Source organism: Pseudomonas sp. GL-B-26, from assembly GCF_019947405.1.
GTDB lineage: Bacteria > Pseudomonadota > Gammaproteobacteria > Pseudomonadales > Pseudomonadaceae > Aquipseudomonas.
In genome coordinates this window covers 1-110,159 of sequence record NZ_JAGYGJ010000018.1, presented here as the reverse complement: position 1 = coordinate 110,159, position 110,159 = coordinate 1, and the positions used below count along the sequence as shown (strand labels likewise).

Below are 110,159 nucleotides of genomic sequence, written 5' to 3'. Positions count from 1 at the left end.
GTGGTGCATCTGCTGCGGGGTGCGACTCTTGCGGGGGTGCGTAAGCTGCCGGGGTTAAGGTGTACATCGTCGAGCGGCCCATCCGCTCTCGAACAGACAAAAGCCCTGCCTGGCCCAGCCATTTGATTGCAGTTTGGACCGTCCTTTCGGAAAGGCAGGTGCGTTCCGAAATGCGGGCTACAGATGGCCAGCAAACGCCCTCATCGTTGGCGTTGTCCGCCAACGAGATCAGCACAGCCTTTTGCGGCCCGCTCATACCTTGAAGCGGCCAGCACAAGCTCATGATTATGGTGCTCACTGCTGATCTCCAGTCTCAGATTCAACCGTGACATCGAGTCGTGACACGTTTCGTGATTGCCCCAATAGTGTCGGGACATAGTTCAAGGTATTGCTTGAATCGAGTTGGCTCTGCATAATCGGGGCTCTCTAGTTTTGCAGATCAGCCGACCTTCTCCGTCGGCTTTTTTGTGCCTGTGATTCAGGCGTTTAGGTGTCCGGCGCATCCGTGGTAGCTTTCTGCTTCCCAACGAAAAGGCCTTGGAGGCCGGACATATGAAAATCAGGAACAATCAAGTAGCGGATTTACCGGAGAACAGCGGATGGCCTACGCCGCTGGCAGGAGTGCTGAACCCAATTGATGACCCTTACGCCGCAGCTCAGCAGATGGCGGTAGCAATGATCAGCAGCGGTAAACTCACGTTCCCGAGTGACCCTGTTGAAGCAGCTGAAAAGACATATGAATTTGTCCAAGCGATCACCAAGCAATACCTGAAACTTCGGGATTTCTACGACGGTAGCCAGTAGGGCTAACGCTCAATTTCAACTGCTGGAAACAGAGCGGCGTATTGGTCGATGGCATCCATAACCGGGGTCATCGCCTCAATGCGGACAAGCCCCCCTTCGCCGCCCCGGGAAAACGCCTCTTGAGCGCAAATCAACCTTTTGAACCCATTAATCTTGCGAACCGCTTCTCGTACCGATGGCGCATTCGCGTTGCTTTTCTGGTCCATCGCTCACCTCTCTTAAGACTAGAATTCAGGCAGCCTTTAGCGATTCGCGCAGAACCTGCAGCGCGTCGATTGCTTCAAGGATTGCTTTCTCTCCCTGGGCTTTTTCGTGCTGGCTGATGTGGTTGTCAGCAGCCGCGTCGAAGATCAATCGCCCAACGTCGCCACACTCGGCTGACAAGTGACCCAGCGCGACCATCAATGGCTTGGCGACTGGCTTCTCGCGAGCCACCAGGTCAAAACCGAATTGATCAGCGAGAGCGATCAACGGACGCATGTCACCGGTGTGCAGCAGAATCCCGAAAAGGTGCTCAATCGTCAGGTGATGCGCCGCGTTGTCCGGGTTCGAGCGCTGAAGCAGGCTCACATGTGCCATGCACATTTTCCCCGCCAACCCCTCTGCCCCGCTTTCCTTGACGGTGGCGTGGCAAGCCCTCAAGAAATCTTCCATTCGTAAAACCTCAATTTTGTTTCCGTGGCACCGCTGACGCTGCTCGACGAGCATTCGTTCAACAGATCAGCGACAGGGATGACTTATGCAGCAGATTTTTGGGACGGAAACGGGCGCTGCTCATTTGCTTGGTAGCTCCCATCTGGGAGCTCAAGCACACGGATGTCCCGTTTTGCGGATAAGGCTTTATGGATGGCTGGGGCAGTAACTCGGAGTAGCCGTGCGGCTTCGGACTGCCCTTTGTCAGCCACGAACTTGTCGAGGGAAGTCTCATTCATAGTCGTGCCTCTGTTGTAGATGAGACAATGTTAACCATCTGTTAATTTTTAATCAATACCGATGGTTTCTTCTTATTTTTAACCATTGGTTTACATTCTCGCGATGACGAAAAAACGAATCCTTCCCCCAGATCGCATGGCCGAGTGTGAATCAGCTCACGCCCTGTTCTTGTCCAAAAAGAACGAGCTAAAGCTGAGCCAAAAGAAAATCGCGGATGCCGCCGGAATGACTCCTGCCGCCGTGAATCTTTATTTCAAAGGGATCAACCCCCTGAATGCGCAGTTCGCTTCTGTATTGTCCAGAATGCTCAACGAGCCAATCGAAGCCTTCAGCCCTAGGCTCGCAGACGAGATTCGGTCGATGGCTAGCAACGCCAAACCCTCTGCTGGAGGTACGGGTGCTGCGCTAAAGGTTCTTGAGATGATCCGCAAACACGCTGGTAAAGGGTTGGATGAAGCGGCGCAAAAGAAGATTGCTGATGCTGTAGCCGAAGGGCTTGCTGATGAGCGGGCGAACAATGTCGTTCCTGCGGATTTCTCCGGGCTTCGAGCGAAGCCTGATGAGATTTTAATTCCTCAGTACGACGTGCGTGGAGCGATGGGGCACGGCCAGTTGCCTGCCGACTACAACGAAGCAATTCGAAACCTCGTTGTGAGAGAGGATGTGCTGCGCGAGAAAGGTGTGACCTACACGTCGGCTGCAGCGCTGGCGATGATCACTGGCTGGGGCCAGAGCATGGAAGGAACGATCAACGACAAGGATCCGGTGATTGTTGACCGCTGCGTGAACGAGTTTGTCGGGGATGGCGTATACGTGCTCACCTGGCATGGACTGCTCTACATCAAACGCCTGCAGATGGTCGATGACGAACACCTTCGGATGATCTCCGACAATAAACATTACGAGAACCAGACTGCACGTATCGATGATGTAAGCATCCATGCGAAGGTTTTGCTGGTTTGGAATGCGCAGAAGCTTTAAGACGAAAATGGCACAGCCCTCGCGAAAGGCGAGTCAACAATAAAAAGGGTTTGTACAGGAGTTATCTGGCATGTTCGAACAAAGGAAACAGCTTTTCGCAGAGCTAGAAGCGGCTCGGAGCTCGAAGGTAATATCTTTCATTACAAGTGATCGACCTGGTCTGGAGACGCAAATTGCAGCGGATGCGGTAGATCTCTTCGTCAGCCATCTTGACGAAATTGGTGTAACTGAAAAAATTACGCTGTTCCTCTACACCCGTGGAGGAAGCACGCTAGCGGCATGGAATATCGTAAACCTACTAAATCAGTTTTGTGACGAGCTAGAAATCATCGTTCCTTCAAAATGCCATAGCGCTGGAACTTTGATGTCTCTTGGCGCAAAAACGATTGTCATGACCAAGCAGGCTACGCTGGGCCCAATCGACCCAAGCGTTAATACGCCACTCAACCCGCAAATTGAAGGTGCACCCATTGGGGTGCGATTGCCGGTCAGTGTTGAAGCAATAAAAGGCTATTTTGAGCTGGCGAAAGAAGAAATAGGTATAAACAACGAAGCGAACCTTACAGAAATCTTGCTCAAGCTCAGCGAACACGTCCACCCACTGGTGCTTGGCGAGGTTTACCGAAGCAGAACTCAGATTCAGATGCTTGCGCGAAAACTGATTAAGGGACAATTGCAGGAAGAAGCTCAAATTCAGAAGGTTATCAGCTTCCTATGTAGTGATTCGGGCAGTCACGACTACACAATCAACCGACGAGAAGCCAAAAACGAGTTGGGGTTAAACATCGAGAAGCCATCGGCGGACCTTTACACTTTGATTAACGCAATCTATACCGATATACACAACGAGCTTCAGATTTCTCAACCCATGGATTTGAATGCGGTCTTGGGAGGAAATCAAGTGGCACCGTATAGCTACAGGCGCGGACTCGTTGAAAGCTTGGCTGGCGGATCGCATTACTTTTCGTCGGAAGGCGTATTGTTTAGAATTGACCAACCAGGCGTTCCGCCACAGATAATTCCTATCCAAGACCAGAGAAATTTTGAAGGGTGGAGACACGCTCGATGAACCTTTTAGCGCAGAGCACTGCTACCTACGTCAATTATCTGACTCAAACATCAGCTGCTGCCTCAAGCTCATGGCAAACAAGCACGGCAAAAGATGATTGCACGATGACATTGATTAGAAATGCAAAAACTCAGATCATCCCGCCTCACTTGCCTGGCGCCCACCCAGTCGCTTCTAGAATCAAGTAAAAGCAAAATGCCCGGCCCAGTGCCGGGCTTTTTTTACCTTTCAGAAAGGCGCCGGTTCCTCGATCTTGTCCAGATCGTTTACTTCCATTACCCGATCGTCGTCTGTCGCCCTCTCCCACCTCAGTGTCACTGTGCCGTCGTCATTGAACGTCATCTCGATACCATCCGTTTCCGCCAGTACCTCCATCACCTCTTCCCATTCTCGGCCACCGTCAGTGTCCAAGCGATGGATCGTCACCCAGCGCTGAATCTGAGCCACGGGTGAGCCGATCATTGCGGACACTCTAAGACCCAGTCTCTCAAGCCCCGTCATTTGCTCCGGGATTTGCTGCTTCTGATTTTGTTTTTTGCTCACGCCACTCTCCTTGCGCTGTACATATATACAGCTATTAAGCAAAGCATAAGTCATTCTCTCCGAAAATAAATTAACCATCGGTATTGACGCATTAATATACCGATGGTTAACTGAATCTATCGCCGGATAGCAACCGGCCAGATGGAAGGCAGCGATGAACCGGCCTGAACGGTTTAGAGGGTTGGCAACTGACCCGGGCGTGCAGCGTAAAACGCCAAGAACAGTTATCTGGTGGGCCGAGCCGCGACCGGAGCAACAACTTGAGATAACCGTTGACCGACGCCAGTAGCGGGTCGCGGCAATGCGTCACGTAGGAAGGTTTCGGGACGCAATCGAAAGCCAGGTTCCGATCGGCCATTTTTACGCCTGCCTTTACCCGTCAGCACTCTCCCCTGCGCCCAACGGCAACCAGCAGGAGGCCCGAGAACTGACGAATAACCGCAACCCAACACTGAGGGATCAGCCATGCAATCAATCCTGCAGCAGCGCTTCGCCGGTCTTCAGGCCCTGCACCTCCGTTCATTCATCGCCACGTCCGAGTTCTACTCTATGATCGGCCAGGAACCACCCGCCCAGAAGGTCCGCTTTCAGGTTCGGGCTATCGGCAAGGCGTACCACATCGTCGATCTGGTCACCGGAAAAACCAAAGCGTTCCGCTGGACGCATGCCTCGGCGGTGGACACGGCCAACCAGTTCGAAACACAGGTCGCCCGCCTGCCCGGAGGTGCGCAGTGATTGGCGCACCAATGCCCAACCCGCGAGACTCAATCCTCGCGAACCCGAATCAAAACTAGAGCAGTACTTCGGCGCCGGCAAATCGGTGCAGGAAATCGCGCAAGGTGTCAGCGGCACAAAGGACGGCACATTCGGCACCACCCACACCAACAAACTGCGTGCTGAGCGGGACAAGGTGGCGCCTAGGCTGAAGGAGGTGGCCGAGGCCGGCACACCCGTCGCCAAGGCCGCGAAAGAATGCGGCATGGTAGCCAAGCGCGCCCGGCTCATCGCTCGCGAGAACAACTTCAAGTTCACATCGTGAAGCGCCTCAGCAACCAGGTGCGTCAGCGTCGACGACAGACATGGCTGGATATGCCGGCCCACGGAATTGAAGAGGCAGGCCATGGCCAAGAGCAACGCCGATATCCAGAGGGACAAGCGCGCCAAGGAGAAAGCCCTGCTGGAGCGAATCGGCGCCGTGAAGCGCACGCTGATTGTGTCGAAGCGCTTGCTGATGCACTTTAGGAGCAGGGCTAAGTACGACTTAAGTAATTAGACCACATTACGTACAGAGTTTTCACCGCGACTGTTAACTAGCTCATGAAAATCCTGAATGGACATTCCTTCCTCCAACATCATTATTTCTCTGCGTGACCATGCTGATAGGCCTCGATCAATTGCGGTGCTGGTTGCGCCACCAATAAAGATTTGATCGTGAACAAAGTCAGGAGGATTGTAGTTATCGTCAGAAAGTTGAAGATATTTTAGGTGAGGCCAAACACTTATGGCCACTTTCATTGCCTCGATAACAACTGCAGGACTCAATCGACAACCAATCCAAATAGACTCCTGCTTATAGGTAGACTTATCGTTAAATTTTGGGGAACGGTCGAAAATAGACGCATTAAAACCCTTATTCTTAAGCGCTTCAACTATTTCTACCGCACGAGGCAAATCAATCACATCAACAGAACAACCGTCCTTTCCTACTGCCTTATGAGTATCCGATTCAACATCCGTACTCTTACATTCCTCTGCTTCAATGACATCGTCATCGGTAGCACCTGTTTCGACACTACTAGCTACAGCAACCCCTTTAAATATCATACCTTCGGAGTAAGTACTCGTATCCTTAAGCCATTGAGCATAATCTGTTCCATCTTGCAAATGCGGTCGATACTTGGTGAGCATCAAAAGAACACAAGTGAAAACGATCAATATCGTTACCGTCGCAAATATCACAAGATAACCAGCAACCCATTCAGGCCGATTTATACTCGCCGCGCCACCCAAAAGTGCTGAAACTATCAATACGAGCATTGAAAACCAAGCAGCCATCAGCTGGAAAGGGCTGGTAATTTTTTCTGGCGTTAGTTTAGTCCCTGACACTTTTACTCCTCATCTATCAAATGTAAAAAACAAAAGTCCAGCAGGAAAGTTAGTCGAAACGTTGATCTCCTTAGGAGCCACAATGGACATAGTATACGGAAGCGTCTGCAGCGGCATCGAGGCCGCAACCATGGCCTGGCATCCGCTGGGCATGCGCGCCACCTGGTTCGCCGAGATTGAGCCATTCCCCTGCGCTGTGCTGGCCCACCACTACCCGAAAACGCCAAACCTCGGAGACATGACAAAACTCGGGGCCCTGGTCCTAGCTGGCAAGATCGAAGCACCCGACGTGCTGGTAGGCGGTACCCCGTGCCAAGCCTTCAGCGTCGCCGGCATGCGCCAGGGTCTGCTCGACCCGCGCGGCGCCCTCACCATAAAATACGTGGAGCTTGCAGATGCAACTGACTATGTTCGCACCAGCCGCCGAGAACCTCCCTGCGTTCTCGTCTGGGAAAACGTCCCCGGTGTCCTCAGCGACAAAGGGAACGCCTTCGGATGCTTTCTTGGCGCGCTTGCTGGGGAAGACTGCGAACTGCAGCCTTCAGGGAAGAAATGGCCGGACGCTGGTTGTGTGTATGGACCCAAAAGAACAATCGCGTGGCGGGTCTTGGACGCCCAATATTTCGGCCTGGCCCAACGACGCCGCCGTGTGTTCGTTGTCGCAAGTGCTCGAGACGGATTCGATCCCACCGAGGTACTTTTTGAGCGAGAAGGCGCTCGCCGGGATAACCCGCCGCGACGGGAAGAGAAGTCGGCACTTCATCCTACTCTCACGGCTCAAGGGGGAGGCTCTCTCGATGACCGAGAGGCATATGTGTTGGAAACCGCAGGCGTGCGACGCACCAGCGTGATTGAATGGGAGCGCTGCCAAGGATTCGCCGACAACTATACACAGATCCCTTGGCTTGGCAGGTCCTCTTTGGCTTGCCCTGACGGGCCTCGCTATAAAGCCATCGGGAACAGCAAGGCGGTCCCAATAGTGCGCTGGATAGGAAAACGGCTGCTTAACTCCCTAATTAAAATAGACTTCAAATAGCATCCACTTTCGTAGTCGTATAATGAGTACGTTCGTCCTCCCAGAGAATATCGCCACTGGGCAATCCAAACCTATAGTCTTCAAGCTTAACACTATCCAGATCGCCCTCAAAATAACTCAGAAAAACAACAGCTTCAGCAACTTTCTTATAGCGTGCCGAATTATTGCTAATTTCAATTATTGTCGAACCATCAGGCAACACCCTCAACGGTTCACTTTGAAAATATTCGTAAGCCACTTCAAACTCATAATCCAAGGCATACTTTGTTGACTCTCGGCTCACTTCAAGTACGCGACGATTAGAGCCAACGACATTTTCAATCTCACAGCTCGTCACACGATAACTACCACCTCCCTCTTCGAGGACACCGAAATCTTGATGTTCAAGATACTCTATCAATCGTGAATATACCTCTTGCTCTACAGCCAAAAACGCCTTATCCGCGAATGCAGCAGGCTCTACCCGCGTTAAGTGCACTGCAGAATTGACGAACTTTCCAAGATTGTCAGACCAAAGCAAATGAAACTCACCGCTGCAATAGTCTCTCATGTCCCCATCTGTACTTAGAACATGAATTCGAATTCCGTTCTCGATCGCGTATGACTTCAGAGACTCCAAAACAAATGCATCTCGAAACTCTTCAGTTTTCTTTTCGGAAAATGGCGGCAATAGTGAAAAATAATTCTCGAACACAACTTCAGCGGAGGCTAAATCAAGAGAGACCATTTCGATATTTTTTGTCGCCATAAATTTTTCAAACAAAGCAAACAGTTCATTCTCAACTACCTCACGTTCAATCCCCCTAAAAACAAACGTTTGTGAAAAGCTTGGCAGATTGCGTAATACCTTACCTTTATCACGAAGCGATCGAGCAGCATTGACAGCATCGGTTACTTGATTCTTTAGATGTCTTTTTACTTCTGAAACAGTTATAGAGGTAAATAGCAATGTAAGCTTATCATCTTCCAAAAGCCTCGTAACAGCCTGCAGGTCGGACGCAAAAAACTGATAATTAGCAGCATGATAGATACTGGTATCAATGAATAAATACCTTGATTTCAGATCAAACTTTTCGACAACTGCTGCTTCCACTCTTCTCTCCAAAATATTTAAACCAGCAATAACTATATAGATTTTTTATACAAACTCAAAATATGCGTTTGACTCATTACTACATTGCTAGCCCCACTCCACCGTCGGGCAGCATCCTTTCTCTACTGCGCCTAAATACGTCTCTGTTCAACTATTTATCGGATGTAGAGCGCTCAATTTCAACTACTTTCTACCGCAACCTCCGCGGCATGGAGCACGAAAATGGAAGCAGAAATTCTTTCGGACGAAGAACTTACCGCGCTTACTGGTTACAAGGCTCGAGCATACCAGCGCCGCTGGCTGCTGGATCGCCAGTGGGTATTTGTCGAAAGCCGCGGCAAGCGCCCCCTCGTTGGCCGGATATACGTCCGCATGAAGCTAGGCATGCTTTCACCGGCCATCGTCGATCCAACCCCTCCCTTGGCGATTCCGGAATGGACGCCTGATTTCTCGCGAGTGAATTGATATGCGTCCCCGCAAGACCGAGTATCACCATCTCCCCCCACGGATGTATCAGCGGTCCCGCAAACGCAAGAATGGTGCCGTTTGGACCGCTTACTACTACCGGGACCTACTCGGCAATGACATACCTTTGGGGAAAGAACTCGACAAGGCCAGGATCAAATGGGCTGAACTGGAAGCTAAGGAAAAACCCCTGGACCTGCGAACCATGAAGGGAATCTTCGACCGGTACATTCGCGACATCATCCCCAAGAAGGCGGCGCGGACGCAGAAAGACAACCTGGCAGAGATCAAACAACTTCGACCGATGTTCGACAGTGCTCCGATCGACTCAATCACTCCGGCAACGATCGCCGGATACCGGGATGCCCGATCGGCGAAGGTACGGGCAAATCGCGAGTTAGCCACCCTCTCCCACATTTTCAACATCGCACGGGAGTGGGGGCTGACGGCTAAGGAAAATCCCTGTCAGGGTGTGCGAAAGAACAAAGAAACACCGAGGGACTATTACGCGAATGACGTGGTTTGGGACGCGGTTTACAAGAAGGCAGCTCAAGAGCTGAAAGACGCAATGGATCTCGCGTACCTTACCGGGCAGCGGCCGGCAGATGTGCTGGTGATGCGAAAGGACGACGCAGTAGAGGGATATTTGGGGGTGCAGCAAAACAAGACGAACAAAAAGCTGCGTATTCAAATGACCACTGGCGGCGAAGCGAACAGCCTAGGCAGACTTATCGCCGAGATATCTGAGCGCAATTCTCGCCACGTCTCTAGCTATCTGATTGTTAGTCGGCATGGCAAACGAATGACCGCCACGATGCTGAGAAAGCGCTGGGACGCAGCCCGGGAGCGAGCAAAAATGGAAGCAATTGAAGCTGGTGACGAACTACTGGCTGGTCGGATTGGGGATTTCCAGTTTCGGGATATCAGGCCAAAGGCAGCCTCCGAAATTACTGATGTCGGCGAGGCGAGCTTGCTGTTGGGACACACCAAAGGCGACATCACCGAGCGGGTTTATCGCCGCGTCGGCGCCATCGCCAGACCTACAAAATGACCAAAAATGTGTTCCATAACTCAAAATTGCCCCCTTGTAGAATGCGGCCTGTAGCGATGCCAAGAACTGAGCGTAATGGAACGAAAAATCGCTACAGGCCGCTATTTTAAAGGCTTTACATAGCGGACTTGAAAACCGTCGACTGTAACAGGTCCATGAGTTCGAATCCCATCGCCTCCGCCATCTTTTTATACGACAAAGCCCTGATTTTTCAGGGCTTTGTCGTTTCTTGTTTCTGTAAAAAACCTCCCAGCCCATACCTTAGCCCTTGGCTTTTCGTAGTTCTACGTGGAACGGAAAAGCCAAAATATTTCATAACTAACTGCTTTTTAAACTATTTTTCGAGCTGAGCAGAATACTGAGTGCGACCACGATGCAAGCCTTGCGTCAGCCTGGACGTCATCGAACGCTGCCAAGAACTCTCAAATCGGTCATCTATACCATCATGGGTATAAAGGCCATGCCCTTTTTTGGTTGTTGCCTCCAACTCTGAAAGGGTTTGAGGACCACCTGGTGAAGCAAGCATCTCGGCAAATGCGAACGACATTGTGCCGTAATACAGATTGAGTACACGTTGACTGACATTTCTTCGATCAATGGCACTGAAATAATCGGTGGCATTTCGGAGCGCGAAAGCAACGCCCTCTCCCTTTGACACAATGGTCGACGGCTCAAGACTTAGGCTTTCAAGTTGAGCGCGACGGTCGACCATCTTTCGAGCAAGAGTCGCACTTTTTAACTGAGCAAGCCTCGCCCAGACTGCTTCTATCGGAGTTTCTGAAAGCAGCACTCGCCGCGGTGCCTGCAACTCTTCAATGCATCGCCGCCGCTTACGCTCTGCACCGCTTCGGAGCATCGGTACTGCTTAGCGTGATGTGCGGGTTTCTGTTGCTGTGCTTCGTCGCCACTTGGCGCCTGCCAAGTACGCAAAAAGGACAGTAATTACGATGTTCCGGTAGACGCAGTGTTGAGCGGAAAAAAAATCGATACCCGGCATCAAGCGAACACGGGGTGCGATGCATCGTGAATGAAGCGCATCAAGCTAGGGATGATGTGAGAAGCATCTGGCCCAACGCCTCTAAGGGTGGCCGAAGCAAAGTTGCGCTGCTTCGGTAATCCCACAAAATACAAACCCGGTACGTGCTCCGCCTTCCCGTTGCGCCGGGTCAGGCTTTCATTGCCTTGCGCTCAAAAATCCCCTGCTTTATAGCTCGACGATAGGTGCCATCATCCAGTACAGGGGTACTTTGGTCATTCAGCCAACGAGTCTTCTCCATCCATGTCCACTTGAGCCAAGCATGAAAATCCACACCGAGGATCTTTTGCGGAAAAAACCGAATCGATTCCCTTGTCGCCAATACGACGCTGCTGACTTGAGCCAACTCATGGGCAATTTGTACCGCTGAGTTGGCCGCACCTATGACCACTACTCGTTGATCACTGAAACCGTCAACATTTCGGAAATCAGCACTGTGTAAACGTTGCCCGTGAAAACTCTCCAGCCCCTGAATGTAAGGGATGAACGGCTGATTGAATCCGCCAGATGCCTGAAGCAAAAATAGTCCATCCTCCCTATACACTTTCCGGACTCGTATGTTCTGCCGAATGGGTAGCTGGAAAGCGTCCGCGTACTGCTCCAAATAACGTACGACTTCATCGCGTAGCGGATAGTGCTTAGCTTCAGCTGGAAACGGCATCCCAGGTATGGCTAAAGCTTTGTGGTCAGGTGAACGGCGAGAGGACGGGGTGGCGCCCTATCCACTAGGCTTGCTTGCTTATTCGCTGTTTCAGTTTGACCCGTATTGTCAGGACGGATCTTGAACCAGATGGAGTACATCGCGGGCAGGAACACCAGCGTCATGATGGTTCCGACGAACGTGCCTCCGATCAGCGTATAGGCCAGCGTCCCCCAGAAGACGGAGTGTGTCAGCGGAATGAACGCCAGGATTGCCGCCAGCGCTGTCAGCAGTACCGGGCGGGCACGTTGTACCGTGGCTTCGACCACTGCGTGAAACGGGTCCAGCCCTTCTTGCGCGTTGTGATGGATTTGCCCAATCAGAATCAGCGTATTGCGCATCAAAATGCCCGAAAGGGCGATTAGACCGACCAGAGCGTTGATACCAAACGGCTGCTGGAAGATAAGCAGTGTCGGCACCACACCAATCAACCCCAATGGCGAGGTGAGGAACACCATGATCATCGCCGAGATCGAACGGACCTGCAGAATGATGACCAGCAGCGTCATGGCAATCATGATCGGGAATAACGGCAACATCGCTTTACCGGCCTTGCCCGACTCCTCGATTGCACCTGCCTGCTCAATCCGGTACCCGCCAGGCAGCTTGTCTATGACCGGCTGCAGCTCCTTCATAATCACGCTCGAGACGTCCGGTGGCTGCAAGCCTTCGGCAATGTCGCCGCGCACGGTAATGGTCGGCGTGCGGTCACGACGTCGGAGGATCGGATCCTCCATACGAACATCGACCTCTCCCACCTGAGACAGCGGAATCCGCTGACCCGCCGTGCCTACCAGCGTAAAACCTTCTATCTTGGCGGGATCGAGCCTGATATCACCCGCTGCGCGACCAACAACCTGCACCGAGCGAATGTCCTCACGAACTGCGGTGATCGGTACTCCGGCCAGCAGGAACTGCAGTTGCTGCGCGACTGAGTTTGACGTCAACCCCACCGCCTCCAAGCGATCCTGATCCAGAGCGAAATGCAGCGTCGGCGTCAGCGGTCCCCAATCGGTGTTGACGGTTCTCATCATCGGGCTCGACTGCAACACGTCCTGTACCTGGCCCGCAATCTCGCGCAACGTTGACGGATCAGGCCCCATTACCCGGTAGGCAACAGGGAATGGCGAGTACGGCCCGAAAACAAGCTGAGTCACCCTGACACGCGCTTCTGGGGCAAGTCCCTCAGCCGCCGCTTCGCGGATACGGAACTTGAGGGTCTCGCGCTCCTCCTGGCTGTCCGTCAGCACCACAATCTTCGCGAACGACGGATCAGGGAGTTCCGGTGCCATCGCTAGATAGAAGCGCGGCGCGCCTTGCCCGATATAGGCCGTGACGATCTTTGCCTCATCCTGCTTTTGCAGCCAGGTCTCTATCTTGGCGGTGGTCGCGCTGGTCTGCTCAATGGAGGCTCCATAAGGCATTTGCACTTCAATCAATACCTCGGGACGGTCCGAGGTAGGGAAGAACTGCTTCTTGACCAGGCTCATACCGAGGATCGCCACGACAAACGAAGCGATGACAGTGCCAGCCACCAGCCATTTGCGAGCGATGACCCGCGTCAAAATCCGGCGGAAGCGGTTGTAGTTAGGGGTGTTGTAGATGGCCGCGTGACCACCCTCTACCTTCTTGATGTTCGGCAACATCTTCACCCCCAGGTACGGGGTAAAAGCGACCGCAACCACCCAGGAGGAAATCAGGGCAATGCCCACGATCCAGAACATGTTGCTGGTGTATTCGCCGGCGGTCGATTGCGCGAAGCCGTTGGGCATAAAGCCGATAGCGGTCACCAGCGTACCGGAGAGCATCGGCGCAGCGGTATGACTCCAGGCGTACGCGGAAGCTTTGATGCGGTCGTAGCCCTCCTCCATTTTCACCACCATCATTTCGATGGCAATGATGGCGTCGTCCACCAGCAGTCCGAGCGCCAGAATCAACGAGCCGAGGGTAATACGGTCAAAGTTCTTTCCAGTGGCCGCCATCACCACAAACACCACGGCCAACGTCAACGGCACAGCCGCGGCGACCACAACACCTACACGCCAGCCCATGCTGAGAAAGCAGACAAGCATTACCACAAGCAGCGCGACGAAGAACTTGACCATAAACTCGCCGACGGCCGAATCGATATTTACAGATTGATCGGTGACTTTGGAGAGCGTCATACCCAGCGGCATGCCTTCATTTATTTTGACTGTCTCCGCGTCCAACGCCTTGCCAAGGTCAAGACCGTTCCAGCCCTCACGCATCACGATCCCCAGCAACAAGGCCTCTTCACCGTTGTTACGCACGAGAAAGGTTGCTGGATCTTCATAACCACGTTCGATCGTCGCCACGTCAGAGAGTTTTAGCGTGCGCCCCTGGACCGCAATGGGTGTGTCACGAATCTTCTGCACTTTATCGAAGGCGCCATCCAAGCGGAGGAAGACCTGCGGCCCATTGGTTTCGATCGAACCGGCGGGCGTGAGCACGTTTTGATTATTCAGCGCGGCAAAGATGTCCTGAGGAGAGATGCCCAAGGTGGCCAACCGATCATGGGAAAAGGAAACAAAGATACGTTCGGGCTGCTCCCCAATAATGTTGACCTTCTTCACGCCCGGCACATGCAACAGTTGTTGGCGCAGCGACTCTGCATCACGTACCAACAGTCGCTGCGGCTCGCCTTTGGCTTTCAGGGCGAAAAGCGCAAATGTCACGTCCGAAAACTCGTCGTTGACCATCGGCCCGATGACACCCGCCGGCAGCTTCCTGGCCTCGTCGTCGAGCTTTTTACGCGCCTGATAGAACTCCTCCTGCACTTGCGAGGGCGGCGTGCTATCGAGCAGTGACACCATCGTGAAGGCGAGGCCAGGACGGGTGTAGGTTTCCGTGCGGTCGTACCATTTCAGTTCTTGCAGTCGTTTTTCAAGTGGCTCTGCTACCTGATCCTGCATCTCCTGCGCCGTGGCGCCCGGCCACGCGGTAATGACCGTCAACTGCTTGACCGTAAACGGAGGATCTTCCGCACGCCCCAGCTGAAAGAACGACAAGATGCCCGCAACGGCAATCAGGAAGATCAGAAACACCGTGATAGAGCGCTCTCGAACGGCGATCGCGGAAAGATTGAAGCGACCCTCGCTCATGGACGACCCCCGGCAACTTTGGCGTCATCCTGTTGAGGCAATCTTACCTCTTCACCCTCGCGCAACAGATGTGCGCCTAACGCTACGATCGGCTCACCGACCTTGAGATCGCCAGCGACTCGCGCTGAGTCGTCGCTCAAGCCCAGGACTTGAACAGGTCGCCAGGCCACCTTCGCCGGTGTACCGGCGATGACCCACACGCCAGCGCCTTGACCTGGGTCATAAACGGCAGCGATCGGTACTTGCAGCCCCTGCCCTTGCGTGGTGCTTTCAGCGATCCGAAGCGTGACGGTCGAACCTATCGGTGCATTGGCCAGCGCGCCCTCAAGCACATACCGCGCCTCGAAGGTGCGTGTCATTCGGTCGGCCGAGTCAGAAAGCAGCCTCAGCTTCGCTGTAACTGCACCCGTGGTATTGCCATAAAGCGTCGCCTGCGCGGTGGATCCTGCTGCGGGGCGCAACGTCTCGGGCAGGTGCACGATCGCTTCGCGCTGCCCTGCCCGCGCCAGTCGAACCACGGGCTGTCCCGGGCTGACAACTTGTCCGGGCTCGGCGAGCGTCTCCACCACAACGCCGTCGGAATCCGCAAACAACACCGCATAACCAGAAGCATTGCGGGCTACATCAGCCTGCGCTTCAGCGGCGCTAAGCTGCGCCTTTGCGGTATCCGCTGCGGCTTTGATCTGGTCATAGGCCGATGCAGAAATAGCGCCTGCGGCAACCAGACTGCGGTATCGCGCCTCGTCATCTGCTGTCTGCTTGGCTCGGGCTCGCGCGGCTGTGACCGACTCTTGCTGTGCTCGCGCCTGCAACCCTAGATCGATTGGGTCGAGGCGCATGAGCGGCTGACCACGTTTAACGGTTTGACCGGTATCAACCAGACGCTCAAGCACCTTGCCTGATACCCGAAAACCCAGGTCGCCCTGGACGCGGGCAGCCACTACACCAGTGAAGGAACGCGAGACGTCGGACGAAGCCTGAACAGCAGCGGACCTCACCAAAGGGGCATGCGTGCGCGGATCTTCAGCGATGGATGAATCACCGCACGCTGTCAGGACGAGAGGCAACAAGCAAGCGGCAATGGGGAAAGGTCGAAGCCGGCGCATAGGTTCCCTTACTTAAAAATAGGACGAGCGTCATATTCTCTGCCCAGTGACTATATGTGTCAATGGTCACAAACCATGAAACATCCAACTTCTCAAGCTCAACACAGAAACCACCGTTATCAATGAGGAAAACCAAAAATTCGCTCAAAACACCTCAATTGACAGGGTGTGACTATTGAGTAATATGGTCACAAATATCCTCTATTGAAGGAATCTCAATGCCTCCCCTCCGTCCAATTGCTCTCTTGGTCAGCGCCGGCTTATTGGCAGGTTGCGCGGTCGGTCCGGACTACCATCGTCCAGACGCTCCGCTTTCGGATCGTTACTTGGGTCAGCCTTCTGTCGAACAGCGGCGTGTAGCGACGCCGACCAGCCTTGTAGCTTGGTGGGAAGGCTTTGGCGATCCAGTGCTAACCGACTTCATCTCCAAGGCGCTTGAGCAGAATCTGGACCTGGCACAGGCGTCGGCGCGAGTCACACAGGCGCGGGCCGGACTAGGTGCTGCAAATGCCGCTTTACTCCCCTCAGGGAACATCAGCGGACAGGCCGTGCGCTCCTACCAGTCAATCGAGACGCCGCTCGGCCAGGTGTTGAACTCAACGCCTGGCTATGATCGGTACGGAAGTTCCTACGAGGCCAACATCGATGCCAGCTGGGAGGCAGATGTCTTTGGCGGCATGCGCCGTGGACGCGAGGCAGCTCTGGCCGAGTATCAAGCATCCCGGGCGGGCGTCGCGGCCACACGATTGGCTATCGCAGCGCAGACCGCCGATATCTACATCACTGTCCGCGGATTGCAGGCCCGGCTGGACATAGCGAATCGACAAGTCAAAACGCAGCAGGAGCTACTAGAGAAAGTCCAATTGCTCTACAGCAAGGGGCTCGCCGCCAACTATCAGGTTCGTCAGACCGAGGGGACCTTGGCGCAGGTCCAAGCGACAGTACCGGCCCTGCAGACCGGTCTGGATGCGGCCATGAATGCACTGGATGTCATGCTCGGCACACCACCAGGCACTCACCGCACGCAACTGGCAAGTGCGGGGAGCATTCCTGTAGCGCCGCAGTTGAAGGCGATGGGAACTCCGGCTGATTTGCTGCGCCGCAGACCGGATCTGATTGTGGCTGAGCGCCGTCTTGCGGCCTCAAACGCACGCATCGGGGAGGCTATTGCCGAGTATTACCCGAAGTTCTCCCTTAGCGCATTGCTGGGGAGTGCCACCGCTGTATCCGCAGGCAATCTTTTTACCAGTGGCGCCAGCCAGTCGGCGGGCGTACTGGGACTGCGCTGGAGACTCTTCGACTTCGGTCGCATAAACGCCCAGATCGACCAGGCCAAGGGGCAGGAAGCCGAAACCCTGGCCGCTTACCGTCAATCTGTATTGCGCGCCACCGAGGATGTCGAGAACGCGCTCTCCTCACTGGTGAATCGCGAAGCTCAAGCAACCACCCTCGCTGGGGGAGAAGCGTCTCTGACACAGGCTCGACAATCGTCGTTCATCGCTTATGAGAAAGGCACGGCCAGCCTGATCGATGTCCTGCACGCTGACGAGACACTGCTGCAGGCTTCCGATGCGCGGGCACAAGCACGAACGGAATCTGCACGAGCAGCGGTAGCGGCATTCAAATCACTCGGTGGTGGCTGGCAACCTTGGGATGTCACGGTGACGACTCGATGAAGCTTGAGGGGGAAAGGTCCGAGATGTGTTCTTAAAGGTCGGGAGGCAACGCGTACTCCCGACCGGACATCTATCGTGTAACAGCACTCAATTAGAAGCGGTAACTCACAGAAGTCCCAAGCCCGCTCGCACTGTTTTTATAGTTGGCACTGTATGCACCTCTGGTCGCCGAGGTGTCGTTGATCTGAACGCTCTCCTCCCACAGGTAGGAATAGGCAACATCGATCGTGACATTGTCCGCCGGCGTCCAGCCAGCACCGAAGCTGACAACCTTCCGGTCGCCCGTGGGAATACGTGGTCCCCGGTTGGTGTTGTTGGCGGGCGACTGATCAACCGACAGGCCTGCGCGAAGTACCCATTGGTTATTCAGTTGATACGCCGCACCGATAGCGTGAGCCCACGTATCGTGCCAATTCTGCTCTTCGGTAATGGTGCCCAGCGCGCCGCTCAACACAGGGGGTAAACCGGTGTTCTCGATGGTTAACTCTTTGAAGCGACTCCAGCGAGTCCAGGTGCTCCCCACGTAAAGGGTCCAGTCATCATCAAGCTGATGAGTCACCGAGAAATCCACTGACTCTGGGGTATCCACATCCAGCGAAGCGTCATAACTCCGGCCACTGACCCCCAACACGCTAAAGGTGCCGTCAGTGACCTTGGTCTTGGCATCCAATTGATAACTGACCTTGGAATGGTAGGTCATGCCCAAACGGGTTCGGTCTGTAGCCTGCACCAGGATACCGGCGTTGAAACCGAGGGCCGTGTCGTCACCAGTGCTTTTGAGTTTTCCGTCATTGCGACCAGGACTGAGTGGATTGGGCACCATTCCTGATATCTCACCGCTGATACGGTTGATGGTCGGACCGAACCCGATCGAAACTTTTTCGTTAAAGGCATAGCTGATGGTGGGTTGAAACGTAAGGGTCGTGACCTCGCTTTTGTTGGCGTAGTAACGCCCGGCAAAACCACTGCCATAGTCCGTCATCAGACCGAAAGGTACATAAAAACCCACACCGAACGCCCAATGCTCATCGATCGGTTTGACGTAGTAACCCATAGGCACAGTGGTGGTGGGCACCATGTCGCCGTCTTCCTGGCCTCCGAATGTACTGCGGGTGTGGCTTATGTCGGACTTGGCGAAAAGAGTCGCCGCCCCCACGCTGACCTGCTCCCTTTTCAAGCGAGACATTCCCGCGGGATTACCGAAGACCGTGCTTGCATCTTCAGCGGAGGAGGAACGACCGGCAAACCCGGATCCCATCCCACTGATGCTTTGTTCATTAAGAGCGAAGCCGCTTGCAAAAACGTTTGAGGATGCGAGCACGACAGCAAGGCCAAATGGGCTCTTGAGCACTATTTTTTTCATTGTTTGAACTCTATGGGTATCACTGAGATGAAACAGTAGAAGCGACACCGCCATATTTATTCATGTGACCATTTCAGTCAACAGTCACTAAGCAGATAAATAAAATGCCCTTCGACGGATGGGAAGAAGGGCAAAGTGAAAAGCCGTTTTGGTGATCTGGTGCTTACCCGGGTATGCCGTAAACCTTTAAGCCGAAGGTCAAGGCATGAGGCTACGCAAGATGAGGTTGGAGGTAAGCGTGGGCGCCTCCTCGACGAAATCGAGGTTGTACTGCAGCAGCAAAGGATTGACGAATGGCCGCAGCGCGAGATGTATCGATTCTACTGTCTCGTCCAGTGGAGTCTTGCGTTCAAATTCGCCAATCTCTCGCCCTTCCCGCACGATTTGTAACACGAAGCCTTTGATCTGTGCGTCATAAGCCTGCGTACTGGGCCAGCTTTCCGACGCCGCGAACGCTGCAATGTCATAGAGTTTTCGGTCGTTAAAGAACAGATTCACACCTGTGGCGATCACCGTTTTGACCAGACGTCGAAAGCGCTCCGTCGGCGACAGGTCTTCTACATTGATAGCCTGCGCCACCGCAGCGACGATTTCTGCCAGACAATTTGCGCAGATGGCTTCACCGATCGCCTGCTTGGAATCAAAAAATTTGTAGATGTAGGCCTTGGAAAACCCGATGGCCTTGGCCAGGTCGGAAACCGTGGTTTTGGCGTAGCCGTACTGACTGAAATGTTCATTGGCCGCCGCGACAATCTGGTCTCGAATGTCGTGATCGACTGGGCCACGTGGGCCGGGCGAAGATATTGATGGCTGATTCATGGGAATAGCTTACTCACCCTATCGAGGACTTACAAATTGTGACCAATGATATATATAGTCACAAATCAAACATTTGGAAACCACAGTTGATCAGATTTGAAACGGGCTGACTTTTTGAGTACGTCCAACATGGCGCATTAGCGTTCCAAAAGTTCATTGTCGCTAACGCTAGACCGTTCCATCCCCTTTGCCTCGTGCTGGTGACGAAGCTCAGCCCAGTCTATAAGGGCCGTCATAGCCGGGCCGAGTGCATGACCCAGCGCCGTCAGCGCGTACTCCACTCGCGGCGGTACCTCTGGGTATACGGTGCGCTGAACGATGTCGTCCTGCTGAAGCCCTTTCAACTGCTGAATGAGCATCTTCTGCGTGACATCGGGAATGAGCTTCTCCAGTTCGGAGAACCGAAGCGGTCGGCCTTTAGCGGCCATCAGCTCATTGATGATCACAATTTTCCATTTGCCCTCCAGAACGCGAAGCGTAGCGTTTATAGCGGCAGACCAGGCCTGCCGTCGTAAAGGGTTCTCACATTCCCACTCGCGCTCCATCGACACTTACCTTTTGGTGGGTTACAGACTAAAACGTCGGTTCTTGCGGATATTGCAGTGCTGATACTAACGTATTCGGACTTTGAATCCCTGGAGGCATTATGAAAATTGCGATCGTTGGTATTGGATCTATCGGCGGAACCCTTGCCCGCCGGCTTGTCACTGCTGGCCATGAAGTCAGTGTGGCCAACTCTCGTGGAAAAGAGGCGGTGAGTGCCTTTGCCAAGGAAGCAGGTGCCGTTCCTTGTGACTTGAAAGATGTCTTCGACGGCACCGATGCTGTGATTGTTTCCATTCCCCAGCCGGCTATGGCGGCTCTCCCAAAGAACCTGTTGGCCGCACTGCCATCCTCGGCTCCAGTGGTCGACACCAGTAACTATTACCCAGGTCTGAGAGACGAGCGCATCGCCGCTTTGGAAAATGGTCAAACGGAGAGCGTCTGGGTTAGCGAGCAGCTTGGCCGACCGGTAATCAAGGCCTTCAACAATATTCTTGCTTATTCGCTAGAGAATCTTGGTAAGCCAAAAGACGCCGAAGGCCGCCTGGGCGTAGCCGTTGCGGGGGACGATGAAAATCATAAACGTCTCGTAATGCAACTTGTCGATGAAGTTGGATTCGAGCCGGTCGACAGCGGCAGCCTGGAAGACTCGTGGCGTCAACAACCCTGCACGCCAGCGTACTGCTGCGATTACACCGCTGAAGAGATGCGCCCGGCGCTGAATGCCGCAGTCAGGGGTGCCGCCGCGCAGAAGAGAGAGGCGTTCAATGCGCAACTCCCTGCACTATTCGCCAAAAACCCTACTCATCATGACGTCGTTGAATTTAATCGAAGCTTCAACGCAGCCAGTTGAACTCCTCGTCCTACCCCTGCCCTCGCAACGCCGAAATATCCCGTTTGGGGGGGACGCCAAACAGACGGCTGTATTCACGGCTGAACTGAGACGGGCTTTCATATCCGACCTTGAAAGCCGCACTGGATACGTCCAGGTGTTCATTGAGCATCAATCGCCTTGCCTCATTCAGTCGCAGCCACTTTTGGTACTGCAACGGGCTCATTGTTGTGAGTTGACGGAAGTGGTGATGGAAGGTCGGAGTGCTCATCTGCACTCGGGCCGCCAGTTCATCGACGCGAAGCGCCAAGGCGTAATTCAACTTCAGCCAATCGATGGCTTTGGCGATCCGATAGCCTTGGCCATCGACAGACGTAATTTGTCGAAGTCGGCTCGCCTGATCACTCTGCAAGAGACGGTAGTGAATCTCGCGCTGGATCAACGGGGCAAGAACAGGGATGGACTCCGGCTCATCGAGCAGTGCCAATAAGCGCTCGAAAGACGCCAACAGTGCAGGGGTTACTGAACCAATTCCTACCCCCTTCGCAACTGTTCGATCACGGGTTGGCGGCAGGTCACTTTGCGCTATCAGCTCAGCCAGCATGCGCAGATCGAGTTTCAACGTCAGCCCCAGGCATGGCTGTTCCGGGCTTGCCGCTAGCACTTCTGAATTGGCAGGTAAGTCCAACGAGGTGATCAGAAATCGCGACGTGTCGTAGGGGTAGCCCTCGCCACCTACCCAGAGCTGTTTCTTACCTCGGGCGATGAGGATGATGCTTGGCTCGACCATGCAGACGATGGGCGGTGCTGGATGTTCGCGCCTGAAGAAGCCGAGGCCTGTAATGGCCGTTGTGGAATCACCTGGTTTCGAGATCTGCGCGCCGATGATCTGCGCAAGCCTTTCTTGTGGCGATGTCTGTTGAGGATTGGTGTTGGGTTTGTTCGTCATATTCGTCTTGTACCTCTTCACTGAACTCTAACTCGCCAACTCCCAACCGTCCTGCCAAAAAACAGAGACTCATAGAATCAGGCAAGTAATCCAGCGAAATGCACTACAGAGAGCCTTGGCAGACAGGGAAAATGTCCATCCGACAAATCCTTTGAGGTCTCTCCCATGCTTGTACAAGCCTATGGCGCTCACGCTGGCGACAAACCCCTTGAGCCGATGCAGATCAATCGCCGCGAGCCGGCAGCCCATGATGTTCAGATCGATATCGCCTTCTGTGGCATCTGCCATTCAGATTTGCACCAAGTGCGCGCCGAGTGGGCAGGCACGCAGTTTCCCTGCGTACCAGGTCACGAAATTGTCGGCCGTGTATCGAAGGTGGGCTCGCATGTTGCGGATTTCAAAGTCGGCGATCTGGTCGGTGTCGGCTGCGTCGTCGACAGCTGTAAACACTGTGACGACTGTGAGACAGGCCTGGAAAACTACTGCGACGGAATGGTCGGCACCTACAACTTTCCGACACCGGACGCACCCGGCTGGACGCTGGGCGGCTACTCGCAAAACATCGTGGTGCATGAGCGCTACGTGTTGCGCATCCGCCATCCCGAGTCACAGCTGGCTGCCGTCGCTCCGCTGCTTTGCGCGGGCATCACTACCTACCCCCCTCTGCGCCACTGGAACGCCGGTCCAGGCAAGAAAATAGGCGTGGTCGGCATCGGTGGCCTAGGCCACATGGGCATCAAGCTGGCTCATGCGATGGGCGCCCACGTCGTGGCGTTCACCACCTCTGAATCCAAGCGCGAGGCGGCAAAGGCATTAGGCGCCGATGAGGTCGTCGTATCGCGCAACCCTGAAGAAATGGCTGCACATACCAAAAGTTTCGACTTCATTCTCAACACCGTCGCAGCCCCCCACGATCTTGATGCGTTTCTGGTGCTGCTCAAGCGTGATGGGGCGTTGACGCTGGTCGGGGCACCGGCCTCGCCGCATCCCTCACCCAACGTTTTCAACCTGATCATGAAACGCCGAACGATTGCTGGCTCGATGATCGGTGGCATCCCGGAAACACAGGAGATGCTGGATTTCTGCGCCGAGCACGGCATCGTCGCCGACATCGAACTGGTTCGAGCAGGCCAGATAAATGAATCCTACGAGCGAATGCTCAAGGGTGACGTCAAGTACCGCTTTGTGATCGACAACTCCACATTGGTTGATTGAGCGCCTCAGATTCAAGAACGCAAATGGACACCATCCAAAAGTAAGGAATATCGAATGAACAGATTCTTTCTTGCCCTGGGGCTGCTTATCGCCTCTTTCTCATCAATGGGGGCTGACATGTCTAACGGTGCTGACAACTTCTACAAAAGCGAAAAGGTAATCGCAGAAAAGATCACCTTTAAAAATCAATACAAGATGAACGTTGTAGGGAACCTCTACATTCCTAAAGGAATGGATCCCAAGACCAAGAGCCCCGCGATCATCGTAGGGCACCCAATGGGCGCGGTGAAGGAGCAAAGCTCCAACCTGTATGCCCAGAAGCTCGCCGAGCAAGGTTTCGTGACATTGGCGATTGATCTTTCGTTCTGGGGTGAAAGCGAAGGGCAGCCCCGTCAAGCGGTGTCGCCGGACATCTATGCAGAGGACTTCAGCGCAGCGGTGGATTTCCTGGGCACACGGCCTTTCGTTAACCGTGAGCGCATTGGCATCATCGGCATTTGCGGCAGCGGCGCCTTTGTTATCAGCGCGGCCAAGATCGACCCTCGACTGAAGGCAATTGCAACAGTCAGCATGTACAACCACGGCGACCTCTATCGCAAAGGTTTGGGTAATTCGACGACCCCAGAGCAGAAACGCACGGCACTCGCAGAAGCTGCAGAACAACGCTATGTGGAATTCACGGGCGGCGCTACCAAATACACCGCCGGTGCCCCGTTGAAGCTGACAGGCAATGCGATAGGCGATGAGTTTTATGATTTCTACCGCACTCCTCGCGGCGAAGTAACCCCTGCCGGCGCATCGCCGCAGACTTCCACCATGCCGACGCTGGCCACCAATGCGAAGTTCTACAATTTCTACCCATTCGAAGACATCGAGACCATTTCGCCACGTCCGCTTCTGTTTATCACCGGCTCCGAGGCTCACTCCCGTGAATACAGTGAAGATGCATACAAGCGTGCAGCGGAGCCTAAAGAACTGGTCATCATCCCTGGCGCTAACCACGTCGATCTCTACGACCGGGTCAACCTCATTCCTTTCGCCAAGTTGACTACCTTCTTCAAAAGCAACCTGAAGTAGCCTGATCGGTGTCCTGACAGGGCATCGCTTCTCTCGTAGCCTCGTTCTCGGGGCTACGAAGCTTCGCGCAATACAGGATTCAAACAATGACTGATCACACCCTCCCAGTGCCCCATAAATCATGGGGCGCCGTATTTGCCATGTCGCTCGCCGCCTTCGTGCTGGTGGCATCAGAGTTCATGCCTGTAAGCCTGCTTACACCGATTGCCGCAGATCTGCATATCACTGAGGGGCAAGCCGGTCAGGGAATCTCCATCTCGGGACTGTTTGCCTTGTTCACCAGTCTTCTGATCGCATCGGTGGCTGCGCGGGTCGACCGCAAACCGCTGCTTCTTACACTGACACTGCTTATGATCCTTTCTGGAACAGTGGTCGCGTTCGCCCCGAACTACTGGGTGTTCATGATCGGGCGCGCGCTGATCGGTGTTGCGATTGGTGGCTTCTGGTCACTGTCGGCGGCAACCGCCATGCGCCTTGTGCCTGATGACCAGGTCACACGCGCCATGGCAATCGTCAACGGCGGCAACGCTTTGGCGACTGTGATTGCAGCACCATTGGGCAGTTTTCTCGGCGCCCTGATTGGCTGGCGCGGCGCATTTTTGTGCGTCATTCCAGTCGCGATAGTTGCTTGTGTCTGGCTGTTGTTAAGCCTTCCAGCGATGAAATCGCAAAACGATTCAGGCACTGGCAACGTCTTCAAGCTAATGAAAAGCACGCCGGTTGCGTTAGGCATGGTGGCGGTCAGCGTATTTTTCATGGGCCAGTTCATGCTGTTTACCTATTTGCGCCCGTTTCTTGAAACGGTCACGCACGTCAATGTTTCCATGCTGTCGTTGATGTTGCTCGTCCTGGGCCTGGCGGGCCTCGCAGGAACCTTCCTGATTGAAGCGTTCTTGAAAAATGGCCTGCATCGAACCCTCATCGTCATCCCGATCTTGATGGCAGTAATTGCACTGGCGCTCGTTTCATTCGGTAGCTCGGCGGCAACCACGACTGTCTTGCTTGGCCTGTGGGGACTGGTAGCCACTGCAGCGCCCGTGGGATGGTGGACATGGCTGGCGAGAACGCTGCCAGACGCTGCTGAAGCGGGAGGCGGCTTAATGGTGGCGATCATCCAACTCGCTATTGCGTCTGGCGCAACCGTTGGCGGGCTGGTCTTCGACTCGAGCGGCTATCAAGCGACCTTCGAATTGAGCGCCACTTTGCTAGGCGTGGCGGCCGTCCTTGCCTTCCTGGCTGCACGCGCAGCATCGCGGGAGCCTGTTGCATCGGTAAGCATTGCTTGAAAATAACCACAAGACACGCCAAGGCATGTCTTGTGGTTTCGGTGGAGAATACACTCGGAAGTGGGACGTGACCGTCAGCGTGCGCTGTCGATGATTTGGCCACCGTCCGGTGTCAGGCTGTACCCCGTCAGGAACTGTGCATCCTTACTGGCGAGGAACAGCACGACCGGCGCAATATCCTCTTCGGGCGATCCATAACGGCCAAGTGCGTTGGTAGGCGCTGGCACATCTGCCGCAGCCCCCCAAGTGTCTGCCACCGGCATGACGTTGTTTACCGTGATCTTGTCAGCGCCCCACTCCCTTGCCGCCGAGCGAGTCAAGGCACGCACCGCCTCCTTTGCCATGTTGTAAGGGGCATAACCCTGCAAGCCGATGACACCGGCCAACGATGCAAAGTTGATGACTCTACCCTCCCCGCTGGCTTTCAGGTGTGGGTAGCAGGCTTGCATCGTCCGCAGATAGGCAATTGGCCCCATTTCCAGATTGCGTTGCAATTGCTCGGCTGACAGATCGAGAACCGATGAGAAGACGGCGGAGGGATCAAAGGCATTGTTCACCAGAATGTCGATCCGGCCATATTCAGCAACGACCTTTTCCACCGCGCTTTTGATCTGATCCGGGTCGGCGATATCACACACCACTCCGAAAGCGATGCCGCCCGCTGCCTGGATCTCAGCGACGACACCGGCGACATTTTCAGCCGTCCGTGAAACAACGGCCACTTTCGCGCCTTCTCCTGCAAAAAGCTTGGCAGTAGCGCGGCCGATGCCACGGCCGGCGCCAGTGACGATGGCTACTTTTCCATTGAGTCGGGACATGTTGATCTCCAATTATCGACCTAGGCCAACGATGGAGGCACTCGCGTTATGGTGGAGCGAGTATGGGAAAAGCGTTCCGGTGAAGCCAAGCTCGCGTGGTCGTAAACCCAGAAGCGGTTAAGCATTGAATGTTGTTGCCCGATTAATCGCTCCCGAGCAGGCGACAACTATCCTGACACCGGGGGCTATCACGCAAAAAAATAGCGGGTGATGACGTTTCAGAATGACCCGATGCGCAGATGTCATTACCCATACTTGAGGGATGTTTTTCGAGCCTGGGAGCTTAGATCAACTGGCTGTTTTGCCATGGAGATCGCGGGAAGCGCCTTCGAGGGTTTTCCATAAGTTGCGCATCGTAGGGTTCTCATTGGTGATGGAGCAGTAGGAGCGTATCTCCAATCGCGTGCTCCATTCATCACCACCCGTTTTCACCAACTGACCTCGTTGAAGCTCGTCAATGACAGCGCTTTGTGGCAACCATGCCACCCCATAACCCTCGACTGCCATTCGCATCAGTAACATTGTCATATCCGCCTCGTAGCACCGCTCCAACATGCATGCAGTCGGGCCATTCTTTATTACGATGTCGGCAACACGACCTAAAAAAGTCGTAGCTGTATAAGCGAGGTGAGGAACTGTTTTACTGGAGGTGCCCGGTAAGGGATACAGCGGATTCCCATCGCTGTCAGGTGCGCACACAGGAATAAACGCGTCATGACCCAATGTCAAACTCCCGAACTTTTCCGAATCGAGAAGAATGGGTGCCAAGGGGTGATGATAGACAATCATCAGATCACAACTCCCCTCCTCCAGAGATATGACCGCGTCGTGGATGTTGGCGGCAACGACCCGCGCATTGAATTGCTCATTGTGCTGCTGAAATTGCTTCAGCCATTTCGGCAGGAATGTCATCGACAGACTGTGGCCGGCAGTGACCTGGATGGATCGCCCGGGCATCCGCTCTACCTCGCGAAGGCTTGAGCGCAGCATCATTAGCCCCGCCAAAGCTTCGCGGCTTTCTTCACAAAATGTGCGGCCAGCAGAGGTCAGTTGGACAGGATAGGTGCCACGATCCACCAACTCTGCACCTACCCATTCTTCAAGTGACTTTATACGCCTCGACAAAGCCGACTGGGTCACACAGCGAACCTCCGCAGCCCGAGAAAAATTCTTCCACTCCGCGACCGCCAGAAGATCATCCAGCCATTTGATTTGCATACCGACACCTCATGTCCCGAATGAGCAGTTTACTGCGCCTCAGTCGGGATGAAGCAGCAGTTTCGAAAACTATTCCAAAAGCGCATGACGCTATCGGGATTACTCATCACGACCTTTCAAACCCGCCCCTAGAATCGAAAACGTTGGAGCGAGGCCACAGCGCTTCGACCGAATGACACTTGTCTCCTGCCAAGTAAAAAAAGCAAAAAAACCACTTGAGGAAAGCTCCGTGAAGAAAAATAAACTTCCGCGTCGGATCGCAATGGGCATCGCCTTGGGCGTGCTTGTCGGTTGGGCGTGCCATCACTTCGCAGGGAGCGAACAAAGCGCCAAAGAGATCGCGTCTTACTTCTCGATGGTCACCGACATTTTTTTACGCATGATCAAGATGATCATCGCGCCCCTGGTATTCGCGACACTGGTCGGTGGCATTGCCAGCATGGGAAACTCCCGCTCCGTTGGACGCATTGGCCTGCGAGCCATGGCCTGGTTCGTCACCGCGTCGGTAATCTCGCTGGCAATCGGCATGGGCCTGGTCAACCTGTTCCAACCCGGTGCGGGACTGAATATGGAGGTCGTCCAGCATGCGGCGAGCCCCGTGGTGAACACCGGGGATTTCAGCCTCAAGGTTTTCATCAGTCACGTGTTTCCCCGCAGCATTGCTGAAGCCATGGCCAACAACGAAATCCTGCAAATCGTGGTGTTCTCGTTGTTCTTCGGGTTTGCCCTTGCAGGTGTGAAGCGAGCGGGTTACACAACGATTGTCGATGGCATCGAAGAGCTGGCCAAGGTGATGTTCAAGGTCACTGACTTCGTCATGGCCTTCGCGCCAATCGGCGTTTTCGCAGCCATCGCATCGGCGATCACCACCCAAGGTCTTGGCTTGATAGTCGATTACGGAAAGCTGATTGCCGAGTTCTACTTGGGCATTGTGATTCTGTGGTGCGTGTTATTCGGTGCCGGCTATCTGTTCCTCGGCCGCTCGGTGTTTACCTTGGGCAAGCTGATCCGCGAACCTGTTCTGTTGGCATTCTCCACTGCCAGCAGCGAGTCCGCGTATCCGAAAACCATGGAGGCACTGGAGAAATTTGGTGCGCCGAAACGCGTATCCAGCTTCGTTCTACCGTTGGGGTACTCATTCAACCTTGATGGCTCGATGATGTATCAAGCGTTCGCCATCATGTTCATTGCACAGGCCTACAACGTCGACTTGAGCTTCACACAGCAACTGCTGATCTTGCTGACGCTGATGATCACCAGCAAGGGAATGGCGGGTGTAGCCCGAGCATCGGTGGTTGTGGTGGCGGCTACGTTACCCATGTTCAATATTCCCGAAGCCGGTATTTTGCTGATCCTTGGCATTGACCAATTCCTTGATATGGCCAGGACTGCCACCAACGTGGTTGGCAATAGCATCGCGACGGCTGTGGTGGCCAAATCAGAACCACATGAAGAAGCTGAAGACGCGCCCGGCACTGAGTCTCCGCTCCCAAATCACACTCTGACACCAGCCTGAGAACCTAATCATGAAAGGTAAATCGAAGCCGTCCAGCGGGTCATCGTTTGCTCGCAAACTAGGTATCGTCGGCGGGCTTGGCTCACTGGCCGGCGGCGATCTTTTCTACAAGTTGGTGAAGTCCAGAGCTGTTCTGGAGGATCAAGGTCGCTATCACTTCCTGTTTGAACAACACCCCTTCAAAGACGTCCTGATGCCCCTGGATCGGGGTGCCAATATGACCTCCAGGAAGTTCTATGTTTTCCAGGTTTGTCAGACATTCGAGGCCAGCGAAGTCAATGCAGTCTTACTGCCTTGTTTTGCCAGTCACACCTTTCGTGACGAGATCCAGGAGGAAATTGGCATACCCGTTCTGGATATGATGGCGGCGTTACGCAAGCACATTGATCATGTCGCTGAACGCGGCAGTACGTTGGGAATCATTGCGTCTGACTATGTTCGGCACTCAGGACTGTTTGAGCGCTATTTCGGCACTGATTTCAAGATCGTTTATCCAAACGATAACGAGCAATCTGGGTTGATGGACGCCATGTACGGGGTTAACGGTATCAAAGATGGATTCCTTGACGGTGTACCGCTCGAATGTGTTTATCAAGCCTGCCTTTCGCTTCAGGATCAGGGGGCCACAATCATCCTGCCTGGCATGACTGAGCTCTCGTTGGTCTGTGGTGATCTGCAACGGCGTGGCGTCACTGTCCTGGATATCAATGAGATCTATGCCGCTTTCGCTACCTTGGAGAAAGGTCAGTCGACCCGTCCGCCATTCAAGCTTGGGATAGTGGGTGGAGTTGGGCCAGCGGCAACGGTCGACTTCATGGGTAAAGTCGTTGCGCATACACCGGCAGGTCGCGATCAAGAGCACATCAAAATGGTGGTGGAACAAAACCCGCAGATCCCTGATCGCACAGCCAACTTGCTGAATGACGAAACTGATCCGACGATGGCGATGTACGCAACGTGCAGGCGACTGGAAAGCGCCGGCGCCAATGCCATAGCGATCCCGTGCAATACAGCTCACGCATTTGTTGAGCGCATCCAGCCGCACCTGCGTGTACCTATTGTGAATATGCTGACTGAGACGGTAGAGGCTATCGTGCAGAGGTATGGCGCTGGCAAAACCGTCGGGCTGCTAGCGACCTCCGGCACAATAAAAAGTCAGGTGTATCACGAGGCAGCTCGCCGAGCTGGGCTGCAGATAATTGCTCCCGGTATGGATTACCAGACGTTGGTGATGGAGTCGATTTATGGAGACCACGGAATTAAAGCGGGTTTCACAGACGGCATCTGTAAAGACCAGCTCTTGATCGCAGCAGAGCACTTGTGTGAACTGGGTGCAGATGTGCTCATCCTGGGGTGCACAGAACTACCCCTGGTGCTAGAGCATAGCGAATCCTACATGATCAAAAATCATGAGGTCGCATTGGTCGATCCAACAACCATTTTGGCATTGAAATGCATTGAGCTAGCCCGGCGTTTTTCAAGGTAGTTGTCGCGTCTACCGTCTCGCTACGCGACTTTTACCACTACGGTCATAAGCCCAAACACCGTATCAAGCCTGCTGGGGTAAAACCCTCGCAGGGAATGCTTCCTCTTTGAGCTTCTCCATTACCAATCCAATGAATGCTGATACCGCCAACGGCAAATGTTGCCGACTAGGGTAAAGCACATGCAAGCCGTAACCAGTGCGATGGTAATTCGGTAGCACAGGCACAAGGCGGCCAGCCTGAAGATCGAATTTAGTGATAGTGGGCGGCAGCAACGCAATGCCCAACCCAGCCAACGTAGCCTTGCGCAAAGCCTGAGCGGTGTTGCCATTAAATCGGCTGGTAATCTGCACCTCTTCCTCAGCGCCGTTTGGCCCATAAAGACGCCATGTGGTAACGCCGCTAGGATGACCGAAACTCACACAGTCGTGATTGACCAGATCCTCTAGCGTAGTGGGCACACCTTGTTTACTCAGGTATTTAGGGCTGGCGACCAACCCTTCATTACCTGCGCCAATGAGTTGGCGACCGACGTATCCGGAGTCTTGTAAAGTGCCGCCTCGAAACGCGATGTCGATCCGATCAGCGATCAAATCGGCACGTGCATCACTCAGCACGAAGTCAAGCTGCACCCGTGGATACTCGGCTAGAAAATCGGCCACCCACTCCATAGGGAAAAAGTCGAAAAAATCAGCCATCGCCGCAATACGCACGATGCCACTCGGCTCCTGACTTCCCGTCATTAACTGTTGCCCGGCATCGATCAGGCCTTCTACGGCGCCAGAGCACCTGTCATGAAAAGCCTGACCTGAATGGGTAAGTGTGAGCTTGCGTGTGGAGCGCTGCAGTAACCGCGTGCCGAGCTGAGCCTCGAGTTGTTGAACGCGCCTGCTTAAGGTGTTGGAGGGCATTCCAAGCTGCCGCGCCGCTTCGGCAAAGCTGCCATTGCGCACCACTTGTACAAACAAAGCGACGTCGTTCAGGTCAAGCATGGTATCGCCACCACATCGTAAAATGGATTAGTCCAATCCAATTATGCCATCTAATAAAGCAATGAATGGGCGCATATCATTCAGGCATAGCTGCAGTGACCTGCAATCTGCCGGAACAACCTATGACCTCCCCCCTCACCCTCATCGGCATCGTAATCAGCTCGACCCGTGAAGCTCGCTTCGGTGAAAAGCACGGGGTCTGGATCCACGAGATAGCAAAGCAGCGCAAAGATCTCACCATCGAATTGATCAACCTGCGGGATCACTCGCAGCTCTTCTTCGACGAACCGCAATCTCCAACCTCGCCTGACATTAAAAGTCTGAAGGGGCAACGCTGGGCCGACAGGCTCGCACCGATCGACGGCCTGATCGTGGTCACACCAGAGTACGACCAGGGTACAAGCGACGAGCTGAAAATAGCCTTCGATAGCGCTGGCCAGAAGCTCAGCCGCAAGCCGGTCGGCTTCGTTGGTTATGGCGGCACTGGTCGCGTCATCGAACAGTTACAGCTGGTAGCCATTGAGTTGCAGATGGCCCCGCTAAGCAATGCCGTGCACATAGACATCGCTGAATTCATCGGTATCTGGCAACAGGGAAAGAACTTCAACGATTACCCGCATCTGGCCCAGGCAGCCACAAAACTGCTCGACGATATTGTCTGGTGGGCCCAAGCACTCAAAAAACCGAGAGCAAAGATATGACCACCGCCGTCGCTATTCTGCAACGCGCCATAGTTCATCGCACCAAGGGCAGCACACATGGCCCGATAACGCGGCTTATGAGCCCGGGCGATCTGGGCGAGCTTTTGAAACCTTTTATTTTCCTGGATATTTTCAGTTTGAACGCCAGTCGAGGTAAGTCGAATTTCGGCATGCACCCGCACTCAGGGATAGCGACGGTTACCTTCATGAGCAAAGGCGACGTCGCCTATGAGGACACCACTGGCGCGACAGGTGTATTGCTTGCCGGTGGCGTTGAGTGGATGCGCGCCGGCAATGGGGTGTGGCACGACGCTACGCTGGCCAACGAGTCCTCAATGCAGGGATTCCAGCTCTGGGTAGCGCTACCACCGTCGTTAGAGAACGCTCCCCCGAAGAGCGTCTACCTGGCGCCCTCCCAAGTTCCGCAGGAAGGCCCCGCGCGCGTGCTCCTGGGACGCTACGGTGCTGCGCAGAGCCTGATTGAAGCTCCGAGTGATATGAACTATCTCGCCGTGAATCTGAAAGACGGCGAGCGCTGGCGGTACACCCCGCCGTCCGATCACACCGTTGCCTGGCTCGCGGTTAATGCAGGACGGCTGGACGCAGGGGGCCTGATTAATACCGGCGAGCTCGCCGTATTCGAGGAGTCCGAGCAACACATCGATTTCGTGGCTCAAGGCGATTGCTCATTCGTACTGGGCTCAGCAGTGAAGCATCCGCACGAACTGGTGACGGGCTACTACTCGGTACACACGAGCAAGGCAGCTCTGGCACAGGGCGAAACTGAGATACAGCGTATCGGCGAACGCCTGCGGCAGGAGGGACGACTGAGCTAGCCCCTGAGGCGCGCCTTCAGTCGATACGACTCCCCGCTAAACATATCGCCAACCCCGAATATTAATCCTCAACTTACAGAGATACATCATGACCACGAGCAATCTCGACCTGCTTTTGTCCCCTGCACAAATCGGCTCTCTCCCTCTGAAAAACCACATGATTATGGCGCCTTTGACGCGAAGCCGCGCCGGAGAAGGTGATGCTCCGACGCCCACCGTGGTTGAGTATTACCGCCAACGCGCCGGAGCCGGCCTTATCATTACCGAAGGCTCTCAGGTTTCGGCGCAGGGCAAAGGCTACATGCGAACGCCGGGCATCTTTACCACTGAGCAAATAGCGGGCTGGAAAGAAGTGACCGACGCTGTTCATGCGGAAGGTGGACGTATATTCCTGCAACTCTGGCATGTCGGACGACTGTCGCACCCGCTGGTGCAGATCGACAGTGAACGGCCAGTAGCCCCATCAGCGATCAAGGCTGATGGCGAAATTTACACTCCTGAAGGACTGAAGCCTTATGAATTGCCACGGGCTCTAGATCTCGATGAGATTCCTGGCGTGATCGCTGATTTTCGCCAAGGTGCTGAAAACGCGAAACGTGCTGGATTCGACGGCGTAGAAATCCACGGTGCAAACGGTTATCTAATCGACCAGTTCCTGCGCGATGGCACCAATACCCGAAACGATGCCTATGGTGGTTCCATAGAGAATCGCGCTCGATTTCTTAAGGAGGTAGTCGAGTCCGTCATTGAGGTCTTCGGGGCAAGCCGTGTGGGTGTTCGCCTGTCGCCAATCTTCAATTATTTCTCCATGAGCGACAGCACTCCCCAAGCGACTTTTAACTACGCAGCCAAGATGCTCAGTCGCTATGGTTTGGCCTACATACACGTGGTTGAACTTGGAGAAGGGCAATTCGATTTCGTAGAACTAAAGCGTCGTTTCGGTAGCACCTACATTGCCAATGGTGGTTATGACGCAGAGCGAGCCGGAACGGCGATCAGCTTAGGCGATGCTGATCTGGTGTCGTTTGGCACCGCGTTCCTGGCCAACCCTGATTTGGTAGAGCGATTCAAACACGGCAGGTCCCTGAACGAAGCAGACCCGACGACGTTCTACCAAGGTGAGGATCGCGGTTACACGGACTATCCGACCATGGCGGAATCCCGATAGATACTCAATGACAACGCTCACATCTTCGGCGACCACCGTGCTGGTCTGGGTGGAAAAAATTCAAGCATGCTGAGCCAGACCGCGCGCCCAGGCAGGCAGATGCCATCTGCCTGCAGCGATGGCATCAGGTGCTACCCACACGGTTAACATCATTCTGCCGGTGGTTTGTATCCCGCAAGCATTTTCAATACCTCATCATGTGAACCGCTCGCTTCAGCAAACCGTAATGGCTTGGCGCGCTCGACGACAAGTTCGTGTGGGGTCGGAGTGATCTCGAGCAGTTCGAATATTTCATTCAAAAACTCGTCCAAGGGCATGGCGTGCTCGTCATTTTCCTGCCCAAGCAAAGAGGTACGCACACCCGGTGGCGCAAGCTCGATAACCTCGACTGACGAGGCCTCTAGCTGCACTCGAAGACTTTGAGTGAACGAATGAACTGCCGCTTTGGTTGCGCTGTAGGTCGGTGTAGCAGGCAGCGGTACGAATGCCAAAGCCGAGCTGACATTCACAATCGTTGCACTGGGCTGCATGATCAGATGGGGAGTAAATGCGTACACCATTCGAATCGTGCCAAGTAAGTTCGTTGTCACGATATCTTCGGCTGTGCTCAGGCTTTCCGGATCAGTCAGATCCTCCCAATGCATGATGCCAGCGTTATTTATGAGAACGTTCAGATTCGGGTGGCTGATCGCAAGCGTTTCACTGTTGCGTTTGATGGATTGTGGATCGGAGACGTCCAGCAACACTGATTCAATACCTGGATGTTCCGACACAATCTTGTCGAGCAGAGCCTTGCGACGTCCCGCGATAATTACTTTGTTGCCCGCCTTGTGAAGCCTAAGTGCCAGACCAAGGCCGATGCCTGAGGTGCCGCCAGTAACCAGAATCGTGTTGCCAGTGCTGTTCATAGTAAACTCCAGAAACGTTGCGTAAGCGGACAAGTGTCCACTTGCAAACCGTAACGGACAATTGTCCGCTTAGCAACATAATGAAGGAAAATTTTGCTCATGACTGACGAGTTGGTGATGCGTTCTGACGCCAAGAAAAACCGTGAACGGATACTGGAGGTCGCGGTGGTAGAGCTGACTAGCGATCCTGCGGTTCCGTTGAGTACGATTGCGAAGAAGGCTGGGGTAGGACAGGGCACGTTCTATCGCCACTTCCCTACCAGAGAGAAGCTGGTATTCGAGGTCTATCAATTCGAAATGCAGCAGGTAGCCTCGTTGGCGGAAGAGCTCCTCGCGACAAAACCACCTAAGGAGGCCCTCCGAGAATGGATGGACTGCCTCGCTGAATATGCAATGACAAAGGCAGGACTCGCTACTGCGATACAACAAGCTGCGTCTATTTACGAGTTCCCAGGGAAGTCGGGATACGCTCCAGTCCAGGCAGCAGCCGAGTCGCTTTTGAGGGCAAATGAAAAGGCCGGAACGATTCGTAGCGGGATTACTAACGACGACTTTTTTCTAGCCATCGCCGGAATTTGGCAAATGGATTCCCAGAGCGAATGGCGCTCGCGTCTCGCCAGATTGATGAACTTGGTGATGGATGGTCTATGCGCTGGCAGCCCCGAAAGCCTTAAGAAAAGCGTGTAGCCTAAAAAACCAGATACCGCGTCGTGGCTAAAGGAATCGGAGCTCAGGGCCCTTTAGCTAAAGGCTGATTTATCTTGGATGCGGCTTGAGTAGGTGCACCAACCTATAAGCCGCGCTCCATCCAGTAAGGCGACCATACTGCCAGCGCCCTTCTGGTCACTCCGTCCACCTGTGTCCTAGCCCGTGGACATTCACGAGGTCTCTCGGCCGCCGTCCTTCGAGACCCATCAGCAAATTTTCCAGAGCACGCTGTGCCATTGCATTGCGCGTATCGGTTGAAGGCCAGGACTGTCTTTTTCATGACGCTTTATTTCACCTGTTCAAACTCAATTCGAATCGTGCTCTGACTTCAAATAGGTCTTTACCCACTCTCGGTAATTGTCCGAGAGTGTGTATTTAGAAAGCAGCTCGGGGAGAGAAAGCTCGCTCCCCTCTGTGCCGCTTTGTTCGCGCAGCGCCTCGTAGGTCGCTTTGATTGCGGACAAATACGGGGCATGCCCATTGACCACAATCCGCACATTGGCTGCACTCAGTTTCTCAACATCGCTCAGAGCAGGGTTTCCATAATTGATCAGCATGATCGGTACGGAAAGATGCGAGGTGAGTGCTTCCAAATGTTGGAAATCCTTTACTCCAACAAGGCAAATCGCGTCGGCCCCAGCTTTTTGATAGGCCGTGGTGCGTGCAATGGAATCTCCCAAAGTGCTAACGGCCACATTCGTCCTGGCGATGATGCTAAGTGCATCATCTGACCGAGCAAATCGTGCAGCGTAAATCTTGCTCGCGGCCTCCTCCATATTGATGAGCACGTTCGATTGCTCGTCGTATTTGGCCGGTAGGTGAGTGTCTTCTAGCGTAAGCGCGGCAACACCGGCCTTCTGCAGCTCGGTGACCGTTCGCATTACATTGAGCGCGTTGCCAAACCCGTGATCAGCGTCTCCAATGATTGGGATTTGACTGGCCCGTCCGACCCTGGAAACTTGCTCCGCATACTCATCAAGAGTGAGCAACGAGATATCTGGGGCACCGAGCACTTGAAGCGAGGCGACGGATCCACCTTGGATGGCGACCTCAAAGCCAAGGTCAGAGGCCATTCGAACCGAGATCGGATCGAACACTGATGCGGCAAATTTACAGACTGTTCCATGAAGTAAATCACCGAACGCCTTACGTAATTCGTGATGGGATCGCTCAATCATTTTTTCGGCTCCATCGCAATTCTACTGAGAACTTCGCTGAATGGTTCTGTGTGAACGAGGCATCGAATAGCTACCGGTCATTGCGCCCTATCCGAAGAGGAATGACCGGGTAATCGATGTTGATTACTTTTGCGTTGCTAACGCTCTACGCTCCGCCTTTGCGTTTTTCATCGCGGCAATTTCACGCTCACAGGCTTCTACATCGAACGAGTTGTCCCACTTGGCAATGGCGATAGTGCCGATACCGTTGCCAATCAGGTTGGTAACAGCTCGCGCTTCATTGAGGAACCGGTCGATGCCCAAAAGTAGTACAAGGCCCACCAACGGAATGGAGTGGATGGTTGTAAGCGTTGCCGCGAGTGTTATGAACCCGGCACCCGCCACACCAGCCGAGCCTTTCGAGGTCAACAGGAAAACACCCAACAGAATCATCTGATCCATAATCGTCAGCGGCGTATTGGTTGCCTGCGCGATAAAAATCGCCGCCATGGTGAGGTAAATGCAGGTGCCATCCGCATTGAAGGTGTATCCAGTTGGCAGCACCATGCCCACCACCGACTTCTTGCAGCCCAGCTTTTCAAGTTTCACCATCATTCGCGGAAGCACAGCCTCAGTCGAGCAGGTTCCGAGCGTGATGAGAATCTCGTCCTTGAAGTAGCGGAGAAACTGAAATAAAGGCATTCCTGACCATCGAGCAACCGTTCCAAGCACCACCACAATAAAGATCAGGGTGGTGACATAGAGCGCAATCAGCAACTGGCCGAGTGACAGCAGCGTACCGATCCCGTATTTGCCAATCGTGAACGCCATACCGGCACCGGCACCAATTGGAGCCAGCCGCATGACCATTGCGACGATCTTGAACAGGCCTTGCAGGAACAGGTCGATGGTATTGATCAGCGGTTTGCTGGTTTCACCCATTTGAACCAGGGCAACACCCATCAAGACTGAAAGCAGGATGACCTGGAGCATGACGCCATTCGAGAACGCGCCGATAAATGTTTGTGGGATGATGTTCATGAAAAAATCGACGGTACCACCCTGCTCAGTGGCAGCTTGGCTGTACTTGGCGATAGCACTGCCATCCAGTGTGTCGACGTTGATGTTCATCCCAACGCCTGGCTTTACGACATTGACCACAATAAGGCCGATGACCAGCGCGATGGTTGAAAGAATCTCGAAGTAGAGCAGCGATTTAACGCCAATTCTCCCGACCTCTTTGATGCTGCCCATTTTGGCGATACCGACAACCACGGTGCCAAAAATAATAGGGGCCAACAGCATTTTGATGAGTCTGATAAAGCCGTCGGCAAAAGGTTGAAGCTTGGCTCCGAATTGCGGTTCAAAGTGACCGATTGCTGCACCGACTACGATACCGATCAGCACCTGCACATACAGCTGGCTGTACCAGCGGGACTTGGAGATTTCCACGGAAGCACCTCATTTTATTTTTGTGATGGGCGTGTGGCGTGGCGTCAGTGGGTGACGCCTGATAACTGCGGCCTCTTGAAAAAAAGGCCGCAGTTCAAGGGCTATTAGCCTTCGCCCAGCTCACGCATCACTGCGTACAAAGCTGACTTGGCTTCGAAGCCGACACCTGGAATATCCGGCAGACCGACATAGCCGTTTTCCACACGAATCCCGTCAGCGAACCCGCCGAAAGGCTGGAACACGTCTGGGTACGATTCGTTACCGCCCAGGTGTAGACCCGCTGCGATGTTCAGGGACATCTGGTGACCACCATGCGGAACTACGCGGCGGGAAGACCAACCCATTTCTTCCATCACCTTCAGGGTGCGCATGTACTCCACGAGTCCGTAAGACAGGGCGCAGTCGAACTGGAGGTAATCGCGATCAGGGCGCATACCACCGTGGCGAAGCAGGTTTCGAGCATCCTGATGGGAGAACAGGTTTTCACCAGTAGCCATGGGCAGTTCATAGTGGTTTGCAAGCTCAGCCTGCAGTTCATAGTCCAGCGGATCGCCAACTTCTTCGTACCAGAAGAGGTTGTACTTTTTGATGGCCTCCGCGTACGCAATACCTGTCTTCAGATCGAAGCGGCCATTGGCGTCGACCGCCAGGCGACGACCATCACCTACCACTTCAAGTACCGCTTCGATACGACGGATATCTTCGTCCAGTGGCACCGCACCAATCTTCATCTTGACGACGTCGTAGCCACGATCCAGATAGCTCTGCATTTCTGCTTTGAGCTTGGTCTGATCTTTGCCAGGGTAGTAGTAGCCGCCCGCCGCGTAGACCCAGACCTTGTCATCTGCCACGCCGTCGCGGTAACGGTCGGCCAGCAGGCGATACAGGGGCTTACCTTCAATCTTGGCAACCGCATCCCACACAGCCATGTCGATGGTGCCAACCGCGACTGAGCGCTCGCCGTGACCACCTGGCTTTTCGTTGGTCATCAGGGTTTTCCAGATGGCGAACGGATCCAGGTTATTGTTTTCATGATCGACGAGAGTATCTGGATCAGCTTCCGTGATACGCGCCAGGAAGCGATCACGCATCAGAGCGCCTTGGCCATAGCGACCGTTGGAGTTGAAACCGTAGCCGATGACAGGTTTACCATCGCGAATCACATCCGTGACGACAGCGACAACCGAGCAGGTCATTTTCGAAAAATCGATGTAGGCATTGGCGATTGGGGAAGCGATAGAGACGGTTTTTTCACGGATGTCTACGATACGCATGACGGGTTCCTCTTGTTGTTGGTGGCCCCACGTTATGCTTTGCGGTGACACCCGCCCAATGCTATTAATGCCGCGCCCTATGCACAGGAGGCATTGCCCTTGGAACTCGTTTGGCTCGAAGACTTTTCAGCGTTGGCGGAGTACGGCAGCTTTGTTCGCGCGGCTGAAGCGCGCCACGTTACTCAGCCTGCGTTCAGCCGCAGAGTCCGTTCACTGGAGAACTGGATGGGTGTTGAGCTGTTCATTCGCACGCCACAAGGTGCAACGCTGACAGAGGCTGGGAAGCAGATATTGCCAAGTGCCCAAGAGACTGCCAGGCGCTTGTACAGAATGCGAAGTGAAGCCCAGGAAGTAGCGGGAATGGCTGCTAAGACTCTGCAATTCGCTGCGACCCATTCGCTATCATTCACGTTCTTCCCGAGGTGGCTAAGAAGCACGGAAAACGGCGCCCCCATTGAGGCTGTGCGACTGCATTCCGATAGCATGGCGGTCTGTGAGCAGATGCTGACTCAGGGCCAGGTGCAGTTCCTGCTTTGTCATCGCCACCCGGATGTTCCACCGCTGTTGGCCCCTGATCAGTTCATAGGCAAAAAGGTCGGCGAGGATGTTCTCGTTCCACTGGCGAGCGCTTCTGCCGACTTTGGAAGTGCGCCCGCATCGCTGCCGTACTTGGCGTATACCCAAGAGTCCGGATTGGGCCGCATCGTGGCTCATCGACTTAATGGAAAGGAGGATTTCCTTCACCTCAAGCCATTATTCAGTAGTCACCTCGCTGCGGTACTGATGTCCATGGCCCTGGAAAACAAAGGTGTGGCCTGGCTACCAAGGAGCCTAACCGAACAGGAAGTCACCGACGGACGTCTTGTACGAGCTCTTGATGAAAGCTGGGATATCCCCTTGGAAATTCACCTCACGCGTCCAACGGCTCCTATCAGCCAATCCGCTGAAGAATTTTGGGCGAAGTTGAGAGACTGCTGAATATCGTTCACGGAAGAGGGTGCCTACTTTCCGGGGCAATGCTGAGCCAGGACGCTACGAGTCAGAGCCGTAGCTCTCCACCAACTCTTTCAAGGTTCGGTGATTCCCACCCATTGTCTCAACGACAACATTTCTCGCACCACTTTCAATGCCTGGCTAAATGATCAAGATCTGCACTGCACGTCTTAGGCAACTTGATCTAATCGCCAATGGAGCCAACACCCTATTTAAGTGCGTCCATCTATGCGTTCCCCTGCGGCTCACTGACTGGCGACAACGGCAATGACGCAATTAACTCAGCGTGGCAAACCTCTAGTATTTCATCAGCCAGAGAAGAATCATCTGGGCAGGCGCGCGACAACATGACTGCACCGATTGCATGCGCCAGCATGTTGATCATTTTTGCCCGTCCCCCATCCTGCGGCGCGTCTTGCCTCGCTTTGTTCATTTCTTCGAGCGCTGCCAGCGTGCTTTCTACCCCGCTGGCAAAGGTGGCCTTCAACTCATCTGATTGACGCGCAGCGTCTCCACAAAGGGCCGCCATGGTGCAACCGCTACCCCTGCCGTCTCGGTGATCCCTCGATACATATAGATCGACGAATTCAGCAACGTCGAGACCTTCGGAACTGGTCAGCGAATGCGAAAGACTGTTCGCTGCCGCTTCAGCCATCAGATCAGCCTTGGAGCCGAAATGCTTGTAGAAACCTCCTTGCGTAAAACCGGCTGCAGCCATTAGCTCCGCCACCCCCACGCCATCGTAGCCACGCTCGCGAAACAGCTCTGAAGCCGTCTCAACGATGTGAGCTCGATTGGCGAGTGATTGCGCCTTGGTGATCTTCATTTCCTGTGCCTCTGCATCTCAAAGCAATGCCCTCATCATACTCTGATGTCGATCATAATCAAAAGCGTTGACATCTTTGAGTATGATCGACATCATAAATACGCCAACGCGAATCTTCCCTGACACGGCGCATGTCGCCCTCATTAATCAACGAGTATGGAAACGATATGAACGATAAGACGTTATTTGAGCCGTACACGCTCGGCTCGCTGACACTTTCCAACAGAATCGTGATGGCTCCGCTGACGCGTAACCGTGCGGGAGAAGGCTTCGTCCCGAGCGAGTTCGCTGCAACCTATTACAGCCAAAGAGCCTCTACAGGCCTGTTGATCTCCGAAGCCTCGCAGATCTCGCAGCAGGGACAGGGCTACCAGGATACGCCCGGTATCTACACGCAGGCGCAGATTGATGGCTGGCGCAAGGTCACCGATGCCGTCCACGCAAAAGGCGGACGAATTTTCCTGCAACTGTGGCATGTCGGACGCGTATCGCACGTTGACCTGCAGGAGAACGGTGCCGCTCCGGTAGCACCCTCCGCTCTCCGTCCTGCAACAAAAGTATTCGTCAATAATAGCTTCGTGGACGTTTCAGAGCCGCGAGCGCTTGATATCAGCGAGCTTCCCGGGATCGTTAATGATTTTCGCCAAGCGGCGGCAAATGCCATCGCTGCGGGATTCGATGGCGTAGAGATCCACGGCGCAAACGGCTATTTGCTGGATCAGTTCGTCAAGGACGGTGCCAATATCCGCACCGATGCCTACGGTGGCTCGATTGAAAACCGCGCTCGCCTACTGCTGGAAGTGACGGCGGCGGTAGTAGCCGAGGTCGGTGCAGAACGCACAGGCATCCGTATATCGCCAGTTTCGCCAGCCAATGGTGTCTCCAGCAGCGAACCGCAGGCCCAGTTTGACTACATTGTCGACCAACTCGATGCCTTGGGCATTGTGTACCTCCATGTGGTCGAAGGCGCGACTGGCGGGCCACGCGATATTGCGCCCTTCGACTTTGGTTCTTTGCGCCAACGCTTCAAAAACACTTACATCGCGAACAATGGCTACGACGTGAATTTGGCCACCTCTCAACTCAACGATGACAAGGCTGATTTGTTCGCCTTTGGACGTCCCTTCATCGGTAACCCGGACTTGGTGGAGCGCCTTAAAACCGCTGCCTCTTTGTCGGCATTCGATCCTGCGACCCTGTATGGCGGCGGTGCAGAAGGCTACATCGACTACCCAACCCTTGCTGAATCCAGTACCCGGCACGGCTAAAAATCAGGTCTGCGCACGTCCTCCGGACACCACGCATGACTCGCCTATCGATATCCGAAACTGAGGATCAATTCATGAGCATCCCTACCACCGTTCTCATTACCGGCGCCTCCACTGGCATCGGCGCTACCTATGCCGAGCGCTTTGCACAGCGCGGGCACGACCTCGTACTGGTTGCCCGCGACAAAGGGCGGCTGGATGCTCTTGCAGCGCGGCTGCGTGAGAAACACAACATCACCATTGATGTTCTCCAGGCTGACCTGACCCAAATCAGCGATTTGACCACGGTCGAGGCGCGCCTGCGCGACGACGCCAGTATTGGCATCCTGGTGAACAATGCAGGTGCCGCACAATCCGGCAGCTTTATCGAACAATCCACCGACAGCGTTGCTCAGTTGGTCACGCTCAATACTACCGCTCTGGTACGGCTTGCCAGCGCCATCGCCCCACGCCTGGCACAAGCCGGGGACGGAGCGATTATCAACATAGGCTCGGTTGTTGGCCTGGCACCTGAGTTCGGCATGACGGTCTACGGCGCGACCAAGGCGTTTGTACTGTTTCTTTCTCAAGGTATGAGCCTGGAGCTGTCGCCCAAAGGCGTCTATGTGCAAGCCGTTCTGCCGGCAGCCACTCGCACCGAAATCTGGGAGCGAGCGGGCATCGACATCAACACCCTCAGTGAAATCATGGAAGTGGGTGATCTGGTCGATGCGGCGCTGGTCGGTTTTGATCGTCGCGAGCCCGTGACCATTCCACCCTTGCAGGACGCCGCCCGTTGGGATGCATTGCAGGGTGCACGTCAGGGCTTGCTGTCGCAGATCAGGCAATCCGATGTCGCCGAGCGTTATCAAGCCAAAGCGTAATCATCGTGCAGCAGGCGCTGGTACGCAGCACTCGATTTAAAAGCGCCTGCAACACAGTCTCACTTGCAGCTTTTCGACCCGCATCACGGGACAAACATGAATATTCAAGACACCAAACTTCATCCCGGATCGCGCACAAAGTTCGTAAATGCAGCGAACGAATGGATCAAGGTCGAAGGAGCAGCGTTCGCTTACCGTGACATAGGCCCTAAGGGTGAGTTGCCGCTCGTTCTGCTTAACCATTGGGGCGCAGTGCTGGACAACTTCGACCCACGGATCATGGATGGGCTCGCAAGCACCAGGCGCATCATCGCCACTGACTATCGGGGAATCGGTGCCTCAGATGGCATCGCCCCTGCGACGGTCAGCGAAATGGCAAACGATGCCATTGCTGTGATTCGTGCGCTGGGGTTCGAAAAGGTCGACCTGCTGGGTTTTTCACTCGGAGGATTCGTGGCCCAGGAAATTGCTCTGAGCGCCCCTGACCTGGTGCGCAGACTGATTCTGACCGGTACAGGGCCTGCTGGCGGTAGCGGCATCGACAAGGTCTGGTCCGTGTCATGGCCATTGATGCTTAAAGGTTTGCTGACGTTGCGCGATCCAAAGACCTACCTATTCTTCACCTCTACGGTCAATGGCCGGCGAGCCGCCAAGGACTTTCTGAATCGCCTGAAGGAGCGCAGGAAAGATCGAGACAAAAATCCAACGCCAACCGCTTTTTTGCGGCAGTTGAAAGCCATTCACGCATGGGGCAGACAACCCCCACAAAATCTCAGTCGCATACAGATACCGACGCTAATCGCGAACGGTGACAACGACATCATGGTGCCCACGAAGAACTCTACCGACTTGGCAAACCGGATCCCGAATTCACACCTGATCATTTACGAAGACGCAGGGCATGGCGGAATTTTCCAACATCATGCCGACTTCGTGGCCAAGGCAACGGTATTCCTGGATGCCTGAGCGTGTTCGGCCATTCCCATTTGAAACTATGAGAGTTGAATCAACATGAAGGCATTTCTAATCGACCGTTACGGCAAGAATAATGGCCGTATCGCCGAGGTGCCCGCGCCAGAGGTGGGTGCACATGACGTCCTGGTTCAAGTGCATGCCACAAGCGTCAACGTGCTTGATTCAAAGATCAGTACAGGCGAATTCAAACTGATCTTGCCGTATTCATTCCCTTTGATACTGGGCAATGACCTGGCTGGGGTGGTGGTTGGTGTGGGCTCAGCTGTGCGGCGCTTCAGGCCAGGTGACGAGGTCTACGCACGCCCTCCTCAGGAGCGCATAGGCACGTTCGCCGAGCTGATTGCGGTGCACGAAGACGCACTCGCGTTGAAACCTAAAAACATAAGCATGGAAGAGGCCGCATCCCTCCCACTGGTTGCGCTGACGGCTTGGCAAGTGCTGGTTGAAACCGCCAGGCTGAAAAAAGGCCAGAAGGTCTTTATCCACGCCGGCTCAGGTGGTGTCGGCACCATCGCCATCCAGCTCGCCAAACATCTGGGCGCCTTCGTTGCGACTACCACGAGCACAAACAATGTTGAATGGATTAAAGCGCTGGGAGCGGACGTTGTCATCGACTACAAGAAGCAAAACTTCGAAACCGTTTTGCAGGACTACGACGTCGTATTGAACAGCTTGGGCGCTGATGAACTGGAAAAGTCGCTCAACATTCTGAAGCCTGGGGGACAGCTCATTTCCATCTCGGGGCCGCCGACTCCACAGTTCGCTGAAGAGCAAAAACTGTTTTGGGGATTGGGTTTGGTGATGCGTTTATTGAGCAGCGGTACCCGCAGAAAAGCTCGCAAGCGTAACGTCAGCTACGCGTTCGTATTTATGCGTGCCAGTGGTGCCCAGCTGGATGAGATAACGGCGCTCATCGAGTCCGACATTATAAAGCCGGTGATCGACCGAACTTTCCTTTTCGAATCGACAGCCGAGGCGTTGAGCTATGTCGGGCAAGGGAGATCAAAAGGCAAGGTCATCATTAAAATACAATAACTAACTGCCGCCACTCTGTGACGAGAGTTTAGGTTGAGCAGCATGTCTTGGCATTCCGATGCTGTTCCAGAACTAACCCGCTTTTACCCTCCTCCGGCGTCCTGCCGATCGTTAAACATCCTTCATGTAACGCGATGCTACGCTGTCCTCAAAACAGAGGAGTTGCGATTCCACATTCAGACCTGCTCCCCTCCCTGCTGTACAAGATCAACGAAAACCAACTCGCGCTGGAGGCCGCCATCCTGGAGCTTTCCGATTGGGTTGAGCAGCGCGGATCGGCCGATGTCGCCGACAACGTGCGCGGAGCCCTGGAAGCCATCGACAAGAACGAAGAGTTCATCAAGATGACGCTCGCGGTGATGATTGCGCCGGGATGGTTGCTATCGACCGAGGTTGTGTAAGAACGGTATGGAGCAGGTTTGATGGTCAGAACCAGAACGAAAATCGTGTTCCTACGCCCCATTGCCCAAATGGTTAAGAATGCCAAATATTGCCGCCAGGAGAGCGAGAGGCTGCTCCAACAGCTACGTGATTCGGAAACTAGGCTTCTTTTGAACCCAGCCATTGACCCCATTCCTCCAAGCAACCATAAAAAGCTGAAGAACTGTAAGACCTATCCGCTAAGGCGATGCTGCAACTATGGCGAGAATGAGCAGGCACGTTGGAAAAGGTGCGAGTACATGGAACACAGTAAATCGCCATCGGATCTTCACCCATGGCATTGTTTGGCTCCAGACTGATGATACAAGATGCCGCGAATAGTTTGCTCCTGACTGTTTTCTGCCAAGTACCACGCTGGCCTTAATGCACTAGTACCCCATGCTGGGGGCTGTGGCAGTCTAACCTATTGTTTCTAAACGAATAGAGCCACTTATAAGGGTAGCAAAACACCCGCTTTTTTGTGCTTATGCAAACGGAAACACGCGGCTTCCAGAGGAGGTTTTGCGCAAGCCGACCCAACAAAAGCGCCTCCAGGCTTACTAGGCATAAGCGGACACCACATTCGCACCACTCATACGGCCGGGAGAGAAATGTCACCTTCTCGAATTATGGACGAGTCGGTCAACGAAGAACTCCATATGCCCTCTGGGGGTAGCCAGCAAAGGCCAAGCGTCGACCTTTAAAGCGATTTCCTGAAATGCTTGGGCGCACTTGGAGCGCGGAAAGTGTTCGTAGACTGCTCGCTGCTTCTGCACTGCCCTACGCGCACATTCATCGTACGGAACCGCTCCCACATACAGCAGGGTTACGTCGAGGAAGCGATCGGTGACTTTGGCCAATTTAGCGAACAGCGCGCGACCTTCCTTCGGGCTCTGCGCCATATTGACCAGCACCCGGAAACGGTCCATTCCGTAATCACGATTAAGCAGTTTGATCAGTGCGTAGGCATCGCTGATCGAGGTCAGTTCGTCGCAGACCACCAGCAAGACTTCGTGGGCCGCCCGGACGAAACTGACCACCGACGAGCCGATGCCCGCAGCTGTGTCAATCACCAGCACATCGAGACTGTCACCGATTTCACTGAAGGCCTGGATCAGGCCTGCGTGCTGAGCCGGAGACAAATGCACCATGCTCTGGAAGCCTGAAGCCGCGGGGACGATTCGTATCCCGCCCGGACCGCGCAAAAGTACATCGGATAGCTCACAGCGACCTTCGATTAAATCGGCAAGCGTGTACTGTGGGGAAAGCCCCAACAGGACATCGATATTCGCCAAGCCAAGATCGCCATCAAGCAATACGACTTGCCTTCCAAGTTTCGCCAGCGCCAATGAAAGATTCACAGCCACAGTCGTCTTACCGACGCCGCCCTTTCCGCCGGTCACGGCGATAACTTGTACAGAACGCAAACCATCCATGTTTTTGATTCCCTTCCATGTGCAACGCTTGCAAGTAGTCGCTAACTATTCCTGGATACGCAACTGTAACTGAAAAGTACAGACACGTAGCCCCTAGCTGTAGCACAGAATCACCAGAAACGCTGTAACCCACTACATGGCAATCACGCGAACCAGAACGGCCACTGCTGCGATGCCCTCATCCTCCGAGTAATCGCCTATGCCGAATTCAGACCTGTTCCCTTCCCTGCTGTTCAAGATCAACGAAAAACCAGCTCGCCCTGGAGGCTGCCATCATGGAGCTTATGTTTTAGGTCGAGCAACGCGGAGCAACCGAGGTCGGTGGCAATGTGCGTGGCGCCTTGGAAGCGATCGACAAGAATGAAGAGTTCATCAAGATGACGCTCGCGGCACTGATGACGCCGGAGTGATCGCTCACAGGCAGAAATCGGCCAGCAACAGATATGAGCGGGCTCACTACCTTTGTGACAAAGGCGATCAGCTAGTTTGTTTCAGCGTTTGCCAAGTAAAAAGACACATGATACCTGCCCATCGGCGCCCAGAACCAGCTCACGCCTAAACTGCGGGTGAACATTGGTGTGGCCTATGATTCATCGGCGGTGGACGACAAGGACCGTACGGTTGACAACCCAATGGGCGACACTTGGCGTCTGGCGCTTTTAACCGGTGCGACTGTCAGATTCGAGCGTGCTGATTTCTGCTATCAACGAACGCTTTGAATCTGAGACCGGATGAATGGTCGGGCAAAATACGGCGAAGCAATCATGATGCGACTAGCGTTATGTATTCGTACTGCCACCCCGGCATACATATAGCGGTGACTTGCAATGGATAAGATCGCCCGAAAATTGATCATCCCCTCCGTAGCCCGCATTACTGGAGCAGGACTTGCCCTAATCGCCGGATTGGGCATAACTCAAGCGGCACATGCCGATGAGGCCTATGCCAAAAGCCAACTCAAGAACATGTCCGACTACATGTCAGCGCAAAAAAACATATCGTTCAACTATGACACCATTCTTGAAGTGGTCACTAAAGATCAGCAAAGACTGGCCCTGGCAGGCTCCGGTGCTACGTCGATCAACCGGCCTGACAAGCTGCACACTACACGTTCCAGCGGCTTTGCAGACATGGAAATGTTGTTTGATGGCAAGACGCTCACGTTGATTGGTAAAGGTAAAAACATTTACACGCAGATCGAAGTTCCGGGCACGCTTGACCATCTGTTCGATGTACTGCGGGATAAATACGACAGGCCACTTCCCGGCGCTGACCTGTTCATGTCAGACCCTCAAGATCAGTTGATGGCAGACGTGACCAACATCAAAGACTTGGGCAGCGGTGTTATTGGCGGTGTCGAATGCGATCACCTGGCTTTCAGGAAGAAAGAGGTGGATTGGCAAATATGGATTGCCCAGGGCGAGCGGCCCTACCCTTGCCGTTACTCCGTTACGTCAAAAAAGGTTGCCGGTGGTCCGCAGTACAGCATTCAGCTAAGCGACTGGAAAAGCGGCGATGCCGTTGCACCTGAAGATTTCGCTTTTAATAACTCAACGAATGCCAAAAAAATCGAGTTGAAAGACCTGCCCAACGCCGAGGACTTACCGAGCAACTTTGTGCGAGGAAAAACCAAATGAACCTCTTGATGAAATCATGCGGCTTTCTTCTGGCTGGATTCGTTCTGATGTGCGCGCTGGAGCTGGGAGAGACCTTGTCGATCCCTGGAGTACACAGTTTGATTCCCCAGGCAGAGGCTGTGGTCGGGCGTCCACTCACACCCGTAAGTGTTGCCGGCGTAGCGAGGCGCACAGCACGGCGAAATTAAGACACGTTCCAACGGGATTCCTTCTCGTCGAGCCCTGACAAAAAAGGGGGACCATCAATGATGCCCCCCTCTAGGGAAACCCTGAAGAAGACTTCCTGATTTTGGCAAAATACCCAGACTCCACCCGCCGAGTTTCCCGATGAAGCAAATGACTTTCGCCGATGCCGAGTACGCCGGCAAACGCAAGCAGGAAATAGTGTTTCCATCAGACAAGTAAAAAAGTTGAAGGTGAACAAATTGCTAATGTTAACCACCTACAAACGCACCGAAATTTCGGATTAAATGCCCGTATTTATTGGTCGAGAGTGGCTTAGCCTCGTGCCCGTGAGCTGTTAAGTTTGGTTAAGCCTCCTTTTCCCATCTGAGAGCGGGAAGCCAAGGCGCGGTAATCGCTTCGGTTCAGATGCTCAACGAGGACTCCAACCGCCAGCATTACGCGTCACGATCCATTGCAGCAATGTGATTTGAGGCTATGGCCGTAGGAACGCTCATCACGGGGAATTTTTATTGCCTGACACGGCACTGCAGCCAGCAGCGTGTATGCCCCTGTGTATGCCTTGAGTCAATGACGCACGTCAATCCCAATGATTACTGGGGAAATACAGGCCAGTTCAAACGCGCCCGGCCCATTTGAGACAACAACGAAGCCCGCCCAGTGCGGGTTTCGCTGCATCTGGACCTTGGAATGTTGCTGAAGGTTGTTGTGGATTCATGTCGCTTCGCGCACGCTTCAGCGACTTTTCAGCAGCATCCCTCTCCGGTGTCCTGCCGATCGAACACAATTCCCTGTTTCTGATTCACCAAAGCATCATAGGCCGCCGACTTCGCGGCCCACTCGGCCTGCTCCAGCAACTCAGGCGTGCGCAGCAAGCGGTATTAATCGCGTAGACGGCCCTTCCGCCAACATAGGCAGAGCACCACTAGAAACCCGCCTGGCCAGCGCAGGAATCGGCGCAAGCCATATCAGCAGCATGCCCACGGTCTGTATAAGCAGGCAGCCACCCACCACCTTGTAGCCTCTGAATCGCAGCAGTATTCCGCTGGAATAGGTCAACGACAGCGCAGTGGCCAACGATTGATCCCCACCATTTCCAACCCACCCACGGCTAGAGTGATCAGGCGCAGATGACGAACGAGGTCAAATGCCTGGTCGAGAATTTTGACTGATTCAGAAGGTTCACATGACAAACTCGATGTATTGGCAGTAATGAAATAAAAACCGACCACTACCGCGAAAGTATTCGTGCTGACCGCACCGCTGGGCCTGATTGGTGTAGTGCCGGCGCTGCTGGTGTTCCAGTCGCCGCTGGGCTTCGTCGCAATCCTGGGCATCATCGCACTGGGTGGCATGATCATGCGCAACTCGGTGATCCTGATCGATCAGGTACAAACCGAGATCGCCGAAGGGCGTGACCCGTGGAATGCTGTGCTGGATGCCGCCATTCACCGAGCCCGTCCGGTGATGCTGACGGCGCTGGCTACCGTGCTCGCAATGATCCCGCTAACGCGCAGTGTGTTCTGGGGACCGATGGCAATTGCGATCATGGGCGGCCTCACCGTGGCGACGCTACTGACGATTTTCTTCGTCCCGGCGTTGTACGCCGCATGGTTCAAGGTGGGTCGTCAGACGGCCGCTGGCACCCTGCCGGTGAGCTTCGCTGTATGACGTTTTGTCAGTCAATCTGTATCTAACGCTCTCCCTTTGGCCGCCCTACTATCGTCCGCTCCATCCAGGTTCATACCTCAGAGATCGCGAAAACCGTTTTATGCAGATTTTGCGGAGCTTCCAATACGTTATCTCTTCCTTCAGGAGTTACGCCATGCCCGAACTGTCCAACCTGCTTGCCTTCGGCCTGATTTCACTCGGCATGGTGCTGACTCCCGGCCCGAACATGATCTATCTCATCTCGCGATCGATCTGCCAGGGACGAATGGCCGGACTGATTTCCCTGGGTGGCGTGGCGTTGGGTTTCGTCGTTTATATGTTTTGCGCCGCATTGGGCATCACAGCCCTGGTCCTGGCGGTTCCCTATGCGTATGACGCCCTGCGACTTGGCGGCGCACTCTATCTGCTCTACCTGGCCTGGCAAGCGGTCAAGCCCGGCGGCCGTTCTCCATTCCAGGTGCGCGACCTGCCCAAGGACAGCCCGCGCAAGCTGTTTATGATGGGGTTTGTCACCAACCTGCTGAATCCCAAAATCGCAGTCATGTATTTGTCGCTGCTGCCCCAGTTCATCAACCCCGCCGACCACGGCAGCGTGCTGGCGCAATCCATCGTGCTTGGCTTTACGCAGATCGTCATTAGCGTGAGCGTCAACGCCCTGATTGCCGTCATGGCTGGCTCCATTGCGACATTCCTCGCAAGCAGGCCCGTGTGGCAGACCGTGCAGCGCTGGCTGATGGGGACGGTCCTCGCAGGCTTGGCCACGCGCATGGCCGTCGAAGGGTAACGCTAAACCGGGCCGTTTTCGGTTGGCGCATCGGGTGCGCTGGAAAAAGATCCGGGTGGGTTAGCGAAAGCCCCCGCCGGATCGGGATGGGATGAGGACGACCAAATCTGTATCACCTATGTCGACACCAGCCTGTGAAAGCAGCGTAGTAACCTGGCCACGATGATGAGTCTGATGGTTGAAGAAATGCATCACCAGGCTGTAAAAGTCCTTGTCGGACACTACACCCTTCAAGCTGGCGTAATGGAGGGTATGGTCTAGATCGGACTCTGTAATAGAGTTAGCCCACTCGACGATTATCTGATCAAGCCTCTCTCGATACACTGAGAGTTCTCGAATAGTAGAGAACAACGCTTGGTCAAGGTTTTTCGGATCAGGAAGTCGCCTCACCGGTTCCAATGCCGAGTGGTTCGCTGGATGTTTGGCGAATCGCTTTAACCACACAGTGTCTCCGGCTGCCACGTGGTTTAGCGTCCCGAGAATCGACCTGAAGAACGCTTTTCTATCAGCTGAGAGCTCATCATCGGACAAGCACCTGGCTGCTCCATAGATCTTTTCGTTCATCCATTTGTTATAGGTTGCCATCAGGCAGATATGGCCGGTACGGCTCATGTGCTCATCCTTTGAGTGGGTCTTTGACAAGCGCTCCACGCTCATCGCAAAACCCAGTCTATTGCCGGGTATTGAAAAAGTGTTTTCTCATAATCAGAGCCACGACTGGCACTTCTCCGCCAGAGGAGTGCATCAGGGTAACTCGTGCCCGCAAGTGCTAAGTCCTTAGCTGCTTAATCCAGTCAAGGCTCGCAACGGTAGAGCCGGAAGGACGGTATTCACAGCCGATCCATCCTGGGTAGCCACGCTGCTCCAACGCCGCGAACAAGGCAGCAAAGTTGATGCTCCCCGTTCCCGGTTCGTGACGACCCGGACAGTCAGCAATTTGCACATGGACAGTTCGGTCATAAAATCGAGCCAGAACATCTGCTGCGTCTCCGGTCAAAAGCTGGGCATGGTAAAGATCGAGAATCAGCCCAACACTCGGGAAGGTCTCCAGCACCTGTTGCGCCCTGCTGAAGTCAGACATGTAATAGCCCGGCATCTCCTTCGAACTGATCACTTCGATAAGGGGCCGCAACCCCTGATCTTCGAAGTACTTGACTGCATACTCCAGGTTGCTCCCGAAGATAAGCGCAGCCTCATCCTGCGTCGTAATTCCAGACATGATGTGGACATCCGAACAAGCCAGCACCTTTGCATAACTGGCGGCCTGGACCAGGCCAGCGCGAAACTCTTCTTCCTTGCCTTGCAGGGCAGCAATGCCTTTAGTGACACCCGCCGGTGCGGCGAACTGAATCAGAGGAAGAGCGTATTGAGCCAAGTGGTCGGCCAGGAGACTGGCGTCGAATTCATAGGGCGACGGAAACTCCACCGCCCGAAATCCAGCGGCAGCGGCGGCTTCGATGCGTTGAAGAAAAGGCAACTCATTGAATTGAAAACCGAGATGAGCATTGAACTTGAGCATTGGGTAAACATCCATCCTGGAAAGAAACGAAAAGCCTGGAACATCCTTTGTAGCTCCAACACTACACTATCGGAAGTGGTCCCCCTAAACCTTCGACATTTTCCATGGACAGGGCTTCGAGCAGCACCTGCTCCAGGATGGCAAAAAAACATTTGATGTGGGCCTGCTTTAATGCCTGAGGCCGGGTCACCAGATAGACCTCCATATCTGGAAGGTGTAGTTCCGGGAACAACCCGATCAGATCCTTCGCCAGTAGACGGGGCAGTACGGCCACCCCCATACCTCGCCTCACCGATTCGAGCTGCACGGCGAACGAGTTCACGCTGATCTGCGCGCGGTCCAGACCACCGGCCCTTGCCGCACGCATTTGCGGCAACATGTCCAGCGGGGGAAGCAAGGCAATATTGACCGCCGTGGCCGGGGTCACCCCTGGAAACCGCTTCAGATAACCTGCATCAGCGAAGACACCGTAGGCGAGCCGGCCTATTGGTCGATAAATCAGCGACGGCTCACCCAGATGAGCTGTACGTACAGCAATGTCTGCCACGCCGCGGACGATCTTGTGAAAGTCGGCTGTTACCATCAACTCCACCGAGCAACGCGGGTGCAGAGAAGTGAAACGACTCGCGGCCTCCAGCACGCAAGTCGAGAACCCCTCTCCTGCACTGACCAGGACACTGCCAAATAGCGCTGTGTGTAGCTCGGATAAGCCAGCAGCGGTTTGACGCCTCAAGCCAGCTTCCGCAGCCAGGGCAACTTCCACGAGGGATTGGCCCCGCGAGGTCAACCAGCATCCTTCAACGCCCCGCTCGACGAGTGGCTCGCCCAGTGCGACCTCAAGTTGGGTCAGGCGGCGGGACACGGTAGACGCCGCGATACCTAGCAACTGGCCAGCTTGAAGGAAGCTGCCACGCCGCGAGACTGCCAACAGCAGACGAAGATCGTCCCAATTTGCTTGCAACGCCATGCGTCCTGTCCTCCCTGGTCTGCATATGTGCAAAGCCATTATGCAGTAGTCGCTGTTTTTCGGGAGAGGCCTCAAAGGTATATCTACAGGCCCTCGAAACGAATGGAATGGACTGCATGACTACTGGACCCAAAGACTATGCGGAACGCGCCGCCAGTGCCTTCAATCGCCGTGATGTGGAGGCGATGCTTGCGCTGGTTTGCGAAGACTTCATCTACCTCGATGGCACGGGGATACAAACCGGTCGCGAAGCCATGCGCAAACGAGAGATTGCATTGTTCGAAGCGCTCCCCGATGCCCAAGTAATTTTCAGCCCATTCGCCGTCGGTAACGATCGTTTGGCGCTGACTGCCTTCCTGACCGGCACATTCGCCGCACCCTTGGTGCTGCCAGGCCGGGTGATTCCACCTCATGGACGCCATATTACCGCGCACTACGCCGCACATTTCACCTTCAAAAACGGCCTGGCCATTCGTGAAGAGGCCTTCTTCGACAGTGCGGTGCTGATGCCGTTAGCCTATCCGGCTGAGGGTTGAGCCATGCACAGCGCATTCGTTACTGGTGCAACCGGCTTGTTGGGCAACAACCTTGTGCGTGAATTGGTCGCTCGTGGCTACGCGGTCAAAGCCCTGGTCCGTTCAAGAGCCAAGGGTGAACAGCAGTTCAACAATCTGCCAAGTGTGGAGCTGGTCGTTGGTGACATGGCCGATGTCGACGCATTCGCAGCATCGCTGCAAGGCTGCGATACGGTGTTTCACACCGCGGCGTTCTTTCGCGACAACTACAAGGGCGGCAGCCACTGGAAGGAACTCGAAAAGATCAATGTCGCCGGTACGCGGGACCTGATCCACCAGGCTTACCGCGCCGGTATACGACGATTCATCCATACGTCTTCCATTGCCGTGCTTGACGGCGCACCTGGCTCGTCCATCGATGAGACATGTCTGCGGGCCGACGCCGACGCGGATGACTACTACCGCAGCAAGATCCTCGCCGACCGTGTCGTCTTGTCGTTCCTGGAAGCACATCCCGAGATGCATGCCTGCATGGTCCTGCCCGGTTGGATGTGGGGTCCTGCCGACATTGGCCCGACCTCCTCGGGACAGTTGGTCAACGATGTCGTGAACGGCAAGTTGCCCGGGCTGATCCCTGGCAGCTTCTCCGTTGTCGATGCCCGTGATGTGGCATGGGCGCTGATCGCGGCCGCCAAACATGGCCGACGAGGTGAGCGCTATCTCGCGGCGGGCCGGCATATGACGATGCGTCAGCTGGTCCCTGTTCTAGGACGTATAGCGGGCGTCAAGACACCCGTTCGACAACTACCGCTCCCCTTTCTATACACCTTGGCGGCTGTGCAGGAGATCTATGCGCGCCTTACCGGCAAGCCTATTCTGCTGAGCATGGCCACGTTGCGCCTGTTGATACGAGAGGAGGACCGCACCTGTTTCAACCACCGCAAGAGTGAACAGGAGCTTGGCCTGAGTTTCCGGGCGCTAGAGCTGACAATCACTGATACCGTGGCGTGGTACCGTGATCACGGCTGGTTTGAAAACCACAGCACGCGTGCCTCGAAGAAAAAAAGCTCATCCGTCATGCTCGACAACTGAAACCGCACCTTTTGGTCATTTACCACACACCAGAACAAGGACGTAAAGTTTTGAACAGGGAAATAATCCTGATGCGTCACGGCCAGCCAAAACTGGCCGCAACCGACAAAATCTCAGCGCTCGAAATGAAAGACTGGATCGAGCAATACAACCGATCCGAAATTACCCACCACCCGGTTCCGCAAGCCAGTATGCAACTCGCCGCAACCGCCACGGTGATTGTTTCAAGCAGCGCGCCTCGTGCGCTGACCTCCGTCCAGGCGCTCGGCCTGAAGCCTGCACTGGTCGACGCACTTTTCTGCGAAGCACAACTACCTTGGGGTCATTGGAAACTGCCACGGCTATCGCCGTTTACCTGGGCATTTATCCTTCGGGTCTTATGGCTGTGCGGTTACTCACGCAATGTCGAATCCGCCGGCACTGCGAGGATCCGCGCCAGCACGGCAGCTAAACGATTGCAGTCCCTTGCCAGCGATGGACCGGTTCTGCTGCTCGGTCATGGCTTTATGAATCGAATGATCGCCAATCAACTGGTGGCCGACGGATGGGCTCGCCAAAAACGTAACGGCAGCCAGTATTGGAGTGCGACCGTGTATCAGTACGGCGGTGTGTAAGAGGCGCCAGACGCTTTCCTGGCGATTATCAGCTCAGTGGCAATATTCAACTTCTTCTTTCTCCCCCTTCAGCAAAACGCATTGGGCCGGTGACCAAACCGACCCAATGCCATCCATTTACCGCGAATCGACTAACCCAACGTGTTAAGGCACACCACCTTGGGCTGGGTCATTTCCTCGTAGGCAAAACGCACTCCTTCCCGACCCAGGCTACCGTACTTGGAACCGCCAAACGGCATCGCATCGAAGCGGTAGTCGGAAGAGTCGTTGATCATCACTCCCCCGGCTTCGATCCTCCGTGCCGCGCTCATCGCGGTTGCCAGATCATTGGTGAAAATCCCTGCATGCAGGCTGTATTCGGGCTCATTGGCCAACGCGATGGCTTCATCGAAACTCTCGAAGCATTGCAGTACCACCACCGGAGCGAAGACTTCATTGCGCCAGAGTCGACTGGCGTGATCGACGCTTTCCAACACGGTGGCGGCATAGCACGATCCTTCACGCCGATGGCCGCAGAGCAACGTGGCGCCCTCTTGCAAGGCCTCGTTCACCACTTGCTCGGCATTCTGCGCGGCTTGCGCAGTAATCATGGGGCCGATATCGGTAACGGCCAGTAATGGATCGCCGACCACAAGCGCACGGGCCTGACTGACAAAACGCTCTCGGAACGCTTCATAAATCGACGCCTGAATCAGCAAGCGCTGAGTGCCTACGCAGTTCTGCCCCGCTGCCCAAAAGGCTCCGGATACGCAACTCTCGACAGCGGCCTCAAGGCGGCAGTCGCCCATGACGATTACCGGCGCATTGCCGCCCAGGTCCATGGCCAGTTTCTTCAACCCGGCCGTGCGGGCAATCTGCTCTGCGGTGACGAAACCGCCGGTGAAGGAAATCATCCGCACATCACGGGCGGCGACCAACGCCTTGCCCAGTTCCGCGCCGCCGGTGGCGACTGTGACCACTGATTCAGGCAAGCCTGCAGCGACCAGATAAGACACCAGTTTAATGGCCGACAATGGCGCGAGCTCGGAGGGTTTGAGAATCACCGCGTTACCGCCCGCAATGGCCGGACCGAGCTTGTGCGCCACCAGGTTCAACGGATCGTTGTACGGCGTGATCGCAACGATCAGGCCCAGCGGTTCACGGGAAAACCAGCCCTGACGCGATTCGGAGCCTTCATAAGCGTCAAAAGGCACCACCTCCCCGGCATTGCGCCTGGCCTCCTCGGCCGATAGCTTGAGGGTGTTGACGCAGCGTTTGACCTCCTTTTCCGCCTGTTTGAGGGTCTTCCCGGCCTCGTCGACGATCAGCCTGGCAAACACACCGGCATCACGTTCGATGTTGATTGCGGCTTGCTCAAGAATGCGAGCCCGACGATGACGCGCCAACGCGGCGCACGCCAGTGCACCACTGCGTCCCGTCTCCAACAACTTCGGAACTTGCGACGCACAGACATTCGTTACGCTGCCAATGACGGAACCATCATAGGCGTTAAAGACTTCAATGGGCGGCTCCACGACATCCAGAACCAGGCGCGATAATTTCACAGGCTTACTCCTGGTTACGTGCAATGGATTGATGGATGCTGATGATGTCCGAGAGCAGCGCAAACGCTGTTTCCGTGCGCCCGGCTCCCGGCCCCGAAACTGTTACCGCACCGAGCAGTTGCGAGGTAAACGACACCGCATTGGTCGCGCCGCCAACACTGGCTAGCGGATGGTCGTTGTTCAACAGCCGCGGTTCGACACTGGCACTGATCGAGCCGTCGGCATGGCGCATCGCCGACCCGATCAGCTTCCAGCGAGCGCCGCTCTGCCGGGCTTTTTCGATGTCGCCAAGGCTGAGGGACGAAATGCCGCTGCACGTGACGTCGCTGACCGTAAGCTTCGCGTCCAGCAGTTCATTCGCCAGGATCACCACCTTCAGGCGTACGTCATGACCCTCGACATCTGCCGTCGGGTCGGCTTCGGCGTAACCCAGCTCCTGAGCCTTGCTGACAGCCTCGGCAAACCCCAGGCCGCCTTCCATGCTGGTCAGCACGAAGTTGGACGTGCCGTTGAGAATTCCTTCAAAGCCGACAATGGAGCTGCCCGCCAGCGCCTGCCTGGCCAGGCGAATCACCGGCGTGCCGCTCATGACCGAGCCTTCATATTCAAAGGCGACATGCTTGCGTCGAGCCAGTGCCTTGAGCTCGGCGCCGTGCAAGGCGATGGGGCCTTTGTTGGTGGTGACGACATGCTTGCCGCCCTCCAGCGCCCAACGGCAGAACGAAGTCGCCGGTTCACCGTCCACCGGGTTGGTAAACGTGGCTTCAACAATAATGTCCGCGCCAGAACCCTTGATCACCGCTTCATTGAGGGCTGTGACGTCGCCACCCGACAGTTGCGCCAAAGCACCTTTGACGGCCGGCAATTGGGCGAGAACATTGGCGTCCAGCCCTTCGCGGCCAATCACCGAACCGAGAAACAAGTCAGTCACGCCGACGATTTTCAGGGTGAAACCCAGCTCTGTTTTCCACTGTTCGTTACGTTCGGCAATCAGCTGAGCCAATGCCCGGTTAACGCCACCAAAGCCAACCAGCGCCAATTTGTATTCAGTCATTTTGTTATGCCCTCGATCCGGGTGATGGGTTGTTGGGCACTAGGTTAGGGCTGGGCCCAGGGCAGTGAAATAGGCCAATTTGCTCTATTTTATGGGCGTTTTGACCAGTGTCAGGACAAAGCTTCAGGCATAAAAAAAGCCAACACACGTTGGCTTTTAGCGGTACGGAAAATGGGCTATACGACAGACGACAGCACGAAGGAGGTCACGGTGTTTTCCACCCCGGGCAACGCGGCAATTTCAGTCCAGACCTTATGCACCCGCTGTGGGCTCGCAGCACCCACGCGCAGCATCAGGTCGAACTCGCCGCTCATGACATCGCACTGGATGACTTCCGGAATTGCCCGCAGCGCTTGCAACACTTCCGCTCCCCGCATCCGGTCGTAGCGGTAAACGAAAATCACCGCGTTGATGTTCGACGTGGCTTGTCGCCCCTCCCCCGTGCGTACCGTATATCCCTGTATTACCCCGTCGCGTTCAAGTCTTTCTATCCGCTGGCGCACCGCATTGCGTGACAGATTGACCTTGGCCGCCAGCTCGGCGTGTGCAGCCCTGCCATTGAGCTGTAATTCCGCGATGATGTGTTCATCGAGAGGGTCCAGAATTCGCTTCACGTGGCCTCCTGTTGGCGTGCCTTTACAGCGCGCCGAGCAGCTCATGGATGGTGTCGAGATCGTCCGGTTGAATCCGGTAAACCTGCGCCTGTCCTTGCGTCGCGACCGCAGGTTGCAGCCCCGCCACACTGATGCCCAACTCGCCAAGCAGTGCCGCCGACTTGACCGGTGAGATTTCCCCCAGGGTCACCATTGGCGCCACCAGGCTTCGCCGATACAACCTGGCGGCCAGCACGCCAGTGGCCGTGTGCGGATCGATGACGTAACCGGTGTCGTGATACAACGAGGTGATTTCCGTCAGCGTCTGCTCATCACTGACTGCGTAGGAGTCGATGATCATCCGCGCCTGCAACCAGAACTCGTTGGCGATGACCATCTCGCCGCTGGACTCGAACCCCTCCATCAGGGCACACACCGCTTGGGCGTCACGCCCGTAGAGCTCCCAAAGGAACCGTTCCAGATTGGAAAAGATCGACAGGTCCATGGCAGGCGAAAGCGTCTTGTTGGCTCGTGACCTGCTGTAGTGGTTCTTCTGAAACAACTGATGCAAGGCGTCATTCTGGTTGGTTGCAACAATCATCTGGGTAATCGGCAGGCCCATTTTTTGCGCGATGTAGCCTGCATACACTTCGGCAAAACTCGCCGCCGGTACGCTGAAACCAATCGGTCGCTGGCCGCCTCCCAGTTGCAACACGGCGTGGAAGTAAAACACCAGTTGCGCCAACACACTGACCCAGTTACTGGAGTTGAAACTGATCACCTCGTAATGCGCATACGGCCATTGTCGGAACAGCCGGGTGACGATGGTCTGGCACTCGTCGAAGCTGCCGTTGACCGCGAACTGATGAACCCTTGGGTGCGCCGCTGCTTGCAGATGCTGGAGTTGGTCCTGAGGCACGCCCGCCTCCGGGTAAAACACCACCACGAGCGTTTCCTCGCAGTGCTTGAACGCCTCGACGGCCGCCAGCCCGGTATCGCCGTTGGTGGCGCCGATCACCACCCCGCGACGCCCGCGCTTGCGCAGAAAATACGGCACCAGCCGTGCCTGCAATTGCGCGGCAAAATCCTTCGAGGAGCGAGTCGGCCCGTGGAACAGCTCCAGCACCCACTCGTTACGATCGACCTGATGCAAGGGCGCCAGGGAACGATGGCTGAATTGACTGCCGGCCTCTTTAAGCATGCGCTTGAGGTCTGTCTCGGGGATCGCCTCTCCCACAAACGGACTGATCACCCTGTAGGCCAGTTCGTCATAGGGCAAGGTCGACCAGTTGGCGATGTCCTGCGATTCGAACAGCGGCAGTTCGAGCGGTACGAACAGCCCACCGTCCTCGGCAATGCCTGACAATACGACCTGTTCGAAGTCGACCTGCACGGCCGAATTTCGGGTACTCACATAACGCATGGTTGGCTCCGGCCATTCATTTGAAACGATGTGCCTGCTCGACCAGCCAGGTGGAAAACATCACTGCGTCGGGGTGTTGCTCGGCCCCGGAACCGCGCACAAGGTAAAAAGACTCGCTGGCTTCGATACGCTGGGTAAAGGGTTCGACCAGCCGTCCATCCTGAAGCATCTCCTCCACCATCGAGGACCGCGCCAAGGCGATCCCCTGCCCTAACTCGGCCATGCGCAAAGTCGAGATCAATGTGTCGAACTGCATGCCGGTCGAGAAGTCGACGGTGTCCGCACCGACCATGTTCAACCAGTAACCCCAACCCTCTTCGTAGCCCAGAACATGCAACAGCGGATGGTGCGACACGTCCGCGGGGACCGTCAGCGGCGACCTTGCCATCAGGTCCGGCGAGCAGACCGGGAACAGCGTGTCCCAGGTCAGGCGCTGCGACACCAGTCCAGGCCATTGACCGTGGCCCCAGCGAATCTCCATGTCATCCTCACCGTCCAGCTCCTTTACCCAGATATTGCTGATGTAGCGGATATCGACATGCGGATGCGCCTGGCTAAACCCCGCCAGTTTGGGCGCCAGCCAATGCACGAAGAACGCCAGGCTGCCACGCACCTTGATCGGCCGACGTTTGTGCTGACCAAAAATCTCGTTGGTCCCCACGGCCAGTCGCGTGATCGCATCCTGCACCACCGGCAGATATGCCTGGCCTTCCTCGGTCAGTCCCAGGCCACGGGGCAAACGCTTGAACAGTGCCACCCCAAGATGGCTTTCCAGTTGGCGGATCTGCTGACTGACTGCCCCCTGGGTCAAAAACAGTTCTTCGGCAGCATGGGTGAAGTTCAAACAGCGGGCAGACACCTCGAATGCCCGCAGCCAGTTCAATGGGGGTAGCGTCTTTTGCTTCATGGCTTGAACCTCTTGGACGCCCCCTCCACCGAGCACACTTGCCCATCCCGTCGACGCTGACTAGAACGCGTCGGACGGTTGTGCCAAGGGGGCAACCGACAAGCGTCGCTCGCGGCTTTTGCGGGTAATGTAATACACGAAATAGCACCAGGCGATGAAAGGCAAACCGAAGTACAACGCCACCCGCTGCTCCGGATCGAATGCAATCCCGACACACGCCAGACTGCAGCAGACCAGCGCTCCCAACGGCACCCATGGATAACCCCGGACACGGAATTTCAAGTCACGGATGTCACCGCCGTTGGCCACATAGTGACGGCGGAAAGCAATCTGGCTTGCGGCGATGCTCATCCATACCACCACGACCGCCAATCCGGAGATCGACACCAGCGCCAGATAGATGGTGTCGGCGGCAAACACGCTGCTGAGCAACGAGGCAGCCCCACCCGCCATGCTGATGATAATCGCGTTGAGCGGCGTGCCCATACGCGTCAGTGCCGAGAATCGCTTGGGCAGGTGACCCTGGTCACTGAGTGTCCAGATCATCCGTGACGCGGCATACAAACCGGAGTTGGCGGCCGACAGCAAGGCACTGATGATCACGAAGTTCATGATGTCCGCGGAGTACGGAATCCCGATGTAGGTGAACACGGTGACGAATGGACTCTCTACGAGCCCGGCCTGTTCACGGGGTAACAAGGTAGCCAGGACGAAAATGGTCCCTACGAAAAAGACCGCCAGGCGCAGCACCGTCGTGCGAATGGCACGCGGCACGTTGCTTTGCGGGTCCTTGGTTTCACCTGCGGCGATTCCGATCAGTTCAGTACCGGAGAACGCAAAGGAGACCGCCAGTAACGTCATGGCAATCGGCATAAAACCGGTAGGAAAAAGCCCCTCGCGAGTGAAGTTGCTCAGCCCGATACTGTGAGCCTGATCAATATGCAGCAGGCCGAGAATCGCGCCACCGCCAATCATCAAAAACACTATGACGGTCACCACTTTAACCAGAGACAACCAGAACTCGGTCTCAGCGAACAAGCGCACCGAAATCACATTGGTCAGAAACACCAGACCTGCAAATAACGCACTCCAGATCCATACCGGTGTATCCGGGAACCAACGCGCCATCAGAATCCCGGCGGCGGTAAATTCAGAACCGATGGCCACCGTCCAGGTCAGCCAATACAGCCAAGCGACGGTATACCCGGTACCAGGCCCCAGAAAGCGGGTGGCATAAGTGCTGAATGAACCGGTTTCCGGCATCTGTACCGCCAGTTCTCCCAAGCACATCATCACCATGTAAACCATGAGTGCGCCGATGATGTAAGCGATCACCGCCCCCATGGGACCGGCCTGGTTAACCGTGTACCCGGACGTGAGAAACAGTCCGGTACCGATGACGCCGCCTAATGCCAACATGACGATATGCCGTGTTTGCATTTCCTGTTTAAAACCGGAACGCGAATGAAGTTGTTCTTCTTTTATGGACATGGTTGTTCTCATGAAAGTTATTAGGGCACGAATTAACGTCTGCGATGATTGACCGGGCAGAGAAAAAACAGATCGCCACTAAGTTTTATTATTATTCCACTTCATGAACGCCCCACTCACATCCTTGCAGTGAGGTTTAACGCTAACGCCTCAGTTTGCAACTTCGGCGCACTTTTCATTGATTGAAAGCTGCGTGTTTGATTGTGCGGGATCGTTGTCCGCCCCCCTGACAAATGCGAACGCCTGCTTCAAATCGTCGAGCAGATCGTCAGTGTCTTCAATGCCGACCGAGACCCGCACCAGTCCTTCGGAGATACCCAGAGCCAGGCGTTCCTCCAGCGTGTTCTCGACATGGCTGGTGGTTCGCGCCGGACCGTAGATGGTTTCCACCGCACCCAGATTACCCGCGCAGTGGGCGAATCGCAGTCGTGGCAAGAGCACCTTGACCGTGTCCATGCCGCCCGCCACGACAAAGCTGACGATTGCACCGAAGCCGGACATTTGCGCGCACGCCACCGCATGATTCGGATGGCTGGGCAGACCGGGATAATTGACCGACTCAACCAACGGTTCGACACAGAGGTACTCGGCCAGTGCGCGGGCACTGCGTTGCTGCTGGCGCATGCGCAGCACCAACGTTTTCATGCCGCGAATGATCATGTAGGCGGAGAACGGGTCGAGCGTCGCACCGTTGATTTCCCGGTAATGACGCACCTTGGCCATCAGTGATTCACTACCGCACACCAGGCCGCCAAGCACGTCGCCGTGGCCGCTGAGAAATTTGGTGGCACTGTGAATGACCACGTCCACACCCAACGCCAGCGGGTTCTGATTCAATGGCGTGGCGAAGGTGTTATCTGCCACCACAATGGCACCGACACGCTTGGCCGCAGCCACCAGACGCTCGATATCGAGTATTTTCAGCGTCGGGTTGGTCGGCGTTTCCAGATACACCAACTGGCAACCTTTGGCGATTTCGCGTTCGATTTCTTCGTGATCGAACGTCTCGCACAACGTCACGTTCACACCGGTGCGCGGCAGGAACTCTTCGAAAATCTTGTTGGTGCCGCCATAGCTGTCCTTGGTCGACACCACCCGATCACCATGGGCCAGGAAGGTGTAAAGCACGCTGCTGATCGCCGCCATCCCGCTGCTGAACGCCACGGCGGATTCGGCCAGCTCCAACTCGCAAATTTTTGCCTCGAGGATCTCGACTGTCGGGTTGCTCATGCGGCTGTAAATAAAGCCTGGCGCCTTGCCCAACGCTACGTCGTACCAGACGTCGATATCGTCGTAACCATAGGCGGCACTGACCACGATGGGCGTTTGAGTGGCATTGTAGGGATGCCTGACTTGCTCCCCGCCCCACACTGCCCGGGTCCCCGAACCCGCATTAACAAACCCTGCGCTGCCTGGTTTTTTATTCATAAAGACTACTCGCACTGAGGGTGGCGAATGTTGAGTCACTCACCGGATCTGGCGGCCAATATAGTGAAAAGCAGCACCGCCGAGAAACGATGTTATCGGTGCCAAAGGGCCGCTTTTTTTAATGGCTGTGATTGCTTGGAGATACACCGATAACGTGAGTTTTTCCTTGATCGCGCGCGACGGCCAAAACCCCGGCATCAACGGCGAGCGCAAAGTTTTCCCTTGTCGATATCGGGCACGGAGGTGGCGCGATCAGGCTACTGGATTGTCGGACAATCCGGGTAAGGTGGCGCAACTTTTCACTGCGGTGGCCACATGATTAGCCCGAGCTCCAAGGATTCGAATGGCCAATTGGCCCAGGGCTTCAAGCCTCGTCACGTCACAATGCTTTCCATTGCCGGCATCATCGGCGCGGGATTGTTCGTCGGGTCAGGGCATGCCATCGCGGCTGCGGGCCCAGCCGTCCTGCTGGCCTATCTCTTCTCCGGCCTGCTGGTCGTTCTGGTCATGCGCATGCTCGGTGAAATGGCGGTGGCCAACCCGGACACCGGCTCGTTCTCCACCTATGCCGACCAGGCCATCGGACGTTGGGCGGGCTTTACCATCGGCTGGCTCTACTGGTGGTTCTGGGTGCTGGTGATTCCCATCGAGGCACTGGCGGCCGGCCATGTGTTGAACCAGTGGTTTCCCCAGATCGATGCCTGGCTGTTCGCCTTGGTGTCGATCATTGCACTGGTGGTGACCAATCTGTTCAGCGTGTCCAAGTACGGCGAATTCGAGTTCTGGTTCGCCATGGCCAAGGTCGTGGCGATCATCGGTTTCATCGGCGTGGGTTTTGCCGTGTTGATGGGCTGGGTGCCCGAACGGGAGGTCAGCGGATTGAGCGGCCTGATGGCTGAGCACGGCGGATTTGCTCCCAACGGTTTGTCAGCAGTAGTCGGCGCCTTCATCACCATCATGTTCAGCTTCATCGGCACCGAGGCAGTGACCATCGCCGCCGCCGAATCCGACAACCCGTCGCAGAATATTGCCAAGGCCACGCGTTCGGTGATCTGGCGCATCGGCGTGTTCTACCTGCTGTCTATTTTCGTGGTCATCTCCGTGGTGCCCTGGAATGATCCGCTGTTGGCCTCGGTAGGCTCTTACCAGCGGGCATTGGAAATCATGAACATTCCCCACGCCAAGTTCATGGTGGACGTGGTGGTGCTGATCGCCGTGGCCAGCTGCATGAACTCCTCGATCTACATTGCCTCGCGCATGCTGTACTCGCTGGGCCGTCGTGGCGATGCGCCGAAGGCGCTGAAGGTGACCTCCTCCGAAGGCGTGCCGCGGGCAGCAGTGATCGCCAGCACCGTGTTGGGCGCAGCGATCACCGTGTGGAGCTACTTCATGCCCGCCGGGCTGTTTGACTTCCTGCTCGCCAGCTCCGGTGCGATTGCCTTGCTGGTGTACCTGGCCATTGCGGTGTCGCAGCTGCGTATGCGCCGGATGCTACGTCGGCAGAATGTCGAACTGGCCTTTCGTATGTGGCTATTCCCGTGGCTCACATGGCTGGTGATCGCGTTCATTTGCGCAGCGTTGGCAGTCATGATGATCACCCCAGAGCACCGTAGCGAAGTGAGCTCGACCATTGGCCTGGCGCTGGCGATTTCCTTTATCGGTCTTGTGACATCGCGTCAGCCTGCGCGGGATGCAAGGGCGACGTCGGTGGGATAAAACCAGGGAGGTATTTGCGCCAAACCTGATACTCCCTACGCCAAGGCTGGGGGGTATTACAAGCTCCTGTGTCTCAGGCCGTAATCGCTCTTTGTGAGGACATGACCACGATGTCATCGAACTCCACCGTGTCCGACGGTACGACTCAATCCGTTGGTTTTCTGCTGTTGGATAAATTCACACTCATTTCCCTGGCGTCCGCCGTAGAGCCACTGCGCATGGCCAATCAGTTGTCGGGGCGAGAGCTGTATCGCTGGCATACGTTCAGCCCCGGTGGAGAGCCTGTCTGGGCCAGTGACGGCGTGCCGATCACTCCGGATGCTTCGTGGAACAATCCATTAGTGGCGGACACTGTAATCGTGTGCGGTGGTGTTGGAATCCAGAGCGTGATTACCCGCGAGCACATTACCTGGCTGCAAGCCTTGGCGCGTCAATCCAGACGGTTGGGAGGTGTGTGCACCGGTAGCTGGGCGCTCGCAAAAGCCGGGCTGCTCGACGGCTACGAGTGCAGCGTGCATTGGGAATTTTTGGCCGCCATGCAGGAGGCTTTCCCACGAGTCAGCATCAGCGCGAGCCTCTTCACCCTGGACCGAAACCGCTTCACAAGCTCCGGGGGAACAGCGCCGCTGGACATGATGCTGCACCTGATTGGTCGCGATCATGGTCGTGAATTATCCGCAGCCATCTCTGAGATGTTTGTTTACGAGCGCATACGCAACGAACAGGACCATCAGCGCGTTCCGCTCAGGCATGTGTTGGGAACTCATCAGCCCAAGCTGCAGGAGATCGTTGCGTTGATGGAAGCCAATCTCGAGGAACCGATCGACCTGGATAGCCTTGCAGAATACGTTGATCTGTCACGTCGACAGCTAGAACGGCTATTTCAGAAATACCTTCACTGTACGCCGTCACGCTACTACTTAAGGTTACGTCTTATTCGAGCGCGACAACTGCTTAAGCAAACATCATTGTCGATCATTGAGTTGGCGTATGTATGCGGTTTCGTGTCCACACCACACTTTTCCAAATGCTATCGCGAGTACTTTGGTGTTCCACCCAGCGACGAGCGTTCCGGCTCTGAAATGAGTCGCAAACCGGCAACGCTTGCGACTACCCAGCACTCATCGACCAGACCGCTGACAGCGCTCGACCAGGCACGAAACGAATCGACTTTTGCCAGTGTTCGAATGATTGATCGTTCCGATTTGGCGCAATCGTGCTGATCGGCCGTCCCTGCCGCCCCATTCATCCGTAATGCCTGGGTTTACTCAATAAGATCACGCAGGAGATTTGACGTGCACATTGGTGTTCCTCTCGAAACCCAGACCGGTGAAACACGGGTTGCTGCAACCCCGGAAACCATCAAGAAGCTGATCGGCCAGGGGCATAAGGTCACTGTGCAAAGCGGCGCCGGCATTAACGCCAGCGTTGTCGACAGTGCCTATGAAGCGGCAGGCGCAATTATTGGCAGCGCCAACGATGCGTTGGGTGCCGAGCTGATTCTCAAGGTGGTCGCTCCCAGCGACAGCGAACTGACGCTGATTAAAAGCGGCACCGTTGTGGTGGGCATGCTCAACCCGTTCAGCAATGAAACCATTGCCAAGCTGGCTGAGTGCGGCATTACCGCTTTCGCATTGGAGGCCGCGCCGCGCACCTCCCGCGCTCAGAGCCTGGATGTGCTGTCTTCTCAAGCCAACATCGCCGGTTATAAAGCCGTGTTGCTGGCCGCTCACCACTATCCACGCTTCATGCCGATGCTGATGACCGCTGCGGGTACCGTGAAAGCGGCGCGCGTGCTGATTCTCGGTGCTGGCGTGGCTGGTTTGCAGGCGATCGCTACGGCGAAACGTCTGGGTGCAGTGATCGAAGCGTCTGACGTGCGTCCTGCGGTCAAAGAGCAGATCGAATCCCTCGGCGCCAAGTTCGTCGACGTGCCTTACGAAACTGATGAAGAGCGCGAATGCGCCGTGGGTGTCGGCGGTTACGCGCGCCCAATGCCCGCCAGCTGGATGCAACGTCAGGCCCTGGCCGTGCACGAACGCGCCAAGCAGGCTGACATTGTCATCACCACCGCCCTGATTCCCGGCCGCAAGGCACCGACGCTGTTGAGTGCGGAAACCGTGGCGCAGATGAAGCCGGGCTCGGTGGTCATCGACCTCGCGGCAGCCCAGGGCGGCAACTGCCCACTGACCGTGGCCGATCAGGTCGTCGTCGAGAATGGCGTGATCATTTGCGGCCCGACCAACCTGGCCGGCGCCGTCGCGGCAGACGCTTCGGCACTGTACGCGCGCAACCTGCTGGACTTCCTGAAGCTGGTCTTCAACAAAGAAGGCCAGTTCGAGATCAACCTCGAAGACGACATTGTCGCCGCGTGCCTGATGTGCCGCGACGGCCAAGTCATCCGCAAAAACGCCTAAGCAGGGATTCAGACGATGGAAGAGCTTATCTCCCCCGGTATCTACAACCTGATCATCTTCGTGCTGGCGATTTATGTCGGTTATCACGTGGTCTGGAACGTTACACCTGCACTGCACACGCCTTTGATGGCGGTGACCAACGCCATTTCGGCGATCGTGATCGTCGGCGCCATGCTGGCGGCGGCGTTGACCGTCACACCTCTGGGCAAAACCATGGGCACCCTGGCCGTGGCGCTGGCGGCGGTGAACGTATTTGGTGGCTTCCTGGTGACCCGGCGCATGCTGGAAATGTTCAAGAAAAAAGCGGCTCCGGCAAAAGCTTCGGCAGCCAAAGCCGCAGCAGCCAAGGCTGAGGTGCAGCAAGCATGAGCATGAACCTGGTTACTTCTCTGTATTTGATCGCCTCGGTCTGCTTCATCCAGGCGCTCAAGGGCCTGTCGCACCCGACCACGTCGCGCCGCGGCAACCTGTTCGGCATGCTCGGCATGGGCTTGGCGATCCTCACCACGGTCGGCCTGATCTACAAGTTGGGCACGCTCTCTTTTGCACAAGGCGGGGCCCAGGTCGGTATCGTCTACGTAATCGTCGGCCTGCTGATCGGCGGCACGGCCGGGTCGATCATGGCCAAACGCGTTGAAATGACCAAGATGCCGGAACTGGTCGCCTTCATGCACAGCATGATCGGTCTGGCCGCAGTGTTCATTGCCATCGCTGCTGTCGTCGAACCGCAATCGCTGGGCATCGTCAAGCAACTGGGTGATTCCATTCCTGCCGGTAACCGCCTGGAGCTGTTCCTCGGCGCGGCCATCGGTGCAATCACCTTCTCTGGTTCGGTGATCGCGTTCGGCAAGCTGTCGGGCAAGTACAAGTTCCGTCTGTTCCAGGGTGCACCCGTGCAGTTCGGCGGCCAGCACAAGCTGAACCTGCTGCTGGGCCTGGCGACACTGGGCCTCGGCGTGACCTTCATGCTGACCGGTAACCTGAATGCCTTCGCCCTGATGCTGGCCTTGGCCTTCGTGCTGGGCGTGCTGATCATCATCCCGATCGGCGGTGCCGATATGCCGGTGGTGGTGTCGATGCTCAACAGCTATTCCGGTTGGGCGGCGGCGGGTATCGGCTTCTCGCTGAACAACTCGATGCTGATCATCGCCGGGTCGCTGGTGGGTTCGTCCGGTGCAATCCTCTCGTACATCATGTGCAAAGCGATGAACCGCTCGTTCTTCAACGTACTGCTCGGTGGTTTCGGCAACACCGCGGATGCAGCCGGCCCTGCTGGCTCGAAAGAAGCCCGCCCGGTGAAATCCGGTTCGGCTGACGACGCGACCTTCCTGCTGACCAACGCCGACACCGTGATCATCGTGCCGGGCTACGGCCTGGCGGTAGCGCGGGCACAGCATGCGCTGAAGGAACTGACCGAGAAGCTGACTCACCGTGGCGTGACCGTGAAGTACGCGATCCACCCGGTCGCCGGTCGTATGCCTGGCCACATGAACGTCTTGCTGGCCGAGGCCGAAGTGCCTTACGACCAGGTGTTCGAGATGGAAGACATCAACTCCGAGTTTGGCCAAGCCGACGTGGTGCTGGTGCTGGGCGCCAACGACGTGGTCAACCCGGCCGCGAAGAACGATCCGAAATCGCCAATTGCCGGCATGCCGATTCTCGAAGCGTTCAAGGCCAAGACCATCATCGTCAACAAGCGCTCGATGGCCAGCGGCTATGCCGGCCTGGACAACGAGCTGTTCTACCTGGACAAGACCATGATGGTCTTCGGCGACGCGAAGAAGGTCATCGAAGACATGGTCAAAGCCGTCGAGTAAGCATCAAACCAAAGTGACGGCGCCGCAGACTAAAGGGACTCTGCGGTTTTCAATCACTCCATCAACCAGAGTTGACGTAGCCCCCCCGCACCATTTTCAGCCCAATTCACTTTCCCGGATGAGCTTCTTGTTAATCTTCCCAACGCTGGTTTTAGGAATCTCGGCGACGAACTTGAACTGCTTGGGAATCGCCCATTTATTGATCCGGCCATGCTCGACAAACCCTTGAAGGTGCGTCTCCAGGATCTTGCGGTCGAGATACTGCCCAGGCTCGCACACCACCAGCGCCATCGGCCGTTCGCCCCATTGCTCATCGGCGATACCCACCACCGCGACCGACATCACGGCTGGGTGTTCGCTGATCAGGCTCTCCAGTTCCAGGGAGCTGATCCACTCCCCGCCCGTCTTGATCACATCCTTGATGCGATCCTTGATTTCCACTCCACCCAACGCGTCGATAGAGGCCATGTCGCCGGTGTGCAGCCAGCCGTTGTGCCACAACTCGGCGCCCTTTTCGGGCTCCTTCAAATAGCCTTGGGTCAGCCAGGGTGCGCGCACCACAATCTCGCCCATGGACTCGCCGTCATGAGCAACGTCATTGCCATTGGCATCGATGATTTTCAGGTCGACCATCGGCACAGGCGTGCCCGTCTTGATGCGGGTGGCCAGTTGGGTTTGCGTGGATTGATCGAGGTCTTCGTCGCGCAGGTAAGTCAGGCACAGCAACGGGCAGGTTTCCGACATGCCGTAACCGCTGTGCACCTGAATCCCTTTGGCGCTCGCTTCGCTGGCAATACCTAATGTCAGCGAGCTGCCGCCCAGGAGCATTTTCCAGCCATCGAAACGAGTCCGTTGCGCTTCCTCGCAGTTCAGGATCATTTGCAGAATGGTCGGCACACAATGGGAGAACGTAACTTTCTCCTCTCGATACAACCTGACCAGGCTGTTGGATTCGTAGCGTCCGGGGTACACCTGCTTGATCCCCATCAGGGTGGCGACGTAGGGCACACCCCAGGCATGCACGTGAAACATCGGTGTGATCGGCATGTAGACATCATCGGAGCGCAGCAGCGGCAACCCCTGATAGACGCCCAACGTGCCGACGGCATTCAAGGTGTGCAAGACCAATTGGCGGTGGGTGAAATACACGCCTTTAGGGGCGCCAGTGGTACCCGTGGTGTAGAAAAGGGTCGCGACGGAGTTTTCATCGAAATCGGGAAAGTCGTACTGGTCGGCCGACCCCACCAACAGGTTTTCATATTCCCCCAGCACCGGTAGCGACGTGTGAGTGGCTGTGTCGTCCGTAAGCTGCAGGTAACCTTTGACGGTTTTGAGCTGCCCCTGAATCTGTTCAACCAGAGGCAGAAAATCGTCATGCACCAGCACCAGGTCGTCCTCGGCGTGGTTCATGGTGTAGAGCACCTGATCCGGCGAAAGACGGATGTTCACGGTGTGCAGCACCGCGCCGATCATCGGTACGGCAAAGAAGCATTCCAGGTAGCGATGGCTGTCCCAGTCGAGCAGGGCCACCGTATCCCCGGCCTTGACGCCGGCAGCGGTCAAGGCGTTGGCCAGCCGGCGGATCCGCTGGTTGAGCGTCTGGTAGCTGTAGCGCAGTTTGTCGGCATACACGATTTCCCGGCCCGGCTCGTAGCGCACGCCGGACAGCAACAATTGCTTGATCAGCAAGGGATAGGCGTAGGCGCCGTCAGCGGGCGGAATTATTTTTGTCGCCATCATGGTTGGGAGTCCTTGTTCTTTCGATCAGAAGTGCGCTGCGTCCAGTTCGTAGAGGCATTCGCTGCCAGCCTTGGCCGACGCGCTTAACGAATGGATACGCGGCAGCAGACGGGCGAAGTAGAAGCGCGCGGTGGCCAGTTTGCTGGCGTAGAAATCGTCTTTTGAATGCGTGCTCATGGCGGCCTTGGCCATTCGCGCCCACATGTAGGCGTACGCGGTGTAGCCGAACACGTGCAGGTACTCGACCGAAGCCGCGCCGATTTCATTCGGGTTGTTCTGGGCTCGGTCCATCAGCCATGCGGTCAGTTCGTCGAGGGTGTCGACGGCGGCGTTCAACGGTTTGGTGAACTCGCCGAGGTCAGCGCAGGCATTGGCGGTAAAGTTGCGGATTTCCGAAGCGAACAGCCGGAACAGCGCCCCGCCGCTGCCGACGATTTTGCGCCCGGCCAGGTCCAGTGACTGGATGCCGTTGGTGCCTTCGTAGATCTGGGTGATGCGCACGTCGCGAACCAATTGCTCCTGGCCCCATTCGCGGATATAACCATGGCCGCCGAAGATCTGCTGGCCATGCACCGTGGTTTCCAGCCCCATGTCGGTGAGGAACGCCTTGGCCACCGGGGTCAGCAGCGACACCAGCTCCTGGGCGCGGGTGCGGGTTGCCGCGTCATCGCTGTACTTGGCGGTATCCAGTTGCAGGGCGACGTAGCTGGAGAACGCCCGCCCGCCTTCGTTCAAGGCCTTCATGGTCAACAGCATCCGCCGTACATCCGGGTGAACGATGATCGGATCGGCTGCTTTTTCCTTGTTCTGTGCGCCCGTCGGCGAACGGCTTTGCAGGCGATCACGGGCATATTCGACGGCGTTCTGGTACGAACGCTCACCCAGCGCCAGGCCCTGGATACCCACGCCCAGACGTTCGTAGTTCATCATGGTGAACATCGCCGCCAGCCCCTTGTTCGGCGCATCGATGATCCAGCCGGTCGCCCCGTCAAAGTTCATCACGCACGTGGCGGAGGCCTTGATGCCCATCTTGTGCTCGATGGAACCGCAGGACAGCGCGTTGTGCTCACCCAGCGAGCCATCGTCATTGACCAGCACCTTGGGCACCAGAAACAACGAAATCCCCTTGGGTCCGGCGGGTGCATCCGGTAACCGCGCCAGTACCAGATGGATAATGTTTTCAGTCAGGTCGTGCTCGCCGCCGGTGATGAAAATCTTGCTGCCGCTGATCTTGAAACTGCCGTCGGCCTGAGGTTCGGCTCGGGTGCGAATCAGGCCCAGGTCCGTGCCGGCATGCGCCTCGGTCAGGCACATTGAGCCGGTCCAGGCGCCAGCGTACATGTTCGGCAGATAGCGTTCCTTGAGTTCCTGACTGGCGTGGGCATTGATCGACAGGCACGCACCGGCGGTCAGCATCGGGTACAGGCCGAACGATAGACTGGCCGAGTTGACCATCTCCTCGACCTGAGCCGAAATGGCCTTGGGCATGCCCATGCCACCGAACTGCGGATCACCGCCAACACCCACCCAACCACCTTCGGCGAAGGCCTGATAAGCCGCGACAAAACCGTCCGGTGCCTGGACCGCGCCGTTGCTCCAGGTGCAGCCTTGTTCATCACTGCTGCGGTTCAGCGTTGCGATAACTTCGCCACTGATTTTGCCAGCCTCTTCAAGGATCGCGGCGGCCGTTTCTTCATCGATCACTTCGGCCAGGCCAGGCAATTGGGCCCATAGCCGGGACACCTGGAAGACTTCGTTGAGTACGAAGCGCATATCGCGCAAAGGAGCTTTGTAATCAGACATCGTTGGCTTACTCGGAAGTGGTCAGGGCATGCGGCATGCCCTGGCGTTGGGATGTGCCGGTTGCACCGGCTTGTGCCACGTGGGCTTGCGAAACGGGGTGACGCAGCAGGAAGTAAGACAGGGCAGGAATCAGCACCAGCGCGCCGAGCATGTTCCACAGGAACATGAAGGTCAGCAGGATGCCCATGTCAGCCTGGAACTTGATCGGCGACCAGACCCAGCACACCACGCCGGCCGCCAGGGTGATGCCCACCAGGCCCACGACCCGGCCGGTAAACGACACGGCGTTGCGGTAAGCCTGAGACAGCGGCAGGCCCTGGCGCTGGTAATGCAACTGCACGCTGAGCAGGTACAACGCGTAATCCACGCCGATGCCCACGCCCAATGCGATCACCGGCAGGGTCGCGACTTTCACGCCAATACCCATGACCACCATCAACGCTTCGCAGAGGATCGACGTCAGCACCAGTGGCAGCAGGGCGACCAGCGTCGCGCGCCAACTGCGGAAGGTGATCAGGCAGAACAACGTCACCGCCGCATAGACGTACAACAGCATCGTGCGATTGGCCTCGCGCACCACAATGTTGGTCGCCGCCTCAATCCCGGCCGACCCGGCCGCCAGCAGAAACTGTCGATCTTCGCTGTTGTTCTCCCGGGCGAATTTTTCGGCGATGCCCACCACGGCATCCAGCGTCTCGGCCTTGTGGTCCTTGAGAAAAGTGATCACCGGCATCAGCGAACAATCGGTGTTGAACAACTCCGGGGAGTTGACCGAGGCTTGCTGCGCGGCATAGTTCAGCACGTCCTGATTGCGCTGGATGCTGTTGAGCTTGGGGTTGCCTTCATAGGTGCCGGCGGTGATTTGGCGCACCGCGTTGACCAACGAAGCCGTCGCCTGTACGCCCGGATACTGCTGCAGCTCCCAGGCCAAACGGTCGGCGAGGACCAGCGTCTTGTAGTTCAAGCAGCCTTCCGGTGCGGTCTTGATCATCACCGCGAACAGGTCGCTGGACAGCGCGTAGTGGCTGGTGATGTAGGCGTTGTCACGGTTATAGCGAGAGTCGGCACGCAACTCCGGCGCGCCACTTTCCAGGTCGCCGATCTTCAGTTGCAGGCTGACCATGAAGCCGCCGATGCCCATCAATACCGCGACCAATACCGCCCCCATGGCCCATTTGGCCGTGGTGAAGCGGTCGAGCAAGTCCCACAGTTTGCCGAAGCCTTTGTGCCCTTCTGCGCGCGTGTCGATTTTCAGCGCACGCTCGGCAGCCTTGGCCCCGACGCCGACATAGGACAGCGCCACCGGCATCAGCAATAGCGAGGTAAAAATCAGCACCGCCACACCGATGCTGGCGGTGATCGCCAGGTCTCGAATCACCGGAATATCGATCAGCATCAGCACCGCGAATCCGACGGCGTCGGCCAGCAGCGCGGTGACACCGGCAATGAACAGACGGCGGAAGGTGTAGCGTGCGGCGATGAGTTTGTGGGTGCCGCGGGCGATGTCTTGCATGATCCCGTTCATCTTCTGCGCCGCATGGGACACACCGATGGCGAAAATCAGAAAAGGCACCAGCACCGAGTACGGGTCGATTGCATAGCCGAGCCAGGCGACGATGCCGAGTTGCCAGACCACCGCGATCAACGAGCAACCGACTACCAGCAAGGTGCTGCGAACGCATCGGGTGTAGGCGTAAATGATGATCAGCGAAGTGACCACCGCCAGGCCGAAGAACATCATCACCTGAATCAGCCCGTCGATCAGGTCGCCCATCAGCTTGGCGAAACCAATCACCCGGACTTTGTACTGGCCCTTGCCCTCCTCCCCGGCCTTGCGTGCAGCGCTGTCGTCGGCGAATTCGATCTTGTCGCGCAACTGCTCTTCGAGCATCTGCGAAAAGGCGTGGTAGTCGATGCGCTGACCGCTGGCCGTGGCCTTGTCCAGCAGCGGCACGATCAGCATGCTCGATTTGTAGTCGCTGGCCACCAGACTGCCGACGATACCAGCGCGGGAAATGTTCTGGCGCAGCTGTTCTATTTGCTCAGGCTTGCCCTCATAGGTATCGGGCATCACCGGGCCACCCTGGAAACCTTCCTCGGTGACTTCGGTCCAGCGCACCGCCGGGCTCCACAACGACTTCATCCAGGCGCGGTCGACGCCTTCGGTGAGGAACAATTTGTCATTGACCTGCTTGAGCACGTCCAGGTAGCTGGGGTCGAAAATATCGCCCTGAGTGTTCTCCACCACCACCCGCACCGAGTTGCCCAAACCGCGCAACGACTGGCGGTTTTCCAGGAAGTTCTGGATGTACGGCTGACTCTGCGGAATCATTTTCTCGAAGCTGGGACGCAGCTCCAGGCGCGTCGCGGCCATGTAGCCCAACACCACGGTGGCCAGCGCCATCAGCAGCATGAACAGCGGACGGTAGTTGAACACCAGCCGCTCCAGCCGATTGCCGGATTGGCGGTCGAAGTCCCGCAGATCGCGGATCACCGGCATGGTTTCTTGTTTGATATGGCCCATGTCTGGGTTCTCGCTCTAAGGGTTCGAGGGCTTATTCAACGGACAACGTCCGTGCACCACGGCTGCCAACCACCACCAGCGCACCGTCGGCGGCGCGCGTGACGCCCGTCACCGGGACCGGCTCGGCTTGCTGCACCCAGTGCATTTGCGCACCGGCGCCCTGGCTCACCAGCATCTGCCCGCCCTGAGTAAACAAGCGGTAATCACCCTGCGCATCGACGATGCCGGCGGTGATGCTGACGTGCAGGCCACTTTTCTGCGGGGTCCAGCTGAGACCGCCATCGGTGCTGCGTAGCACATTGCCGCGCAAGCCGTAGACGAGCGCTTCCCCAGGTTTGCCGAGCACACCGAAAAAACTGCCCTGATAAGGTGTCTGCACGGCGGCGAAGCGCTGTTTTGCGTCATCCCATTTGAGCAACAGGCCCTGCTCGCCGGCGATGTACAGCGCATCACCGGTGGAGGCGATGGCGTTGAGGTGATAGCCCTGCGGGTTGTCGGTGCGGTCCTGGAACGGCGTCCAGCTCTGGCCGCCATCCTCGGTGCGCAGGATCAGGTTAAACACCCCGACCACATAGCCGAGGCGGTCGTTGGCGAACCAGACATCGAGCAAGGGTTTATCGGCACCCTGCGCCACCAGGCGCTCCCCTTCGGCGACCAGCAGCGGCCATTGTTCGTTGCCAGGTTCTGCACGGGCCAACGCCTGGTAATGCTTGACCAGCAAGGCCCCGATCTCGCGGCCGTCCAGTTGCTTGCGCCAGGTCGCACCCGCATCGTTGCTGTGCAACACCACGCCATCGTTACCCACCGCCCAGCCCTGGGTGGTGGTCGGAAAACTCACCGCAGTAAGGTCGGCACTGGCCGGCACAGCGGCCTGCTGCCAGTGCTGACCGGAATCATCGGAAAACAGAATATGGCCACGCTGACCGACGGCGATCACGCGCTCACCGGCGCGGCCCATACCGGACAACGGACTGTTGACGGCCAAAGTGCTGACCCTGACAGGCAGGTCCAGCACATCGACGTAGTCGGCTGCGTGGGTGATGCCCTGCAACACGCCAAGCACAACGCCAAACGCCAGCTGCAAACAATTTTTATACGAACACATACCGCGTCCTCTTCGGAAAACCGCGCCGGGACACACGTCCGTGTGCCTGACGTTGAAACCTCGCGCCCGCTCGCTCCCACCGCCTCGTGAGCAGTGAGTCGAGCGAGCGTTTTTGCGGTTGGCTCAGCGAATACCGGCGCCGGCCAGGGACTCCGACGACCACTGCGCCTTGGAGAGCGGGTCGATGTACTTGATGCCGCCGTAAGGGCCGACCACACCGTTAATGTTGTAGGTGCCGCCGACCAGGTCGTAGATCATGAACGGCGTGGAGTCCGGCACCTGCTTGTCATAGCTCTGGCTGAGGAAGGCGAAGGAACCGCGATAGAGCTGGCCACGGGCGTCGTATTGATCCGAAGCCAGAGCGGTCCAACTGTCTTCGTCGAGGTAGAAGCGGCGCTTGGCGTAGATGTGGCGAGCACCGGACTTGAGGGTGCCTTCGACGACCCACACGCGGTGTTTTTCCCAGCGCACGAAGTCCGGCGCGAGGTGATTGGCGGTGGTCAGCGACTTCGGATCCTGGACGTAGGTCAGCTTGTAGGTGTTGTAAGGCACGATCATTTCCTGCTTGCCCACCAGCTTCCAGTCATAGCGATCCAGCGCCCCGTTGAACACGAACACGTCATCGTAGGTGCCCGCGCCGGCGGTGCCAGGGTTCGGCGTGTCGTAGGCCAGGTTTGGCGCCAGTTTCACCCGGCGCTGGCCCGGCAAGTACTGCCAGGCGCGACGCGGTTGCTGCAACGGGTTGGCGGCGTCCTTGAGCATGATCGCTTCACCGGCCCGGCGCGCTGGGCCGGTGTAAGAGAGCTTCATCTGGTAGTACACATCGGCGCTGCTGATCGGCTGCGTCAGGTTTTCGTAGATCGGATAGGAAATGAACGCCTGCCCGGTGATCGCCAGGCTCGCAATACCAGCGGAATCGACGTTCCACGAGTCGTACTTGGTGTTGATGCTCACGCCCTGATAACGCAACAGGAAGTTCCACATCGCTTCGTTGCCCGACTGCGGGATCGGGAACGGTGCGCCCGGCAGCACGTTGTCGATGGCCAGTCCACCTTCGAGCGACTTGGCGCCGCTGGCGTTCTTCACACCGTTATCCAAGATGGCTTGGGGCAGCGAGACGGTGCGGTGAGTCGGGAACACATCGACACGGAAAGTCGGGAAGCGCTTGGCCAGTTCGACCGTGGTGGCGCTGAGCATATTCTTGTACTTATCGACGTTTTTGCCGTCGATCACCAGCAGCGGTTTTTCGTTGGCGAACGGGTCCGGACGCATGCTGTCGCCGGCTTTGAAACTGGCCGGTGCCGTGGTCAGGCCACCGTTGTAGGCGGGGATGGAACCATCAGCGTTCCCGGCCTTTTCGGCGCCCACCAAGGTCAGGCTGCTGCCGAGTTTCGCAACGTCCTGGGGTGAAACAGCGGCCTGTGCCTGGGCGGCAAGGACCATGGCCAGTGAAGCGGCCAACACGGTTTTGGCGAATTTCATCTTGTTATTCTCCTGCTTGCATTGAGCAAATCAGTGGTGAATCAAAAAGTGGTTTTCATCGTCAGGTATACGGCGCCACGGTCCTCAGTCGTTGCACCACCACCGGAGAAGGCCGAGTAGCCACCGGCGTAACAGGCGTAGTTTTCATTGCCGCTAAAGGCATTGGGTGTGGAGCCGTCGCCGCTGCCGGCATTGGCCGCGCCGGTACTCAGACCGCTGGCGTCGCACTTGTCGGTCTTGCCGAAGGAGTCCACGTACTTCAGATCAACGAAGTATTTGTTGTACACAACGGCGCCGAGGCCGATGGCGTAGTTACCGGTGTCTTTGGCACCGCCACCGGACACCGGTGAGACGCCGTCGAGACCGACGTTGATGGACATCGGCGCGTTGAGGTCGACACCGGGAAACACCTGGTACCAGGTCGGTGTGAAGTTGACCGCGATGCCCCAGTTGTCCCGGGTCGGCTGGTCGATGCCGCGATAGGTGTCCTTGCCCTTGTAGAGCGCCTCGTTCTTGCTATCGAGCTTGAGCAGGTTGCTGTAATACAGCTCGCCAAGCAGGGTTGCCGAATCGAACACAGGCGTTTTGGCAATGGTCATCAGACCGTTGAGCGTCCAGTGCAAGGTGTCGCCGGTGGCGGCCATGCTGTCGCCCTTTTGCGGGGTGTCGTAGACCACACCGGTGGCGGCCGTGCGGGCCGGCAACAGACCGAGGCCGGCGCCCAAACCCAGCGGACTGTTAGTGCTGACAATCGCCGGAATACTGGCCAGCGGCATGTTGTGGCGAATGTTCAGGTCCGAACCCACACTCACCCCGCCAACGTCCTTGGACAGGCTCAGGCCAACGATCTTGATGTTGTCGGCATAGGCCATTTGATAGGTGGCGGTGCTCAGCGAGTTGAGCGTATTGACCACTGCAGGCACTTGCCCTGCCGGCGGGGTGCCGTTGGGGTTGGCCGAACTCAGGCCTCTGGCATCCAGCCAGGCTTGCGGCAGGATTTCCGAGGTTTCGCGGTAGTAAACGCCGAGGGTGCCATCCAGCCAGGCCGGCGACCACTTGGCCATAACGCCCCAGTCACCGCGCTTGTCCGGCGTCAGGTCATGCCCACGACGCACGTTGGTCAAGCCGTTGCACGGCGCCAGGCCACAACCCAGCGGACTGCCAGGCACCACGCCATTGGTGTTGCCCAGCAGGAACGACTGCGCACCGAAACCGACCAGATCGGAACCACCGTAATAAGTGCCGGCTTCCGGCAGGCGCGCGGCGTCCCAATCGAGGAAATACTGGGCGCCCACGGTCAGTTCGGGATTGACCGTGAATGACATCGACAGCTGATTACGCGGAACGAACAGTTCCTTCGCTTCAGTGCCCGGCGAGGCGGCCAGTTTGGCCAGGTCCAGTCCGGATTGGCCGTAACTGATCGAGTGCACCGGGTTGAGAATGGTCTCGCCCCAGAACACGTTGTGCTGTCCGGCCTTGACGCTCAGCAGCGACTCCTCGCCCACTTCGGTGCTGTAGAACACGAAGGCATCGAGGATTTCACCGGAAGGACCGGTGTAGTAACGCTGGGCATAGTTGCTCAGGTGCGGGCTACCGTTGCCGACATTGTCGCCGGTGACCCCGGCCAGTCGTGGGTCGTTGGCGACCAGCCCCGACCTTGCGTCGTTGCCATTGACGAACGGGTTGGAATTGGAACCAGTGTTCTCGTAGGCCTTGTCGTACCAACTGGCGGCGCTGACACGAAAACCCATGTGGTTCTGGTAGACCACATCCATCTCGGTCAACAGGTCAACACGGTTGGTGATGTTGGTCCCGGCCTTGCGGAAGTTGTAGTCGCCGTCGTTGTTGTTCGGCGTTGCCAGCATGCGTTTGTCGGCGCTTTCGGTGCGTACGCCGTAGTTGTACTTCACGGTGTTATCAAGACGCACGGTCCAGTCAGGGTTACCTGTGGCGAGCTCGACCGCCTGCGCGACCGGCACGGCTGCGGCCAGAATGGCCGAGGCCAACAAGGTGTAACGCGAGGGTGCGAACCCGTGACTCTTATTGTTGTGCATTGCGTTGTCTCCGCCTTTTTGTATTTGTTTTAAGCGCAGCCGCCCTCGCGCAACCCCTTGTTCCAGGGGTTTACGTTTTCAGGAGTGAGGGCAAATGCCGGATGGCGCGGGCCAACCGGCGCCTGAACTAGCGATCCAGCTCGAGGATGAGTGCTTCGGCGTGTGGCCAGCGCCCATACCCGGCAGCAGGATTGAGATGACCGACTTCACCGAGATTGAGCAGTTCGCTGCCCCAGCCTTCGGCCATGCGCGTGGCGGCGTCCAGGCTGGCGAGGTGGTCGTTGGTACTGGCGGCCACCAGGCTGCGGAACGGCAACCGGCCTTTGGGTAGAGGGTCCCAACCCTGGGTACGCAGGGTTTCAGCGCAGGGGTAGCCTTGCGGCCATTGGGCATCAAGGTCCGGCGGAGCGGCCAGCAGCGCGCCTTTGATCGGCCGACTGTGCCGCGCAGCCCAGTGCGCAACCATCAACACGCCGGCGCTGTGAGCGACCAGAATCACCGGCCCGTCGATCTGTTCCAATTCATGCTGAATCGCTTCGACCCGCTTGCTGCAATCGAGTTTGTCGGTGTCCAGCGGCGGCACACTGCGCACTTTGCACAGCCTGGTTTCCAGCAACGTTTGCCAATGTTCGGCAACGTGCTCGCGCAGACCCGGTACGATCAGAACGGTTGCGGCAGTTTGCAGTTTGTCCACGTCAACACCTTCGCTTTCTCGATGACTCGACTGGCTCTATTCGCCAGGGGCTTTTTGTAGGACTGACATTAAAGAGCGCTCGCCCGAGGCGCTTTTCATTGGACGTCAGGCACTTTTCTTTTCATGACAAATTTCCAGGTGTTGGCGCGCAGCGACCATTGGTCGAATATCCCCGCAGGTTCTCTACAGCTCACTGTAATCAATGGGTGAGCGTCGATTGCTGCACAACGACGGTGTGATTTTGGACAGCATTGGGCGAGCGCCCTCGACAACGTCACAACTGTTCAATTGTTGATGTGCTGGATATAGTCGCCACGCAAATTTGAATCGCATCCGGCCCAGGAAAGACCTTCGCATGCCCAAGCTTGTTCGCGCCGCCGTCTTGACCAACTACCTGGAGGTCACTCAGTACCTGGGGTTCAACCCGCGCGATGTACTGGCCGGCGTCGGTTTGAGCAAAGCCAAGCTGCAAGCCCCTGAACATCGCATTCCCATCGATGCCGCCGTGCGTCTGCTGGAGGATTCAGCCGTCGCCAGTGGCTGCCAGAGTTTCGGCCTGAGCATGGCCGAGTCGCGCCAGCTCTCGGACTTCGGCGTGGTCAGTCTGCTGCTCAGCCACCAGCGTACGCTGCGTGATACGTTGCAAGTGCTGGTGCACTACCGGCATCTGATGAACGATTCGCTGGCCCTCTTCATCGAGGAGGCTGGCAAGATGGTGATCATTCGCGAAGAGGTGGTCACCGAGTCGCCGATGCCCTGCCGACAAGCCAATGAACTGGCCATCGGCGTGATGTTCCGCCTGTGCGCCGCCCTGCTCGGCGCACACTGGCATCCCTACAGTGTCAACTTCACGCACCAGCCTCCCGACAACCTGCAACTGCATCGCCGTCTGTTCGGCTGCAAACTGGAGTTCGGCAGCGAGTTCAATGGCATTGTCTGTCCCAATGCCAGCCTCGACATGACCAACCCGCATGCCGACCCGGCCATGGCGCGCTACGCCCAGAGTTACCTCGACTCGCTGCTGAACCACGAAGGCCCTTCGATGCTGTTCGAGGTGCGCAAAGCCATTTACCTGTTGTTGCCGATGGGACGCGCCACCATCGAGCAGATCGCCCAGACCCAGGGCATGAACGTTCGGACCCTGCAACGACGCCTCAAAGACGACGGCTGCGCCTTCAACGACCTGATCAACGACGTGCGCCGCGACCTGGTGTTGCGCTACCTGGAAAACCCGAATTACTCGTTGGGCCGGATCGCTGACATGCTCGGCTACTCCATGGCGAGTTCCTTCACACGCTGGTTCATCACCCAGTTCGGTATGCCGCCGGCGGCTTGGCGCAGCGCGCAAAAACAACCCAAGGCACCCAGCGAACCGAGCACCCTGCCCGGCTCCTCGGCCCCCTGAATCGACTGAAAGGGACGCAAAAAAAATGGCGACTGCTGGTACAGTCGCCGCAAAAAAACCGGTGTTTATAGCACCGGCCGAGGAGTCAACCGCAGTGCGGCCCTGTAGCAGCTGCCGAGCCCGCGAGGCTGCGTTCGGCTGCGTAGCAGTCGTAAAAACAAGATGCACGGGTTTCCTGATGCACCCTTATCGTTTGAATTCACGACCGCTGCGCGGCCGAACGCAGGCTTCGCCAGCTGCTACAAAAGATGCGTCGCAGCCAATATTTTTTAACGGTCTTAGAGACCCCAGCGCAGCATTAACAGCACCAGCACGACAAGGAACACCGTCTCCCCCACCATCAACAGGATCGGCTTGATGCCGACAGCGGCCAACTCCTTGAGCTGGGTTTTCATGCCCAGGGCGCTGATGGAAACCACCAGGCACCAGCGCGACAATTCATTGACCGATCCCTGCACCACCGGGACTACCCAGCCGGTGCTGTTGATACAGGCCAGAATCAGAAAACCAACGGCGAACCATGGCAGCAGCGGCGGTCGTTTGCCGGTCGGGCCGGCGCCCTGCATGCGGGTAATCATGGCGGCGCAGACAATCACCGGCAGCAGCATGGCGACCCGCATCAGCTTGACCACCGTGGCGGTATCACCGGTCTCGGTCGACATGCTGTAACCGGCACCGACGACCTGGGCGACATCGTGGATGGTCGCCCCCAGGAACACGCCCGCCACCTGTGGCGACAACGACAGCCAGTTGGCAATCATCGGGTACACGATCATCGCCAGGGTCGACAGCGCCGACACCCCGATCACCGTGAATAACGTCGCGCGTTCTTTCTGCGGATGGTTCGGCAATGCCGCCGCCAGCGCCAATGCCGCCGATGCACCACAAATCGCAGTGGCCCCACCGGTGAGCATGCCGAACAAACGCTGAAAGCCCAGCGCCTTGGCCGCGATCACTGAAACGCCGATGGTCACCACCACCAGAATCACCACCAGGGCCACAGGCTTCCAGCCCAGCGCGGCAATCTGTTCGAGGGTGATGCGCATGCCCAGCAAGGCCACGCCGATGCGCAACACCGTGCGCGCAGTGAACTCGATACCAGCCTTGCAGGCACCGTCACCGGCCAGAAAGTTCAGCGCCATACCCAGCAACAAAGCGAACAACATCACCGGCGCACCGTAGTGCTCGGACAAAAAGGACGCTGCGGCAGCAACGATCAAGCTGACGACAAAACCTGGCGCCAATTCGCGCGTTCGGCTGTGGATACGGGTGAGAGCGATGGCGCTCATGGCGCGGCCTCCTCGGGAACGATGACGATGAACGCCTGGCCGTCGATGATCTCGACCGGGTAGTTGGCGACTTTGACAGCAGTGGAATTGAGCAAGTAACCGCTGCGCAGATCGAAGCGCAGGCCGTGGGCGCAGCATTGAATCACCCGCCCCTCAAGGCGCCCGCCACACAGCGAGGCGCCTTGGTGGGGGCAACTGTCGTCGATGGCAAACACGTCACCTTCGACGTTGAATAACGCCAGGCTTTTGTCATCGAATTCGAACAGTGCACGACCGCCCGCCTGCGGGAGTTTTCCGGCAGGCACGGGGATACGAAGGCTCATGCCGGTTGCCGCTCGTAATCACTTTTCTTGAGTGATTCGTTCATGGCCCCGAGCAGCGCCTGAGCAGGTTGTGCACCGATCACCGTCATGCGGCGGTCGAACTGAAAGCTCGGCACGCCACTGGTCGCGCCGGGGAAGCCATCGAATGGCGTGGCGTCGCCCTTCAGGCAATCGAGCACCGCGTCTGTATCGACGCCGCAGGAGCGGGCAATGGCGAGCAAGGTCTCGCTGCACCCCAGGTTTTCGCGTTTGCGGAAATAAGCGGCGAACAGCCGTTCGAGCAACATTTCACGCTGAGTAGCATTGCCCAGTACGCTGACTCGTTCGAACAAACGGTGGGCGTCTGCGGTGTTGGGCATCGTCTCGATGTGGCTGAGGTCGATGGTCAGTCCAACCGCCGCGGCAGCCTGCTGTACCTGGGCTTGGCGCATGGTCATAGCGTCGGCGTTGCCCAGACGTTTGCGGTAGAAATCGGCGAAGGGCTCACCTTGTACCGGCAACTGAGGCAGCAACTGCACGCCATGCCACACCGTGGTGATCTGCACATCCGGGTGGCGACTGCGAAACTGTACCTGCGCATGCTCCAGTTGACGCTTGCCGATCAGGCACCAGGGGCAGATGAAATCGAAGAACACATCAATACGTAAACGACCACTCACAACTTCACCTCTAACACCGCTTTGCTCATCGAATCGTGGACTTGCTCGCCCTTAAGCCGGGCAATGTCCTTGTGGTAATGACACTTGGCATAAAAGAACACGGCCGCTGCCGCGAGGCTGACCAGTGGCACTAATTGAAAAGCAGCCTGCAAGCCGATGAGGTCGGACACCTTGCCGGTGATGAACGGCCCAGGCGCCAGCCCCAACATGTTGTTGGCCAGGGTCAGCGTGGCGAAGGCCGTGCCATGGACCGAGTAATGGGTCAGGTTGGCAACCATCGCTCCGCAAGGGCCGGTCGTGCCGGCGGCAATCAACATGCCCAGGCAGATCAGCACCAATTGCACAGGCCCTGCCGGCAGTGCGAACGCCGCCGACAACAGCAGGCAACTGCCCAGGCAATAGGCGATGGCCAAGGCGACTTTGCGCTCCGGCGAATGGCGCGACAGTCGATCGCTGAGCATGCCGCACAGGATCATCCCCGCACCGCTGCACAGCACGATGATCGCCGCGACACCGCCCGCCTTGTCCGTGGCCATGTCGTAATAACGATTGAGGTAACTGGGCATCCACACAATGACGGTGCCGCCGACGAACAGTTGCAAGCCACTGCCGATGTAGGCAGCGATGACCGAGCGGCTGGAAAACAGCGTACGCAACGGACGCTTGACCGCTGCAGCCGCCTTGTTCGCCGCCAGGGAGGCACGTTGCGGCGCAATGCGCGCTTCCTTGACGATGACTGGGTAAAGCACTGCCAGCAGCAGGCCGAACAGCGCCATACCGGCAAACGACCAGCGCCAGCCAAGCTTGGCGGCGATTGCACCGCCCAGCGCCATGCCTAATACCGAACCGAACATGCCACCCGCCATGAAGGCACTGGTCAGCGTTGCACGCAGGTGTTTGGGAAACACCGAAATCACCACCGCGATGCCGACGCTGCCGTACGCCGCTTCGCCGACGCCGACCATGAACCGTGCAATGAACATCTGCTGATAGTCCTGCGCCACGGCGCAGCCCAGCGTCGCCAGGCTCCACAGCAAGGCCATCAGAGCCAGGCTCTTGACCCGGCCGAAGCGATCCGCGAGCAATGACAGGGGAAATGTCAGCAGGCCCACCATCAGGGCGACAATGCCACTGAGCAGACCGAGCTGGCCGTCGCTCAAGGCCCATTCGCCCTTGAGCATCGGGAACACTGCGTTCAGCACCTGGCGCGACATGTAATCGGAAATCAACAGCCCGAACGTCAGTGCGAAGACGATCCAGGCATACGGACGCGCAACACCGACAGCACAGTCGTCATCGTCTGCGGCGATTGGTAGAAAGGCCATGCAGCCTCCTCAAAGCTTTGTTTTATTGTTGTTATCAAGCGTGTTGCAGTGCAGACAGCGGGAGGTCATTGATCTCCCGCTTCGTCTGCCGATCAGCCGCGTTGCGGCACACCTTTCTGCCCGGCCTTGCGGTTGGGGGCCATACCGTTGGCCAGCAGCGTTTCTTCGATGCTCTGGTACTGCACGCCGATGCGGTAGATCTCACGGGCTTCTTTGCCGGTGGCGATTTCGCGACCCAGTTCATGAGCGATGCGCACGGTCTGCTTGATCTGCGCAACTGAGCCGAAACGATCGCCCTTGTGATCAATGATAGTGTCTTCATTGCCCACACGCGGGTGCATCCCCATGGCCATCGACATGGTGTTGAACGGCATGACGTTCTTGAGCAGCGACTCGGAGGTCAGGGTGCAACCGTCTGGCGCGCGGTGGATGAAGTTGAAGAAGTTGAACGGATTTGGGCCATCGAAACCGCCGCCGATGCCGATCCAGGTCAGGTTCAACGGGCCCTTGTAGACGCCCTTGCGCACCAGACGCTCGAGGGTTTCCATCGCGTGCATGCCAGTCAGCTGGAAGTGCGGCTGGATACCGTTGTCCATCAGACGCTTGAGGTGTTCGGCGACCCAGGCCGGGCCTGCCGGCACGGTCATTTCGCTGTAGGCGGCCTGATACAGGGGATTGGCCAGGGACGTGCCTTCCAGGTATTCCGGATACAGCAGTTCCATGATGTTCATCTGGGTGGTGTTGATGGCCACCGTGACCTGATCCGGCTTTGGCGTCAGCTCGGCCAGCATGTGGCGCGTATCGTCAGACAGCCACTTGGCGGCTTCGCCATCGCTTTCCGGCGCGAAGGAAATCGAACCACCGACCTGGATGATCATGTCCGGCACGGCTTCACGCACACCGGCGATCAACTCATTGAACTTGGACAGGCGCTTGGAGCCCTTGCCGTCCAGTTCGCGCACATGCAGGTGCAGAACCGTGGCACCGGCCTCATAACATTCGACCGCTTTTTGCACCTGTTCGTCCATGGTCAGCGGGATGTCTTCGGGGAAGTCTTCCGGCATCCATTCCGGGCCGTACGGGGCCACGGTGATGACCACCTTTTCCATGTTTTCCGGGTGCAGGGAATCGTCGAAGAATTGCATGAGTTACTCCTGTTTTTATGATTGTCGCGCCCACCCGGGATCGTGCCGGGCAGACGTCTTTACGAGTGCGAATGCAGAAGGGGTCGATCAGTAAGTCTTGTCGCCGATGATCCCGGCGCGGTCCATCTTGCGATGGCACGGCGGGTAATCCATGACGGCGTAATGCTGGGTACTGCGGTTGTCCCAGATGGCGATGCTGTTGGGCTTCCAGCGCCAGCGCACTTGATACTCGGGGATGTACGCCTGGCTGATCAGGTAGCGCAGCAACTCGCTCGCGCCAGGGTTGGCGTCCTGGCCGAAACGCACCCGCTCGGGGGTGTGGTAATTGCTCAAGTGCGTCGTGAAGGCGTTGACGAACAGCACCTTCTCGCCGGTTTCCGGGTGCGTGCGCACCACCGGGTGCTCGGCATCCGGGAATCTCTCCCTGAGTGCCAGGCGTTTTTCGATCGGCATGGCCGCACCGAAGCTGGCTTCGATACTGTGGCGGGCGCGCAGGTCGGCAATCTTCACCTTCACGTCTTCCGGCAAGCGCGCGTAGGCCTCGACCATGTTGGCCCACATCGTGTCGCCGCCCACCGGTGGGCACTCCACGCAGCGCAGCACGCAGCCCATCGGCGGGGCCTCACGCCAGGTGGCATCGCTGTGCCAGGAGTTTTCATAGCGGTCCGCCGGCTGGTCCGGGTTCTTGTAGATGCGCACCAGCCCCGGATGATCCGGGTCGCTGCCCGCCACCGGGTGATCTTCCAGCTCGCCGAAGCGACGGGCGAAGGCCAAGTGCTCGGCGCGGGTGATGTCCTGGTCGCGCAGGAACACCACGCGATGCTTGAGCAATTGCGCACGAATCTCGGCAAACAGGCCATCGTCATGCACCGCGTCGGCAAGGTTGACGCCAATCAGTTCGGCGCCAATGCTGCAGGTCAATTGTTCGACTTTCATGGCAGACGACTCCCTTAAATGACGAAAATCGACGAGCCCGTGGTCTTGCGTGATTCCAGGTCGCGATGGGCCTGGACGGCATCCTGCAAAGCATAGTGCTGGTTGATCTCGATCTTGATCCGACCGCTGCCGACATGGTCGAACAACTCGCCCGCCAACACGGCTTTTTCCGCCGGATCGGCGATGTAATCGGCCAGGGCCGGGCGGGTCATGAACAGCGAGCCTTTCATCGCCAGCATCACCGGGTCAAAGGCCGGGATCGGACCGGATGCCGTGCCGACGCACACCATCAGGCCACGACGCTTGAGCGAATCCAGCGAACCCATGAAGGTGTTTTTGCCGACGCTGTCGAACACCACATTGACACCGACGCCATCAGTCAACTCGCGAACGCGCTGGGCGACGTCTTCATGGCTGTAGTTGATGACATGCTCGCAGCCATGGGCACGAGCGATTTCACCCTTGGCCTCGGTGGACACAGTGCCAATGACGTTCAGGCCGAGCAGCTTGGCCCACTGCGAAACGATCAGGCCCACACCACCAGCGGCGGCGTGCAACAGAATGCTGTCGCCGGCCTTGAAATCGTAAATGCGCCGCATCAGGTACGACGACGTCAGGCCGCGCATGGTCATGGCCGCGGCGGTCTCGAAACTGATGGTTTCCGGCAGTTTGATCAGCGGCGCGGCCGGGATCAGTCGTTCGGTACTGTAGGCACCCAATGTATTGAGAAAACCGGTGTAGGTGACGCGATCACCCACGCGGACATTGGTAACCCCCTCGCCGATGGCCTGGACCACACCGGAGGCTTCAACCCCCATGCCATTGGGCATCGGGATCGGGTAAGTGCCATTGCGAAAGTAAGTGTCGGCATAGTTCAGGCCGACCGCCACATGACGAAGACGAACCTGGCCTGGACCGGGATCGCCAACTTCGACCTCCTCATAACGAAGGACTTCGGGACCACCGGTTTCGTAGAAGCGTACGGCTTTGGCCATTTTTTCTTATTCTCCAATCTGCAAGATGGGCGTGCTGCGTCGAATTGCGCTGATTGGACTGTAGGACGCCGTCTGGCGAGTCGCTTCTCATCAGACGACAATGGCTTTTCATTTCATGACAACTACTTGGCTGTACGAATCCCGGAAACGAGAAAGCCCCGGCAAGTGGGGCTGATGCTGTTCACTTAAGGTTGGGGTACATATCCGTTTCTGCGGTGATGGCGGCTTATGGTTCCGCTCTTACAGCGGGTCACTTTCGAAAAGCGCGAAAGTAACCAAAGCGCTTCTGCCCCTGACGTTCGGTGCCTCGCCTAGGCTCGGCATGCCCTCGCTCCGGTCCTGCTCCGTGGGCCCGCCGCCATCGGCCATCCATGGCCGGGGGCGGCTAACCCGGCATCCATGCCGGGTTGCCCACTGCGCAGAACCTCCACTCGGCCTCTCGAGGGGGCGGTGAATCAAGATCAAAGGCTGCAGGCGAGCTAACGCTCGGCCTGTTGAGTGGTGAGGAGCGAAAGTTGTACGCCGATCTGCTTAATGTGGGAGCGGGCTTGCTCGCGAAGCTGTTGATCTTGCCGTTGCCGTTGCCGTTGCTTTTGATTTTGATCTATTGCCCCTTTCCCAGAGGCCGAACGCAGGCGTTGCGCAGGGGGCACCGCGGCAAGGATGCCACGGTAGCCGCCCCCGGCCATGGATGGCCGATGGCGGCGGGCCCCCGGAGCAATGCCGGAGTGAGGGCATGCCGAGCCTTAGCGAGGCACCGAATGGAGGGGCAAAGCCTTTTGCTTCCTTTTGGGCGTCTGCAAAAGGGAGTCGCTGTAAAGCGAAACCGCCAGCAGCCATCACCGCAGAAACGGATATGTACCCGGTTTCGGGGGGGCTAGGCTCAATGGTGCTGACGTTGTCTCTGTAGCTCTGTCTTCAGCCAGGTGCTCGTCGGCTGGACGCCTGTCGAGCAACGCACTTCATAGGCTTTGCCACTCATGCTGCTTTTAGTGGCAGCGAGATCGATGAAGTCTTCTGCGCTACTCACCAGGTTCTTGCCTTCGAGATAATTCAGCTTCTTTTCGAGGTGTGCCCGAGCCTGGGGCCCAGGGTATTCACTGCCGTTGCGCACGAACTTACACTCACTGCGCTCCACAAAATCCAGCAAGCCCTTTATCTCCTGGTTCGCCTGTGGAGAGGTTTGAGCCTGTGCACCGCCCGCCACCGCAAAAAGGCCGATAGAAGCAGTGATCAACCATTGGCGGAAAATGGGCCGAGTCGCTGCTACTTTCAAAATCCACATGGTTCTTCCTTGTCCAAAAAGGTAACTGTAGCGCGACGTCACCCGAGCAACCAGCAGAACGCTGTGCGATGTGGTTCGTTCGAAAGGATCAACCTGTGGAAGAGAAAGGGGATCAATGAGCCCAATGCCTCTGTGCGCGAGCAGTTGGCCAAAGTCGCAGTTACTTATCCCTGTATCGGCATCAGACTCATTGATCATTGCCCAGCTCAATGTTGGGCGATTTCCATCTAACTGAATGGAGATGCATTGGCGCGTCATTAGCGGCCATGCACTGTTTTTTTAACAAAACAACTTCGGCACGTCTAATCACCTTTTTCCCCGACCTTATATGCTCCGGATATATCGGCACCACCATTCGTCGCATCAAAAACGCTGCGCGATTTTTTTGACTATTGCTGGCTTAAGGTTTGCAGAAGATGCTCGTAGCAGCCCCAGAACGACGTAATTCTGACGCGGCAGCACTTTAATTAACGCTTAGGACGCCAGCGATGCGCTTGGTCAGTCACCGGGAGAAGTAACGTGTCAACTCTCAATGAAATCGCAGCGAACCACGCGAGAATGGCCAAGGCTCTTGTCGAAGAGTCGACCGGGCTGAATGAGCGCCACACCCAGATTGTGGACAGTTTCGAAGTTCCATCCATGGATGCGCAACACATGCCTCTGCACCTTATCGCCGGAGTGCAGGACAACCATTTCGGGCAAGCAACGGCCTACTTGCTCTGACGGTGTTTGATCCGGGCAGCCGTTGGGCAGGCGGTAATGGTCTGCCTGCCGGCGCGGTGAGGTCGAGTACCACTTCTTGGCCTAAACTCAACTGACTAGCCCGTTGGGGAGCTGCCGGAGTGGCATTCCCATGCTCGAAACTTTAGAGATGTCGCGCGTCAAGCGCTTCGCCGCAAACGTTGCCGGTCGAGATTTCGCGGTCGGTGACATTCATGGCCATTTCACTCGGTTGCAGGATGCTCTGGATGCAGCGGGGTTCAACCACTTGCGAGATCGCCTGTTCAGTGTTGGCGATCTGATTGACCGTGGGCCCGAGTGCCTAGATGCGCTCGATTGGCTGGACAAGGCATGGTTCCACCCGGTGCGAGGCAACCATGACGACTACGTGGTGTGTTTCGATACCTGCGATGTCGACAGCTGGATCGACAACGGTGGTTCATGGTTCGTGGACCTGCCGCTGTTCGAGAAGCAAGCATTTGCGGCGCAGTTCGCCAAGCTCCCTATCGCGATCGAAGTCGAAACAGCATTCGGCCTGATCGGCATCGTGCACGCCGATTGTCCGTTTCCATCATGGCAGCAACTGCGAAAGGAACTGGAGTCGCCGGAAAGCAACAGGCGTCTGCAGGAGGTGCAGCACTACTGCATGTGGTCACGAAGGCGGATCGATCAGCAGGAGACACATGGCGTTGAAGGCCTGCGCGCACTGGTCGTAGGGCATACGCCGCTTTATATGCCCGTCAGCCTTGGCAATGTGATTCACATTGATACGGGTGGCTGGAGGCCGGACCGTGGTTATTTCACCCTGCTGGATCTCGAAACGCTCGAAACCATCCCCGCAAGCTGACTCAACACCGATCGGCCAACGCCATTCACTCAAAAAAAACCCGGCCACATCAGCCGGGTTCTTTATTTACAGATTCAGGTGGCATCACTGCCACCGACCATCAACAGCACTTCGGTCCAGCCTTGCTTCCGTAACGAGCTTCCTGGCGTTCCCGAAAGAACACCTCATAACTCATCACCGGTTTGTCCGGGTGCTTGGTTTGCATGTGCTCGACGTAGGTGTCGTAGTCGGGCATGCCGACCATCAGGCGCGCGGCCTGACCGAGGTATTTACCGAGGCGACTCAAGTCATTGAACATGCTGCAATCCTCGATCAAGCGTCCGGCAATGCCTGGAATGGCGCTTCTTTATCCGTACGTTCTTTGGTGCCCCAGGCGGCGATACCGACCTTGAGTGCAAAGAACAGGATGCTGAAGACCACCAGCAAGAACAGCGCGGTCAGCGTTGCGTTGGTGTACGCGTTGTAGATCACGTGCTGCATCTGGTCGATGCTCTTCGCCGGGGCGAGGATCTGACCGTTGGCCAGCGCATCGCTGTACTTCTTGGCCAAGGCCAGGAAACCGATCGCCGGGTTGGCATCGAACAGCTTGATGAAGCCGGCGGTGGTGGTACAGATCAGCAGCCACACGGCGGGCAACATGGTGACCCACACATAGCGCTGGCGTTTCATTTTGATCAGCACAACGGTCGCCAACATCAGCGCGATACCGGCCAGCATCTGGTTGGAGATACCGAACAACGGCCACAGGGTGTTGATGCCGCCCAGCGGATCGATCACGCCCTGGTACAGCAGATAACCCCACATCGCCACACAACCGGCGGTCGCGATCAGGTTGGCGGTCCAGGATTCGGTGCGTTTCAGCGCCGGCACGAAGGAACCGAGCAAGTCCTGCAGCATGAAACGTCCGGCACGGGTACCGGCATCGACGGCCGTCAGGATGAACAGCGCTTCGAACAGGATCGCGAAGTGGTACCAGAACGCCATGGTGTTTTCACCCGGCAGAAGGTGGTGCAGGATCTGCGCGATACCGACTGCCAGGGTCGGCGCACCGCCGGCACGGGCCAGGATGGTGGTTTCACCGATGTCCTTGGCCACTGCTTGCAGCGCTTCCGGGGTAATCGCAAAGCCCCAGCTGCTGACGGTCTGAGCAACCGAAACAGCATCAGAGCCGACAAGCGCCGCCGGGCTGTTCATGGCGAAGTACACGCCTGGTTCGATCACCGACGCAGCCACCATCGCCATGATGGCCACGAAGGATTCCATCAGCATGCCGCCGTAACCGATGTAACGGGCATGGCCTTCGCTGGCCAACAACTTCGGCGTGGTGCCGGAAGCAATCAGCGCGTGGAAACCCGAGACCGCGCCACAGGCAATCGTGATGAACAGGAACGGGAACAAACCGCCCTTCCATACCGGCCCGGTACCGTCGACGAACTGGGTGAGTGCCGGCATTTTCAAGTCGGGCATGGTGATCAGAATGCCAATCGCCAAGGCCACGATGGTGCCGATTTTCAGGAAGGTCGACAGGTAGTCCCGCGGCGCCAGAATCAGCCACACCGGCAATACCGCCGCAACAAAACCGTAGCCGATCAGCATCCAGGTGATCTGGATCCCGGTGAAGGTAAAGGCCTTGGCCCAGACCGGATCAGCGGCAATCTGCCCACCCAGCCAGATCGAACCGAGCAGCAGCAACACGCCGACAACGGAGATTTCACCGATGCGACCCGGACGGATGTAGCGCATGTAAATGCCCATGAACATCGCGATCGGGATGGTCGCCATCACCGTGAAAATACCCCACGGGCTTTCGGCCAGGGCCTTCACAACGATCAACGCCAGCACCGCGAGGATGATGATCATGATCAGGAAGCAGCCAAACAGCGCGATGGTCCCGGGGATGCGGCCCATTTCTTCACGGACCATGTCGCCCAGGGAACGACCGTTGCGGCGAGTGGACATGAACAGGACCATGAAGTCCTGAACGGCACCGGCCAGCACCACGCCGGCAATCAGCCACAGCGTACCGGGCAAATAGCCCATCTGCGCCGCCAGGACCGGACCGACCAGCGGCCCCGCGCCAGCGATGGCTGCGAAGTGGTGACCGAAGAGTACGTGTTTGTTGGTCGGCACGTAGTCCAGACCATCGTTATTAACGACAGCCGGCGTGGCACGATTGGGATCGAGTTGCATCACCTTGGTGGCGATGAACAGGCTGTAGTAGCGGTATGCGACGAGATAAATAGCGACTGCTGCGACTACGATCCAGAGGGCATTGATCGCTTCGCCGCGGCGCAGGGCCACGACACTTAGCGCAAACGCTCCCAGGACAGCCACGGCAAACCAGGCGAGGTGTTTAGCCAGACGGGGCATAGCGTGTCTCCTGCCGACAGCCAGTGGACTGCGGCGGTAATTTTTATAATTGTGTCCGCTGTGCGGAGCTGGCCCAATATCCCCGCATGCCGTCTACAAATAAATCCGCGTTACTACGTACGTGTCGTCTACGTAGTTCTACGTAGACGCCGCTCCCACAGGGGAATGGTCTACACCTGCGAGTAATTGGTCGGCTGTCAGGCCGCCATCGCGAGCAGGCTCGCTCCCACAGTGGATCGGGTAAGCCTTTTGCCCCTCACCACTCAACAGGCCGAGCGTTAGCTCGCCTGCAACTTTTGATCTTGATCCACCCGCCCCATCGGGAGGCTGAGTGGAGGTGTTCATCCGGGGAGTGGCGCGCAGCGCCGTTCGACGCAGTCGAACACGCTGCATGTAGGTCGTCGCGAAGCAGACCGGAGGGCAGTGTCCCCGGATGGATACCGGAGCGAAGGAACGCCGAGCCCAAGCGAGGGGCCGGACGCTCGGGGCGAAACCCTAAGTGGCCGTTACTGCAGAAATGGATATGTTCACCTGAGGTCATTCCGTCCAGCACCGCTACTGGACGCGCGTATCTTTGACATATGATGCCGGGCCTTAGCATCCCCTCAGCCCGGTCAGGAGCCAAGATGCAGCTCAAACACAAAATCGTCGCGCTCGGGATTCTTCCGCTGGTGTTGGCCATCGCCGTCATCTGCGCGCTGGTGATCTCCATGAACCGGCAACTGGGTGAACAACAGGCGCAACTGATCGAAGACAGCATTCTGGCCAGCAAGCGCGCAGAACTTAAGAACTACGTCGAAATGGCGCAAAGCCTGATCGAGCCGCTGTACGACGACGGCCACGGTGATGAACACGCACAACAAAAAGTGCTGGAAGAACTGCGCAAGCTCAGCTTTGGCATCAATGGCTACTTCTTCGTCTACGACCACGAGGGTCGCAGCCTGATGCACGCGCGCCAGTCCGAGCTGGTGGGCAAATACCTGTGGGACATGAAGGACCCTCACGGTTTGCCGGTGATCCAGGCGTTGCTCAAAAGTGCGCAATCGGGCGAAGGCTTTCAACGCTATGCCTGGAACAAACCCTCTTCCGGCCAAGTGACCGACAAGCTCGCTTATGTGGTGATGCTGGATCGTTGGGGCTGGATGCTCGGCACCGGCATCTACCTTGAAGACGTTGAGCGCGCGACCCAGCAAGCGCGTGACGAAGTGGCCCAGGGCATTCGTAAAACCATGCTGGCGATTGCCGCGGTGGCCCTCGTGGCGGTGTTGTTTGTCTTCGCCAGCGGCATGACGCTGAACGTCAGCGAACATCGTCTGGCCGACAAAAAACTTCAGCGCCTGACTCAGCGTATCGTCAGCTTGCAAGAGGAAGAGCGCTCACGGGTTTCCCGTGAACTACACGACGGCATCAGCCAGCTACTGGTCTCCATCAAGTTTCAGTTCGAGCTGGCCAACCATCTGCTCGAGAATGGGCAAGCACACGACAAGGGTTTGAGTACGCTGAGGGACGCCACGGAACGCCTGGGGGAAGCGATTGGCGAGGTTCGCAGCCTCTCCCACGACCTGCGTTCCTCGCTGCTCGACACCCTGGGGCTGCCGGCGGCGATCGGTCAACTCGCCGCGGAATTCGAGCAACGCAGCGGCCTGGTGGTGACTTACAACGACAACGAATTCGACTGTCACTTGGTCGATGGGGCAGCGGTCTCGCTGTTTCGCATCGTGCAAGAAGGCCTGACTAATATTGAACGACATGCACAGGCTAAAAACGTCTCCATTACCCTGCACGGGTCTGAAGATTCCATACGGTTGACGGTGGTCGATGACGGTATCGGTTTCAACGTCGCCCAGGTCGAACGTCGTCATGCGGGCATTGGCCTGCGTAATATCCGTGAGCGTGTCGAGCATTTTGGTGGACGATTCGACCTGATCTCGATGCCGGGACGAAGCGAGCTGGACGTTTGGCTGCCAATGAAAATGCCCGGTGCAACACACTGACTCGCCCCCTGACAACAAGAGTGAATACCCGCGATGAACCTGCCCTACCCGATCCGCGTCGCCCTGGTCGACGATCACGCCCTGGTCCGCGACGGGATCAAAGCGCTGCTGGCGGTCATGGCCCCCCTGGAAGTGGTGGGCGAAGCCGAGAGTGGCGCGGATGCCATTGAAATGGTCGGACGCTGCCAGCCGGACCTGTTGCTGGTCGACATCAGCCTGCGGGACATGAACGGGCTCGAGCTGACCCGGGTGTTACGCAGCCAGTACCCGTCGCTCAAGGTGCTGGTGCTCAGCATGTACGACAATAATGAATACGTGAGTGAGTCCGTTCGCGCGGGGGCCAGCGGCTATGTACTGAAGAATTCACCGTCGCGGGAAATCATCGCGGCGATCGAAGCCATCGCCAGTGGCGGCACGTTCTACAGCGCCGAGATCGCCCAGCGGCTCATCGCCGATAAAAATACCGACAACGAGCTGACACCGCGCGAGAGCCAGGTGTTGTACAAGATGGCTCAAGGGCTGAACAACAAGGAGATGGCCCGCGAACTGGACATCAGCGTTCGCACGGTAGAAACCCATCGCCTGAGCATCCGGCGCAAACTCAACATCGACAAACCGGCGGCCCTGGTCAAATACGCGATCGATCACGGGATCATCTCTCGGTAGCAGGCATTAATACTCAATGGAAAACCCGGCCTCATCAGCCGGGTTTTTTTTGGTTTTTTATTGGTAACAGCCATCCCCTCCACCCTTTTCACCACCGTCCGACCAGAAACTCATTTCAGGGACTTGCGCTAACGGTATTATGGTATACCATCAGACGCACAGACACTCTCACCCTACACGGAGCAGCTCATGAGTTTCGAAATCCGCAAGATCGTCAGCTATGTCGAAGAAACCTTTATCGAAGGCGGCAAGGCCACCGATAAACCAGTGACCATGGTCGGCCTGGCCGTCGTGATGAAAAACCCTTGGCTGGGTCGCGGCTTTGTCGAAGACCTGAAGCCGGAAATTCGCGCCAACTGCTCCGACCTCGGTGCGCTGATGGTCGAGCGACTGGTCGGCATCATCGGCGGTGCCGAGAAGATCGAGGCTTATGGCAAGGCCGCTGTCGTGGGCGCCGACGGTGAAATCGAACACGCCTCCGCCGTCATTCACACCCTGCGCTTCGGTAACCATTACCGTGAAGCGGTGAAAGCCAAGAGCTACCTGAGCTTTACCAACAAGCGCGGCGGCCCGGGCACTTCGATCCAGATTCCGATGATGCACAAAGACGATGAAGGCCTGCGTTCGCACTACATCACCCTGGAAATGAAAATTGAAGATGCACCGCGTGCCGACGAAATCGTGGTGGTACTGGGTTGCGCCGATGGCGGCCGCCTGCACCCTCGCATCGGCAACCGTTACATCGACCTGGAAGAGCTGGCCGCTGAAAACGCCCAGTAATCAAGGTTGGTAAGAACAACAAAAAGGCATGCAGGAGCGCTCCATGATTCGGCTCACCGCTGAACTCACCCCGGCTGGCACCAGTTACCTGGCGACCGGCCAAGGCCAGCCCGTGGTTTTGATCCACGGCGTGGGCCTGAACAAAGAAATGTGGGGCGGCCAGGTCGTTGGCCTGGCCACGAAGTACCGCGTGATTGCCTACGACATGCTGGGCCATGGCGCCAGCCCGCGCCCGGAAAGCGGCACCCCCCTGCTCGGCTATGCCGACCAGTTGCTGGAGCTGCTCGATCACCTGCAATTGCCCCAGGCGACGGTGATCGGTTTTTCCATGGGCGGGCTGGTCGCGCGGGCATTTGCCTTGCATTACCCGCAACGCCTGCAAGGCCTGGTGGTGCTCAATAGCGTGTTCAATCGCAGCCCCGAACAGCGTGCCGGCGTCATCGCCCGTACCGCTCAAGCGGCCGAGCACGGACCGGATGCCAACGCCGAAGCCGCCCTGTCGCGCTGGTTCAGCCGCGAATATCAGGCGGCCAATCCGGCGCAGATCGCGGCCTTGCGCCAAACCCTGGCAGACAATGACCCGCAGGGTTACCTGACCACCTATGAACTGTTCGCGACCCAGGACATGTACCGCGCTGACGACCTGGGCAGCATTCAGGTGCCGACACTGATCGCCACCGGTGAACTGGACCCTGGTTCGACACCGGAAATGGCCGAGCAATTGGCCGCACGTATTCCCGGCGCGACAGTTGCCGTGCTCGCCGAGCAGCGGCATATGATGCCCGTAGAATCACCGCGCCTGGTCAACCAGCTGCTGCTGGAATTTCTCGACACCGCGCACTCCCGACAAAACCAAATAAAGGGGATCGTTGCATGACACTCGCACGCTTCCAGATGTGCATCGGCGGTGAATGGGTCGATGCCCTGTCCGGCAAGACTTTTGAAAGCCTGAACCCGGCGCTGGCCCAAGCCTGGGCCGAACTGCCCGATGCCGACGAAGCCGACGTCGAGCGCGCCGTACAAGCGGCGCAGACGGCTTTCGACAGCCCGGCCTGGCGCGGTTTGACCGCCACCGCCCGCGGCAAACTGCTGCGGCGCCTGGGCGATCTGATCGCCGAAAACAAGGAACACCTGGCGCAGCTGGAAAGCCGTGACAACGGCAAGCTGATCCGCGAAACCCGTGGTCAGGTCAGCTACTTGCCGGAGTTCTTCCACTACACCGCGGGCCTGGCCGACAAACTTGAAGGCGGCACCCTGCCCCTCGATAAGCCGGACCTGTTTGCCTACACCGTGCACGAAGCCATGGGCGTGGTCGCGGCGATCATTCCCTGGAACAGTCCGCTGTACCTGACCGCGATCAAACTGGCCCCGGCCCTGGCGGCGGGCAACACCATCGTGATCAAACCGTCGGAGCACGCCTCCGCAACCATTCTCGAACTGGCGCGTCTGGCGTTGGAAGCCGGCATCCCGCCGGGTGTGGTCAACGTCGTCACCGGCTACGGCCCAAGCACTGGCGCGGCACTCACCCGCCATCCGCTGATCCGCAAAATCGCCTTCACCGGCGGCGCTGCGACGGCACGGCATGTGGTGCGCAGCAGCGCCGAGAACTTCGCCAAGCTGTCGCTGGAACTGGGCGGCAAATCGCCGAACATTATCTTCGCCGACGCCGACCTCGACAGCGCGATCAACGGCGCGATTGCCGGGATCTACGCGGCCTCCGGTCAGAGTTGCGTCTCCGGTTCGCGATTGTTGGTGCAGGACGAAATCTACGATGAGTTCGTCGATCGTTTGGTCGAACGCGCCAAACGCATTCGCATCGGTAACCCGCAGGAAGACAGCAGCGAAATGGGCCCGATGGCCACCGCGCAGCAACTGGCGGTGGTCGAAGGCCTCGTCGCCGATGCCATCGCCGAAGGTGCGCGCCTGCGCCTGGGCGGCAAGCGTCCGCAGAACCTGGGCGATGGCTGGTTCTACGAGCCAACCTTGTTCGAATGCGACCGCAACTCGATGAAGATCATGCAGGAAGAAGTCTTCGGTCCAGTGGCCTCGGTGATTCGTTTCAAGGATGAAGCCGAAGCGTTGGCGATTGCCAACGACTCGCAGTTCGGCCTCGCCGCCGGCATCTGGACTCGCGATCTGGGCCGCGCTCATCGCCTGGCCCGGGATGTGCGATCCGGGATCATCTGGGTCAACACCTACCGCGCCGTGTCGGCCATGGCACCGATCGGCGGCTTCAAGAACAGCGGCTATGGACGCGAGAGCGGCATCGATTCGGTGCTGGCCTACACCGAGCTGAAAACGGTGTGGATCAACCTCTCCCAGGCACCGATGCCTGACCCCTTCGTGATGCGCTAGGAGATTGACGAAATGATCGAACCCGGCATTTACAAAGACGTCATGAGCTCGTTCCCATCCGGGGTCACGGTGGTCACCACCCTGGACCCGGACGGCGGCATCGTCGGTATTACCGCCAGCGCTTTCAGTGCGCTGTCGATCGATCCGGCACTGGTACTGTTTTGCCCCAACTATGCCTCTGACACCTACCCGATCCTGCGCGACAGCAAGCAGTTCGCGATTCACTTGCTGTCCGCCGACCAGACCGCCGAAGCCTATGCGTTTGCCGGCAAAGGCAAGGACAAGGCCAATGGCATCGACTGGCACTTGAGCGCGCTGGGTAATCCGCTGCTGGGTAACGCCACGGCGATCATCGAGTGCGAACTGTGGCGCGAATACGACGGCGGTGACCACGCGATCATCGTCGGCGCGGTGAAGAACCTGATTCTGCCCGAGCAACCGGTGACGCCGATGATCTATCACAAAGGCAAGCTGGGCCCTTTGCCCGCCCTGGCCTGACGGGTTTACTCAAAACCCTGTGGGAGCGGGCTTGCTCGCGAATTCGGTCGCACATTCAACATTGATGCAGACTGACACACCGCTTTCGCGAGCAAGCCAGCTCCCACAAGGGACTGCGGTGAGAGGATGATGATGAACAATGAAAAGTACGAAAAAGGCCTGAAAATCCGCACCCAGGTGCTGGGCGAAGCCTACGTGAAACGCTCCATCGAGAACGCCGACGACTTCACTCGGCCGCTGCAGGAAATGGTCACCGAGTACTGCTGGGGCCATGTCTGGGGCCGTGAGGGTTTGTCGCTTAAAGAGCGCAGCATGATAAACTTGGCCATGATTTCGGCCCTCAATCGGCCTCACGAACTCAAGCTGCATGTACGTGGCGCCTTGCGTAACGGACTGACTCGTGAACAAATACGCGAAATTCTGCTTCAGGTCGGTATTTATTGCGGTGTCCCCGCTGCCGTAGACAGTTTCCGGCTCGCCCGTGAAGCGTTCGCCGAAGCCGATGCCGAGGCCTCCAGTTAACCCTTGGCTGTTTGATCTGACCGAGCACGGAGATTCTTGCGATCGAAGTGCTCTTTTTGCATGGACAGCCACACTCAGAGCGGACCCCATGAAACGCCTGCCACTCGACGACAGCTTCAAGGTCAATCGCAACCCCGTTACCCTGCGCGAAATCGTGCTGGATAAACTGCGAAGCGCCATCATGAACTTCCAGCTCCTGCCGGGAGACCGTCTGGTCGAGCGCGATCTGTGCGATCGCCTGGGCGTCAGCCGCACGTCCGTACGCGAAGCCTTGCGTCACCTGGAATCCGAAGGCCTGGTGGAATTCGCCGACGCCAAGGGCCCTCGGGTCGCCATCATTACCCTCTCTGACGCCGGTGATATCTACGAGCTGCGTTGCGTGCTCGAAGGCCTGATCGTCCAGCTGTTCACCCTGCGCGCCAAGGCCAAGGACATCAAGGCCCTGGAAAAAGCCCTCGAGGAAAACCGCAAGGCCCTCAAGGACGGCGAGCTGCAACAGGTGATCGATTCGGTTCAGGGCTTCTACGATGTGCTGCTCGAAGGCTCCGGCAACCATGTCGCGGCCACTCAGTTGCGTCAGTTGCAGGCACGAATCAGCTACCTGCGGGCGACGTCGGTGTCCCAGGAAAACCGGCGCGGCGCGAGCAATCAGGAAATGGAACGCATGGTCGAGGCAATCAAGAGTGGCGACCCCCTCGCCGCCCACCAGGCTTGCGTCGACCACGTGCGCGCCGCCGCAACCGTCGCCCTCGATTACCTCAAGCGCAAACAGGAAGAGACCGGGAAAATTCCTGAGATCACCCTGCCGATCGCGCTTAAAGAACCGCGCATAGGTCGCTAAAGATGTTCAGCCCGAGCTTTTGCCCAAAGTGCGGCGGCAGTGACCTCGGTCACCAGCTGCCGCCGGGCGATACGCACGAGCGCCTGATGTGCCGCGGCTGCGGCTACATCCATTACGTCAATCCGAAAATCATTGCCGGCTGCATCATCGAGCAGGACGGCAAGTATTTGTTGTGTCAGCGCGCCATCCCGCCGCGCCCTGGTACCTGGACGCTGCCGGCCGGCTTCATGGAAGGCGGCGAGACCACCGAACAAGCAGCGTTGCGCGAAGTCTGGGAAGAGAGCGGCGTGCGCGCGGAAATTCTTTCGCCCTACTCGATCTTCAGCGTGCCGAAGATCAGCGAGGTGTACATCATCTTCCGCGCCATCGCCCTGGAGATCACCGGCCAGTATGGGCCGGAAACCCTCGACTACAAATTCTTCGCACCCGAGGACATCCCTTGGGACAGCATCTACTACCCGGCGATCCGGCAGATCCTCGAGCGCTATATCGAGGAACGCCAGGCCGGGGTCTATGGCATTTACATCGGCAACGACGATATCGGCAAGATTCACTTCATCCGCTGACAGCCCTCAGGGCGCCACGCCCTCGACAATGATGATCTCGGCCCGGGCCACGCCCTCACGGTGCCGTTTCGCTTCCTGATATTCCTCCGATTGGTAGCAGGCCAGCGCCTGTTCGTACGAGTCGAATTCAATCACCACGTTGCGCTGCGGCGTGGGCCCGCCTTCCAGTGCTTCGCTGCGCCCGCCCCGGGCCAACATCCGTCCGCCATACAACGCGAAGGCCGCCGGCGCCCGCTGGGTGTATTGGCTGTATTGATCGGGGTCGGTGACATCTACATGAGCAATCCAGTACGCCTTCATAGTGACCTCTCGGTTTATTTTGTATTATGGTATACCACAAAATATTTCCATCAAACACTGAGAATCCCAACATGGCCTTCAACAGCATCGAAGAAATCATCGAAGACTATCGACAAGGCAAGATGGTGCTCCTGGTCGATGACGAGGACCGGGAAAACGAAGGCGACCTGCTGCTGGCCGCCGATTGCTGCACGGCCGAGGCCATCAGCTTCATGGCCCGGGAAGCGCGCGGCCTGATCTGCCTGACCCTGACCGACGACCACTGCCAGCGCCTCGGGCTGGAGCAGATGGTGCCGAGCAACGGCAGCGTGTTCAGCACGGCGTTCACCGTTTCCATCGAGGCCGCCGTGGGCGTGACCACCGGCATCTCCGCCGCCGACCGGGCGCGTACCGTGGCAGCCGCCGTCGCCGTTAATGCCGGGCCCGCCGACCTCGTGCAACCCGGTCATATTTTCCCGCTGCGCGCCAAGGAAGGCGGTGTACTGACTCGCGCCGGTCATACGGAGGCCGGTTGCGACCTGGCACGCCTGGCCGGCTTCACGCCCGCCTCGGTGATCGTCGAAGTGATGAACGATGACGGCACCATGGCCCGCCGCCCGGACCTGGAAGTGTTCGCGCGCAAGCACGGGATCAAGATCGGCACCATCGCCGACCTGATCCACTATCGCCTCAGCACCGAAAGCACTGTCGTGCGTATCGGTGAACGTGAACTGCCCACGGTGCATGGCACTTTCCAGCTGATCACTTTTGAAGACCGCATCGAAGGCGGCGTCCACATGGCAATGGTCATGGGCAAGTTGCACCGGGACGAACCGACGCTGGTGCGCGTGCACGTGATCGATCCGCTGCGCGATCTGGTGGGCGCCGAATACAGCGGCCCGTCCAACTGGACGTTGTGGGCGGCGCTGCAGCGAGTCGCCGAGGAAGGTCGTGGCGTGGTGGTGGTGCTGGCCAATCATGAGTCGTCGCAAGCGCTGCTGGAGCGTGTGCCGCAGCTGACCCAGCCACCACGGCAGTTCAGTCGTTCGCAGTCGCGCATCTATTCTGAAGTGGGTACCGGGGCGCAGATTCTGCAGGATCTTGGCGTGGGCAAGCTGCGTCATCTTGGTCCTCCGCTGAAGTACGCGGGTTTGACCGGTTACAACCTGGAAGTGGTGGAAAGCATCCCCTTCACCGAATGATTTCGGGCTTTTCTCCATAAACGTACGGGCCACTGCCCGGTGGCCTGACGGTAAAAAAAGCACTTTTGGCTGATAGCCGGTAAGGCAAAGTGCTTGCACAATGTTTGGAATACCATAATATGATATTCCATAGACCGGACGACCGTAACAGGCCAGATGGACCTACTGCTCCCGATCGGCGGGCACTAAAAGCCCCGCTCATAAACACAACAATGAGGGCGTGAAAATGGTGTTGAACAAACGTGCAACCGCAATACTTTTTGCGGGACTGCTGAGCGTGACCAGCCAGGCATTGATGGCGGCCGAAAGCGTCAACTTCGTCAGCTGGGGCGGTAGCACCCAGGATGCGCAGAAGCAGGCCTGGGCCGACCCGTTCAGCAAAGCCAGCGGCATCACCGTGGTCCAGGATGGCCCAACCGACTACGGCAAACTCAAAGCCATGGTCGAAAGCGGCAATGTGCAGTGGGACGTGGTCGATGTCGAAGCCGATTTCGCCCTGCGCGCCGCCGCCGAAGGCCTCCTCGAACCCCTCGATTTCACGGTCATCCAGCGCGATAAAATCGACCCACGGTTTGTCTCCGATCACGGCGTTGGCTCGTTCTTCTTCTCCTTCGTCCTCGGCTACAACGAAGGCAAGCTCGGCGCCAGCAAACCTCAGGACTGGTCCGCGCTGTTCGACACCAAGACCTATCCCGGCAAACGCGCCCTCTACAAATGGCCAAGCCCGGGTGTGCTTGAACTGGCGCTGCTGGCCGATGGCGTAGCCGCCGACAAGCTCTATCCGCTGGACCTGGATCGCGCCTTCAAGAAACTCGACACCATCAAGAAAGACATCGTCTGGTGGGGCGGCGGTGCCCAATCGCAACAGTTGCTCGCCTCGGGCGAAGCCAGCATGGGGCAGTTCTGGAACGGCCGGATCCACGCCCTGCAAGAGGACGGCGCGCCAGTGGGCGTGAGCTGGAAACAGAACCTGGTCATGGCCGACATTCTGGTCGTGCCCAAAGGGACAAAAAACAAGGCCGCAGCCATGAAGTTCCTGGCCAACGCCAGCAGCGCCAAAGGACAAGCTGACTTCTCCAACCTGACCGCCTATGCGCCGGTCAACGTCGACAGCGTGGCGCGCCTGGATTCGGTGCTGGCCCCTAACCTGCCGACTGCCTACGCTAAGGATCAGATCACTCTTGATTTCGCGTACTGGGCCAAAAACGGTCCGGCCATCGCGACACGGTGGAACGAATGGCTGGTCAAATGAAAATGACGGTAACCGCGTCCCGTCAACCCACGCAGGTCGGGAGCGCCACTGGCGCTGCCGGCTCGGCACTCGGCAAGGCGGCTGCGATGAACCAATCCCCTTCCATGGCACAGCGCTGGCGCGGTTCAAGCAACCTGATCCCCGCCTTGGTGTTCCTCGGCCTGTTCTTTCTGGCGCCGCTGATCGGGCTGCTGCTGCGTGGCGTGCTGGAGCCGGTACCGGGGCTGGGCAACTACGAGCAGTTGTTCGCCAACTCGGCCTATGCACGGGTCTTGCTCAACACCTTCTCGGTGGCCGGACTGGTGACATTGTTCAGCCTGCTGCTCGGTTTCCCACTGGCCTGGGCCATCACCCTGGTGCCCCGTGGCTGGGGTCGCTGGATCCTCAACATCGTGTTGCTGTCGATGTGGACCAGCCTCCTCGCCCGGACCTATTCCTGGCTCGTGTTGCTGCAAGCCTCCGGGGTGATCAACAAGGCGCTGATGGCGATGGGCATCATCGATCAGCCGCTGGAGATGGTGCATAACCTCACCGGCGTGGTGATCGGCATGAGCTACATCATGATCCCGTTCATCGTGCTGCCGCTGCAGGCGACCATGCAGGCCATCGATCCGATGATCCTGCAAGCTGGTTCGATCTGCGGCGCGAGCCCCTGGACCAACTTCTTCCGGGTGTTCCTGCCGCTGTGCCGGCCTGGGTTGTTCTCCGGTGGCCTGATGGTGTTCGTGATGTCGCTTGGGTACTACGTCACCCCGGCGCTGCTGGGTGGAGCGCAGAACATGATGCTGCCCGAGTTCATCATTCAGCAGGTGCAGTCGTTCCTCAACTGGGGCCTGGCCAGCGCCGGTGCCGCGTTGCTGATCGTCATTACGCTGGTGTTGTTCTACTTCTACCTGAAGCTCCAGCCGGAATCCCCGGTTGGCGCCAGCAACGCGAGGTAAGCCGTCATGCTCCTGACCCCCAATGCCATGAGCCGGCGCATGCGCTTCGGCCTGTACTTCACGACCGGATTGATCGCGTTGTTCCTGTTGCTGCCGATCGTATTCATCGTGCTGCTGTCCTTCGGTTCCTCCCAGTGGCTGGTGTTCCCGCCACCGGGATGGACGCTGAAATGGTACGGCCAGTTCTTCTCCAACGCTGACTGGATGAACGCGGCGGTGGCCAGCCTCAAGGTCGCGGTACTGACCACGTTCTTCGCCGTGGCGCTGGGCCTGCCGACCGCTTTTGCACTGGTGCGCGGGCGCTTCCCGGGCCGTGAAATGCTCTACGGTCTGTTCACCCTGCCGATGATCGTGCCGCTGGTGATCATCGCGGTGGCGGTGTACGCACTGTTCCTCAAACTCGGTTACACCGGGACGATGTTCGCCTTTGTAGTCAGCCACGTGATTGTTGCGTTGCCGTTCACCATCATCTCGATCATCAACTCGCTGAAGCTGTTCGATCAGTCGATCGAGGATGCCGCCGTGATCTGCGGCGCCTCACGCCTGCAAGCGGTGTTCAAGGTGACCTTTCCGGCGATTCGTCCGGGCATGGTGGCCGGTGCGCTGTTTGCGTTTCTGGTGTCCTGGGATGAAGTGGTGCTGAGCGTGATGATGGCCAGCCCGACCCTGCAAACCCTTCCCGTGAAAATGTGGACCACCCTGCGCCAGGACCTGACACCCGTGATCGCCGTCGCCTCGACGCTGCTGATCGGCCTCTCGGTATTGGTCATGGTGATCGCCGCCGCCCTTCGCCGGCGCAATGAAATCAGCGCCTGAGCGCCCAGGAGTACGACATGAGTGCAGTGATCAAAGATTCCGCGCAGAGCGACCAACCGCTGGTAAGCCTGCGCAACCTGAACAAGTACTACGGCGATTTTGCCGCCGTGGACGACATCTCGCTGGACATCAAGGACGGTGAATTCCTCACGTTCCTCGGCTCCAGCGGCTCTGGTAAAAGTACAACGCTGTCGATGCTCGCCGGCTTCGAAACCCCGAGCAGCGGCGAGATCCTGGTCAATGGCCAATCGCTGGTCAACGTGCCGCCGCACAAGCGCGACATCGGCATGGTGTTTCAGCGTTATTCGCTGTTCCCGCACCTGTCGGTACGCGACAACATCGCGTTCCCATTGGCCATTCGCAAACTGGCCACCGCCGAGCGCGAGCGTCGGGTCGACGCCATGCTAAAACTGGTGCAACTGGAACAATTCGCCCATCGCCGCCCTTCGCAACTGTCCGGCGGCCAGCAGCAACGTGTGGCGATTGCTCGGGCGCTGGTTTATGAACCACGCATCCTGCTGATGGACGAACCGCTCGGCGCCCTCGACAAGAAATTGCGTGAAGACTTGCAGGATGAACTGCGCCAGCTGCACCGGCGTCTGGGCATCACCATTGTTTACGTGACCCACGACCAGGAAGAAGCGATGCGCCTGTCCCAGCGCATCGCGATTTTCAGCCACGGCAAGATCGTCGGGTTGGGCAGCGGTTACGACCTCTACCAGAATCCGCCGAATGCCTTTGTAGCTTCGTTCCTTGGTAACTCGAACTTCCTCAAGCTCAAGGCTCAGGGCAATGCGGTCGCTACGTTTGAAGGGCAATCGTTGTCGATTCGACTGACCGCAGGATTGCAAACCAATCAGGATGTGCTGCTGATGGTTCGCCCTGAAAAGGCTTTGGCATTGAGCGTTGAGCAAGCTCATCAGGAACCGCTGGCGGCAGGCTGGAATGAAGTGTCGGCGATTGTCGGTGAGGTGCTGTTCCTTGGTGAAAGCCAGACCTGCACTGTGATGACTTCCGGCGGTACCTCGATGACCGTCAAGGCACTCTCTGCCGCTGGCATGCCGATGAAGACTGGCGATCCGGTTCGGGTGCGTTGGGCCACTGCGGATGCTTGCGTTTATACCGAATGGGCTGAGAGTGATCTGAACAAGGCTGCCGGGGCGCACTAACCTTTTGACGACTCATGCCAGTGGGCCGGATTAAATAGAGTCACCCTCGGGTCGCTGCAACGTCGGGTTGTGGCGGCCTTTTTTTTGCGCTTTGGTTTGTGGGCATATCCGTTTTTTTGGTAGCGGCGGCTATTGGTTTCGCTTTTACAGCGAGTCACTTGGAAAAGCCCCAAGTAACCAAGGGCTCCTGCCCCGCCATTCGGTGCCTCGCCTAGGCTCGGCATGCCCTCACTCCGGCATTGCTCCGGGGGCCCGCCGCCATCGGCCATCCATGGCCGGGGGCGGCTACCGCGGCATCCTTGCCGCGGTGCCCCCTGCGCAACGCCTGCGTTCGGCCTCTGGGAAAGGGGCA

104 protein-coding genes and 6 pseudogenes are annotated in these 110,159 nt (G+C 57.1%); 57 read left to right on the top strand and 53 right to left on the bottom strand.

Annotation, left to right across the window (positions count from 1 at the left end):
- A partial coding sequence (locus tag KGB23_RS14315; RefSeq protein ID WP_223431567.1) for a helix-turn-helix domain-containing protein occupies positions 1-298 on the bottom strand: 298 nt, incomplete at its 3' end.
- A 254-nt stretch (positions 299-552) separates the two neighbouring features.
- Between KGB23_RS14315 and KGB23_RS14310 the strand changes: the two genes are divergently transcribed.
- Positions 553-804: a hypothetical protein gene (locus tag KGB23_RS14310; RefSeq protein WP_223431566.1), complete on the top strand. Its 252-nt coding sequence runs from the start codon at positions 553-555 to the stop codon at positions 802-804.
- A 2-nt stretch (positions 805-806) separates the two neighbouring features.
- On the opposite strand, the gene KGB23_RS14305 is transcribed toward KGB23_RS14310, so the two are convergent.
- The 3 genes from KGB23_RS14305 to KGB23_RS14295 all read right to left on the bottom strand — a co-directional run bounded on the left by KGB23_RS14305 (position 807) and on the right by KGB23_RS14295 (position 1,736).
- Positions 807-1,010, bottom strand: a complete 204-nt coding sequence (locus tag KGB23_RS14305) for a hypothetical protein (RefSeq protein WP_223431565.1) — start codon at positions 1,008-1,010, stop codon at positions 807-809.
- A 25-nt stretch (positions 1,011-1,035) separates the two neighbouring features.
- Positions 1,036-1,458, bottom strand: coding sequence for a phage regulatory CII family protein (locus KGB23_RS14300; RefSeq protein WP_223431570.1), 423 nt, complete (start codon positions 1,456-1,458; stop codon positions 1,036-1,038).
- 83 nt (positions 1,459-1,541) lie between these two features.
- Positions 1,542-1,736: a Cro/CI family transcriptional regulator gene (locus tag KGB23_RS14295; protein ID WP_223431564.1), complete on the bottom strand. Its 195-nt coding sequence runs from the start codon at positions 1,734-1,736 to the stop codon at positions 1,542-1,544.
- A gap of 103 nt (positions 1,737-1,839) precedes the next feature.
- On the opposite strand from KGB23_RS14295, the gene KGB23_RS14290 reads away from it, so the two are divergent.
- Positions 1,840-2,718 (top strand): S24 family peptidase, encoded by an 879-nt coding sequence (locus KGB23_RS14290; RefSeq protein WP_223431563.1) that lies wholly within the window; start codon positions 1,840-1,842, stop codon positions 2,716-2,718.
- A gap of 70 nt (positions 2,719-2,788) precedes the next feature.
- Positions 2,789-3,787, top strand: a complete 999-nt coding sequence (locus KGB23_RS14285) for an SDH family Clp fold serine proteinase (protein ID WP_223431562.1) — start codon at positions 2,789-2,791, stop codon at positions 3,785-3,787.
- A 228-nt stretch (positions 3,788-4,015) separates the two neighbouring features.
- Here KGB23_RS14285 and KGB23_RS14280 read toward each other — a convergent pair whose 3' ends face one another.
- Positions 4,016-4,330 (bottom strand): DUF1654 domain-containing protein, encoded by a 315-nt coding sequence (locus KGB23_RS14280; protein ID WP_223431561.1) that lies wholly within the window; start codon positions 4,328-4,330, stop codon positions 4,016-4,018.
- Between the two features lie 465 nt (positions 4,331-4,795).
- Between KGB23_RS14280 and KGB23_RS14275 the strand changes: the two genes are divergently transcribed.
- The 3 genes from KGB23_RS14275 to KGB23_RS14265 all read left to right on the top strand — a co-directional run bounded on the left by KGB23_RS14275 (position 4,796) and on the right by KGB23_RS14265 (position 5,603).
- Positions 4,796-5,065, top strand: coding sequence for a hypothetical protein (locus KGB23_RS14275; RefSeq protein ID WP_223431560.1), 270 nt, complete (start codon positions 4,796-4,798; stop codon positions 5,063-5,065).
- On the top strand, positions 5,055-5,369 hold the full coding sequence (locus KGB23_RS14270) for a hypothetical protein (RefSeq protein ID WP_223431559.1): 315 nt from the start codon (positions 5,055-5,057) through the stop codon (positions 5,367-5,369). The genes KGB23_RS14275 and KGB23_RS14270 overlap by 11 nt, the downstream gene beginning before the upstream one ends.
- An 81-nt stretch (positions 5,370-5,450) precedes the next feature.
- Positions 5,451-5,603, top strand: a complete 153-nt coding sequence (locus tag KGB23_RS14265) for a hypothetical protein (protein WP_223431558.1) — start codon at positions 5,451-5,453, stop codon at positions 5,601-5,603.
- On the opposite strand, the gene KGB23_RS14260 is transcribed toward KGB23_RS14265, so the two are convergent.
- On the bottom strand, positions 5,600-6,436 hold the full coding sequence (locus KGB23_RS14260) for a hypothetical protein (protein ID WP_223431557.1): 837 nt from the start codon (positions 6,434-6,436) through the stop codon (positions 5,600-5,602). The two genes, KGB23_RS14265 and KGB23_RS14260, sit on opposite strands and share 4 nt — an antisense overlap.
- Before the next feature lie 82 nt (positions 6,437-6,518).
- On the opposite strand from KGB23_RS14260, the pseudogene KGB23_RS14255 reads away from it, so the two are divergent.
- Positions 6,519-7,184: pseudogene (locus tag KGB23_RS14255) on the top strand (DNA cytosine methyltransferase); the annotation flags it as partial.
- Positions 7,185-7,464: 280 nt separating this feature from the next.
- Here KGB23_RS14255 and KGB23_RS14250 read toward each other — a convergent pair.
- Positions 7,465-8,565: a PIN domain-containing protein gene (locus KGB23_RS14250; protein WP_223431555.1), complete on the bottom strand. Its 1,101-nt coding sequence runs from the start codon at positions 8,563-8,565 to the stop codon at positions 7,465-7,467.
- 222 nt (positions 8,566-8,787) lie between these two features.
- Between KGB23_RS14250 and KGB23_RS14245 the strand changes: the two genes are divergently transcribed.
- Both KGB23_RS14245 and KGB23_RS14240 read left to right on the top strand, forming a co-directional pair.
- Complete coding sequence (locus tag KGB23_RS14245; RefSeq protein WP_223431554.1) at positions 8,788-9,030, top strand: DUF4224 domain-containing protein; 243 nt, start codon at positions 8,788-8,790, stop codon at positions 9,028-9,030.
- A 1-nt stretch (position 9,031) separates the two neighbouring features.
- Positions 9,032-10,081 carry a tyrosine-type recombinase/integrase gene (locus tag KGB23_RS14240; protein ID WP_223431553.1) on the top strand — a complete coding sequence of 350 codons (1,050 nt, stop codon included), beginning with the start codon at positions 9,032-9,034 and terminating at the stop codon, positions 10,079-10,081.
- 334 nt (positions 10,082-10,415) lie between these two features.
- Here KGB23_RS14240 and KGB23_RS14235 read toward each other — a convergent pair whose 3' ends face one another.
- The 4 genes and pseudogenes from KGB23_RS14235 to KGB23_RS14220 form a co-directional block, all read right to left on the bottom strand.
- The gene (locus KGB23_RS14235) at positions 10,416-10,871 is read right to left on the bottom strand and encodes a hypothetical protein (protein ID WP_223431552.1); all 456 of its coding nucleotides are present in this window, start codon (positions 10,869-10,871) and stop codon (positions 10,416-10,418) included.
- Between the two features lie 206 nt (positions 10,872-11,077).
- Positions 11,078-11,790: pseudogene (locus tag KGB23_RS14230) on the bottom strand (NAD(P)-binding domain-containing protein); the annotation flags it as partial.
- Positions 11,790-14,939: an efflux RND transporter permease subunit gene (locus KGB23_RS14225; RefSeq protein WP_223431550.1), complete on the bottom strand. Its 3,150-nt coding sequence runs from the start codon at positions 14,937-14,939 to the stop codon at positions 11,790-11,792. The pseudogene KGB23_RS14230 and the gene KGB23_RS14225, both read right to left, overlap by 1 nt.
- Complete coding sequence (locus KGB23_RS14220) at positions 14,936-16,045, bottom strand: efflux RND transporter periplasmic adaptor subunit (RefSeq protein ID WP_223431549.1); 1,110 nt, start codon at positions 16,043-16,045, stop codon at positions 14,936-14,938. Before KGB23_RS14220 ends, KGB23_RS14225 begins: the two co-directional genes overlap by 4 nt.
- A gap of 218 nt (positions 16,046-16,263) precedes the next feature.
- Here KGB23_RS14220 and KGB23_RS14215 point away from each other — a divergent pair, with 218 nt between their 5' ends.
- The gene (locus tag KGB23_RS14215) at positions 16,264-17,721 is read left to right on the top strand and encodes an efflux transporter outer membrane subunit (RefSeq protein WP_223431548.1); all 1,458 of its coding nucleotides are present in this window, start codon (positions 16,264-16,266) and stop codon (positions 17,719-17,721) included.
- 91 nt (positions 17,722-17,812) lie between these two features.
- On the opposite strand, the gene KGB23_RS14210 is transcribed toward KGB23_RS14215, so the two are convergent.
- From KGB23_RS14210 to KGB23_RS14200, 3 genes are all read right to left on the bottom strand, one after another.
- The gene (locus KGB23_RS14210) at positions 17,813-19,084 is read right to left on the bottom strand and encodes an OmpP1/FadL family transporter (protein WP_223431547.1); all 1,272 of its coding nucleotides are present in this window, start codon (positions 19,082-19,084) and stop codon (positions 17,813-17,815) included.
- Between the two features lie 198 nt (positions 19,085-19,282).
- Complete coding sequence (locus KGB23_RS14205) at positions 19,283-19,903, bottom strand: TetR/AcrR family transcriptional regulator (protein ID WP_223431546.1); 621 nt, start codon at positions 19,901-19,903, stop codon at positions 19,283-19,285.
- Between the two features lie 137 nt (positions 19,904-20,040).
- Positions 20,041-20,448 (bottom strand): winged helix-turn-helix transcriptional regulator, encoded by a 408-nt coding sequence (locus KGB23_RS14200; RefSeq protein WP_263288617.1) that lies wholly within the window; start codon positions 20,446-20,448, stop codon positions 20,041-20,043.
- 101 nt (positions 20,449-20,549) lie between these two features.
- Here KGB23_RS14200 and KGB23_RS14195 point away from each other — a divergent pair, with 101 nt between their 5' ends.
- Positions 20,550-21,299 carry an NADPH-dependent F420 reductase gene (locus tag KGB23_RS14195; RefSeq protein ID WP_223431544.1) on the top strand — a complete coding sequence of 250 codons (750 nt, stop codon included), beginning with the start codon at positions 20,550-20,552 and terminating at the stop codon, positions 21,297-21,299.
- A gap of 10 nt (positions 21,300-21,309) precedes the next feature.
- On the opposite strand, the gene KGB23_RS14190 is transcribed toward KGB23_RS14195, so the two are convergent.
- On the bottom strand, positions 21,310-22,227 hold the full coding sequence (locus tag KGB23_RS14190; RefSeq protein WP_223431543.1) for an AraC family transcriptional regulator: 918 nt from the start codon (positions 22,225-22,227) through the stop codon (positions 21,310-21,312).
- Between the two features lie 165 nt (positions 22,228-22,392).
- Here KGB23_RS14190 and KGB23_RS14185 point away from each other — a divergent pair, with 165 nt between their 5' ends.
- The 3 genes from KGB23_RS14185 (at position 22,393) to KGB23_RS14175 (ending at position 25,805) form a co-directional block, all read left to right on the top strand.
- Positions 22,393-23,442 (top strand): NAD(P)-dependent alcohol dehydrogenase, encoded by a 1,050-nt coding sequence (locus KGB23_RS14185; RefSeq protein ID WP_223431542.1) that lies wholly within the window; start codon positions 22,393-22,395, stop codon positions 23,440-23,442.
- 54 nt (positions 23,443-23,496) lie between these two features.
- A complete protein-coding gene (locus KGB23_RS14180) occupies positions 23,497-24,519 on the top strand; it encodes an alpha/beta hydrolase (protein ID WP_223431541.1) in 1,023 nt (340 codons plus the stop codon).
- An 86-nt stretch (positions 24,520-24,605) separates the two neighbouring features.
- On the top strand, positions 24,606-25,805 hold the full coding sequence (locus tag KGB23_RS14175; RefSeq protein ID WP_223431540.1) for an MFS transporter: 1,200 nt from the start codon (positions 24,606-24,608) through the stop codon (positions 25,803-25,805).
- A gap of 74 nt (positions 25,806-25,879) precedes the next feature.
- Here the strand turns inward: KGB23_RS14175 and KGB23_RS14170 are convergent, their stop codons facing one another.
- Positions 25,880-26,623, bottom strand: a complete 744-nt coding sequence (locus tag KGB23_RS14170) for an SDR family NAD(P)-dependent oxidoreductase (protein ID WP_223431539.1) — start codon at positions 26,621-26,623, stop codon at positions 25,880-25,882.
- A gap of 25 nt (positions 26,624-26,648) precedes the next feature.
- On the opposite strand from KGB23_RS14170, the pseudogene KGB23_RS14165 reads away from it, so the two are divergent.
- Positions 26,649-26,744, top strand: a pseudogene (locus tag KGB23_RS14165) (transcriptional regulator); the annotation flags it as partial.
- Positions 26,745-26,911: 167 nt separating this feature from the next.
- On the opposite strand, the gene KGB23_RS14160 reads toward KGB23_RS14165, so the two are convergent.
- On the bottom strand, positions 26,912-27,841 hold the full coding sequence (locus tag KGB23_RS14160; RefSeq protein ID WP_223431538.1) for a LysR substrate-binding domain-containing protein: 930 nt from the start codon (positions 27,839-27,841) through the stop codon (positions 26,912-26,914).
- A 229-nt stretch (positions 27,842-28,070) separates the two neighbouring features.
- On the opposite strand from KGB23_RS14160, the gene KGB23_RS14155 reads away from it, so the two are divergent.
- Both KGB23_RS14155 and KGB23_RS14150 read left to right on the top strand, forming a co-directional pair.
- Positions 28,071-29,357 carry a dicarboxylate/amino acid:cation symporter gene (locus KGB23_RS14155; RefSeq protein WP_223431537.1) on the top strand — a complete coding sequence of 429 codons (1,287 nt, stop codon included), beginning with the start codon at positions 28,071-28,073 and terminating at the stop codon, positions 29,355-29,357.
- A gap of 10 nt (positions 29,358-29,367) precedes the next feature.
- Positions 29,368-30,843, top strand: a complete 1,476-nt coding sequence (locus KGB23_RS14150) for an amino acid racemase (RefSeq protein WP_223431536.1) — start codon at positions 29,368-29,370, stop codon at positions 30,841-30,843.
- A gap of 63 nt (positions 30,844-30,906) precedes the next feature.
- Here the strand turns inward: KGB23_RS14150 and KGB23_RS14145 are convergent, their stop codons facing one another.
- The gene (locus KGB23_RS14145) at positions 30,907-31,833 is read right to left on the bottom strand and encodes a LysR family transcriptional regulator (RefSeq protein WP_223431535.1); all 927 of its coding nucleotides are present in this window, start codon (positions 31,831-31,833) and stop codon (positions 30,907-30,909) included.
- A gap of 122 nt (positions 31,834-31,955) precedes the next feature.
- Between KGB23_RS14145 and KGB23_RS14140 the strand changes: the two genes are divergently transcribed.
- The 3 genes from KGB23_RS14140 (at position 31,956) to KGB23_RS14130 (ending at position 34,538) form a co-directional block, all read left to right on the top strand.
- Positions 31,956-32,534 (top strand): NADPH-dependent FMN reductase, encoded by a 579-nt coding sequence (locus tag KGB23_RS14140; RefSeq protein ID WP_223431534.1) that lies wholly within the window; start codon positions 31,956-31,958, stop codon positions 32,532-32,534.
- Entirely contained in the window at positions 32,531-33,370 is an 840-nt protein-coding gene (locus KGB23_RS14135) for a pirin family protein (protein ID WP_223431533.1), read from the top strand. Before KGB23_RS14140 ends, KGB23_RS14135 begins: the two co-directional genes overlap by 4 nt.
- Positions 33,371-33,458: 88 nt before the next feature.
- A complete protein-coding gene (locus tag KGB23_RS14130) occupies positions 33,459-34,538 on the top strand; it encodes an alkene reductase (RefSeq protein WP_223431532.1) in 1,080 nt (359 codons plus the stop codon).
- 149 nt (positions 34,539-34,687) lie between these two features.
- Here KGB23_RS14130 and KGB23_RS14125 read toward each other — a convergent pair whose 3' ends face one another.
- The gene (locus KGB23_RS14125) at positions 34,688-35,446 is read right to left on the bottom strand and encodes an SDR family oxidoreductase (protein ID WP_223431531.1); all 759 of its coding nucleotides are present in this window, start codon (positions 35,444-35,446) and stop codon (positions 34,688-34,690) included.
- Positions 35,447-35,545: 99 nt separating this feature from the next.
- Between KGB23_RS14125 and KGB23_RS14120 the strand changes: the two genes are divergently transcribed.
- Positions 35,546-36,133 carry a TetR/AcrR family transcriptional regulator gene (locus tag KGB23_RS14120; RefSeq protein WP_223431530.1) on the top strand — a complete coding sequence of 196 codons (588 nt, stop codon included), beginning with the start codon at positions 35,546-35,548 and terminating at the stop codon, positions 36,131-36,133.
- A gap of 326 nt (positions 36,134-36,459) precedes the next feature.
- Here the strand turns inward: KGB23_RS14120 and KGB23_RS14115 are convergent, their stop codons facing one another.
- From KGB23_RS14115 to KGB23_RS14105, 3 genes are all read right to left on the bottom strand, one after another.
- On the bottom strand, positions 36,460-37,332 hold the full coding sequence (locus KGB23_RS14115; protein WP_223431529.1) for an oxaloacetate decarboxylase: 873 nt from the start codon (positions 37,330-37,332) through the stop codon (positions 36,460-36,462).
- A gap of 123 nt (positions 37,333-37,455) precedes the next feature.
- Positions 37,456-38,763: a C4-dicarboxylate transporter DctA gene (dctA, locus tag KGB23_RS14110; RefSeq protein WP_223431528.1), complete on the bottom strand. Its 1,308-nt coding sequence runs from the start codon at positions 38,761-38,763 to the stop codon at positions 37,456-37,458.
- Positions 38,764-38,867: 104 nt separating this feature from the next.
- Positions 38,868-40,037 (bottom strand): mandelate racemase/muconate lactonizing enzyme family protein, encoded by a 1,170-nt coding sequence (locus tag KGB23_RS14105; protein ID WP_223431527.1) that lies wholly within the window; start codon positions 40,035-40,037, stop codon positions 38,868-38,870.
- A 99-nt stretch (positions 40,038-40,136) separates the two neighbouring features.
- Here KGB23_RS14105 and KGB23_RS14100 point away from each other — a divergent pair, with 99 nt between their 5' ends.
- On the top strand, positions 40,137-41,015 hold the full coding sequence (locus KGB23_RS14100; protein ID WP_223431526.1) for a LysR family transcriptional regulator: 879 nt from the start codon (positions 40,137-40,139) through the stop codon (positions 41,013-41,015).
- A 54-nt stretch (positions 41,016-41,069) separates the two neighbouring features.
- Here KGB23_RS14100 and KGB23_RS30425 read toward each other — a convergent pair whose 3' ends face one another.
- Together KGB23_RS30425 and KGB23_RS14095 are read right to left on the bottom strand one after the other, a co-directional pair.
- Positions 41,070-41,129, bottom strand: a complete 60-nt coding sequence (locus KGB23_RS30425) for a hypothetical protein (protein WP_411741499.1) — start codon at positions 41,127-41,129, stop codon at positions 41,070-41,072.
- Between the two features lie 127 nt (positions 41,130-41,256).
- Positions 41,257-41,856 (bottom strand): TetR/AcrR family transcriptional regulator, encoded by a 600-nt coding sequence (locus tag KGB23_RS14095; protein WP_223431525.1) that lies wholly within the window; start codon positions 41,854-41,856, stop codon positions 41,257-41,259.
- A gap of 167 nt (positions 41,857-42,023) precedes the next feature.
- On the opposite strand from KGB23_RS14095, the gene KGB23_RS14090 reads away from it, so the two are divergent.
- The 5 genes from KGB23_RS14090 (at position 42,024) to KGB23_RS14070 (ending at position 46,398) form a co-directional block, all read left to right on the top strand.
- Entirely contained in the window at positions 42,024-43,124 is a 1,101-nt protein-coding gene (locus KGB23_RS14090; protein ID WP_223431524.1) for an alkene reductase, read from the top strand.
- A gap of 74 nt (positions 43,125-43,198) precedes the next feature.
- Positions 43,199-43,987: an SDR family NAD(P)-dependent oxidoreductase gene (locus tag KGB23_RS14085; protein WP_223431523.1), complete on the top strand. Its 789-nt coding sequence runs from the start codon at positions 43,199-43,201 to the stop codon at positions 43,985-43,987.
- Between the two features lie 96 nt (positions 43,988-44,083).
- Positions 44,084-44,953, top strand: a complete 870-nt coding sequence (locus KGB23_RS14080) for an alpha/beta fold hydrolase (RefSeq protein WP_223431522.1) — start codon at positions 44,084-44,086, stop codon at positions 44,951-44,953.
- A gap of 45 nt (positions 44,954-44,998) precedes the next feature.
- Positions 44,999-45,997 carry an NADP-dependent oxidoreductase gene (locus KGB23_RS14075; protein ID WP_223431521.1) on the top strand — a complete coding sequence of 333 codons (999 nt, stop codon included), beginning with the start codon at positions 44,999-45,001 and terminating at the stop codon, positions 45,995-45,997.
- Between the two features lie 167 nt (positions 45,998-46,164).
- Entirely contained in the window at positions 46,165-46,398 is a 234-nt protein-coding gene (locus tag KGB23_RS14070; RefSeq protein WP_223431569.1) for a hypothetical protein, read from the top strand.
- Positions 46,399-47,031: 633 nt separating this feature from the next.
- On the opposite strand, the gene KGB23_RS14065 is transcribed toward KGB23_RS14070, so the two are convergent.
- Positions 47,032-47,853: a MinD/ParA family protein gene (locus KGB23_RS14065; RefSeq protein ID WP_223431520.1), complete on the bottom strand. Its 822-nt coding sequence runs from the start codon at positions 47,851-47,853 to the stop codon at positions 47,032-47,034.
- A 199-nt stretch (positions 47,854-48,052) separates the two neighbouring features.
- On the opposite strand from KGB23_RS14065, the pseudogene KGB23_RS14060 reads away from it, so the two are divergent.
- From KGB23_RS14060 to KGB23_RS14040, 5 genes and pseudogenes are all read left to right on the top strand, one after another.
- Positions 48,053-48,263, top strand: a pseudogene (locus tag KGB23_RS14060) (hypothetical protein).
- Positions 48,264-48,383: 120 nt separating this feature from the next.
- Positions 48,384-48,509 (top strand): annotated as a pseudogene (locus KGB23_RS14055) (transporter); the annotation flags it as partial.
- Between the two features lie 171 nt (positions 48,510-48,680).
- Positions 48,681-49,490: a DUF2092 domain-containing protein gene (locus KGB23_RS14050; protein ID WP_223431519.1), complete on the top strand. Its 810-nt coding sequence runs from the start codon at positions 48,681-48,683 to the stop codon at positions 49,488-49,490.
- Positions 49,491-50,921: 1,431 nt separating this feature from the next.
- A pseudogene (locus tag KGB23_RS14045) lies at positions 50,922-51,344 on the top strand (efflux RND transporter permease subunit); the annotation flags it as partial.
- Between the two features lie 154 nt (positions 51,345-51,498).
- Positions 51,499-52,128 (top strand): LysE family translocator, encoded by a 630-nt coding sequence (locus tag KGB23_RS14040; protein WP_150655587.1) that lies wholly within the window; start codon positions 51,499-51,501, stop codon positions 52,126-52,128.
- Positions 52,129-52,188: 60 nt separating this feature from the next.
- Here the strand turns inward: KGB23_RS14040 and KGB23_RS14035 are convergent, their stop codons facing one another.
- The 3 genes from KGB23_RS14035 to KGB23_RS14025 all read right to left on the bottom strand — a co-directional run bounded on the left by KGB23_RS14035 (position 52,189) and on the right by KGB23_RS14025 (position 54,614).
- On the bottom strand, positions 52,189-52,740 hold the full coding sequence (locus KGB23_RS14035; RefSeq protein WP_223431518.1) for a DinB family protein: 552 nt from the start codon (positions 52,738-52,740) through the stop codon (positions 52,189-52,191).
- Positions 52,741-52,897: 157 nt separating this feature from the next.
- Positions 52,898-53,647, bottom strand: coding sequence for a hydroxypyruvate isomerase family protein (locus tag KGB23_RS14030; RefSeq protein ID WP_223431517.1), 750 nt, complete (start codon positions 53,645-53,647; stop codon positions 52,898-52,900).
- Positions 53,648-53,708: 61 nt separating this feature from the next.
- Positions 53,709-54,614, bottom strand: a complete 906-nt coding sequence (locus tag KGB23_RS14025) for a LysR family transcriptional regulator (protein ID WP_223431516.1) — start codon at positions 54,612-54,614, stop codon at positions 53,709-53,711.
- 116 nt (positions 54,615-54,730) lie between these two features.
- Here KGB23_RS14025 and KGB23_RS14020 point away from each other — a divergent pair, with 116 nt between their 5' ends.
- From KGB23_RS14020 to KGB23_RS14010, 3 genes are all read left to right on the top strand, one after another.
- Complete coding sequence (locus tag KGB23_RS14020; protein WP_223431515.1) at positions 54,731-55,150, top strand: ester cyclase; 420 nt, start codon at positions 54,731-54,733, stop codon at positions 55,148-55,150.
- Positions 55,151-55,153: 3 nt separating this feature from the next.
- On the top strand, positions 55,154-56,221 hold the full coding sequence (locus KGB23_RS14015; protein WP_223431514.1) for an SDR family oxidoreductase: 1,068 nt from the start codon (positions 55,154-55,156) through the stop codon (positions 56,219-56,221).
- A gap of 71 nt (positions 56,222-56,292) precedes the next feature.
- A complete protein-coding gene (locus tag KGB23_RS14010) occupies positions 56,293-56,835 on the top strand; it encodes a histidine phosphatase family protein (RefSeq protein WP_223431513.1) in 543 nt (180 codons plus the stop codon).
- Between the two features lie 131 nt (positions 56,836-56,966).
- Here the strand turns inward: KGB23_RS14010 and KGB23_RS14005 are convergent, their stop codons facing one another.
- From KGB23_RS14005 to KGB23_RS13975, 7 genes are all read right to left on the bottom strand, one after another.
- The gene (locus KGB23_RS14005) at positions 56,967-58,379 is read right to left on the bottom strand and encodes an aldehyde dehydrogenase family protein (RefSeq protein ID WP_223431512.1); all 1,413 of its coding nucleotides are present in this window, start codon (positions 58,377-58,379) and stop codon (positions 56,967-56,969) included.
- Positions 58,380-58,383: 4 nt separating this feature from the next.
- Positions 58,384-59,433: a homoserine dehydrogenase gene (locus tag KGB23_RS14000; protein WP_223431511.1), complete on the bottom strand. Its 1,050-nt coding sequence runs from the start codon at positions 59,431-59,433 to the stop codon at positions 58,384-58,386.
- 176 nt (positions 59,434-59,609) lie between these two features.
- Entirely contained in the window at positions 59,610-60,047 is a 438-nt protein-coding gene (locus tag KGB23_RS13995; RefSeq protein ID WP_223431510.1) for an Lrp/AsnC family transcriptional regulator, read from the bottom strand.
- Between the two features lie 22 nt (positions 60,048-60,069).
- On the bottom strand, positions 60,070-61,449 hold the full coding sequence (gene thrC / locus KGB23_RS13990) for a threonine synthase (protein ID WP_223431509.1): 1,380 nt from the start codon (positions 61,447-61,449) through the stop codon (positions 60,070-60,072).
- Between the two features lie 16 nt (positions 61,450-61,465).
- A complete protein-coding gene (locus KGB23_RS13985; RefSeq protein WP_223431508.1) occupies positions 61,466-62,356 on the bottom strand; it encodes a LysR substrate-binding domain-containing protein in 891 nt (296 codons plus the stop codon).
- Positions 62,357-62,416: 60 nt separating this feature from the next.
- Entirely contained in the window at positions 62,417-63,847 is a 1,431-nt protein-coding gene (locus tag KGB23_RS13980; RefSeq protein WP_223431507.1) for an amino acid permease, read from the bottom strand.
- A 150-nt stretch (positions 63,848-63,997) separates the two neighbouring features.
- Positions 63,998-65,275 (bottom strand): cystathionine gamma-synthase family protein, encoded by a 1,278-nt coding sequence (locus KGB23_RS13975; RefSeq protein WP_223431506.1) that lies wholly within the window; start codon positions 65,273-65,275, stop codon positions 63,998-64,000.
- A 315-nt stretch (positions 65,276-65,590) separates the two neighbouring features.
- Between KGB23_RS13975 and gabP the strand changes: the two genes are divergently transcribed.
- From gabP to KGB23_RS13950, 5 genes are all read left to right on the top strand, one after another.
- Positions 65,591-66,991: a GABA permease gene (gabP, locus tag KGB23_RS13970; RefSeq protein WP_223431505.1), complete on the top strand. Its 1,401-nt coding sequence runs from the start codon at positions 65,591-65,593 to the stop codon at positions 66,989-66,991.
- A gap of 110 nt (positions 66,992-67,101) precedes the next feature.
- The gene (locus KGB23_RS13965) at positions 67,102-68,214 is read left to right on the top strand and encodes a GlxA family transcriptional regulator (RefSeq protein WP_411741498.1); all 1,113 of its coding nucleotides are present in this window, start codon (positions 67,102-67,104) and stop codon (positions 68,212-68,214) included.
- Positions 68,215-68,286: 72 nt separating this feature from the next.
- A complete protein-coding gene (locus tag KGB23_RS13960; protein ID WP_223431503.1) occupies positions 68,287-69,408 on the top strand; it encodes a Re/Si-specific NAD(P)(+) transhydrogenase subunit alpha in 1,122 nt (373 codons plus the stop codon).
- 15 nt (positions 69,409-69,423) lie between these two features.
- A complete protein-coding gene (locus KGB23_RS13955; protein ID WP_223431502.1) occupies positions 69,424-69,777 on the top strand; it encodes an NAD(P) transhydrogenase subunit alpha in 354 nt (117 codons plus the stop codon).
- Positions 69,774-71,225 (top strand): NAD(P)(+) transhydrogenase (Re/Si-specific) subunit beta, encoded by a 1,452-nt coding sequence (locus KGB23_RS13950; RefSeq protein WP_223431501.1) that lies wholly within the window; start codon positions 69,774-69,776, stop codon positions 71,223-71,225. The genes KGB23_RS13955 and KGB23_RS13950 overlap by 4 nt, the downstream gene beginning before the upstream one ends.
- Before the next feature lie 96 nt (positions 71,226-71,321).
- Here the strand turns inward: KGB23_RS13950 and KGB23_RS13945 are convergent, their stop codons facing one another.
- From KGB23_RS13945 to KGB23_RS13915, 7 genes are all read right to left on the bottom strand, one after another.
- On the bottom strand, positions 71,322-72,965 hold the full coding sequence (locus tag KGB23_RS13945; RefSeq protein ID WP_223431500.1) for a fatty acid--CoA ligase: 1,644 nt from the start codon (positions 72,963-72,965) through the stop codon (positions 71,322-71,324).
- A 24-nt stretch (positions 72,966-72,989) separates the two neighbouring features.
- Entirely contained in the window at positions 72,990-74,768 is a 1,779-nt protein-coding gene (locus KGB23_RS13940) for an acyl-CoA dehydrogenase C-terminal domain-containing protein (protein WP_223431499.1), read from the bottom strand.
- A 7-nt stretch (positions 74,769-74,775) separates the two neighbouring features.
- On the bottom strand, positions 74,776-77,292 hold the full coding sequence (locus KGB23_RS13935) for an efflux RND transporter permease subunit (protein ID WP_223431498.1): 2,517 nt from the start codon (positions 77,290-77,292) through the stop codon (positions 74,776-74,778).
- A gap of 31 nt (positions 77,293-77,323) precedes the next feature.
- Positions 77,324-78,397, bottom strand: coding sequence for a WD40/YVTN/BNR-like repeat-containing protein (locus tag KGB23_RS13930; RefSeq protein WP_223431497.1), 1,074 nt, complete (start codon positions 78,395-78,397; stop codon positions 77,324-77,326).
- Between the two features lie 123 nt (positions 78,398-78,520).
- Complete coding sequence (locus tag KGB23_RS13925; RefSeq protein ID WP_223431496.1) at positions 78,521-79,879, bottom strand: DUF1329 domain-containing protein; 1,359 nt, start codon at positions 79,877-79,879, stop codon at positions 78,521-78,523.
- Positions 79,880-79,920: 41 nt separating this feature from the next.
- A complete protein-coding gene (locus KGB23_RS13920; RefSeq protein WP_223431495.1) occupies positions 79,921-81,933 on the bottom strand; it encodes a DUF1302 domain-containing protein in 2,013 nt (670 codons plus the stop codon).
- A gap of 127 nt (positions 81,934-82,060) precedes the next feature.
- Positions 82,061-82,627 (bottom strand): RBBP9/YdeN family alpha/beta hydrolase, encoded by a 567-nt coding sequence (locus KGB23_RS13915; protein ID WP_223431494.1) that lies wholly within the window; start codon positions 82,625-82,627, stop codon positions 82,061-82,063.
- Positions 82,628-82,982: 355 nt separating this feature from the next.
- Between KGB23_RS13915 and KGB23_RS13910 the strand changes: the two genes are divergently transcribed.
- Positions 82,983-84,032, top strand: coding sequence for an AraC family transcriptional regulator (locus tag KGB23_RS13910; protein ID WP_223431493.1), 1,050 nt, complete (start codon positions 82,983-82,985; stop codon positions 84,030-84,032).
- A gap of 278 nt (positions 84,033-84,310) precedes the next feature.
- Here the strand turns inward: KGB23_RS13910 and KGB23_RS13905 are convergent, their stop codons facing one another.
- The 8 genes from KGB23_RS13905 to KGB23_RS13870 all read right to left on the bottom strand — a co-directional run bounded on the left by KGB23_RS13905 (position 84,311) and on the right by KGB23_RS13870 (position 91,989).
- Positions 84,311-85,321: a YeiH family protein gene (locus KGB23_RS13905; RefSeq protein WP_223431492.1), complete on the bottom strand. Its 1,011-nt coding sequence runs from the start codon at positions 85,319-85,321 to the stop codon at positions 84,311-84,313.
- On the bottom strand, positions 85,318-85,644 hold the full coding sequence (locus KGB23_RS13900) for a Rieske (2Fe-2S) protein (RefSeq protein ID WP_150655558.1): 327 nt from the start codon (positions 85,642-85,644) through the stop codon (positions 85,318-85,320). Before KGB23_RS13900 ends, KGB23_RS13905 begins: the two co-directional genes overlap by 4 nt.
- Positions 85,641-86,303, bottom strand: a complete 663-nt coding sequence (locus KGB23_RS13895; protein ID WP_223431491.1) for a DsbA family oxidoreductase — start codon at positions 86,301-86,303, stop codon at positions 85,641-85,643. Before KGB23_RS13895 ends, KGB23_RS13900 begins: the two co-directional genes overlap by 4 nt.
- Positions 86,300-87,628 (bottom strand): MFS transporter, encoded by a 1,329-nt coding sequence (locus KGB23_RS13890; RefSeq protein ID WP_223431490.1) that lies wholly within the window; start codon positions 87,626-87,628, stop codon positions 86,300-86,302. The genes KGB23_RS13895 and KGB23_RS13890 overlap by 4 nt, the downstream gene beginning before the upstream one ends.
- 92 nt (positions 87,629-87,720) lie before the next feature.
- Entirely contained in the window at positions 87,721-88,773 is a 1,053-nt protein-coding gene (locus tag KGB23_RS13885) for a 3-keto-5-aminohexanoate cleavage protein (RefSeq protein ID WP_095129703.1), read from the bottom strand.
- Between the two features lie 87 nt (positions 88,774-88,860).
- Entirely contained in the window at positions 88,861-89,709 is an 849-nt protein-coding gene (locus tag KGB23_RS13880; RefSeq protein ID WP_223431489.1) for a TauD/TfdA dioxygenase family protein, read from the bottom strand.
- Positions 89,710-89,723: 14 nt separating this feature from the next.
- Positions 89,724-90,704, bottom strand: a complete 981-nt coding sequence (locus KGB23_RS13875) for a quinone oxidoreductase family protein (RefSeq protein WP_223431488.1) — start codon at positions 90,702-90,704, stop codon at positions 89,724-89,726.
- Positions 90,705-91,587: 883 nt separating this feature from the next.
- Positions 91,588-91,989: a DUF5329 domain-containing protein gene (locus KGB23_RS13870; RefSeq protein ID WP_223431568.1), complete on the bottom strand. Its 402-nt coding sequence runs from the start codon at positions 91,987-91,989 to the stop codon at positions 91,588-91,590.
- 519 nt (positions 91,990-92,508) lie between these two features.
- Here KGB23_RS13870 and KGB23_RS13865 point away from each other — a divergent pair.
- Both KGB23_RS13865 and KGB23_RS13860 read left to right on the top strand, forming a co-directional pair.
- On the top strand, positions 92,509-92,712 hold the full coding sequence (locus KGB23_RS13865; RefSeq protein WP_140682326.1) for a hypothetical protein: 204 nt from the start codon (positions 92,509-92,511) through the stop codon (positions 92,710-92,712).
- Positions 92,713-92,842: 130 nt separating this feature from the next.
- Entirely contained in the window at positions 92,843-93,556 is a 714-nt protein-coding gene (locus KGB23_RS13860; RefSeq protein ID WP_223431487.1) for a metallophosphoesterase, read from the top strand.
- Positions 93,557-93,656: 100 nt separating this feature from the next.
- Here KGB23_RS13860 and KGB23_RS13855 read toward each other — a convergent pair whose 3' ends face one another.
- Together KGB23_RS13855 and KGB23_RS13850 are read right to left on the bottom strand one after the other, a co-directional pair.
- Positions 93,657-93,854, bottom strand: a complete 198-nt coding sequence (locus KGB23_RS13855; protein ID WP_007900300.1) for a YbdD/YjiX family protein — start codon at positions 93,852-93,854, stop codon at positions 93,657-93,659.
- A gap of 14 nt (positions 93,855-93,868) precedes the next feature.
- Positions 93,869-95,926 carry a carbon starvation CstA family protein gene (locus KGB23_RS13850; RefSeq protein WP_134418055.1) on the bottom strand — a complete coding sequence of 686 codons (2,058 nt, stop codon included), beginning with the start codon at positions 95,924-95,926 and terminating at the stop codon, positions 93,869-93,871.
- 626 nt (positions 95,927-96,552) lie between these two features.
- Here KGB23_RS13850 and KGB23_RS13845 point away from each other — a divergent pair.
- From KGB23_RS13845 to KGB23_RS13805, 9 genes are all read left to right on the top strand, one after another.
- Complete coding sequence (locus tag KGB23_RS13845) at positions 96,553-97,920, top strand: cache domain-containing protein (RefSeq protein WP_223431486.1); 1,368 nt, start codon at positions 96,553-96,555, stop codon at positions 97,918-97,920.
- Between the two features lie 33 nt (positions 97,921-97,953).
- Entirely contained in the window at positions 97,954-98,586 is a 633-nt protein-coding gene (locus KGB23_RS13840; RefSeq protein ID WP_033057767.1) for a response regulator, read from the top strand.
- 189 nt (positions 98,587-98,775) lie between these two features.
- On the top strand, positions 98,776-99,366 hold the full coding sequence (locus tag KGB23_RS13835; RefSeq protein WP_223431485.1) for an amino acid synthesis family protein: 591 nt from the start codon (positions 98,776-98,778) through the stop codon (positions 99,364-99,366).
- A 43-nt stretch (positions 99,367-99,409) separates the two neighbouring features.
- Positions 99,410-100,243: an alpha/beta fold hydrolase gene (locus tag KGB23_RS13830; RefSeq protein ID WP_046049786.1), complete on the top strand. Its 834-nt coding sequence runs from the start codon at positions 99,410-99,412 to the stop codon at positions 100,241-100,243.
- Positions 100,240-101,721: an aldehyde dehydrogenase gene (locus KGB23_RS13825; protein WP_033057762.1), complete on the top strand. Its 1,482-nt coding sequence runs from the start codon at positions 100,240-100,242 to the stop codon at positions 101,719-101,721. The genes KGB23_RS13830 and KGB23_RS13825 overlap by 4 nt, the downstream gene beginning before the upstream one ends.
- Positions 101,722-101,733: 12 nt before the next feature.
- Entirely contained in the window at positions 101,734-102,219 is a 486-nt protein-coding gene (locus KGB23_RS13820) for a flavin reductase family protein (RefSeq protein WP_033057760.1), read from the top strand.
- A gap of 132 nt (positions 102,220-102,351) precedes the next feature.
- Positions 102,352-102,741 (top strand): carboxymuconolactone decarboxylase family protein, encoded by a 390-nt coding sequence (locus KGB23_RS13815; protein ID WP_134417102.1) that lies wholly within the window; start codon positions 102,352-102,354, stop codon positions 102,739-102,741.
- 88 nt (positions 102,742-102,829) lie between these two features.
- Positions 102,830-103,582 carry a GntR family transcriptional regulator gene (locus KGB23_RS13810; protein WP_046049782.1) on the top strand — a complete coding sequence of 251 codons (753 nt, stop codon included), beginning with the start codon at positions 102,830-102,832 and terminating at the stop codon, positions 103,580-103,582.
- Between the two features lie 2 nt (positions 103,583-103,584).
- A complete protein-coding gene (locus tag KGB23_RS13805) occupies positions 103,585-104,148 on the top strand; it encodes an NUDIX hydrolase (protein WP_223431484.1) in 564 nt (187 codons plus the stop codon).
- Between the two features lie 6 nt (positions 104,149-104,154).
- On the opposite strand, the gene KGB23_RS13800 is transcribed toward KGB23_RS13805, so the two are convergent.
- Positions 104,155-104,448: a DUF1330 domain-containing protein gene (locus tag KGB23_RS13800; RefSeq protein ID WP_046049780.1), complete on the bottom strand. Its 294-nt coding sequence runs from the start codon at positions 104,446-104,448 to the stop codon at positions 104,155-104,157.
- A gap of 71 nt (positions 104,449-104,519) precedes the next feature.
- Between KGB23_RS13800 and ribBA the strand changes: the two genes are divergently transcribed.
- The 5 genes from ribBA (at position 104,520) to KGB23_RS13775 (ending at position 109,807) form a co-directional block, all read left to right on the top strand.
- The gene (ribBA, locus tag KGB23_RS13795; protein WP_223431483.1) at positions 104,520-105,629 is read left to right on the top strand and encodes a bifunctional 3,4-dihydroxy-2-butanone-4-phosphate synthase/GTP cyclohydrolase II; all 1,110 of its coding nucleotides are present in this window, start codon (positions 104,520-104,522) and stop codon (positions 105,627-105,629) included.
- A gap of 226 nt (positions 105,630-105,855) precedes the next feature.
- Positions 105,856-106,881, top strand: a complete 1,026-nt coding sequence (locus KGB23_RS13790) for an ABC transporter substrate-binding protein (RefSeq protein WP_046049778.1) — start codon at positions 105,856-105,858, stop codon at positions 106,879-106,881.
- Positions 106,878-107,822 carry an ABC transporter permease gene (locus tag KGB23_RS13785; RefSeq protein ID WP_223431482.1) on the top strand — a complete coding sequence of 315 codons (945 nt, stop codon included), beginning with the start codon at positions 106,878-106,880 and terminating at the stop codon, positions 107,820-107,822. The genes KGB23_RS13790 and KGB23_RS13785 overlap by 4 nt, the downstream gene beginning before the upstream one ends.
- 6 nt (positions 107,823-107,828) lie before the next feature.
- The gene (locus tag KGB23_RS13780; RefSeq protein WP_056740508.1) at positions 107,829-108,638 is read left to right on the top strand and encodes an ABC transporter permease; all 810 of its coding nucleotides are present in this window, start codon (positions 107,829-107,831) and stop codon (positions 108,636-108,638) included.
- A gap of 17 nt (positions 108,639-108,655) precedes the next feature.
- The gene (locus tag KGB23_RS13775; RefSeq protein WP_223431481.1) at positions 108,656-109,807 is read left to right on the top strand and encodes an ABC transporter ATP-binding protein; all 1,152 of its coding nucleotides are present in this window, start codon (positions 108,656-108,658) and stop codon (positions 109,805-109,807) included.
- The last annotated feature ends 352 nt before the right edge of the window (positions 109,808-110,159 follow it).

Bases quoted from the DNA above. Each gene is read 5' to 3' on its own strand.
- KGB23_RS14140 (WP_223431534.1), top strand. From the start codon at position 31,956: ATGACCTCCCCCCTCACCCTCATCGGCATCGTAATCAGCTCGACCCGT.
- KGB23_RS14295 (WP_223431564.1), bottom strand. From the start codon at position 1,736: ATGAATGAGACTTCCCTCGACAAGTTCGTGGCTGACAAAGGGCAGTCC.
- KGB23_RS14085 (WP_223431523.1), top strand. From the start codon at position 43,199: ATGAGCATCCCTACCACCGTTCTCATTACCGGCGCCTCCACTGGCATC.
- KGB23_RS13870 (WP_223431568.1), bottom strand. From the start codon at position 91,989: ATGTGGATTTTGAAAGTAGCAGCGACTCGGCCCATTTTCCGCCAATGG.
- KGB23_RS13835 (WP_223431485.1), top strand. From the start codon at position 98,776: ATGAGTTTCGAAATCCGCAAGATCGTCAGCTATGTCGAAGAAACCTTT.
- KGB23_RS14305 (WP_223431565.1), bottom strand. From the start codon at position 1,010: ATGGACCAGAAAAGCAACGCGAATGCGCCATCGGTACGAGAAGCGGTT.
- KGB23_RS13935 (WP_223431498.1), bottom strand. From the start codon at position 77,292: ATGGGCCATATCAAACAAGAAACCATGCCGGTGATCCGCGATCTGCGG.
- KGB23_RS14115 (WP_223431529.1), bottom strand. From the start codon at position 37,332: ATGATTGAGCGATCCCATCACGAATTACGTAAGGCGTTCGGTGATTTA.
- KGB23_RS13920 (WP_223431495.1), bottom strand. From the start codon at position 81,933: ATGCACAACAATAAGAGTCACGGGTTCGCACCCTCGCGTTACACCTTG.
- KGB23_RS14225 (WP_223431550.1), bottom strand. From the start codon at position 14,939: ATGAGCGAGGGTCGCTTCAATCTTTCCGCGATCGCCGTTCGAGAGCGC.
- KGB23_RS14125 (WP_223431531.1), bottom strand. From the start codon at position 35,446: ATGAACAGCACTGGCAACACGATTCTGGTTACTGGCGGCACCTCAGGC.
- KGB23_RS13845 (WP_223431486.1), top strand. From the start codon at position 96,553: ATGCAGCTCAAACACAAAATCGTCGCGCTCGGGATTCTTCCGCTGGTG.
- KGB23_RS13905 (WP_223431492.1), bottom strand. From the start codon at position 85,321: ATGAGCGCCATCGCTCTCACCCGTATCCACAGCCGAACGCGCGAATTG.
- gabP (WP_223431505.1), top strand. From the start codon at position 65,591: ATGATTAGCCCGAGCTCCAAGGATTCGAATGGCCAATTGGCCCAGGGC.
- KGB23_RS13930 (WP_223431497.1), bottom strand. From the start codon at position 78,397: ATGTGTTCGTATAAAAATTGTTTGCAGCTGGCGTTTGGCGTTGTGCTT.
- KGB23_RS14190 (WP_223431543.1), bottom strand. From the start codon at position 22,227: ATGACGAACAAACCCAACACCAATCCTCAACAGACATCGCCACAAGAA.
- KGB23_RS14275 (WP_223431560.1), top strand. From the start codon at position 4,796: ATGCAATCAATCCTGCAGCAGCGCTTCGCCGGTCTTCAGGCCCTGCAC.
- KGB23_RS14175 (WP_223431540.1), top strand. From the start codon at position 24,606: ATGACTGATCACACCCTCCCAGTGCCCCATAAATCATGGGGCGCCGTA.
- KGB23_RS14020 (WP_223431515.1), top strand. From the start codon at position 54,731: ATGACTACTGGACCCAAAGACTATGCGGAACGCGCCGCCAGTGCCTTC.
- KGB23_RS14050 (WP_223431519.1), top strand. From the start codon at position 48,681: ATGGATAAGATCGCCCGAAAATTGATCATCCCCTCCGTAGCCCGCATT.
- KGB23_RS14195 (WP_223431544.1), top strand. From the start codon at position 20,550: ATGAAAATTGCGATCGTTGGTATTGGATCTATCGGCGGAACCCTTGCC.
- KGB23_RS13840 (WP_033057767.1), top strand. From the start codon at position 97,954: ATGAACCTGCCCTACCCGATCCGCGTCGCCCTGGTCGACGATCACGCC.
- KGB23_RS14105 (WP_223431527.1), bottom strand. From the start codon at position 40,037: ATGCGTATCGTAGACATCCGTGAAAAAACCGTCTCTATCGCTTCCCCA.
- KGB23_RS14310 (WP_223431566.1), top strand. From the start codon at position 553: ATGAAAATCAGGAACAATCAAGTAGCGGATTTACCGGAGAACAGCGGA.
- KGB23_RS13800 (WP_046049780.1), bottom strand. From the start codon at position 104,448: ATGAAGGCGTACTGGATTGCTCATGTAGATGTCACCGACCCCGATCAA.
- KGB23_RS14300 (WP_223431570.1), bottom strand. From the start codon at position 1,458: ATGGAAGATTTCTTGAGGGCTTGCCACGCCACCGTCAAGGAAAGCGGG.
- KGB23_RS13900 (WP_150655558.1), bottom strand. From the start codon at position 85,644: ATGAGCCTTCGTATCCCCGTGCCTGCCGGAAAACTCCCGCAGGCGGGC.
- KGB23_RS13880 (WP_223431489.1), bottom strand. From the start codon at position 89,709: ATGAAAGTCGAACAATTGACCTGCAGCATTGGCGCCGAACTGATTGGC.
- KGB23_RS13955 (WP_223431502.1), top strand. From the start codon at position 69,424: ATGGAAGAGCTTATCTCCCCCGGTATCTACAACCTGATCATCTTCGTG.
- KGB23_RS13985 (WP_223431508.1), bottom strand. From the start codon at position 62,356: ATGAAGCAAAAGACGCTACCCCCATTGAACTGGCTGCGGGCATTCGAG.
- KGB23_RS14220 (WP_223431549.1), bottom strand. From the start codon at position 16,045: ATGCGCCGGCTTCGACCTTTCCCCATTGCCGCTTGCTTGTTGCCTCTC.
- KGB23_RS14150 (WP_223431536.1), top strand. From the start codon at position 29,368: ATGAAAGGTAAATCGAAGCCGTCCAGCGGGTCATCGTTTGCTCGCAAA.
- KGB23_RS14160 (WP_223431538.1), bottom strand. From the start codon at position 27,841: ATGCAAATCAAATGGCTGGATGATCTTCTGGCGGTCGCGGAGTGGAAG.
- KGB23_RS13850 (WP_134418055.1), bottom strand. From the start codon at position 95,926: ATGCCCCGTCTGGCTAAACACCTCGCCTGGTTTGCCGTGGCTGTCCTG.
- thrC (WP_223431509.1), bottom strand. From the start codon at position 61,449: ATGCGTTATGTGAGTACCCGAAATTCGGCCGTGCAGGTCGACTTCGAA.
- KGB23_RS14240 (WP_223431553.1), top strand. From the start codon at position 9,032: ATGCGTCCCCGCAAGACCGAGTATCACCATCTCCCCCCACGGATGTAT.
- KGB23_RS14080 (WP_223431522.1), top strand. From the start codon at position 44,084: ATGAATATTCAAGACACCAAACTTCATCCCGGATCGCGCACAAAGTTC.
- KGB23_RS14130 (WP_223431532.1), top strand. From the start codon at position 33,459: ATGACCACGAGCAATCTCGACCTGCTTTTGTCCCCTGCACAAATCGGC.
- KGB23_RS13890 (WP_223431490.1), bottom strand. From the start codon at position 87,628: ATGGCCTTTCTACCAATCGCCGCAGACGATGACGACTGTGCTGTCGGT.
- KGB23_RS14030 (WP_223431517.1), bottom strand. From the start codon at position 53,647: ATGCTCAAGTTCAATGCTCATCTCGGTTTTCAATTCAATGAGTTGCCT.
- KGB23_RS13945 (WP_223431500.1), bottom strand. From the start codon at position 72,965: ATGATGGCGACAAAAATAATTCCGCCCGCTGACGGCGCCTACGCCTAT.
- KGB23_RS14120 (WP_223431530.1), top strand. From the start codon at position 35,546: ATGACTGACGAGTTGGTGATGCGTTCTGACGCCAAGAAAAACCGTGAA.
- KGB23_RS13790 (WP_046049778.1), top strand. From the start codon at position 105,856: ATGGTGTTGAACAAACGTGCAACCGCAATACTTTTTGCGGGACTGCTG.
- KGB23_RS13965 (WP_411741498.1), top strand. From the start codon at position 67,102: ATGTCATCGAACTCCACCGTGTCCGACGGTACGACTCAATCCGTTGGT.
- KGB23_RS14200 (WP_263288617.1), bottom strand. From the start codon at position 20,448: ATGGAGCGCGAGTGGGAATGTGAGAACCCTTTACGACGGCAGGCCTGG.
- KGB23_RS13775 (WP_223431481.1), top strand. From the start codon at position 108,656: ATGAGTGCAGTGATCAAAGATTCCGCGCAGAGCGACCAACCGCTGGTA.
- KGB23_RS14170 (WP_223431539.1), bottom strand. From the start codon at position 26,623: ATGTCCCGACTCAATGGAAAAGTAGCCATCGTCACTGGCGCCGGCCGT.
- ribBA (WP_223431483.1), top strand. From the start codon at position 104,520: ATGGCCTTCAACAGCATCGAAGAAATCATCGAAGACTATCGACAAGGC.
- KGB23_RS13860 (WP_223431487.1), top strand. From the start codon at position 92,843: ATGCTCGAAACTTTAGAGATGTCGCGCGTCAAGCGCTTCGCCGCAAAC.
- KGB23_RS14215 (WP_223431548.1), top strand. From the start codon at position 16,264: ATGCCTCCCCTCCGTCCAATTGCTCTCTTGGTCAGCGCCGGCTTATTG.
- KGB23_RS13885 (WP_095129703.1), bottom strand. From the start codon at position 88,773: ATGCAATTCTTCGACGATTCCCTGCACCCGGAAAACATGGAAAAGGTG.
- KGB23_RS14205 (WP_223431546.1), bottom strand. From the start codon at position 19,903: ATGAATCAGCCATCAATATCTTCGCCCGGCCCACGTGGCCCAGTCGAT.
- KGB23_RS14095 (WP_223431525.1), bottom strand. From the start codon at position 41,856: ATGAAGATCACCAAGGCGCAATCACTCGCCAATCGAGCTCACATCGTT.
- KGB23_RS14245 (WP_223431554.1), top strand. From the start codon at position 8,788: ATGGAAGCAGAAATTCTTTCGGACGAAGAACTTACCGCGCTTACTGGT.
- KGB23_RS13815 (WP_134417102.1), top strand. From the start codon at position 102,352: ATGAACAATGAAAAGTACGAAAAAGGCCTGAAAATCCGCACCCAGGTG.
- KGB23_RS14090 (WP_223431524.1), top strand. From the start codon at position 42,024: ATGAACGATAAGACGTTATTTGAGCCGTACACGCTCGGCTCGCTGACA.
- KGB23_RS14075 (WP_223431521.1), top strand. From the start codon at position 44,999: ATGAAGGCATTTCTAATCGACCGTTACGGCAAGAATAATGGCCGTATC.
- KGB23_RS14145 (WP_223431535.1), bottom strand. From the start codon at position 31,833: ATGCTTGACCTGAACGACGTCGCTTTGTTTGTACAAGTGGTGCGCAAT.
- KGB23_RS14290 (WP_223431563.1), top strand. From the start codon at position 1,840: ATGACGAAAAAACGAATCCTTCCCCCAGATCGCATGGCCGAGTGTGAA.
- KGB23_RS14000 (WP_223431511.1), bottom strand. From the start codon at position 59,433: ATGACTGAATACAAATTGGCGCTGGTTGGCTTTGGTGGCGTTAACCGG.
- KGB23_RS14065 (WP_223431520.1), bottom strand. From the start codon at position 47,853: ATGGATGGTTTGCGTTCTGTACAAGTTATCGCCGTGACCGGCGGAAAG.
- KGB23_RS14035 (WP_223431518.1), bottom strand. From the start codon at position 52,740: ATGAGCCGTACCGGCCATATCTGCCTGATGGCAACCTATAACAAATGG.
- KGB23_RS14135 (WP_223431533.1), top strand. From the start codon at position 32,531: ATGACCACCGCCGTCGCTATTCTGCAACGCGCCATAGTTCATCGCACC.
- KGB23_RS13820 (WP_033057760.1), top strand. From the start codon at position 101,734: ATGATCGAACCCGGCATTTACAAAGACGTCATGAGCTCGTTCCCATCC.
- KGB23_RS13950 (WP_223431501.1), top strand. From the start codon at position 69,774: ATGAGCATGAACCTGGTTACTTCTCTGTATTTGATCGCCTCGGTCTGC.
- KGB23_RS13780 (WP_056740508.1), top strand. From the start codon at position 107,829: ATGCTCCTGACCCCCAATGCCATGAGCCGGCGCATGCGCTTCGGCCTG.
- KGB23_RS13925 (WP_223431496.1), bottom strand. From the start codon at position 79,879: ATGAAATTCGCCAAAACCGTGTTGGCCGCTTCACTGGCCATGGTCCTT.
- KGB23_RS13810 (WP_046049782.1), top strand. From the start codon at position 102,830: ATGAAACGCCTGCCACTCGACGACAGCTTCAAGGTCAATCGCAACCCC.
- KGB23_RS13910 (WP_223431493.1), top strand. From the start codon at position 82,983: ATGCCCAAGCTTGTTCGCGCCGCCGTCTTGACCAACTACCTGGAGGTC.
- KGB23_RS13785 (WP_223431482.1), top strand. From the start codon at position 106,878: ATGAAAATGACGGTAACCGCGTCCCGTCAACCCACGCAGGTCGGGAGC.
- KGB23_RS14265 (WP_223431558.1), top strand. From the start codon at position 5,451: ATGGCCAAGAGCAACGCCGATATCCAGAGGGACAAGCGCGCCAAGGAG.
- KGB23_RS13975 (WP_223431506.1), bottom strand. From the start codon at position 65,275: ATGAATAAAAAACCAGGCAGCGCAGGGTTTGTTAATGCGGGTTCGGGG.
- KGB23_RS14015 (WP_223431514.1), top strand. From the start codon at position 55,154: ATGCACAGCGCATTCGTTACTGGTGCAACCGGCTTGTTGGGCAACAAC.
- KGB23_RS14040 (WP_150655587.1), top strand. From the start codon at position 51,499: ATGCCCGAACTGTCCAACCTGCTTGCCTTCGGCCTGATTTCACTCGGC.
- KGB23_RS14285 (WP_223431562.1), top strand. From the start codon at position 2,789: ATGTTCGAACAAAGGAAACAGCTTTTCGCAGAGCTAGAAGCGGCTCGG.
- KGB23_RS14025 (WP_223431516.1), bottom strand. From the start codon at position 54,614: ATGGCGTTGCAAGCAAATTGGGACGATCTTCGTCTGCTGTTGGCAGTC.
- KGB23_RS13940 (WP_223431499.1), bottom strand. From the start codon at position 74,768: ATGTCTGATTACAAAGCTCCTTTGCGCGATATGCGCTTCGTACTCAAC.
- KGB23_RS13875 (WP_223431488.1), bottom strand. From the start codon at position 90,704: ATGGCCAAAGCCGTACGCTTCTACGAAACCGGTGGTCCCGAAGTCCTT.
- KGB23_RS14210 (WP_223431547.1), bottom strand. From the start codon at position 19,084: ATGAAAAAAATAGTGCTCAAGAGCCCATTTGGCCTTGCTGTCGTGCTC.
- KGB23_RS14185 (WP_223431542.1), top strand. From the start codon at position 22,393: ATGCTTGTACAAGCCTATGGCGCTCACGCTGGCGACAAACCCCTTGAG.
- KGB23_RS14010 (WP_223431513.1), top strand. From the start codon at position 56,293: ATGCGTCACGGCCAGCCAAAACTGGCCGCAACCGACAAAATCTCAGCG.
- KGB23_RS13855 (WP_007900300.1), bottom strand. From the start codon at position 93,854: ATGTTCAATGACTTGAGTCGCCTCGGTAAATACCTCGGTCAGGCCGCG.
- KGB23_RS13805 (WP_223431484.1), top strand. From the start codon at position 103,585: ATGTTCAGCCCGAGCTTTTGCCCAAAGTGCGGCGGCAGTGACCTCGGT.
- KGB23_RS13980 (WP_223431507.1), bottom strand. From the start codon at position 63,847: ATGTCCATAAAAGAAGAACAACTTCATTCGCGTTCCGGTTTTAAACAG.
- KGB23_RS13825 (WP_033057762.1), top strand. From the start codon at position 100,240: ATGACACTCGCACGCTTCCAGATGTGCATCGGCGGTGAATGGGTCGAT.
- KGB23_RS14180 (WP_223431541.1), top strand. From the start codon at position 23,497: ATGAACAGATTCTTTCTTGCCCTGGGGCTGCTTATCGCCTCTTTCTCA.
- KGB23_RS13830 (WP_046049786.1), top strand. From the start codon at position 99,410: ATGATTCGGCTCACCGCTGAACTCACCCCGGCTGGCACCAGTTACCTG.